Below are 112,359 nucleotides of genomic sequence, written 5' to 3'. Positions count from 1 at the left end.
GACGTTGCGCGCGTACATCTCGCTGGCGTGGACCGCGCCCATGCTCGCCAGATTCAGCGGTCCTGCCACGGTCACCCCGTTGTCCGAGGTGATCGTCTGGCCGGGCACGGTCAGCTCGCAGTTGCCTCCGGTCTCGGCGGCCAGATCGACGATGACGCTGCCGGGCTTCATGCCCGCCACCATCGCGGCGGTGATGATCTTCGGCGCCGGGCGGCCCGGTACGGCGGCAGTGCACACGATGGTGTCCACGCCCTTGAGGTGTTCGGCCAGGCGACGCTGCTGCTCGGCGCGCTCGGCGTCGGTCAGCTGGCGCGCATAACCGCCCTCGCCCGCCGCGCTCACGCCCAGGTCCAGGAACTTGCCGCCCAGCGACTCGATCTGCTCACGCGTTTCCGGACGCACGTCGAAACCCTCCACCTGCGCGCCCAGGCGCTTGGCGGTGGCCACGGCCTGCAGGCCGGCCACGCCGGCACCCACGATCAGCACCTTGGACGGGCGGATCGTGCCGGCCGCGGTGGTCAGCATCGGGAAAAAGCGCGGGGTCAGTTCGGCGGCGATCAACACCGCCTTGTAGCCGGCCATGCCGGCCTGCGAGCTGAGCACGTCCATGGCCTGCGCGCGTGTCGTGCGCGGCAGGCGCTCCAGCGGGAAGATCACCGCACCGCTGGCCTGCAGCGCCTGGGTACGGGCGGCGTCGGCCTGTGGCTGCAGCGTGCCCACCAGCACGGTGCCGGCCGGGTAACCCGCCAGCACGTCGGTGCCCGGGCATTGCACGCACAGCACCACGCCTGCGACGGGCGCGGACGCCGGCACGATGTCCGCGCCGGCGTCCAGGTAGGCCTGATCGGTAAAGCCCGCAGGCAAGCCCGCACCGGCTTCGACATGGACCGCGGCGCCCGCGGCCACCAGCTTCTTGACGGTCTCCGGCACGGCCGCCACGCGGCGCTCGCCCGTTACGGTTTCCCGCACCACCCGTACTTCGACCGTCATCGCCGCACCGCCCGTCGCTCTAGGAGCGGCGATGCTAGCAAAGGCGAACGGCAGCAGACGCTGCTGGGTTGAGCGGAACCCCGCCTCAGGCGTCGGCGGGCGCCCGGCTCACGCCGTTCAGGCGATCGATCACGCCCTGCATGGCGCTGTCGAAGGCGTCTTCATGGCGATGACGCCGCAGGCGCCCCAGGCGGACCATGACCGCCAGTTCTTCCGGAGACGCCACGCAAAAACGCACGCCGCGGCGGTTGACGAACAACAGGCGCGAGGAAATCGGGCTGACCCAGGACAGCTTGCCCGCCTGGACCTTGTTGTCTTTGTCCACGAAATCCAGCCAGGTGCCGATCGGCAGGCCACGGAAATGCTCGGCATCGGCGCTATCGAAATCCAGCGCGTCGGTGCCCCCGATGAGCTCCAGGTTGGGCGATTGGGCCGCGGCGGCCTGCGCAGCCGGCTCGGCGACGGGCGGCAGGTCGGGCAGCGCGCGCTCCAAGTCCGGGCGCGAGACCGACACCGCCTGCAGCGTGTCGTGCAGCGCATCGATCGCCGAACCGGCGGCCTCGCCGCCCATGCCGACACTGCTGAATACCTTGATCAGCCCATGGCGCCACTCCTGCAACCACGGTTTGCCGACGATCTGCGCCTGCGCCTCGGACAGCTCCTGCAGCACCCCGTCGGCCAGGGCCAGTGCACTGGCGGCCATCTGGCTGTCCTCGCCCTCGCGCAGCAGGGCCATTGTCAGGTGGTGGGCCCACGGCTGGCGCAGGAAGTCTTCAATGGTCTGCGGCACACGCCGCCCTTCCAGGCGCTTGGCCAGTTCGGTCGCGGCGCGGGCGCGGGCCGCTTCCAGACGCTCCTGACCGCGCTGCAGCTCGGTGGCACGGCGCTCGGCGATCTCGATCCGACGCTTGTGCTGGCCCAGGAAGTCGCGGAATTCCTCTTCCAGGGTCAGGAAGATCGCCAGGTTTTCGTTGAACTCGGCCACCAGCCGCTCGACCACTTCCTCGACCTTGGCCATCAGTACCCGCTCGGCGGCGCTCTCCCCGGTGTTGCCCTCGCAGGCTTCGGCCAGCACGTTGAGCAGGCGCCGCGCCGGATGGGTCTTCTGCACGAACATGCGCCGGTCCAGCAGCGCGACCTTGACGAAGGGCACCACCAGCTTGCCCATCAGCTCGCGCGAATGGACCTCTAGGTCGCGCTCGTCTAGCATCACGTCGAACAGCATGCCGACCAGGTCGATGGCGTCCTCGTCGGCCTGCGACAGACGCGTGGTACCGGGTTCCACACCCAGCTGGGACGCGTTGTGAATGACCTCGCTCTTCAGACGCTGGGCCAGCGATTCGCTGCTGGTGCCCACCGCCGCGCCCTGCAGGGTCGCGCTGGGCGTGGTCTGCAGCATGGACAGGACCGACAGCATCTCGCGCTTGGACAGCGAGCGGGCGTCGCCGACCGGCGCATCGAATGCCTCGTCCAGGGCCCCGTTGCCGGCGCTGCGACTGCCGCTGGCGCCCCGATGGCTACGGGACTCCTGCAGCAAATGATGCAGTGCCTCAAGCAGCACACCCTGCGCGTGCGGCCCGCCGGCGGCGTCCGCATCACCAGCGCCGGCATGACCCATCATGCCGGGCATGGCGCCGCCACTGCTCGACAGGCGCTCTGCAAAACGCGCCATCCAGGCCGGCATCGCGGCCTCGTCATTGAAGGCGGCTTCGGTGTCCCCCACGGACCGTGCCTCGACGGTTTCCAGGCCCGGGATCTGGGTGGGATCGGGCTGCGGCGTCGGCCGCCGCGGGACCACCCGCCGATTGGACGGCAGCTCGGCGATCACGCCGGCCTGCTGCAACATCTGGTCCAGCGCCTCATAGACGCGGGCCAGCTGCGGCACCAGCTCGCGCTCACCGAGCTTGATCACCGTCAGCCGGACTTCCAGGGCGAAGTCGCAGCCAGAGAACGCCTCGTGCAAGGCCACGCCCACATGCTCGGGACCGATCGGGTTGTGATCGGCATCCAGATCGGTGACTCCAGCGATGAGCGCCAGGCGTCGGTCGAGGCGGGCCAGGACCTGCTTGCAGTCGCGGCCGACGACGCTGGCGAGATTGCGCGCGGCCAGCCGCGACTCCAGTTCGGTTTCCGACACCAGGCTCAGTCCGCCGGCACCGGGATCGGTCAGGGCCGTGTCCACCGACAGGGGCTGGCCCTCTTCCAGCGAGCGCCAGGCCTTCTCCAGATGCTGACGGAAGCGCGCGACCGAAGGCTCACGCTGGCGGCGCAGCTCACGCATGCCATCCAGGTAGGCCATCTGCACGGGACCGGCCCGCTCGGCGCGGTCGAACAGGGCATCGTCGAACGAGCCCAGCGATTCGCCGAACGCGGTGACCAGTGCAGGCAGCACCAGCGCACGCGCCTGTTCGAGCAGGCGCGGATTGCGACCAGAACCGTGATGGATGTCGGCAAATGGGGACATACGGGCGAAGGCGTCCGTCGATAGCGCAGCGTGAGGAAATGCGGCCCCTGTACCGCGATTTCATCGTAGTGAATCGCCATCGCGCTGAACCGTGATGCAATTGGCAATCCACCTTCAGCTTAAAGCAAAAAGGTCTCTCCCCATCGACTCAGTGCTCCAGCTGGTCGATCGCGCCCTGCATGGCGCTGTAGAACGCATCCTCGTGACGATGCATGCGCACCCGGTCCAGATGGGCCATGGCCGACAGTTCATCGGCCGATGCCACGCACATCCGGCCGCCACGCCGGTCCACGAACATCAGCCGCGCCGAGATCGGGCTGACCCAGCTGAGCTTGCCGGGACGCACGCTGCCGTCGCGGGACACGAAGTCCAGCCAGGTTCCCAGCGGCATGTGCCGGAAATAGTCCGCCGTCACCTCGTCGACCTCGGTCGGCGGCGTCGGTTCTTCCCAGGCCACCGGCACCGGCGCCTCGGGTTGGGCGGTCGGCAACGGACGAGGCAGCGGTGGCAGTTCGGCCAGCACGCTCTCGTCATGCTGCGCCTGGCCGGCCAGCGCGTCGCGCAGGGCCTGGCGCGCCGCCGCTGCGTCGGCCGCGCTCAATCCCAGGTTGTCGAGCAACTTGGACAAGGAGGGCTGCAACTGCTCCAGCCATGGGCGGGCCTGGCCATGCACCCGGGCCAGGTCCAGTTCCTCCAGCAACGCGTCGCCCAGCGCCAGGGCGTCGGACAGGTCCGCCGCGCCACTCTCCCCGCGCAAGACCGTCATGCCGACATAGGGCGCCCAGTAGCGCGACAGGAAGTCCTCGATGGCGGCCGGCAGATGACGCCCCTGGGTGCGGGCGCTCACCGCGCCATCGGCGAACCGACGTGCCTCGTCGCGACGTTCCTGGGCGCGATGCATCTCGGTGGCGCGGCGCTCGGCGATTTCCACCCGACGACGATAGTTGCCGAAGGCGGTGGCAAAGGACTGCAGCAGCGCGGCGAACACCTCGGTGTGCTCGGCGAAATCGCTGACGATCCGGTCGAGCGTGCGATCGAACTCGGCGCGCAGCTGCTTTTCCGCCGCCTCGTCACCGGCCAGGCATTCGGCCGCATCGGCCAGCAGATTGAGCAGGCGCCGCGGTGGATCGTTCTCGCGCAGGAACAATTCCGGCCCGATCAGGGCGACCTTGGCGTAGGGCACCAGCAGGCGCAGCATCGACGCGCGCAGCGCGCCCTGCAGATGGCATTCGTCGAGCATGACCTCGAACAGCATCGCCACCAGGTCCAGGGTGTCTTCATCGACCGGGTCCAGCCGCACGCGCGCAGGATCGATGCCGAGCTTGGCCCCGGTCGCCAGGATGTCGTGTTTCAGCTGCTGCGGCAGCCGCGCCGTCGAGGGCGCGGTGGACGACGAGGGCATGGACTGCATCAGCGACAGCACCGAGAGCAGCTCGCGCTGGGACAAGGCACGACGCGGGTCGGCGCGTCCGGCAGGCGACTCGCCGCGCGAACGCTGCAGCAGGGCATGCAGTTCCGAGGGCAGGATTTCCTTGGTCGTTCGCGCGTGCTCGGCGCCCGCGGCCGCGGCCGGCGAGGCGGCGGGGGGCTGCCACTGGGCGAAGAAGCGCGCGATCCAGTCCGGCGCCTCGTCCTGGTCGGCGGCGTCCTGGCCCGAGAGGTAGCGCGCATTGTGGATGCGCCGACGGGTCCGGGGCTTGAGCAGCGCTTCTTCCGAGGCCCGCACGACCTGCACCAGGCGGCGCTCCAGGCCCGCGTAGAGCGTGCCCAGCCGTTCCTGCAGTTCGACTTCGCAGATGCGGATGATCGCCAGGCGCGCCGGCGGTGCCAGGACCAGCTCCTCCAGGGCATCGAACAGGCCCGCCCCGATGTGATGGGGACCGAACGGCAGCGTGTCGTCCCCCAGCTTCAGCCCGCCGGCCAGCAGACCGACGTAGCGGTTGACTCGCATCAGCTCTGGGCGCCAGCGGTGGGCGATGGCATCGGCCATGCGCCGGATCGCCAGGCGCACCTCCATGTCCTGGTAGCTGAGCAGGCCCAGCTTGGCAGCGCCGTCCTCGTCCAGGTCGATCTCGGCGAGCTTGTATTCCACCGACAGCGGACGGCCGAGCTCCAGCAGCTGCCAGGCGTTGACCAGATGGGCCCGGAACCGGGACAGGCTGCGCTCGCGGCGCCGGCGGACCTCGTGCTTGGCTTCGATCAGATCGATCGAGGCCGCGCCGTCGCGTCCGGCCGATTCGTCCAGGCCCGTGGGCAAGGTGTCATAGACGGCCTGGAAGATTTCGCCCGCCGGCACGATCGCCAACAGCCGCACATGCTCGAGCAGCGCGGCATTACGGTCGTTTTTTGCGTCCTGGGCGTATGTACTGGCCATGCCGAGACACCAAGCCCCCCCTTGAGTGCCTGAATCGAGTGGAAGATACGGAGGGATATGTGTGACTAGCGTTCACATCCCACCCGATCTGCTTATCACTCAAAAAGCGTGCCAAGCAGCTAAACTCCAGCCTATGCCGACCCCCGAACTGCTGCAAGCCCTCGACCAGCGCCGTTCAGTCCCGTCCAAGCAGCTCCGCGACCCCGGCCCGGACCAGGCCACGCTGCTGCGCGTTCTGCGCAGTGCCTCGCGCGTCCCGGACCACGGCAAGCTGGTGCCTTTCCGCTTCGTGCGCATCCAGGGCCAGGCCCGTCAGGCGATGGGCGAGCTGCTCGCCGCGCGCACCCTGGCCCTTGACCCGCAGGCCCCTGCCTCGGCCGTGGAGAAGGACCGGCACCGCTTTTCCCATGCGCCGCTGGTCGTCACTGTCGTCGCATGCCTGCGCCCGGGTCACAAAGTGCCCCTGGAGGAGCAATGGCTGACCGCCGGCAGCGTGTGCTTCGCCCTGCTCCAGGCCGCGCAGGCGGCCGGTTTCGGCGCGCAGTGGCTGACCGGCTGGCCGGCATACGATGCCGAGGTGCACGCGGCTCTGGGCCTTGGCCCGGACGAGCGGATCGCCGGCTTCATGCACCTGGGGACTGCAGCCATGGAAGCCCCCGAGCGCGAGCGTCCTGATCCTGCGGACCTGCTGACCGACTGGCCCGGCCGTGACTGAGATGCCCCCCGTCCAGGCGCAGCGGCCGACCCCGCTGTACCTGGTCGATGCCAGCCTGTACGTGTTCCGCGCCTGGCACTCGATGCCCGACCAGTTCCAGGACACCGAAGGCTGGCCGACCAATGCAGTGCATGGCTTTGCGCGTTTTCTGGCCGAACTGCTCGAACGCGAACGGCCCGGCCATATCGCCATTGCCTTCGACGAGGCGCTGGACAGTTGCTTCCGCCATGCGCTCTACCCTGCCTACAAGGGCAACCGCGAACCGGCACCGCCGGAACTGCGGCGCCAGTTCGCCCACTGCAAGGCGCTGTGCGCCGCGCTGGGCCTGCCGGTGTTGGCCCACCACCACTACGAGGCCGACGACCTGATCGGCAGCGCGCTGCATGCGGCCCGCCCGCTGGCGTTCCGCGGGGTGATCGTCTCGGCCGACAAGGACCTATCCCAGTTGCTCGGTGAGCACGACGAGCAATGGGACTTCGCTCGCGGCGTGCGCTGGGGCATGGGCGGGGTCAAGGCCCGCCACGGCGTGGAGGCCCACCAGATCGCCGACTATCTGGCCCTGTGCGGCGATGCCATCGACAACATCCCCGGGGTGACCGGCATCGGCGCCAAGACCGCCGCGATCCTGCTGGCGCACTTCGGCAGCCTGGATGCGCTGCTGGCACGCTGCGACGAAGTCGCCTACCTGCGCATGCGCGGCGCGGCCCAGGTGGCGGTGCGCCTGCGCGAGCAGCGCGAGCACGCGCTGCTATGGCGGCAGTTGACCACCATCGCCCTGGATGCGCCGCTGGACGGCGCGGTGCCCGGTTTCGCGAGACTGGACGCCGATGGCGACATGCTGGACGCGCTCTGTCAGTCGCTGCGCTTCGGCCCGACCCTGCGCCGCCGGCTGCGCACCGTGGCCGGCCTGGAACACCCCTGGGCGCCGCCGCAGGACGACGACGCTCCCCATTTCCCTTCCTACGAGCCCGCCTGATGAATTCCAAGACCGAACCGGCCGAAGTCATGTACGACGGCAAGTACCTGCGCATGATCCGCCGCGGCACCTGGGAATACGCCGAACGCGCCCACGCCGGCGGCCTGGCCGCGATCATCATCGCCGTCACTCCGCAGGACAAGATCGTCTTCGTCGAACAGTTCCGCGTGCCGCTGCAGGCCAACACCATCGAGATGCCCGCCGGACTGGTGGGCGATATCCACGCCGACGAATCCATCGAGGTCTCGGCCATCCGGGAGCTGGAGGAAGAAACCGGCTGGACCGCCGAGCACGCCGAAGTGCTGCTGATCGGCCCGGTCTCCTCGGGCAGCACCAGCGAACAGATCGCCTTCGTCCGCGCCAGTGGCCTGACCAAAGTCGGTGAGGGCGGCGGCGATGGCGACGAGAACATCACCGTCCACGAGATTCCGCGCACCCAGGCCGCCGCCTGGCTGGTGTCCAAGCTGGGCGAGGGCTACCAGCTGGACGCCAAGCTCTGGGCCGGCCTGTGGATGATCGAGCACCACCTGGACGGTACGCCGCGTGGCTGAGTCCAGCCTGCTCGGCCCCGAGGATCCCCCTGCGTTCACCCTGATCGGCGAGGGCGCACCCTCGCCCTTCCTGCTGATCGCCGACCATGCCGGGCAGGCCGTGCCGGCGGCGCTGCACGGCCTGGGACTTTCCCAGGCCGAACTGGACCGGCACATCGGCTGGGACATCGGCATCGCCGGCACCACGCGCAAGCTGGCGGCCCTGCTCGATGCCACGGCGGTGCTGCAGACCTATTCGCGCTTGGTCATCGACTGCAACCGTCCACCAGGAGCGCCCGGCTCGATCGCCGCGGTCAGCGACGGCACCGACATCGCCGCCAACGTGGCGGCCAGCGAGGCCCAGCGCGCGCAGCGCGTGGCCGAGATCTTCGCGCCCTACCACGCCTGCATCGGGGCTCAACTCGATGCGCGCGCCGCACGCGGCCAGCCGACCATCCTGATCGCCATGCACAGCTTCACCCCGGTGTATGCCGGAATCGTGCGGCCCTGGCAGGCCGGCGTGCTCTACCAACGCGATGCACGCTTTGCCATGGCGCTCAAGCCACTGCTGGAAGCCGAGGGACTGGTCGTGGGCAACAACGAACCCTACGCGGTCAGCGACGCCACCGATTACGCCATCCCCGTGCACGGAGAGCGACGTGGACTGGTGCACCTGGAACTGGAGATCCGCCAAGACCTGATCGCACACGAGGAGGGGCAGGCGGCATGGGCGGCGCGCCTAGCGCGCCTGTTCAGTGATCTGGCGGCGGACTTCACGCCCACCTAGGCCGCGCAGGGCTATACCAGAGCTTCCCCCGACCTCACGCCGCGCCGCCATGCTCATCCGACTGGGTTACGAGATTGCCTTCCGCTTCCCGCAGCCGACGCCGATGCTGGTGACGCTCAATATCCATGACAGTCGGCGCACCGACATCGTCATTGGACAAGAGCTGCGCGCCCTGCCCGGCGTGCCGATGCGTCAGTACCACGACAGCTTCGGCAACACCTGTACGCGTCTGGTTGCGCCGGCGGGGCTGCTGACACTGCACGCCGACGCGGTGGTCCAGGACAGCGGCGTGCAGGACCTCACCATGCCGCAGGCCCGCGAGATTCCTGTGCCGGAGCTGCCGGACGAGACCCTGCTGTTCCTGCTGGGCAGCCGCTATTGCGAGACCGACCAACTGGTCGGCATGGCCTGGGACCTGTTCGGCCACACGCCCCCGGGCTGGCAGCGGGTGCAGGCCATCTGCGACTACGTCCACGGTCAGATCGAATTCGGCTACCACCACGCCAGTGCCACCAAGGGTGCGGCGCAGGCGCTGCGCGAGGGACGCGGCGTCTGTCGGGATTTTGCCCACTCGGCCATCGCGCTGTGCCGCTGCATGAACATCCCGGCCCGCTACTGCACCGGCTACCTGGGCGACATCGGCATCCCACCGGTCGACGCACCGATGGACTTCTCGGCCTGGTTCGAGGCCTACCTGGACGGCACCTGGTACACCTTCGACGCGCGCCATAACGTCCCCCGCATCGGCCGGGTGCTGATCGCCCGCGGCCGCGACGCGGCCGACGCGGCCATCAGCAACAGCTTCGGCGCCAACACCCTGGAGAAGTTCGTGGTCTGGACCGACCAGACCGACGATCCTTCGCTGTCCCCGCGCATGGCGGGCATCTCGGCGGTGCCGGCCCTGCAGGCTGTCTGAGGCGAGTCGCCATTCCCCTGCCTTGGTCGCGGGCAGCGACAGCGGACACCCAGGCAGAACACCTCGCATTGCAAACCCGGGGCGCGATGAGGCCCGCGCGCCGCAGGGAGCACAGCGACCCCTGCCATGCCCGTCAGACATTCGACGCACGGATCCCGCCATCGGCCACCGCGAGGGTGGCCGCCGATGCGATCAGGCGAAGGCGTCGGTGGCGCGGACCAGGGCGTCGATGTTCTCGGCTTCGAATGCGGAGTGCCCGGAGGTCGGGCTGATCTCCAGCGTCGCCTTCGGCCAGGCCTTGTGCAGGTCCCAGGCATTGGCGATCGGGCAGACCACGTCGTAGCGGCCGTGCACGATCACCCCAGGGATGTCGGCGATACGGTGCGCATCGCGCAGCAACTGGTCCTCGACCTCGAAGAACCCCCCGTTGACGAAGTAGTGATTCTCGATGCGGGCGAAGGCCAGCGCGAATTCCGCATCCTCGTGCCCGTTGACGAAATCATCGTCCACGCGCAGGAAGCTGGTCGCCCCCTCCCACACCGACCACGCCCGCGCAGCGGCCAGGCGGGTGGCATGGTCATCGCTGGTCAGGCGCCGATGGAAGGCCGAGATCAGATCGGCGCGCTCGACCTCGGGGATCGCCTTGATGTAGTGCTCCCATGCATCGGGGAACAGGCGGCTGGCGCCCTCCTGGTAGAACCATTCCAGCTCCCAGCGGCGCAGCATGAAGATGCCGCGCAGGACCAGCTCGGTCACGCGCTGCGGGTGGGTTTCGGCGTAGGCCAGGGCCAGGGTGGACCCCCAGCTGCCGCCGAACACCTGCCAGGCCTCGATGCCCAGGTGCTCACGCAGTTTTTCGATGTCGGCCACCAGATCCCAGGTGGTGTTGTCGACCAGGTCCGCATGCGGACGCGAGCGGCCCGAGCCGCGCTGGTCGAACAGCACGATGCGGTATTTGGCCGGGTCGTGGAAGCAGCGCATCTTCGGGCTGCAGCCGCCGCCCGGGCCACCGTGCAGCAGCACCACCGGCTTGCCCTGCGGATTGCCGCACTCCTCGAAATACAGGACGTGGCGATCGTCGACCTGCAGCGTGCCGGTGTTGTAGGGCTCGATGGCGGGGTAGAGCGTGCGCATGCGGTGTTCCTGCGGAAAAACGCCATTGTATCGGCCCATCTCCAGGCTTGGCTGCACGCGGCTCACCCGCCGCGCGCGACCGCGTTCACGCCAGCATGCGCAACAGCCGGGCGCGCAGCTTCCCAGCCACGGCCTTGGGCGCCTGCACGGTCACGCTGCCGCCATGGCTGGGCACAATCAAGATCGCGTTTTCCTCCCAGCGGGCCCAGCGCGGCAGACCGTGCCGGTAGACCAGCGGTGCACCGTTGGGGTCCCCCGATGCGGGCACGTAGCCGTAAACCCGCACCGCCTCAGGAAAGCCAGGCGCGACCCGCGCCCAGTGGCCAGCGTCCATGACGAACACGCATGGCAGTGCGGCATACAGCGAAGGCAGGGTCCCAAGACAAGCGGCGACGAACACAGGTACCGGCATCGCGTGGCGTGCGAAGGCCAGAGACAAGCCCTGCACGCACAGCAGACAGAGCACGAGGAAACACAGCCAGCTCAGCACCTGCCCTGACGAACAGCAGGAGCCGCCGCCACACCGGGATCTTCCACACGACCTTGCTCATCTTCCGGCGTTCCTGCACCCGGCGCCTCAGCCTGCCTGCCCGATCCATTGCCCCAGCGTCACCCGGTCCCGCATCTCCAGGTCCTGTGCGGTTTGCACTTCGACAAAGCCGGCTTCTTCCAGCAGCGCCCGTACCCCGACGCCCTGATCCAGACCATGTTCCAGCAGCAGCCACCCGCCTGGGATCAGGTGGCCCGGCGCCTGCCCGACGATGCGGCGGATGTCATCCAGCCCATCGGCGCCAGAGGCCAGCGCGCTGGCCGGCTCGAAGCGCAGATCCCCTTGGGACAGATGCGCGTCGCCGGCCTCGATGTAGGGCGGATTGCTGGCGATCAGGTCGAAGCGCCGACCGGCCAGCGGCGCAAACCAGTCGCCCTGCACGAATGCGACGTTGTCCAATGCATGCGCCCGCGCATTGCCCTGCGCCACCGCCAGTGCGGCCTCACTGGCATCGGTGGCCAGCACACGCGCCTGCGGGCGCTCGCTGGCAATGGCCAGCGCGATCGCGCCGCTGCCGGTCCCCAGGTCCGCCACCTGGAGCGGCATGTCGGCTGGCAGCCGCTCCAGCGCCAGTTCGACCAGCCGCTCGGTCTCGGGCCGAGGAATCAGCGTGGCCGGCGTGACCTGGAGGTCCAGCGTCCAGAATCCGCGCGACCCGGTGATATAGGCGATCGGCTCGCCCGCTGCCCGCCGTGACACCAGCGTGGCGTAGGCCGCCTGCAGCACCTCATCGGCCGCATCGGCGCCATGCGCGAACAGCCACGCGCGGTCGCGCTGCAGCGCGTGCAGCAGCAGCAACTCGGCCTCGTAACGGGCATCGACACCGGAAAGTTGCACGGCGCCGCGACGCGCCAGTGCATCCAGGCGCAGGGGTGACTGCGTATTCATCCCATGAATGGTAGCCGTTGGATGGCGGCGCCCGCTTCCCCGCCCACTTCTGGAGCCTGCGTTGAAATCTTGTGTCTCGTTGTTCCGCCTCGCCCTGGCTGCATCGGCCGCCCTGATCCTCGGTGGCTGCCAGAGCGTGGCTTTCGCCATCGCCAACCGTGGCGTCGCCGCGCCCGATGCCAGCGTGGCCTACGACCCTGGCCATGGGCTCTCGCTGGACATCTATCGTCCCGCCACCCCGCTTCCGGATGCGCCCGTGCTGGTGTTCTTCTACGGCGGCAGCTGGCAGCACGGCGCGCGGGACCAATACCGTTTCATTGGACGGCGCCTGGCCTCGACCGGCGCGGTGGTGATGGTGGCCGACTACCGCAAGGGTCCGCAGACCCCGTTCCCTGGCTTCATGCACGACGGCGCTCGCGCCGTGGCCTGGGCCCGACGCCATGCGCGGGACTATGGCGGCGATCCGGCGCGCCTGTTCATCGCCGGGCATTCGGCTGGCGCGCAGATTGCCGCACTACTGGGCACCGATGCGCGTTACCTGGAGGCCGAGGGCGTGCCGCTGTCGGCCATCGCCGGCGTCATCGGCTTGTCTGGACCGTATGACTTCAGCATCAGCGGCAAGTTGGTCGACGTGTTCGGTCCGCCGGCGCAATGGCCGCAAGCCCAGGCCATCGGGTTCGTCGATGGTGACGAACCGCCGTTCCTGCTGGTGGCGGGCACCGACGACAAGATCGTCGCGCCGCGCCAGACCGACGCCCTGGCCGCGCGCCTGCGCGCCCAGGGCGATGCGGTGCAGGTGCTGCATCTTCCCGGCGGCAGCCACCTCACTCCGCTGATCGATCTCTACAAGCCCGAACGCGACCCGGCCCTGCTGCAGCGCATCGCCGCGTTTCTGCGGGCGCCGTGACCAGGCTGAAACATCCGCGAGCCTACGATGAAGGCAACCAGATTGATTGATAAAAACTATCGATTCAATCCTGGCAATCGATTTGAGAAATAGAAGCGCGGTGCGTACGATGCACCCATCGCTTTCAACCCTCCCTCAACAAAAGGAAGACTGATGTCCATCATCAACACCGAAATCCTGCCGTTCAAGGCGACCGCCTACAAGAATGGCGAATTCATCGAAGTGTCCGACGCCGACCTGAAGGGCAAGTGGTCTGTCGTGGTCTTCTACCCGGCCGACTTCACCTTCGTGTGCCCGACCGAACTGGAAGACCTGGCCGAGAACTATGCCGAGTTCCAGAAGTTCGGCGTGGAGATTTACTCGGTGTCCACCGACACCCACTTCTCGCACAAGGCCTGGCACGACACCTCCGATGCCATCGGCAAGATCAAGTACGCCATGATCGGCGATCCGACCCACCAGATCTCGAAGAACTTCGACATCCTGCGTCCGATGGGCCTGGCCGACCGCGGCACCTTCATCATCGACCCGCAGGGCGTGATCCAGGGCATCGAGATCACCGCCGAAGGCATCGGCCGCGACGCGACCGAGCTGCTGCGCAAGGTCAAGGCCGCGATCTACGTCGCCGACCACCCGGGTGAAGTGTGCCCGGCCAAGTGGAAGGAAGGCGCCAAGACCCTGGCCCCGTCGCTGGACCTGGTCGGCAAGATCTAAACGCCGGTTCGGCTTGCGCCTCCCTCCTGCGGGAGGGAGGCGCACGGCGGCAAACCGGAACCCACGCGGCGCCTTGTTCTCTCGCGCGGTTTGCGTTTTGCCCTGTTTTTCCATGCGCCTGCCTGATCCCGGGCCGGCCGTCCGTTCCTGTCATCTGGAGATGCCCCCCATGTTGGACGACACCCTCAAGAGCCAGCTCAAGGCCTACCTGGAGCGCCTGACGCGCCCGGTGGAGTTGGTCGCCTCGGTCGACGATTCGGCGACCTCCAAGGAAATGCTCGAGTTGCTGAGCGACATCGTGCTGCTGTCGGACAAGGTTTCGCTGGTCGAGCATCGCGATGCCGACGTGCACACGCCCTCCTTCGCGATCAACTCGCCGGGACACGACATCCACCTGCGCTTTGCCGGCCTGCCGATGGGCCACGAGTTCACCTCGCTGGTGCTGGCCCTGCTGCAGGTGGGCGGTCATCCGTCCAAGACCGCGCAGGACACAATCGAGCAGATCCAGGCACTGGAGGGCGAGTACAAGTTCGAGACCTATTTCTCGCAGAGCTGCCAGAACTGCCCGGACGTGGTCCAGGCATTGAACCTGATGGCGGTGCTCAATCCCAAAATCCAGCACGTGGCCATCGACGGCGCGGTGTTCCCGACCGAGGTCGAGGCGCGCCAGGTGATGTCGGTGCCAACCGTTTACCTCAACGGCGAGACCTTTGGTCAGGGCCGCATGAACGTGGAAGAGATCGTTGGACGTCTGGACGCTGGTGCGGCCAAGCGCGACGCCAAGAAGATCTCGGCCAAGGCGCCGTTCGAGGTCCTTATCGTCGGCGGTGGTCCGGCGGGCTCGGCCGCGGCGGTCTACGCCGCGCGCAAGGGGATCCGCACGGGTGTAGCCGCCGAGCGCTTCGGTGGCCAGGTGCTGGACACCATGGCGATCGAGAACTTCATCTCCGTACAGGAGACCGAAGGTCCGAAGATGGCCGCCGCACTGGAGGCGCACGTACGCCAGTACGAGGTGGACATCATGAACCTGCAGCGCGCCGAGAAGCTGGTGCCGGCCGGTGACGATGGCCTGATCAGCATCGAGCTGGCCAATGGCGCTGCGCTCAAGGGCAAGACCGTGATCCTGTCCACCGGCGCGCGCTGGAGGCAGATGAACGTACCCGGCGAAAACGAGTACAAGAACAAGGGCGTGGCCTACTGCCCGCACTGCGATGGCCCGCTGTTCAAGGGCAAGCGCGTGGCGGTAATCGGCGGCGGCAACTCCGGCGTGGAAGCGGCCATCGACCTGGCCGGAATCGTCAAGCACGTCACGCTGATCGAGTTCGACCACAAGCTGCGTGCCGACGAAGTCCTGCAGCGCAAGCTGCGCAGCCTGCCCAACGTGGACATCATCGTCTCGGCGCTCTCCACCGAGGTGCATGGCGACGGCAGCAAGGTCACCGGCCTGTCCTACACCGACCGCACCAATGACGAGGGTCACAGGCTGGAACTGGAAGGCATCTTCGTGCAGATCGGCCTGCTGCCCAACACCGAGTGGCTGAAGGGCACGGTGGCCCTGTCCCCGCGCGGGGAGATCATCGTCGACGAGCGCGGCGCAACCAACGTGCCAGGCGTGTTCGCCGCCGGTGACGCCACCACCGTGCCGTACAAGCAGATCGTGATCGCCATGGGCGAAGGCTCCAAGGCCGCGTTGAGCGCCTTCGACCACCTGATCCGCCACAGCGCGCCGGCGGAGGTCCGCACCGCCGAGGCGGCCTGAGCATCGGGCTCGCAGCGCCCTCCCCCGCGAGCCCGCCACCTCGCTCGCCGGTCATGCCGGCGGGCGTTTTTTTGGCTCCATTTACCTCCCATCGATTGATCGAACCGCGCAAAAGGCGTTGAATGCATCGACGGCTCCGATGGCCGTGCCTTCCAACACGGATGCGTTCGCTTGAATCTGCGTGACCTCAAATATCTGGTCGCCCTGGCCGACCACATGCACTTCGGCCGCGCCGCAGCGGCCAGCTTCGTCAGCCAGCCCACCTTGTCGACCCAGATCAAGAAGCTGGAAGAAGAGCTGGGTGTCTCGCTGGTCGAGCGCGCGCCGCGCAAGGTGATGCTGACGCCGGCCGGGCGTGATGCCGCCGAGCGCGCGCGTCGCATCGTGGCCGAGGTCGAGCAGATGAAGGAGGCGGCCCGCCGCAGCCAGGATCCCGAAGCCGGCACCGTGCGGCTGGGCATCTTCCCCACCCTGGGGCCCTACCTGCTGCCGCACGTGGTTCCTGCCATCCGCGCACGCTTCCCCCAACTGGAACTGCTGCTGGTGGAGGAAAAGAGCGACGTGCTGCTGCAGCGCCTGCGCGAAGGCAGGCTCGATGCAGGCCTGCTGGCCCTGCCCATCGACGAGGATCAGCTGCATGTGGAGTTCCTGTTCGAGGAGCCGTTCGTACTGGCCGTGCCCGAGCACCACCCGCTCGCAAGTCGCGGCAGCCTGACCCTGGCCGAATTGAACGACCAAAAGCTGCTGCTGCTGGAGGACGGCCACTGCCTGCGCGAGCAGGCGCTGGAGGTCTGCCGCCTGTCCGGCGCCAACGAGAAATCCGAGTTCCGCGCCACCAGCCTGGAAACTCTGCGCCAGATGGTCGCCGCCGACGTCGGGGTGACCCTGCTGCCGACCCTGGCGGTCAAACCACCGGTGGCGCGCTCGGACAACATCCACCTGCTGGGGTTCAGCGACTCCCATCCCAGCCGGCGCATTGCCATGGTCTGGCGCAGAAGCTCGGCCATGTCGGCCTTCCTCACCCAGCTGGCACAGGTCTTCCGCGATCTGCCCCCGCACCTGCTCGACCCCGCCGCAGCGCCTGCGCCGCCGGCCCGCAAGAAAACATCGACGACGACGCAACGTCGCGCGTGAGAGCCTGTTCACTACCCGACACGACTGAATCAACGGATCGATACCATGACCTCCCCTAGCAAACTCGAACAACTTCGCGACCTCTCCGTGGTCGTGGCCGACACCGGCGACTTCGACGCGATCAAGCGCCTCAAGCCGGTGGACTGCACCACCAACCCGACTCTGGTGAAGAAGGCCCTGGACCTGCCGGGCTACGCCGACCTGATCGACGAGCAGATCACCTGGGCACGCAGCCAGGGCGCGGTCACCGACGAGCTGGTGGCAGAGGTGGTCGATCGCCTGACCGTCGGCGTGGGCGTCAAGCTCTCGGGCCTGATTGATGGCCGGGTCTCCACCGAGGTCGATGCCGACCTGGCCCACGACACCGCCGCCACCGTGGCCAAGGCCAAGAAATTCATCGCCATGTACGCCGAAGCCGGCGTGCCCAAGGACCGCATCCTGATCAAGGTGGCCTCCACCTGGAAAGGCGTGGAAGCCTGCCGCCAGCTGCAGGCCGAGGGCATCGACTGCAACTGCACGTTAATCTTCAATCCCACCCAGGCCCTGGCCTGCGCCGAGGCCAATGCCTTTCTGATCTCGCCGTTCGTCGGCCGCATCCTGGATTGGTACAAGGCCCACGACCAGGCGCCGGCCACGATCGACGACGACCAGGGCGTCAAGTTCGTCCGCGGCGTCTACGACACCTTCAAGCGCCGCGGCATCAAGACCGTGGTGATGGGCGCTTCGTTCCGCTCCACCGACCAGATCGAAGCGCTGGCCGGGTGCGACCGCCTGACCATCTCCCCGGACCTGCTGGACAAGCTGGACGCCGACCACGGCGACCTGCCGCGCAAGCTGTCACCCGCGGCGGCCGAGGACACGACCGTGCCGCCGATCACCGCCGAGCAGTTCGCGCGTGACGTCGAGGCTGATCCGATGGCCAAGGAGAAGCTGGCAGACGGCATCAAGGCCTTCGCCGACGACCTGGCCGCCGTGCGCAAGACCATCGCCGACCGCCTGGCCGGTTGAGCCACGCGCCGCGCGGAGACGAAAACGCCGCCGGGTTCGCACCCGGCGGCGTTTTTCATTGCGGTTCCGGCAAGCGGCGATCTCGGACGCCGTCAGCCCAGCACAGTGAGCAAACGGTCCAGCCCGCCCGTCTCGATCGCCACGTCCGCCACCTCACGCACCTTGGGCTTGGCATGGAAGGCCACCGACAGTCCGGCGGCCTGCATCATCGGGATGTCGTTGGAGCCGTCGCCCACGGCGATGGTCTGATCCGGCGCCAGGCCCAGCAGCGAGGCCACGTCCAGCAGGGTCGCGCGCTTGACCGCGCCATCGCAGACATCGCCCCAGGCCTGCGGCAGCACGCGTCCGGTCAACACTCCATCGACCTGCTCGAGCAGGTTGGCGCGCACGTAATCCAGCCCCAGCCGCTCGCGCAGGCGCTCGGCAAAGAAGGTGAAGCCGCCGGACACCAGCAGGACCTTCAACCCGGCCGCCTTGCAGGCTCCTACCAACGCCTCGGCACCTGCGGTGAGCTGCAGGCGCGTGTCGTACACCTCCTGCAGGGCGCCGACCGGCACGCCCTTGAGCAGCGCCACGCGGCGCAACAGGCTTTCGCGGAAATCGGCAATCTCCCCGCGCATGGTTGCCTCGGTGATCGCCGCCACCTGATCCTTCATGCCCACGGCATCAGCGATCTCATCGATGCACTCGATGGTGATCAACGTCGAGTCCATGTCGAAGGCGATGAGGCCAAAGTGCCCCAACGGCGGCAGCGGCACATCGCGACGCAAGTGCAGGCCGTGAACGGATGCATGGGAATCAGTCATGGACGAACAGGCGCACCGGACGCGGATCAGGGGCCTGCAAGCGTAATGAGCTCGGCTGCCACGGGATAGGGCTAAGCGCTCCCTTCCGAAGACGCCGGCTCCACCATGCGCCGCGCGTAGACCGCGTACACGCAGGCCAGGCCCAGGCAGATCAGCGCCGGCGCGACCAGCACCACGTACGACCAGCGGTGGAAGCCCAGCGCCCCCACCAGACCGCCGACCAGGAAGCCGGAGATCACCGTCACGCACAGCGACAGCCGCCGCCACGGCAGCGGCATGCGCCGCAGTCCATGGCCGATGGCCAGCCCCAGGTCGGTAAACATGCCCGAGACGTGCGTGGTGCGCACTACCGCGCCACTGTAGGTCGTGGCCATCGCGTTCTGCAGGCCGCAGGCGCAGGCGGCCAGCCACAGGCCCCACATCGAGGCGCGGGTCATCAGCGGTACCGAAGCCAGCAGCATGCCCGCTTCCAGCACCAGTACCAATCCGTAGCGCCGCCCCAGCTGCAGGGCGACATCGCCGATCAAGGCGCCGCTGACCGCGCTGCCGGCGACGAAGAAAAACGCCCCGCCAGCCAGCTGCGCCAGTCCCTTCAGATCGACCGCGGCCGCGCGCGCGCCCATCTCCGAAGTGATGCCGGTCATATGGCTCACGCCCTGATGGCCGAACCCCAGCAGCGCCACGACATTGACGATGCCGGCGGTAAAGGCCATGACCCAGCTCCCGAACCAGACCCAACGCGGCAATTTGGAAATCATCGAAGGAGATCGCCGCCCAAGATCTGTAGACCCATGCAGCGTCGCGCCGCGGTGTGATCGCTGTCAACGCCGCGTCGGTTGCGAAGCCCTGACGCCGCTCCAAGACAGAGCCGGCACGGTTGCCGAGTGCGATGGTGGGCCGTGAAGGATTCGAACCTTCGACCAAAAGATTAAAAGTCAGGCAGCGTGTGCTTGAACATCAATAGCTTGCAGCCGACATTGTCACGGCATGGCCGCGCAATAGCCGCTATGAGTGGGGGACTGTCTCGCCAAATTTACGGAGCAATGCTCCCCTCGCCCTGCACCGCCTGCGAGGCATCGCGGCTTTGCACGGAAGCCATAGCCCTGGGCAGCTCACTGTGAAGACCTAGAGAACGCACAAGCCCCGCTTCCACTAGGCTCGCCTCACCAGCACAGGCTATTTAATGCGCGAGGGCCCGTCCGTGCAGAGCGTTGTGGGCCGCAACATCCACAAACGGCCTAGCCGCTCGGCGCCCGAGTATTTGGGTTAGAAGCGCCCGCGCCTGGGGAGGGACATTCACTAACTTAACTAAGCGCCTAAAGTTTGCCTCGCCTAACTCGACCATCAGCACCCCCAAGAACTCGTCTGCGAAAGAGGGAGTTAGGATTACGCCATTGAAATCCACTCGAACTGGCTGCCCTTCCAATAAGAGGTTCTGGAGATGCTTTCGCGCAACCATGCCATGTGGTCGGGTAGCCGTTGAGGCCAGGTCACGCACGGAAAAGGAAACGTCAGCTAAAGAAGTCATCATCCGCCTCCGAATTTGGCCAACTGCGAAACACAGCCGTCAGATCTAGCATCGTGCCCAGATCCCACTCGAACACTATCAATGTGCCCGTAATTGCATGATCAAAGTTCTTAAACGTTCGAGTCTGCTGGTTATCAACCAGCAACGCTTCGTCACACGATTGCACGAAGAGTAGCGACCCAGGAGTCCGGGCAGCCAGGTCTCTTGCAAGAGTCAAACCATATCCTGCGTGGCCTCGACCCAACTTGCTTGAAATCCCATATTCAGACGCTAACTCGCAAGCATTTTGCTTCCCGAGACGCTTCGCCAGGTCAGGACTCTCTTGCAAGCTCTGTCTGATGCCGATTCCACTGTCAGCGATGGCGAACTGTGCACGGGCATCTTTCCACCATGTCTGCGCGCAAGCTAGACCGTAAAGGCCGTCACCGACGCGGGCATGGTGGTAACAATTGCCGAGCAATTCGGTGAGCATGATAAACAGGTTTTCACGAGTCTCTCCTGTACACCCGATGCCACTTCCTGTCAACATCTGTGCAAGCGCAACTGCTGCCCCATCCACATCTGCCTCGCTCCGCATAGGGGTGAGAGGGTGATAGCGGCTACCGCTGGGCTCCGGAGGCGGAACAATAGGGCTTTTAAGACCAATTGCCTCCCATAGCTTCAGGCGGGAGGCATACTCCGTAATCTCCTCAGGCAAGTCGAGCATGCCTGCCGCCTCCTGCTTGAGGAGTAGAGCCATTGTCACGAAGTGATATGGCATGAAAAAGCCAGGCGACTGACAGAAGCGTGAATCTCGCAGCTCCTTGAGATCCTTGTGCCACTGTGCCAGGTCGTTGAATTTGGTCCTGCGTGCCAACCGCGCTCTCCATCGCTGTCCAACGTTAAGATTACATGAATCGCAACGGAGACTTGAAGCCATCCTTCCCCTAAAAGTGGTCTCTTAGCCAGCGAGCGCCTGGAGTCGGCGCAGCCCGCGTCGTGGCCCCGCCTTTACCCTTGCGGTGAGCAGGTCGGCTTAGGTCGGTCGATGATCTTGGCGTCGACCTCGCACCGTAGTCGGGCCTCATGCCGAGCAGCCCACAGTTGGCAGGACGCTGGCCCGCCTCAAAGCTGGTGCAGTCCCGCATCTCCTGGGGCCCGTCCATGCCCGCTGCGTGTCCAGCCTGGCGAACAGCTGCCGTCGACCTTGTCCAGCAGCATGGCCACCATCTCCCCGCGCAGAAACAGGCCATCAGCCTGCTTGCTGTACTGCCAGCGGGGTTGCCAGGAGAAGCCATCCGGAAGTGGCATGCATGAAGCGTGCTCGGGAGATGTCTCAGCCCGTGTGACGAATCAGGCCGGCGGTACCACCCGCAGCCAATGGGTCACGCCGCCAAACTCTGGGCCGTCGATCTTGCAGAACGTGCCGTCCACAAACTCAGCCTCCTCCCACTCTTGGCCTGCGAAGACCACGACGCGCTCGCCCTCGTGGGGCAACTCGCATCCAGGTTGCACTCTCACCCATTCCATGTGACCTCCAGGCCGCCTGGGCGGCCTTCGCCTTGCCGCAGATGTTCGCTGCTATGACCTATTGACCAGGCTTGGTCATGCGGCCAAGCGGTGCTCGTAGTACGGGTGACGCTTGTCGTCGAAGATGTCGTACAGCGTGCCGGCGTTGGATGCGTACTTGGCCGTGATCCACTTCGCGCACGAGCGCGGCCAGCTCAAGCCGCACACGGTGGGCAGCGTCTCGCCTTACCTGGCCCCGCTGATGGAGATCGCACTCCAGTGCCGGCTGCGCGGCATCGAGGTGCTGACGCTGACCGACGCCAACGCGACCGACGAGAGCATCGCCTCAAACCGGCGCAAGGGCAGCTTCGACAACGTGACCAGGTGGACGCCTCGGCTCAGGGCCTCCTGGCAGGCGCCCCCCGATCTGCGCAAGGCGGCCCTGGCCAAGCCCAAGAACAAGAGCCTGGTGACACCCCTCCGGCCCGAGAACCGGCGGATCTTCCTGACCGAGTCAGGCAGCCCGCTCACCAAGCCTGGCCTGGACAGCGCTTGGCAGCGCCTGATGGCCGCCGCCATGGATCCGGACACCGGCATCATCCAGCCAGAGCAGCACTTCACCCTGCACGGCCTGAAGCACCGCGACATCACCGACATCACCGACATCACCGACACCAAGGGCACCAAGGGCACCAAGGCCGTAAAACGGGATGCGGCAGGTCACAAGGATCCCCGCACCACCGACACCTACGACCATGAGCTGCAGGTTGTAGAACCGGCGAGCACCACAGGGCTCTATGGTGAATCAGGAACAAACTAGGCGCGCGCGCCGCCGCCCGGCCTCCTTTTTTTGGCAGGATCGGCCCCTTTGCTCGCGTCGCCTTATGGACCAGACGGGGTTTTACCCATACCCAAGATCGCCTCGGCAATCGAGCCTGGCGCAAGCGGCGCGCCCGCAGTCGAGCCCCAAGGCAAGGGAGGAGGAGCTATCAGCTGTTGATAGGCTGGAAAGACTGACGCGGGCAGGTCAGGTCGCCAGCTGAGGTATTCGCGCCCTCTCTGACTTATGCCATATCCGCCACCAGTGATCGGTGCGATCAAGCCGTGCTGCTCGAGTGCATTCCACACGTTCCATCGCTCTTGTTGCGTTGGAATGGCAAATTGCCAGATTGCGTCAAACATCAGCGTGGTGATCGGCTGGCTGACGTCGGCAAACCACTCAAGCACTCGCTGCGTCTTGGGAACGAGGAAGTGATTCAAGTATCGGAATTCCCAGATCATCGCGGCCGACTCAGCCGCATGGACCGGCCCACTAGTCGGTACGTCGTTCTGGTGACTGGCGTTGAGTGAAGCTTCCGCGCTAGCCGCTAAAGATTCACCTGGTTGATGGTCGCCAGCGTCCCGAGAGCCGCTGTTCTTGATGCCGCTTGAAGGCGGCGGGCGCGGCGCTTCTTGTAATGGACCAGTCGACAGCTCCGCTTTTCCCCACCGAAACATCGCAAGCCTGTCAATGAGGCCCCGCAACTCTCTGTGGAACAACCCGGCCACGACCGCAACTCCGGCAAACGCCATGACCGGCGCTGAGAGGAACACCTTGAGAAACTCAAGCAGAACCTGCCAATTGATGGCGCACATCCGATCGCCCCCGCCCTGTGGTCGGGCTGACTCTATCAGCCAAGGTCGGTTCGGCGCTTTTCACGGGGATTTTTACGGAGCCGCAGCCTCTCTGGCTGACAACGTTTCGTAAGTGACTGATGCAATTGAATCGAGATGGTGGGCCGTGAAGGATTCGAACCTTCGACCAAAAGATTAAAAGTCTTCTGCTCTACCGACTGAGCTAACGGCCCGGATGCTGTGCCCGGCATTGCGCCGGGCCAGTGATTTTACCGCATCGGGCCGACGATGCGACCCTTTGCGGACAACACGCCTTCAGACGTAGTGGGTCGGGTCGGGCACGCCGGCGTCGGCGAAGCCTGCCGCGCGCAGACGGCAGGCATCGCAGTGCCCGCAGGCCTTGCCGTCCGCATCGGCGTTGTAGCAGGACACGGTGCTGCCGAAGTCCACGCCCAGGGCCACGCCCTCGCGCACGATGTCGGCCTTGCTCATGAACTGGAGCGGGGCGTGGACGCGGATGCCCGCGTCCTCGACACCCGCCTTGGTGGCCAGGTTGGCCAAGGCCTGGAAAGCCTCGATAAAGGCCGGCCGGCAGTCCGGATAGCCCGAATAATCCACCGCGTTGACGCCGCAGAAGATGTCCGCCGCGCCCAACACCTCGGCCCAGCCCAGGGCCACCGAGAGCATGATGGTGTTGCGCGCCGGTACGTAGGTGACCGGGATGCCGTCACCGCCCGCCTCGGGCACGTCGATGTCATCGGTCAACGCCGAGCCGCCGATGCTGCGCAGGTCGACGTTGACGGTCTTGTGGGCGGCCGCGCCCAGTTCGGCCGCCACGCGTGCGGCGGCGTCCAGCTCGGAGGTGTGGCGTTGGCCGTATTGCACGCTCAGCGCATACGGTGTGAATCCTTGGGCCTTGGCCATGGCCAGGACGACGGCCGAATCCATGCCGCCGGAAACGAGGACTACTGCATTCTTCATGAGGGTGTTCTTCTTGCCGGCGAGACAGGCCGGGGAACGCATAGCCTAGCGTCCCGACGCCCGCGATACCTGGCCTAACGCCCCGGCTCGTCGTTCCACAGCAGCTTGTGCAGCTGCATCTGGAAGCGCACCGGCAGGCGGTCCTCGACGATCCAGTCGGCCAGGTCACGCGGGGACAATTCGTCCTTGGACGGGGAAAACAGCACCGCGCAACGCCGGTCCAGTGCGTGTTCGCGCACGACCTCGCGCGCCCACTCGTAGTCCTGTCGTCCGCACAGCACGAACTTGACCTGGTCGCGCGCGGTCAGCAGCGGCAGGTTCTCCCAGCGGTTGCGGTGCTGCTCGGCCGAGCCAGGGGTCTTGATGTCCACCACGCGCGACACGCGCGGATCGACCTGCGAGACATCGATCGCACCGGAGGTCTCCAATGACACCTCGTAGCCGGCATCGCACAGACGCTTGAGCAGGCCGATGCAGCGCTTCTGCGACAGCGGCTCGCCGCCGGTCACGCAGACGTGCCGCACGCCATGACGCGCGACCTCGGCCAGGATGTCGTCGATCTCCCACCAGGTCCCGCCGTGGAAGGCGTAGGCGGTGTCGCAGTACTGGCAGCGCAGCGGACAGCCGGTCAGGCGCACGAACACCGTTGGCCATCCGGCCGCATCGGCTTCGCCCTGCAACGACAGGAAGATCTCGGTGATCTTCAGCCGGTCGGCGGCGGACTGTTCGATCTTGCTGGGGGTGGCAACGGCGTTCATCGGAATTTCCTAAAACAAGGCGCCACCGCAGACCTCGCAGTGGCGCTTGGACAAGCGCGGCATGGCGGAAGCCTCCGCCGGCATGCATCAGTGCATCTGACCGACCTGGATGGAGTGCAGCCGGTCCTGCGCGGTGCGCGCCACGTCGGTGTTCGGGTATTGACTGATCACCGACTGCAGGGTGCCTTGCGCATCGTTGACCTTGCCGAGTCCGTACTGCGACAGACCCAGCTTAAGCATTGCACCGGGCGCCTTGTCGTGGGTCGGGTAGCGCGACAGCAGGGCGCGGAACTGGTCGGCGGCCATCTGGTAGTTCTGGGTCACGTAGTAGCTTTCGCCCAGCCAGTACAGCGCGTTGGGCGCGTAGACGCCACTGGGATAGAGCTGCAGGAAGCTAGTGAACAGATTGGCGGCGTCGGCGTATTCGCCTTTCTTGAGCGCATCGAAGGCCACGCCATAGGCGGTGCGCTCGTCACCCGCCTGGGCCAGGGCACCGGCATCGCCATGCACCACGGGCGCAGGTTCGGCCGAGGCGCCGGCAGCCGATGCCGGATTCGATCCCTGACCGGCGGCAGCCGAGGCCCCTGCACCGCCGGGGCTCGGCAGCGCCATGGGGGCATCGCCGCCCGCTGCGGCCGGAGCAGCGCCGCCGCCATTACCTTCCAGACGGCCGATCCGGCCATCCAGGTCCAGATACTGGTCGCGGGCGCGCTGCTTGAGTTCGGCATTCTCGTTCTGGAGTTGCTCGACGGTCCCGCGCAGGTTGGTGAGATCGCTACGCAGCTGGTTGATCTGGTTGAGCAGATCCAGATTGCCCTGGGTGTTGTTGGCCTGCGCTTCGAGCGCTGCGACGCGATCGGCCAGGCTCTGACGCTGCGCGAAGGCAGCCGGCGCCAGTCCCAGCGACAACATCAGGACCGGCAGGATGAGGAATCGAGTTGGACGCATGGCACTCACGTGACGGATTTGCGGTTTTCCACGGGAAACGCCATTGAATCACGACGTTTCATGAAAAAGGGCCGGTGCCGGAACGGGCAGACAGGTTATGTCCTGCTGCGCGCCCTGCACCGGCCCTCTAGGCCGCCGTTTTAGCGGCGGCCCGGGTCATCGGTCGATTACTTCGCGGTGTACACGATCTCGACGCGACGGTTCTTGGCCCAGCACTCTTCGGTCGACTCGGTGCAGACCGGACGCTCTTCGCCGTAGCTCACGACCGACAGCTGGCTGCCCGAACCACCGGCGGCCTGCAGGGCGGAGGAGACGGCGTTGCCGCGACGCTCGCCCAGGCCCATGTTGTACTCGCGCGAGCCACGCTCGTCAGCGTTGCCTTCCAGGTTGATGCGGGCCGAGGGACGGTCACGCAGGTACTTGGCGTGGCAAGCCATGATGGCCTGGAACTCCGGCTTCAGCGAATCCTGGTCCAGGTCGAAGTACACCACGCGCTGGCGCAGGCAAGCGTCGGTATCCAGATCGCTCGGGCCGTACATGCCGGAGGTCTCGGTCGGCTGGGTCATGGCCGGCGGCGGCTCGACGGCCGGCGGGGGCGGGGTTTCCTTCGTGTTCTTCTTACAACCGGCCAGAACGGCCACGGACATCAGGGACAGAGCAAAGACGCGGAGAGTGGTGTTCATGTGGGTTCCTAGTTACGCAAATCCGGGGTGGTGGATACAAGCTGGATTAGTTTAACGCAATCTTAAAAAAGCGAAATGGGGCTTAAACATTATTTTTGCGGCGTGGCATTCCTGTAAGGACCCCACGCCGGCTCCCTGACATCACCTTGCGCCAGCACCAGACGCTGGCGAACGCGGCCGTCGACGGAGACGGCGTAAAGCACCCCTCGCCCACCCTCGCGCGCGGCGTAGAGAATCATCGAGGCGTTGGGGGCAAAGCTCGGGGACTCATCCAGCGACCCGGGCGAAAGCGTGGTCCAGCGCGGCGAGCCGGTGCTGGTATCCATCATGGCGATGCGATAGGTGTTGCCGCTGCCCTGGGCCACGGCGATCTTCTTGCCGTCGAAGGACACCGTCGGGGTGGCGTTATAGCTGCCCTCGAATGTCACGCGCTGGGCACCGCCACCGCTCGCGGACACCTTGTAGACCTGCGGGCGACCGCCGCGGTCGGAGGTGAAATAGATGGTGCTGCCGTCAGCACTCCAGGTCGGCTCGGTGTCGATGCCGTACTGGTTGGTGATCTGGGTCAGCGCCTTGCTGCCCAGGTCCATCACGTAGATCTCCGGATTGCCACTGCGCGACAGGGTCAGTGCCAGCCTGCGGCCATCGGGCGAGAACGAGGGCGCGCCGTTGATTCCACGGAAGCTGGCGATCAGCTCGCGTGCGCCGGTGGAAATGTCCTGGAGATAGATCGAGGAGTTCCCGCGCTCGAAGCTGACATAGGCCAGCTTTCGGCCATCCGGGCTCCACGAGGGCGACAGCAGCGGCTCGGCCGAACGCACGATGGTCTGCGGGTTGAAGCCATCCGAGTCGGCCACCATCAGCGCATAGCGCGCCGCATTGCCCAGGCCGGTCTGGGTGACATAGGCGATCCGGGTCCAGAAGGCGCCGCGCACCCCGGTGATCTTCTCGTAGATGGCGTCAGCCATCTGGTGGGCCACGTCGCGCATCGCGTTGGCACGGCCGGTCATGGCCAGGCCCAGCAGGCGCTGCTGCTTGGCCACGTCGAACAGCTCGTACTCGACGCGATACGCCCCGTTGCCGCCATCCAGCACCCGGCCGACGACGATGTAGTCCTGCTTCAACGCGCGCCAGGTCGGGTAGTTGATCTCCGATCCGCGCGTGGGCTTCTCCACGATGTTGGCGTCGGGCAGCGTGCGGAATGCGCCGGAGCGATCCAGATCCGCCCGCACCACTTGGGAGACGTCGGTGGTGGGCGGCGTGCCCGAGCCCTGGTAGGGCATGGGCACGACCGTGATCGGCAGGGCCGAGGCGTTGCCGCCGACAATGTTGATCTCCAGGCCCTGCTCCTGCGCCTGGCCAATGGCCGGCAACAGCAGGACGAAGAGGGCGAGCAACCAGTGGGACAGTTTCTTCATGAAAGCCAGGGCGTTCGGAGAAAGGCCGCTAGGGATAACAGCCGGGACGTGAACATTTTCGCAATCATGAACGCCAAGGCAGCGTGAACTCAGCGATCACTGGCCTCGAAGGTAAAGATCAGCTTGCGCCGGAACACCGACTCGAAGCCCCGATAAGGAAGCGGCTGGGCCTTGAGCACCGCCGCCTCGATCGAGCGCTGGCCAGCGGCATCCATCGGGCAGCCGGAGCGGACGTGGGCCTCCATGACCTCGCCTCCGGGGAGCTGGGTGATCTCGACCACGCACTTGGTGCCCAGCGCCACGCTGTCCGGGCGCGTCCATTGCTGCACCACCGCGCTCTGGATCGCCGCGGCATATTTGGCCAGCAGCCCCTCGTCGACCCCGTTCTGCCCCGGCGAGGACGGCGCCGCCGCCGCGGCCTGCTGCGAGGCCTGCTGGGCCCGGGCATCGGCCAGCTGACGCAGCTTCTGCTCGGCCAGCTTGGCCTGCTTGGCCGCCTGCTCGCGCTGGGCGCGGATGGCGGCGAGCTTCTTCTGCCGGTCATCCTCTTCCTGCTGCTGGGCCAGGCGCTGCTTGCGCTCGGCCTCTTCCTGGCGCTTGCGTTCGGTCAGGTCAATCTGCTCCTGACGGCGCTTGGCCTCCTGCTCCTTCTCGGCCTTCTCCTGGGCGATGGCCAGCTTGCTGGCCTCTTCCTGGTTGACCTGGTCTGGATCAGGAACGCGCTCCTGGGCCTGTTGCTGTTGCGGGACGGGCGAATCCTGCGGCTTGGGCTCGGGCACCGGCTGTAGCGGCGGCACGGTGTCCTGCTCCGCCACCGGCTCGGGCACGGGCTTGGGCGGCTCGGGCTTGGGTTCGATCTTGGACGCCTCGCGCATGGCCTGCTGCGCGGCCCGAATATCGGTGGCCGACATCAGCGTGGCCTCGATTGCCGGCGAGCCGGCGGCGGCCTGCGCCTGGTCTTTGTCCCAGTGCAGATACGGCGCCAGGATGATCAGGGCGAGCACCAGCAGGTGCACGCCCACGGCAAAGATCACCGCCGCGCCGGGACGGTCGCGCGGATCACGCTGGTCCAGATGCGGAGCCTCAGCGTGCATTGCCGCCCGGCTTGCTCATCAGGCCGACCTTCTCGATCCCCGCCTTGGAGATGATGGCGGTGGCGTCGATCACGCGCTGGTAGTTGGCCTCGCCGGGCGCGGCCAGGAACACCGGCACGTCCTTGTTCTGCTCATGGAAGGCGCGCAGCCGGTCGAGCAGCTCCTCGTCGCCATACTCGGCGATCGGCGCGTCCTGCAGCTTGAGGAACAGGCGCCCGTCGCCGTCGACGGTGACGATGATCGGATCCGCCTTGCTGTCCACCGAGCGTGCGGTGGACTTGGGAATGTCCACGTTGACCGCCAGGGTCAGCATGGGCGCGGTCACCATGAAGATGATCAACAGCACCAACATCACGTCGATGTAGGGCACCACGTTGATCTCGGACTTGAGCTTGCGCCGCTTGCGATGGCGCGAAATGGCCGATTGCATGGGCGACTCCTCAGCCTTCGCCGGTCTGGCGCTGCAGGATGGAGCTGAACTCGTCGGCGAAGGTCTCGTAACGCACCGAGATGCGCTCGACGCGCGTGGTGAAGCGGTTGTAGGCCCAGACCGCCGGGATGGCCACGAACAGACCGATGGCGGTGGCGAACAAGGCCTCGGAAATGCCCGGCGCCACGGCCGCGATGCCGGCCTGCTCGCCGCTGTTGAGCATGTCGTGCATGGTCACCATGATGCCGAACACGGTGCCGACCAGGCCCACGTACGGCGCGGTCGAACCGATGTTGGCCAGCAACTCCAGGTTGCGCTCCAGCGCGTCGATCTCGCGCGCGTAGGCGGTGCGCATGGCGCGCTGGGCGCCCTCGAGCTGCAGGCGGCCGTCGGTCAGGCGCTTGTCGCGCAGGCGGGCGAACTCGCGGAAGCCGGCCTCGAAGATGGATTCCAGGCCGGTGACCACGCGACCCCGGTCGGTCGCCGAGGAGTAGAGCTTGTTCAGATCGGCACCAGACCAAAACCGGCCCTCGAACTCGTCCGCGTCCCGGTTGGCACGCTTGAACACGCCAGCCTTGCGGAAAATGATCACCCAGCTCACCAGCGAGCCGGTCAGCAGCAGCAGCACGATGAGCTTGACCGGCAGGCTGGCGGTCAGCAGCAGCTGCAAGTAGTTGATGCTGGTGTGGGCGGCCTGCGCACTGGCCTGGGCGGCCGTGTTGGCGGCATCCGGCGGCAGGGTCTCGGCCACGGTGTCCTGCAACGCCAGGAGCAATCCAATCATCCGTCTTTCCTCGGTGTTCTATGCGGTAAAGGGTTAGCCAGCAACTTCCAACGACTTGAATTCTCGGTACACCGCCTCGTCCATCGCCACCGGGCGAAAGCCCGTGGCCGAGACCGCGGCGACCCTGACCTGCGCGGTCAGCAACACCTGGTCGTCGCGCCGGATGGTCTGGGCGAAGACCACGCTGGCGCGCTTGACCTGGCGCAGCTCGGCCGAGACCTGCAGCAGGTCGTCCAGGCGGGCCGGCTTGAGGAACTCCAGCTGCATGGCGCGCACCACGAACACCAGATCGTGTTCCCGGCGCAGCTGCTCCTGCATCTGGCCGCGCGCGCGCATCCATTCGCTGCGCGCACGTTCCAGGAAGGCCACGTACTGCGCGTGATAGACCACCCCGCCGGCGTCGGTATCTTCCCAATAGACGCGTGTCGGCCAACTGAATGCATCAGGAACGTGGGGCGTGGTCATTGCAGGATCGATCAAGGCGGAACTCCAGAGGAATCGGAAGCGGGGCGCGGACTCAGAACAGGGACTCGGTCATCCCCGCCGGCCCGGGATCGGGCGCGCGCCCGGGCAATCCCAGGTGGCGATAGGCCTTAGCCGTGGCCATGCGCCCACGAGCGCTGCGCACCAGGAAGCCCTGCTGGATCAGGTAGGGCTCGATGACGTCCTCCAGGGTGCCGCGCTCCTCGCTCAGCGCGGCGGCCAGCGATTCCACGCCGACCGGCCCGCCGTCGAAACTCTCCACGATGGTGTGCAGCAGGCGCCGGTCCAGTTCGTCGAAGCCCTCCGGGTCGACCTTGAGCATCTCCATCGCGGCGCCGGCCACGGCCTGGTCGATGTGTCCGCCGGCACGGACCTGAGCGTAATCGCGCACCCGCCGCAGCAGGCGGTTGGCGATACGCGGGGTTCCGCGCGACCGCCGCGCGATCTCCCCCGCGCCCTCCGGCGCGCAAGGGATGCCCATGATCTGCGCCGAGCGGCGCACGATGCGGGTCAACTCGGCAGTGTCGTAGAACTGCAGGCGCTGGACGATGCCGAAGCGGTCGCGCAAGGGCGCGGTCAGCAGGCCGGCACGAGTGGTCGCGCCGATCAGGGTGAATGGCGGCAGGTCGATCTTGATCGAGCGAGCGGCCGGGCCCTCGCCGATCATGATGTCCAGCTGAAAATCTTCCATCGCCGGATACAGGACTTCCTCCACCACCGGCGAGAGGCGATGGATTTCGTCGATGAACAGCACGTCGTGCGGCTGCAGGTTGGTCAGCAACGCGGCCAGGTCGCCGGCCTTCTCGATCACCGGCCCGGAGGTCACCCGCAGGGCCACGCCCAGTTCGTTGGCGATGACGTGGCTCAGGGTGGTCTTGCCCAGGCCGGGGGGGCCGAAGATCAGCACGTGATCCAGCGCCTCACCGCGCCCCTTGGCCGCCTGGATGTAGATGTCCAGCTGCTCGCGGACCGGCGCCTGGCCCAGATAGTCGGCCAGGCGCTTGGGCCGGATCGACGCCTCCAGGGCGTCGTCCTCGCGGGTGGCGTCGGCGGCGATGATGCGGTCACTCATGCGGCTATGGTCGCATGCGCCACCGGCGCGGCGCAGCCTTCCCGCATCAGATCTCCACCTGCGCGCCCAGCTCGACCAGGCGGTTGCCCGGGATCCGGAAGAAGCCGGTCGCCGGCGCGGCGTTGCGGTGCATGGCCGCGAACAGCTTGTCGCGCCAGATCGGCATGCCGCGACGCGCACTGGCCACGATGGTCTCGCGGCTGGCGAAGAACGTGGTGTCCATCGGGTCGAAGTACGGCCCGCCCCGGTCGCAGCTGCGCATCAGCGCCAGCGGCACGTCGGGGGTCTCCATGAAACCGAACTTGACGATCACCCGATAGAACTCGTCGCCGATCTCCTCGACCTTCAGGCGCTTGTCCGCCGGAGCGTACGGCAGCGGCAAGGTGTAGACGGTCAAGAACACGTTGCGCTCGTGCAGCACCTTGTTGTGCTTGAGGTTGTGCAGCAGCGCGTGCGGGACCATGCCGGTCTGCGCGGTCAGGAACACCGCCGTCCCGGGCACCCGCACCGGCGGGGCCAGCATCAGGCCGGGCAGGAAGCTGTCCAGGGCGATGCCGTCCTTGCGGATTTCGGCGCCCAGCAGCTCACGGCCGCGGCGCCAGGTGCGCAGCATGGTGAACACCAGCAGGCCCAGGGCCAGCGGGAACCAGGCCCCGTCGAAGAACTTGGCACCGTTGGCAATTACGAAGCCCAGGTCCACGATGAAGAACACGATGCACAGCGGCAGCACCCACTTGCGCCACTTGGGCCACAGCGCGCGCGCCACCAGCACCAGCAGCAGGGTGTCGATCAGCATCGTCATCGACACCGAGATGCCGTAGGCGGTGGCCAGCGCGGTCGAGCTGCCGAAGGCCAGCACCACCGCCAGCACCATGACCATCATGGTCCAGTTGACCCCCGGCACGTAGATCTGGCCGATGGTGTCGTGCGAGGTGTGCTTGACCTGCATGCGCGGGATATAGCCCAGCTGCATGGCCTGGCGGGCCACCGAGAACGCGCCGGTGATCACGGCCTGGGACGCGATGATGGTGGCCATAGTGGCCAGCACGATCATCGGGTACAGCGCCCACTCCGGGACGCCTTCGTAGAAGGGGTTGTTGACCGCGGCCGGGTCCTGCAGCACCAGCGCGCCCTGGCCCAGGTAATTCAGCATCAGGCACGGCAGCACCACGCTATACCAGGCGTAGCGGATCGGGCGGGCGCCGAAGTGGCCCATATCCGCGTACAGCGCCTCGCCACCGGTCACCGCCAGCACCACCGCGCCCAGGATCAACACCGAATGCCAGCCGTGGGTCATGAAGAAGTTGATCGCCCAGGCCGGGTTGAAGGCGCGCAGCACCTCCGGGGCGTCCAGGATGTTCCAGATGCCCAGTGCGGCCAGCGCCAGGAACCACACGGTGGTCACCGGCCCGAAGACCTTGCCCACCTTTTCGGTGCCGAAGCGCTGGGCCATGAACACGAACAGCAGGATCACCACGGTAATCGGCACGATCCAGTGCTCCAGGCCCGGCGCGGCCACTTCCAGGCCTTCGACCGCCGAGAGCACCGAAATGGCCGGGGTGATCACCCCGTCGCCGAAGAACAGCGAGGCGCCGAAGATGCCGAGGATGCCCACCACGTAGGCCGATTTGGACCCCTTGGGCAGCGTGCGCTGGGCCAGGGTCATCAGCGCCATGATGCCGCCCTCGCCCTCGTTGTCGGCGCGCATGATGATGGTCACGTACTTGACCGTCACCACGATCACCAGCGCCCAAAACACCAGCGAGAGGATGCCCAGGATGGTGTCGTGATTGCCGACCAGGCCGAAGTGGGGCGAGAACGCCTCCTTCAGCGTGTACAGCGGGCTGGTGCCGATGTCACCGAAGACCACGCCGATGGCGCCCAGCACCAGACCGGGAAGGCCCTGGTTGCCGTGGCCGTGATGGGACGGGGCGCTGTCGGCAGCCGACGAAGTGGGGGTCGCGGTGGACATGGCGGTCGCTAGCCTACTGCTGGAAAAGTGAGGATGGTCTGCACGGCGCGCATGTTCAGCGCAGCGCCGAGCGCAGGGCCTTGCGGATGATGTCGGCGGCATCGTCGCCCGGGGCGGTGACATCGCGCGCCATCCGCTGGGCTTCGGCGGGCTTGTAACCCAGCTGCTGGAGGGCGATGACGGCCTCGGACTGCGGATCGGCCGGCGCCTGCCCGGGCGTGGCCGGGCCGCCGGTCAGGGCCGCGGCGCGGTCGCGCAGTTCCACGACCATGCGCTCGGCGGTCTTCTTGCCGATGCCGGGGATGCGGGTCAGCGCGGTCATATCGCCGGCCTGCACCAGACGCGAGAACTCGTCCACGCTCACCCCCGACAGGATCGCCAGGGCGATCTTGGCGCCGATGCCGGTGACCTTCTGCACGTCGCGGAACAGGCGCCGCTCGCCCTCGCGCATGAAGCCGTACAGCGAGACGCTGTCCTCCTTCTGCGCGTAATGGGTGAACAGGGTGACCTCGCGCCCCAGCTCGGGCAGATCGTAGAAGGTGCTCATCGGCGCCTCCAGCTCGTAGCCGATGCCGCCACCCACTTCGATCATCAGCCACGGCGGCGACTTGGAAATCAGCACGCCACGCAGACGACCGATCATGACCGCACCTCCGGCTGCTGCCGTCCATGGCGACACGACGTCGCACGTTGAACGCCCAGCCCGGCCATCCATGGCCGGGCGCTCAGCGCCGCGCGAGGCAGTGCCTCGCAAGCGCGGCACATCGCCCACGGCGGTGACTTGCTGATCAGGATCCCACGCAGGCGACCGATCATTTGCGACTCCAGGCCTGGCGCGCGTTGACGCCCAGCCGCGCGGCGGTGGCGCGCACGTGCGCGTGGGTGATGGCCACAGCCAGCGCATCGGCCGCATCGGCCTGCAGCTTGCCTTTCAGGTTGAGCATGATTCCGACCATGTGCTGGATCTGTTCCTTCTGTGCGCCGCCGCGACCGACCACGGCCAGCTTGATTTCCGAGGCGGCGTATTCGTGTACCGGCAGGTCGCGCATCACCACCGCAGCCATCGCCGCCCCGCGCGCCTGGCCCAGCTTGAGCGCCGAATCCGGGTTGCGGGCCATGAACACCTGCTCGATGGCCACCTCGTCGGGCTGCCACTGCTCCATCAGCGCCGCCAGGCCCACCAGCAGGCGCTTGAGCCGTTGCGGAAAGCCGCCCTCGCCCAGCAGCAGCAGCGGCCCGTTGTAGACATGGGTGGTCCTGCCCTGGGCATCGACATCGATGATGCCGATCCCCGTGCGCTGGCTGCCCGGGTCGATGCCGAGGATGCGGGTCATGAGGGAAATCCGGGTCCTGCGTGGCGGCGAACGTCGGGCTTCACGCAGGAACCATGCCATCGGGACCGCACCAAGGCCGTCCCGCCGCCGGCATCACGCGTAGGCGTCCTGGTCCAGGCGCGCGTTGTGGTAGACGTTCTGGACGTCGTCCAGGTCCTCGAGCATGTCCAGCATCTTGACCACCTGCTTGGCCACATCGCCTTCGACCGCCGTATCGGTATCGGCGCGCATGGCCACCTCGGCGTGGTCGGGAGTCAGCCCGGCGGCCTCCATCGCGGCCTTGACCGCCTCGAACACCTCCGGCGCGGTCAGCACGTCGATCGAACCATCGTCCGGATAGACCACCACGTCGTCGGCGCCGGCCTCGATCGCCGCCTCGGTCACCTGGTCCTCGTCGGCACCCGGGGCGAAGGTCAGCACGCCCAGGCGCTTGAACATGAATGCCACCGAGCCCTCGGTGCCCATGTTGCCGCCGCACTTGGAGAAGGCATGGCGCACATCGGCCACGGTGCGCACGCGGTTGTCGGTCAGGCAGTCCACGATCACCGCCACGCCGCCGGGGGCATAGCCCTCGTAGCGCACGTTCTCGTATTCCACCCCTTCCAGCTCACCGGTGGCCTTCTTGATGGCGCGCTCGATCACGTCCTTGGACATGTTCGACGCCAGGCCCTTGTCCATGGCGGTGCGCAGCGCCGGGTTGTTGGCCGGGTCGCCGCCGCCGGGACCGCGCGCGGCCACGCTGATCTCGCGAATGATCTTGGTGAAGATCTTGCCGCGCTTGGCATCGCTGGCATTCTTGCGGGCTTCGATCGAAGGGCCTCGCCCCATGACGCACTTCCGTTCGTTTAAACCGTGACGAAGCGATAATTTTACCCGAATGCCGAGCGCCTCCGGGCCCCCGCCGGCTCAGCGCCTGAATCGGCCTTCGCGCAGGAAGCAGGCCGCCTGCGCCGCCGCCACGGGGGAAAACGCCAGCCCGGTATGGCTGGCGTGCACGGCGCAATGGTCGGTCAGGCCCGGCAGGCGGGTTTCCTCCAGCGCCACGGTCCCGTCCGAATCCTCGCCCAGCTCCGCCAGGACCCGCCCCAGCCCACGCGGGATGTCGCCGGCGACCATCCCCACTTCGGTCGGACCCGGCCACGGCAGGCAGCCGCGGTCCAGCAGGGTCGCGCTGCGCCCCAGCACGCCGCCCCATCCGCGCTGCTGGAGGGCCTTGGCCGTCGCGCTGCCACGCAGGGGCGACCCCAGGCAGACCAGCCGCGGAACCGGCAGCCAGGGCTGGCGCCGCAGGGTTTCCAGGGCGATCAGCCCGCCCAGGCTATGCCCCACCAGATGCGTGGGCGGGCCGCCGCGCAAGCGCGCCGCCAGCCGCGCGATGGCCACCGAGGGCCCGCCGCTGATGCTGTGATAGCCGAACACCCGCGCATCGAAGCCGGCCTGGCTCAGGCGAAGCGCCAGCGGGCGCACCCACAGGTCGGCGTTCCAGATGCCATGCAGCACCAGGACCCGGGGATGGTCCGCCTCGCGCGCCGGACCGGGACTGGCGCGCCCCGGGCTCAGTCGCAGGTCACCGCAGTGATCAGGTTCTGTGCATTGACGTGCACGGTCACCCGATCCATGCCGATCTCGCCTGAGGTCTCCCCGTCGGCGAGCGTGCGGAGCTGGCTGGCGTGGCTTTCGGCCTGGATGCGGTCCAGCACCGATTGATCGGCCACCCGGCCGATGGCCCAACTGCCCGAGGCGGCACTACAGCGCAGCATCTGATGCCCACAGCCGCTCACCATCACGCTCCCCACCACCAGTCCGGACAGCATCACCACGCGCGCGATCGACATCGCCGTTTCCTCCTTGAAAAGTGAACCGCAGCATGACCCATGCCCGCCGCGCGCTCAACCACGCCCGGCGTTCAACCCTGTGCCGGGCGTCGCAGGATGAACTCGTCGTCCAGGATCTCGCCGACCGGGAACTTGTACTGCCCCACTCGCTCGAACCCGTGCCGTGCGTAGAAGCGCTGCGCGCCGAAGTTCTCCGACCACACCCCGACCCACAGCGTGCGCGGCCCATCGCGCAGCAGCCAGGCCAGGGTCGCGTCGAACAGGCGCGTGCCGATGCCGCTGTTCTGATGGGTATTCACCAGATAGAGCCGCTTGAGTTCGCCATCGTCGGGCTGCACCTGGTCATGCGGCAATCCACACGGACCGGCGGCCGAATGCCCGACGGCCACGCCGTCGTCCTCGGCCAGGAAGATCGCGTAGCGCGGATGCGCCAGCACGATCTGCATGCGCTCCAGCGCGTAGGCCTCATCGAGGAAACCGCGCAGGTCTGCCTGCGGGTAGAGATGGCCGAAGGTCTCGACGAAGGTGCGTTCTGCCAGGGCCGACAGCGTGTGCGCGTCGTCGGGACCGGCCTGGCGAATGGTCACGGACATGGTGGGAGGTCCTGAGCAAGCGCGGGCCACACGATGCGGCCCGCTGGCGGCCGGTCAGGCCTTGGGCGTTTCGCGCACGCGCACGTGCACCTCGGCCAGCTGCGCGTCCGGAATTGGCGACGGCGCATCGGTCATCAGGTCCTGCGCGCCAGTGGTCTTCGGGAACGGGATCACGTCGCGAATCGACTCGGTGCCGGCCATCAGCGCGGCGATGCGGTCGATGCCGAAGGCGATGCCGCCGTGCGGCGGGGCGCCGTAGTTCAGCGCATCCAGCAGGAAGCCGAACTTCGCCCTGGCCTCTTCCGCGCCGATGCCGAGCAACTCGAACACCGCGCTCTGCATTTCCGGGCGGTGGATACGGATCGAACCGCCGCCGATCTCGTTGCCGTTGAGCACCATGTCATAGCCGCGCGACACCGCGGTCTTGGCATGCGCGCGCAGGTCCTCGATCGAATCCACCGCCGGGGCGGTGAACGGATGATGCAGGGCCACGTAGCGCTGCGCCTCCTCGTCCCACTCGAACATCGGGAAATCGGTGACCCACAGCGGACGCCAGCCATCGGCGACCAGGCCGAAGTCCTTGCCGGCCTTCAGCCGCACCGCGCCCATGAAGTCCGACACCTTGTTATAGGCACCGGCACCGAAGAACACGAGGTCGCCGTTGCCGGCGCCGAGGTGCGCGATCAGCGCGGCGAACTGCGCCTCGTTGAAGAACTTCTGGATCGGCGAGCTGACCGCGCCGGCCTCGTCGATCTTGATGTAGGCCAGGCCCTTGCTGCCGTACTTGGCCGCATGCGCGGCGTACTCGTCGATCTGCTTGCGCGACAGCGTGGCGCCACCGGGGATGCGCAGCGCGGCCACACGGCCGTCAGGGTCGTTGGCCGGCCCGGTGAACACGGCGAACTCGCTGTCCTTGACCAGCTCAGCCACGTCGACCAACTCCAGGTCGATGCGCAGGTCCGGCTTGTCCGAACCAAAGCGGCGCATCGCCTCGGCCCAGGTCATGCGCGGGAACTGGGCGTCCAGTTCGACCTCCACGACCTCCTTGAAGATCGCGCGGATCATCTCCTCGACGAAATCCTGCACGTCGCGCTCGCGCACGAAGGCGAATTCCATGTCCAGCTGGGTGAATTCCAGCTGGCGGTCGGCACGCAGGGCCTCGTCGCGGAAGCAGCGCGCGATCTGGTAGTAGCGGTCGAAGCCGGCCACCATCAGGATCTGCTTGAACAGCTGTGGGCTCTGCGGCAGGGCGTAGAACTCGCCCGGGTGCATGCGTGCCGGCACCAGGAAGTCGCGCGCGCCCTCCGGGGTGGCCTTGGTCAGGATCGGGGTCTCGATGTCCTGGAAGCCGGCCGCGTCCAGGTGTCGGCGCAGCGCCTGCACCAGCTTGATGCGGGTGCGCTGCATGCGCTGCATCTCCGGGCGGCGCAGGTCCAGGTAGCGATACTTCAGGCGGGTGTCCTCGCCCGGGTTCTCGTGGGCGTGGAACGGCAGCGGCGCGGCCTTGTTGAGCACCGTGATCGCGCTGGCGATGACTTCGACCTTGCCGGTCTTGATCCTGTCGTTGACCGCATGGCGCGCGCGCACCACGCCCTCGACCTGCAGCACGTCCTCGTAGCCCAGCGAGGCGGCGGTCTTGAACACCTCGGCGTTGTCCAGTTCGACCGTCACCTGCACGATGCCCTCGTGGTCGCGCAGGTCGATGAAGCACACGCCGCCCTGGTTGCGGGCCACGTCGGTCCAGCCGGCCAGGGTGACGGTTTGGCCGATCAGGGTCTCGTCGACCAGGCCGCAAAAATGGGTACGCATCGTGAGGCAACTCCAGGCGGGCCGCGGGTCGCGGCCGGAACAGCCGGCTATTTTGGGGCCGCCGCTGCGGCGCGGCAAATCGCCCGTCCGCCGCCCACATGAACGCGGCAGGGCGCCGTGTATAGTCCGCCGCACCCGCCCCATCCCGGAGCCTGCCATGTTGCGACTGTTTGCGGTCCTTGTGTTCGCCCTGGGCGTCTACGCCGCCGCCCCGCCGGCCCATGCCCAGGACGCGATCACCTGCGAAAGCCAGGACAACCGCTACCGGGAGTGCCGCGGCTTCAACGGGCGCGCGCGCCTGGAGCGCACCCTGTCCGATTCCCCCTGCATCGAGGGCCGCACCTGGGGCACACGGGGCGGCGTGATCTGGGTGGACCGCGGCTGCCGCGGACGCTTTGTGCCCAGCTGGACCGGCGGCCCCGGCGGCGGATGGGGCGGCAAAAGTGGCCGCACGATCCGCTGCGAGAGCAGTGACAACCGCTACCGCGAGTGCGCGGCCGGCTTCCGCGGCCGGGCCATGCTGGTGCGCCAGCTGTCCGACAGCCGCTGCGTGGAAGGCCGCACCTGGGGCCAGCGCGGGGGCTCGATTTGGGTCGACCAGGGCTGCCGCGGCGAATTCGCCGAGGGCCGCGGCCACGGCGGCAGCGCCGGCTACCCGGGCCACAGCGACGTCACGGTGACCTGCAGCAGCAACGACAACCGGCGCCACACCTGCGACTGGAACAGCCGCGACGGACGCCCGGTGATCATCAAGCAATTGTCCGACAGCCCGTGCATCGAGGGCCGGACCTGGGCCTACCGGGGCGGCCGGATCTGGGTGGACGAGGGCTGCCGCGCCCGCTTTGGCGCGCGCTGAGCGCCTGCTTCCGCCTCCAGACAGTAGAACGCCGGGCCCTGCCCGGCTTTTCTATCCTGTGATGACGCCGGCCGGTCCAAAGGTCGCGCGGCCCTAAGGCCTCTAGGGATCCTGGCCATTGAAGCGGGGCAGCCGCGTTCGCACCGTCTGGATCCGAGTGAGCTAGCACTCGGAGGCGAGCCAGCCCTCCTGCGCATTACCATCGGCCGCCGGCCTGCGATCAGTGCGCGGGCGCGGCCGACAGCCGGATTTCCACTCCAAAACCGCGGCCGTCGAGCCCGACACCGCAACTGACCCGTCCGCCATGCGACGCGACCACCCGTTCGACCAGCGACAGGCCCATGCCAATGCCCTGCGTGCGGTGTCCGTTTTCCGCTCGGTAGAACCGCTCGAAGACCCGCTCGCGCTGATCCTCGGGGATGCCCGGACCATCGTCAGCGACGATCAGGATTGCAGTCCGCGCGTCTCCGTCGCCCTCGACCCGGGTCTCCAACCGTACGCGCGTGCCGGGACCTCCATGACAGAGGGCGTTGTCCAGCAGGTTACGGACCATGATCCCGAGATCGTCGATGTCCCCGCGCACCGGCGCGTGGCGGGTCTCGACTTCGATCGACCGGCCACCCCGTTGCGCAAGCAGCGCGAACTCGTCGGCCACCATCCCGGCGACCAGCGCCAGATCGACATCCTGTGGACGCGCGCTGGCCCCTGCGGCATCCACCCGCGCGGAGTCCAGCAGCTGCTGCGCCAGTCGGGAGGCACGCTCGATCCCGGCGATCAGGTGGGCGAGCGCCTCGCGCGCCTCCTCGCGATTCCCCGCGTGCTGCAGCACCTGCGCTTGGGCCAGCAGCGCGGCCAACGGCGTGCGCAACTCATGCGCGGCCTCCCCGAGGAACTCACGTTCATGCTGCAGCGCCTGCCCAAGTCGGGTCATCGACACGTTGAATGCCCGTACCAGGGGCGCGAACTCCGTGGGCAAGCCGATTTCCGGCAACGGTGCAAGGTCCAGCGGTGGACGTGCGGCGAGCGATTCACTGACCCGCCTCACAGGGCGCAGCGACCACCGGATCACCAGCCAGACCGCTGCGCCGAACAGGGCGATCAGTGCCAACGCCGCACCGAGGCTGGCACGGAACCAGCGCCGCAGCTCCATCTTGATCGCGGACTCCGGCACGCCAACCTGGAACTGGACACGGCGCTGCGCATCGCTGGCCGCGTACACACGCCACGGCACGCCGCCCACCACGGGCCTGGTGAAACCTTCCACGAACCCGGGCGCCAGCGCGTGATCCGGCGCGGTGCGCGACGAAAGCAACCGGCGATGCGTGCCCAGTTCCCAGGCCTGAAAGGCGAGCGTATCGAACTTGCCGCCAACGGCCGCCCGCCAGGGCGGCGCGGCCAGCTCGAACCGATGCTGCGGTCCGGCCGTGGTGATATCGGTCGGCAGCGACTGCAGCAACTGCTCGGCCACATTGCGCAGCATGCCATCGACGTCACCAACCTGGTGCGCGGACATCTGCCGGTACTGCAGCGCAAACCAGCCCCCCCACGTGGCGAGCAGCACGAACGCCAGCGCAATCAGCAAGCGGGTGCTCAGCGCGCGCATCAGTCCTCGTCCCCGACGCGATAGCCGAAGCCGAGCTCTGTCACCACCACTTCGTCGCCAAGCTTGCGCCGCAACTGGTGCACGTAGACCGCGACCGTGTTGCTGCCGATCTCAGCGTCCCCGCCATAGAGACGGTCCTGCAACTGATCCCGGCTGAGTACCCGCCCCTGCGACTCGAACAGCGCCAACAGGATGCGGAACTCGTGCGCGCTGAGGCCGACGCGCTGGCCGCCTCGGGTCACGGTTCGCGCAGCCGGATCGATCTCGACATCGCGCCATCGCAGCACCGGGGTCACCACGCCGCGACTGCGCCGAAGCACCGCGCGCAACCGCGCCAGCATCTCGTCGCGCTGAAAGGGCTTGACGATGTAGTCGTCGGCACCCGCGTCCAGGCCTCGCACTCGATCACTGAGCTGATCGCGCGCGGTGATGATCAGCACCGGCGTTGGATCGTAGCGATCACGCATCGTCGCCAGGACGTCCAGCCCGGAACCGCCAGGCAGTCCGAGGTCGAGCAGCACCGCGACGAAGGCGTGGTCGACCAGCGCCAGCCGCGCAAATCTCGCGTCCTCGCAATGGACGACGCGCCAGCCTTCCTGGCTGAGCGCCGACGTCAATGCACGGCCGAGCATTTGATCGTCTTCGACGAGGAGGATCGCATCCATGGGGGCGGCCAGAAAGGAAGGGGCGGCGATGTTGCTATGCGGGAATTAAAACCGCATTAAAGGCCACGTTCAAAGCGTATTTCGAGTCACGCCCACGCGCCGATCGCCTTAAACGCAAATTAATCGCGGCGCAAAACACTGCGGCATCCCCACTCTTCAGCCGCCAACGCCCATGCACGTGACTCCCTCCATTCCGTTCGGCAAGCAACGGAACAAGCGCCACGGCGAAGTCGCCGCATTCGGTTCCCGACGTCCCCACATCACGGGCGCAGGCGTCGAAGGGACCGCGCACAAAACGCTTTCCAGGTGGCGAGCCTACATCGCCGCAGTGGGCACATTGCTCTTGTCTGCGTGCGCAGGGGGCAGCCCGATCGCCCAGGGGCAACCCAAGCCGGATTGGGGCCTGGCCGACATGCCCTCGCAGGACGGGCGCATCGTCCTGGTCACAGGCGGCACCAGCGGCATTGGCTACGAGAGCGCCAAGGCGTTGGCCGCTGCTGGCGCGCGTGTCGTGATCGCATCGCATAGCAGCCTGGAGCGGGGCGAAGACGTGCTCGCGAGCATCCGCCAAGACGCGCCAAACGCGCAGGTGCAGTACGAGAAGTTCGACCTGGCCGACCTGGCTTCCGTCCGCGCACTGGCCGAGCGCCTCAATGCAACGCTGCCCCGCCTCGATGTGCTGATCAACAACGCGGGGATCATGGAGCCGCCGGAGCGTGGGGTCTCGGAGGACGGCTTGGAGATGCAGTTCGCCGTCAACTATCTCGGCCACTTCGCCCTGACCGAGAGGTTGCTGCCGCTGTTGCGCAAATCCGACGCGCCGCGCGTGGTCACCCTGTCCAGTATCGCCGCGCGCCGCGGCGCGGCGATTCACTTCGAGGATCTCCAGTTCGAGCAGGACTACGACCCCGGCGATGCCTATCGACAGTCCAAGCTGGCCTGCCTGATGTTCGCGTTCGAACTGCAGCGCCGTAGCGATGCATCTGGCTGGGGCCTGCGGAGCATCGCATCCCATCCGGGGGTTTCACGCACCAACCTCCAGGTCAACAACGGCGTGGTCCGCCGCACCCTGGGGAGATTCATCCTGCAGCCGGCTGCGCGCGGCGCGCTGCCGACCTTGTACGCCGCTACCGCGCCCGATGCGCGCGGCGGAAGCTACTACGGACCAACCGGCGTCATGGAAATGCGCGGATCGCTGGGTTTCGCACGCGTGCCCGAGGCCGCGACGGATGCCCGGACAAGCACGCGCTTGTGGCGCATCAGCGAACAACTCAGCGGCACGCCTTACCCCTCGCGCGCTTCCGACTAATGCCGCAACGCGGCTTTCCTCCGAATCAGGACCTTCTCCCATGAATCAGACCGTGACCACGGCGCGGCGGCGTCCCCGCCTGCTGCATCACCTGTTCAACCTTCGACGCGAGGAGATCGGCCCGGTCGTGATCGCGGCATTGTTCTTCTTCTGCGTGCTGACCGCGCTGATGTTGTTGCGACCGGCGCGCGACGCATTGGGCATGGAACGCGGAATCGAGAGCATCCGCTGGCTGTTCCTCGGCACAGCGGCGGTCACGCTGGCGGTGAATCCGCTGTTCGGCTGGTTGGTCAGCCGACTGAAGCGGCTGCAGTTCATCGGCGTGACCTATGGATTCTTCGTGCTGAGCCTGGTGGGCTTCTGGGCGCTCCTGACGTTCGCACCAGAAGCGGTGGGCCAGCGCAGCGGACAGGTGTTCTACGTCTGGTTCAGCGTATTCAATCTGTTCGTCACCATGGTGTTCTGGGCGTTGCTGGCCGACCGCTTCACCAGCGACCAGGGCAAGCGCTTCTTCGCCCTGATCTCGGTGGGCGGCACGCTCGGCGCAATCTTCGGTCCCTGGCTCACCTCGCAACTGGCACAGCCACTGGGCACCCCGAGTATGCTCCTGGTTGCCGGCGGTTTCCTGCTGCTCGCCGTTGCAGCGGCCTGGTGGCTCGTGCGCTATGCGCCCGACCGCACCGGACCGGATGTCACCGTCGCGGCGGGTGGACTCCCTGGCGAAGTCGAGCGCATCGGCGGCAGCGCCTGGGCGGGCCTGCGCGCGGTGTTCCAGTCGCGTTATCTCACCGGCATCGCCAGCTACGTCCTGCTGATGACCGTGGTCGCGACGGTGATCTATTTCACCCGCCTGCAAATGGTCGCGGCGGTGTCGGACAGCATGGATGCGCGCGCGGCGATCCTGGGCAACATCGACATGTGGACGCAGATCGCGGTGCTGGGCCTCCAGCTCACCTTGACGGGGAAGATCATTCAGCGCTTCGGTCTCGGCATAGCGCTGGCGATCCTGCCGATCGTCACCGCGCTCGGTTTCATCGGGCTGGCGATCTACGGCTCATTCGCTGTGCTGATCCTGCTGGAGGCAGCCAACCGTTCGGTCCAGCGCGGCATCACCCGGCCTGCGCGCGAAGCGCTGTTTACCGTCGTCAGCCGCGAAGAGAAGTACAAGGCCAAGGCCTTCGTCGACACGTTCATGTACCGCACCGGCGATGTGGTCGGCGCGCAGACCGAAGGCGGTCTGGGACGGCTGGGTCTGGCCGTCGGTGGGCTGGTCGGCGTGGTCGTTCCGCTGGCGCTGGTGTGGGCGGCCCTCGGTCTCTGGCTCGGCCGCGCTCAACTGCAACGCGTGGCGGCGCCAGCGCCTGAAAGCACCGCGCCTGTGCCTGCAAACCCCGCCGGCGACACCCCCGTCCCCCTCATAGCCCGCACCACGCCCCGCTCCGTGCGACCGAGGCGGCCCAGGCCATTCGAACTCTGACCGTCGGGATTCCGACCCTTGCCCCAAGGAACCACTGCATGAACATGACCTCACGCGCGCTCGTGAAGCTCGCACTTCTCGCTCTTCCGGCCACCGCGTTTGCCCAAGAGCTGCCTGCACCCTCAGGGAACTGGTCGGTCGGCGCCGGCGTGGCCGTCATCGACAGCCCCTATGCGGGCGAGGGATCGCGCGTCCGGCCGTTTCCGCTGGTCAGCTATGACGGAACGCACGTTTTCCTCCGCGGGACGTCCGGCGGCGTACACCTGTACCAATCCCGTCGTTTCACGTTCGACGCGATCTTGTCCGCCCGGATGGACGGCTTCGACATCCACGACCTGGGGCGTTCGGAGCTTCTGGCCAACGGCGTGGAAGCCAGCCTGCTGAGCGATCGCGACGATGGTCTGGACGCTGGCCTCCGCGCGACCTTCGGCTCGACGTGGGGGGCGATCTCGCTTGAGGCCGTCCATGACATCACCGATACCAGCGACGGTTACGAGATTTCCCTCGACTACCGCTACACCTGGCTGTTCGACGGCGCCACGCTCACGGCCAACGTGGGCGCCAGCCGGATGTCCTCGGATCTTGCGGGCTATTACTTCGGAATCCTGGACGAAGAGGTCGCGCGCGGCGTCACCGCGTATTCGCCTGGATCAGCGGTTGTTCCGAAGATCGGCCTGATGACGACGCATGCGATCGGATCGACGCAATGGCAGCTGCTCGGGGCAGTCGAGTACCAGTTCCTGCCCAGCGAGATCAGCGACAGCCCACTGCTGGAGTCGGACCACGATGGAGCTGGCCGCCATCGCAACAACGGGATCGGGCGCCTGGTCCTGGGCCTGAGCAGGCGCTTCTGAGAAAGCCTCGATCTTGATGCGCGCGAGCCATCGGACGCGTTGCCGAGACATGCCCGGCGCCAAGCAGGTTCCATCCCCGTCCCCCTGGCCGGCCAGGACCGACATCAAAGTCGAGCCGCGGATCGTCAGCTGCCAACGCGACACAGACCACCAACCGTGTCACCCCTCCTTCAATGCATCCATCTCCTACCAACCGTGAGGACCGACCAATGATCCACTTACCGCAAACGAACGACACGCGCGCAACGCGTTCCGGATGGCGCAGCCACTTGGCCGCCTTTGGCGTGCTGCTGGGCTACGCGCTCTCTTCAGGCACCGCGCTGGCGCAGAGCCCACCCAAATCCGACTGGAGCTTGGCCGACATGCCCTCCCAGGCCGGTCGCATCGTCCTGATCACCGGAGGCACCAGCGGCATGGGCTTCGAGGACGCCAAGGCGCTGGCAGCCGCGGGCGCACAGGTGATCATCGCCGCACGCAACCCCCAACGCGGCCAGCAGGCGATCGATCAGATCAGGCAGGCGGTCCCCGAGGCCCAGGTCCAGTTCGAGCACGTCGATCTCGCCGACCTGTCTTCGGTTCGGTCCCTGGCCGGGCGCCTTGGCACCACGTTGCCCAGGTTGGATGGCCTGATCAATAACGCCGCGATCATGGCGCCGCCGGAACGCGGCACCTCCGTTGACGGCTTCGAGCTGCAGTTTGCCACCAACTACCTTGGCCATTTCGTGCTGACCGCCGAGTTGCTGCCGCTGCTGCGCAAAAGTGCTGCTCCCCGCGTGGTCACGCTGTCCAGCATCGCCGTCCACAAGGGCGGCATCCATTTCGATGACCTGCAGTCCACGCAGGCTTATGTGCCGATGGTCGCCTATGCCCAGTCAAAGCTGGCCTGTCTGATGTTCGCATTCGAACTGCAACGGCGTAGCGACGCGGCTGGCTGGGGCATTCGCAGCGTTGCCGCTCATCCCGGTGTCGCGGTGACCGAGCTGGTTGCGCGCGGCCCGGGCCTGGACAGCGCCCAGGGTCGTCAGTGGTCCGCCATGCGCGAGCACCTCCAGACCGCGGCCCAGGGCGCCGTGCCCACGCTGTACGCCGCCACTGCGCCCGAGGCGCAAGGTGGCGCCTACTACGGCCCGATCGGTGACCGCGAGATCCGCGGCCCGCTCGGCCTTGCGACAGTCCCCGCCGCCGCCAAGGACTCGGCAGCGTCGGCTCAGTTGTGGGCGGTCTCCGAAGAAATCACCGGCGTGCGCTTCCCCGCGCTGCGCCGTTGATCGCCACTTCACCCAAGCGCTCCCCTGCCCGCCTCCCGGACGCGACTGTGGCCGGGAGGCCCCATGAGCCGAACCGAAATGTCGACAGCCTCGCGTCGCTCACGCCCGTGGCAGGCCATGTTCAACCTCCGCCGCGGAGAAGGGGGACAGGTGCTGACCGCCGCGCTGTGCCTGTTCTTCGTACTGACGGCATTGATGCTGTTGCGACCGGCGCGCGACGCGCTGGGCCTGGAACACGGGATCGAAAGCGTGCGCTCGCTCATCGCCGTGACGGCGGTGGTGACGCTGGCGATGAATCCGCTGTTCGGATGGGTGGTCGGTCGCCTGAAGCGGTCGCAGGTCATCGGCGCCACTTACGGCTTCCTGGCGCTGAGCCTGTTGGGATTCTGGGGCCTGATGACATTTGCGCCGGGAGGCGTGGCAGCGGTGAGCAGCCAGGTGTTCTACGTCTGGTTCAACGTGTTCAACCTGTTTGCGACGATGGTGTTCTGGGCATTGCTAGCCGACCACTTCACCAGCGATCAGGGCAAGCGCTTCTTCGCCCTGGTCTCGGTGGGCGGCACGCTCGGCGCGATCTTCGGCCCCTGGCTCACGTCGGTGTTGGCCCCATCGCTGGGCACGTCCAGCCTGCTGCTGGTCGCCAGTGGCTTTCTGCTGCTGGGCATGCTGGCTGCCTGGCTGCTGCAGTGGATCGCGCCGGGCCGGGCGATCGAGGACGGCGTTGGGCCACCGTCACGTTCAGAGGAGCGCGGGCGCATCGGCGGCAGCGCCTGGGCCGGCATCCGCTCGGTGCTCGGCTCCCCCTATCTGTGCGGCGTCGCTGGCTACGTCCTGCTGACGGCGGTGATGGTGACGTTCGTGTATTTCACCCGGTTGCAGATGGTCGAGGCGATCGCCGACGACTTGGACATGAGGACGGCGATCCTCGGCAAGATCGACATGTGGACGCATGTGGCGGTGCTGATGCTGCAGCTCACCCTGGCCAGCAGGATCATCAAACGCTTCGGCCTGGGCCTCACGCTGGCGCTCCTGCCCGTGACCACCGCGTTGGGCTTCCTCGGGCTGGCGGTCTACGGCTCCTTCCTGGGTCTGGTCCTGCTGGAAGCAGGGACCCGTGCGGTGCAGCGTGGTATTGCCCAGCCAGCGCGCGAGGCGCTGTTCACCGTGGTCGACCGTGAAGACAAGTACAAGGCCAAGGCCCTCATCGACACCTTCGTCTATCGCGCAGGCGACGTGGTCGGTGCGCAGACCGAGGGCGCGCTGAGTCGGCTGGGGATGGCGATGGGCGGCTTGGTTGGTGCGGTGCTGCCGCTGGCATTGGGATGGATGGCGCTCGCCCTGTGGGTGGGGCGTGCACAGGCTCGACGCTCTGCACGGCCATCGGCGGACACCGCGTCCGGTGGCTCCTGCGGTCAACACGACCGGTCCATCCTGCGCTCGCCGCACGCGGTGAGCCGGGGCGTCCGGGTTTCGAGCAGCACCAGGACGATCGATACGCCCCAGCCGCCCGGCAAGCGGTTCGATGTCCAGGCGCGCGAATCAACCCCATGACCCAATGCGCGCCCGAGTCGGCGACCGGACCACGGGATCCATGACCCGCAGCACTCGGGACAACATGCAAGCCGCCATCACTGGATTGCGCCTCGTGCACACGGCCGACCGGACCGATCGACCCACGCCAGGCAGGCCCCGGGGAATCTCTTCCTTGTCACGAAACGTGTGGTCCGACGGCTTGCCCATCAGAGCGTTGGCTTCGGCCGAGGACCGAGGGTCCAAGACCTTCGCACCAGCCGGAAACCGACCCTGCACCAGCGCACCGTCCACGCAGGCCGTGGCTGGCTCGCCCGGACGATGCCGGCCGCCGCACGTTGGCGCCGCGGAGCGCAGCCCTGGCCCAGCGAAGCCGCCAGGAAGCGCGCCGACCGGTTGCCTCTTTCAAGCGTCCGGCCCCTTGGCGATATTCGCCAAGAGGTCAGACAGGCCCCGGCGTTCTGACCGCCGCGGCCACTTCAGTCACTGCTGCCCGAAGAACCACCGGAACTCGGCGCCGGTGAACTGGCGGCCGGTGCGGTGGCAGCCGGCGTCGAACTGCCACCACTGTTTCCTTCGACCAGGTTGCGCTTCTTGTCGCCGTCCTTCTTGAAGTCGGTCTCGTACCAGCCCCCCCCGGCCAGCCGGAACGACGGCGCGGTGACCTGTCGCTTCACCGTGGGCGCCCCACAGCTGGGGCAGGTGTCTGGGTCGGCATCGGAGAGCTTCTGCAAACGGTCGAAGCTGTGGCCGCAGGTGGTGCATTGGAAGGCGTAGATCGGCATGGCAGTGAAGTGGTCAGGCAAACGCGAGAGGTCGCAACGGTGGGGCCTGCGGGCCGCCGAATCAAGCGGTACGGTCGGTGCGGCCGCTGTCCTCAGGCAACGGACCGTCGTCGGCGACCTCCGGCGCTGACCTGGCGGTCTGCGACCCCGGGCTCGGCATCGGCGGCGGGGGATTGACCACGCCGCCGGCTGGGGCCCGGCTGGCGTGCCATTCGGAGGTCCCCGGCGCCATCAGGGTCGACGCCGCTCCGCCGGCCGCCGGAGCGAGGTGCTCGGGCTCGTTCTCCACCGGATCGACGTCGAACGGGGTGCGGAACACCAGCGAGGGCAGCAGGGTGGTCAGTGCCGCGTACAGCAGCAGCCCGCCGAACAGCGCGTCGGACACATGAAAGCGATCGCGCAGGATGCCGGCCAGGACCAGGGTGAAGATCAGGGTCGGCGCCAGCGCCGTGCCCACGCGCAGGCCGGTGGAAAACGCCTCGCCAAACATCAGCTTGCGCTGCACGCAGATCACCCCGACCCGCAGCGGCAGCACCACCGCCGTCAGCGCCAGGCCGATCCCCAGCGCCTCCAGGCTTAGCGCGCCGGCCGGTACCTTGGTGCCGGCATTGAAGAAATAGAACGGCACGAAGAAGCTGGCGAACAGGCGCACCGCGTGCAGATTGTCGTGGGAGGCCAGCTTGGGCATGCGCTGGCGCAGCAGGCGCGCGACCAGGCCGGTGATGAACGCGCCGACCAGGTAATACACGCCCAGCGAATAGGTGATGTAGGCCGCGATCACGCCCACCATCACCAGCAGCGAGAACTCCGAGCCCGGCGAATGCGGCAGCACCCAGCGCCCCAGGGCCACGAACAGCAGCGGCAGGCCAAGCAGCATGGCCAGCAGCGCCAGCGAGGAGCCGGCGATCTGCAGCGGCGGATTGGCCGCCTGCAGGACCACGAACAGGCTGACCAGGGCCAGCAGTTCGCCGGCGATGGCCTTGTTGGTGACCCAGAACTGCTCTTTCTCGTCCAGGCCCAGGCGCCCCAGGGTGTCGATGATGAAGCCCGTGGATGGGGTCAACAGCGCCAGGGCCAGCAGTCCGGACGCCTGCCAGGACAGATGCGCATAGCGCCAGCCCAGCCAGCCCACCGCCAGCAGGGTGAGCAGGCGAATGACCAGGTGGATCACCAGCGGCCACAGCCCCCGGCGCAGCGCCTTGAGTTCCACCTCCAGCCCGGCGAACAGGAACAGCGAGGAGATGCCCAGCGTGGCCAGTAGGGCCACCACCTCATCGTGCGACTTGCGGCCCAGGACCAGCATCGCGGCCACCCCGAACAGCAGGCAGGTCAGCGGCGCCGGCAGCTTGAACTGCTGCAGGAAACGCGGGATGACCAGCAGGCCAAAGATCAGCAGCAGATAGACAAGTTCGGGGCTCACGACGGGGCTTTCATCCTGGCAAGGGGCATGATGGTCTAGGTCGCGTTGCCCCACGGCAAGCCCCGGGGACAGGACAGGCGCGGCGATCCCGCCGGCACGCGAGGACGCGCAAGGCGCCGGAACACGCCGATGCCGACGCGGCAGACACGCCACTTTTTCAATACGAATCAATATGTTATGATCTCCGCGGTGACCGGCACCCTTTTCCCGAGCAGGTCGCACTGATGCTGCGGCTCACGACTCTCATGCTGGGCGTTGCCCTGTTGCTGACGGGCAGCGGGCTGCTGGGTACGTTGCTGGCGGTCCGCGGGACCGAGGCCGGTTTTGACGACCGCACGCTGGGACTGGTGATGTCCGGCTACTTTGCGGGCTTCTTTTTCGGCACTTTCATCGGCCCGCCGCTGATCCGCCGGATCGGGCACATCCGCGCGTTTTCCTTCTTTGCTGCGCTGGCGGCCATCGCCGTGCTGCTGCATCCGGTCTGGGTCCATGCCTGGACCTGGGGAGTGTTGCGGCTGATCACCGGCATCGCGCTGGTCGGCCTGTACACCACCATCGAGAGCTGGTTCAACGCCGAGCCCGATGCCAGTCGCCGGGCCCGGGTGTTCTCGTTGTACATGATGATCAATCTGTCCGCGCTGGCACTGGGGCAGGTACTGTTCGGCTGGGGCGGCATGGCCCACGCCACGCTGTTCACCCTGGCGGCCATCCTGGTCTGCGCGGCAGTGATGTCGGTCAGCGCCACCCGCGCCGAGCAGCCGCAGATTCCGCAGATGTCGCGCTTCACCATGCGCCAGCTCTATGCGCTGGCGCCGGCGGCCACGGTCGGCGCGGCCCTGTCCGGCCTGGCGATGGGCGCCTTCTGGGGCCTGTCGCCGGTGTATGCCGGGCGCGTGGGCCTGGATACGCGCGGGGTGGCGATGTTCATGCTGGCCGCCATCGTCGGCGGCGCCCTGCTGCAGGTGCCGCTGGGCCGGATCAGCAATGGCCGCGACCGCCGCGCGGCGTTGGCACTGGTCGCGCTGGCCGCGGCCGGCGTGGCCCTGTGCATGCTGCTGCCGGGCGTCCAACACGAGCACCGCTGGCTGTTCGGCCTGTACTTCCTGTTCGGCGGTCTGGCGTTTTCGATGTATCCGTTCGCCGTGGCCCACATGCTGGACTACCTGCCACGCGAGCATCTGCTGTCGGGCTGCTCGAGCCTGCTGCTGGTCAACGGCGTCGGCTCGGCCATCGGCCCGGCCCTGGCTGGCGGCGCCATGCAGCGCTTCGGCCCGCAGGCCTTGCCGATGTACTTCGCGGTGATGCTGCTGGCTTTGGCGGCCTATCTGCTGGCCCGCCTGCGCTTTGCCCGCCACCGCGCCTTCGAGGCGCCCTTCCGCCCGATGCTGCGCACCACCCCTTCCGCCCTGGAACTCATGCCCGAGACCGAAACCCCTTCGCCTTCATAAAGAGGACTTCCATTGAGTGAATTGACCGCCAACGCACGCAACACCTCACCCCGCTCCACCCAGGCCCGGCCCGAGCCGAAACTGATCCTGGCCACCGACCTGGATGGCACCTTCCTGGCGGGCAGCCCCGACCAGCGCCACCGCCTCTACCGGCTGGTCGACCAGCATCCCGAGATCTGCCTGATCTTCATCACCGGCCGCGGGCTGGAAGCGGTCATGCCGCTGCTGACCGACCCGGCCATCCCCCGCCCCGACTACGTGGTCTGCGACGTTGGCGCGACCGTGGTCGACGGGCACAGCCTGCTGCCGCTGCAGCCCCTGCAGTCCAAGATCGACGGACGCTGGCCGGGCGAACAGACCGTGGCCCAAGCCATGCGCGCCTTCCCCGCCCTGGTCCGCCAGGACGTGCCGCAGGAGCGTCGCTGCTCGTACTTCTGCGATCCCGAAACGCTGACCCAGCTGCGCCCGCAGATCGAAGAAGCCGTGGGACAGCTGGGCTGCTCGGTGCTGTACTCGGCCGACCGCTACCTGGACGTCCTGCCGCCGGACACCGACAAGGGCCGCACGCTCAAGGCCTTGTCCAAGCAGCTCAAGCTGCCCCGCGACAAGGTCCTGGTGGCCGGCGACACCCTCAACGACCTGTCGATGTACATGGCCGGCTTCCGCGGTGTCTGCGTGGGCGACTCGGAGCCGGCGCTGATCGAGGCCACCGGCTCGCTCAGCGATGTGCTGCACGCCGAGCAGCCCGGCTGCGGCGGCATCCTGGAGGCGATCAACCATTTCAAGCTGCTGGCCAAGGACGACCCCTACCTGCCGGTCTCGCGCACCGCGCCGACCGGCAAGGCCGAGCTGCTGATGGTCTACCACCGCCTGCCCTACGAGGAATTCTTCGAGGACGGCGAGGTGGTGCGCCGCCAGCCCAAGTCGCCCAACGGCATCATTCCCTCGCTGCTGGGGTTCTTCCAGGGCGGGCAGACCGGCTCGTGGGTGGCCTGGAGCATCGACGACCCCAAGCGTGGGCCGTTCCAGACCCACACCACGGTCGATGAGAAATATCCCAACCTGACGGCCGCGCGCGTTCCGCTGAGCAAGCAGGAGGTGGACATCTTCTACAAGCGCTTCAGCAAGGAAGCGTTCTGGCCGATGCTGCACGTGTTCTGGGAACGCGCCAAGTTCCGCGAGGACGACTGGCAGGTATTCCTCAAGGTCAACCGCAAGTTCGCCGAGGCCACCGCCGCCGAGGCGGCCGAGGGCGCGACCATCTGGATCCACGATTACAACCTGTGGATGGTGCCGGCCTACCTGCGCGAGATGCGCCCGGACGTGAAGATCGCCTTCTTCCACCACACCTACTTCCCCTCGGCCGACGTGTTCAACGTGGTGCCCTGGCGCAAGGAGATCATCGGCAGCCTGCTGTCGTGCGACTACGTGGGTTTCCACATTCCGCGCCAGGTGGAGAACTTCGTGGACGTGGTGCGCGGCGTGGCCCCGGTCGAACGGCTGCGCAGCGAAAGCTGCGCGCCGCGCTTCCTCACCTACGGCTGCGCGGTGGGCCTGGACACGATGACCACCCGCCTGCGCGTGGCCGGACGCGAGGTGGCGTTGGGCGCGCATCCGGTCGGCACCGATCTGCGCCGAATCAAGGACGTGCTGTCCAATCCGGACGTGCGCAACAATATCTACAAGCTGCGCCGTGAGATCGGCGCCCGCAAGCTGGTGCTGTCGGTCGAGCGCCTGGACTACACCAAGGGCACCCTGGCCAAGCTGGAAGCCTTCGAGCGACTGCTCGAGTCGCATCCCCACCTGTACAACAAGGTCACCTTGTTGATGATCTGCGTGCCGGCGGCCAAGGAAATGACCGTCTACCGCCAGCTGCAGAACCAGATCGAGCAGGCCGTGGGCCGCATCAACGGCCGCTTCGCTCAGTTGGACTGGACGCCGGTGCGCTTCTTTGCCCAGGCCTTCCCGTTCGCGGAGGTGGTGGCGCATTACGCCGCCGCCCAGGTCATGTGGATCACCCCGCTGCGCGACGGCCTGAACCTCGTCGGCAAGGAATTCGTGGCGACCCAGGGCATCGAAGGCGGCAACGGCATCCTGGTGCTGAGCGAGTTCGCCGGCGCGGCCGCCGAGCTCAAGGGCGCGGTGCTGACCAACCCGCACGACCAGGCCGACCTGACCGCCGCGCTGTCCCAGGCCCTGCAGATGCCCGACGACGAGGCCGGTGACCGCCTGCGCCAGCTCTACGACATCGTCGAGTACTACGACGTGGATCGCTGGGGCCAGGAGTTCCTGGAGGCGGTGCGCGCCTCGACCACGCCGGCCCTCAGCGGGCCCACCGGCAAGAAGAAGGCCCGGACCTTCGCCCAGCAGCGCCACCACGCCGCCTGATCGCGATCGACCAGGCAGCTGCGACGGGGCCGGCACATGCCGGCCCCTTTGTTTTCCGCGTGCCGCCATGGATTACCATCGGCGGCATGCGTCAGGACGACACCCGCCGGCCGATCGCCGCGCGCAACACCGGATGGGCCAGGCGCCTGAGCATGGCCCTGGCCGCGTCTTCGATCACCCCCAACCAGATCTCCCTGCTGAGCATCGTATTTGCCGCCATGGGCGCGGCCATGCTGGCCTGGGTGGCCATCCCGCCGGGCCTGCTGTTGGCGGCGGTGTGCATCCAGCTGCGCCTGGTGTGCAACCTGCTCGATGGCATGGTCGCGGTGGAAGGCGGACGCGGAACGGCCACCGGCCCGCTCTACAACGAGTTCCCCGATCGCGTCGCCGATACCCTGCTGCTGGTCGCGCTGGGCCATGCCTGCGGCCGTCCCTGGCTGGGCTGGCTGTGCGCCGTGCTGGCAGTCCTGACCGCCTATGTGCGCGTCTCCGGCGGCGCGCTGGGCCTGGCCCAAGATTTTCGTGGTCCCATGGCCAAGCCGCACCGCATGGCCGTGCTGACCGCCGGGTGCGTGATCGGCGCGCTGGAGATCTGGCTGCATGGCACGCGCTGGACGCTGCTGGTGGCCGCGGTTCTGATCGCTGCTGGCGCCGCAGCCACCTGCATGACCCGCAGCGTGGCCATCGCCCGCGCCCTGCGCGCGCGCGGGTCGGCGTGATCGACCGATTGCTGGTGGCGATCGGCAAGGCGCTGATCGGCGCCTCGCCCCGCTGGATCGGCAGCCATCCGGTGCCGAGCCAGCGGGTCTATTTCGCCAACCACGGCAGTCACCTGGATACGCTGGCGCTGTGGTCGGCGCTGCCACCGCCGCTGCGCCGGCGCACCCGCCCGGTGGCCGCGCGCGACTACTGGGGCGGCGGCGGGCTCAGGGGCCTGATCGCCGGACCCGGGTTGAACGTGGTGCTGATCGACCGCCGCCGCCAGGACCAGGACACCGATCCTCTGCAGCCGCTGTACGACGCGATCGAGGCCGGCGACTCGCTGATCCTGTTCCCCGAAGGCACGCGCAATCTGGAGCGCGACCTGCTGCCGTTCAAGTCCGGGCTCTACCACCTGGCCTATCGCTATCCCGAGGTCGAGCTGGTCGCCGTGCACCTGGACAATGCACGCCGCAGCCTGCCCAAGGGCAGCCTGCTGCCGGTGCCCCTGATCTGCACCGTGCGCTTCGGCCCGGCGCTGCGCCTGGAGCCGGGCGAAGACAAGGCCGCCTTCCTGACGCGTGCCCGCGATGCCGTGCAGGCGCTCGCTCCGCAGGCCTGACCCGCGCGAGGATGACGCTGCCCATGGACGCCCTGCCCTTCAACGGATTCCTCCGCGCCGCGATCGCCCAGGCGCCGCCCCGGTTCTGGTGGATGATCGGCGGGGTGATGGCCCTGCTGCTGGTGGCCTCGGCCATCGGCTGGGTACTGGGCCGACGCAGGCCCGGCACGGTCGTGGACAACCTCAACGCGCGCATCAACGCCTGGTGGGTGATGGTCGCGGTGCTGCTGGTGTGCTTTCTGATCGGCAAGGTCGCCACCCTGGCGCTGTATGCGCTGCTGTCGTGCTTCGCGCTGCGCGAGTTCTTCACCTTGACCCCCACCCGGCGTGGCGACCACCTGGCGCTGTGCCTGTGCTTTTACGTGGCCGTGCCGCTGCAGTACTGGTTGATCGGGATCGGCTGGTACGGGCTGTTCGTCATCTGCATCCCGGTTTACGGCTTCCTGCTGCTGCCGGCGGTGACCGCCCTGCAGGGCGAGACCGAGAACTTCCTGGAGCGCAACACCAAGGTGCAGTGGGGCCTGATGCTGTGCGTGTACTGCCTGAGCCACGCGCCGGCCCTGATGCTGCTGCACATCCCCGGCTACGAAGGGCAGAACCTGCTGTTGCTGTTCTACCTGCTGCTGGTGGTGCAGCTGTCCGACGTGCTGCAGTACGTGTTCGGCAAGCTGTTCGGCAAGCGCCTGCTGGCGCCGAAGGTCAGCCCCTCCAAGACGGTCGAGGGCCTGGTCGGTGGTGGCCTGTCGGCCGCGGCGATCGGCGCCGCGCTGTGGTGGGTCACCCCGTTCACCCCACTGCAGTCGGCGCTGCTGTCGCTGCTCATCGTGCTGTGCGGATTCCTGGGCGGGCTGGCGCTATCGGCCACCAAGCGCAGCCTGGGGGCCAAGGACTGGGGCACGATGATCGAAGGCCACGGCGGCGCGCTGGATCGGCTGGATTCGGTGGTCTTCGCCGCGCCGGTGTTCTTCCACGTGGTGCGCTACGCGTTCCAGTAAACCAAGCCGTATAGTCCCTCAGTAGAACGCCGTCTGCCCGACGCGCCAGCTGGCCCAGGCCAGCAGCAGGACCACCACGACCTGGCCGGCGCGTGCCCCATGGACCTGGGGAACGCGCACCAACAGGCGGATCCCGACCAGGGCGAAGGCCACCGCGCACAGGAAGGCGATGCGCATGCCCGACAGATACGCCGTCGGCGAGAACCCCATCATGCCCAGCGACGCCAGCCCCAGGAGCAACACGCCTCCCATCCGTGCCGCTTCGCGCGGACGCGGCCAGAACGCGACGGCACAGGCCACCACCAGTGCGCCCACGCTCCCCGCCGCCCAGGCGCTGCGCAGATAGCGGGACAGCTGCCATGTCGCCTCGCCATCCAGCCTGGCCGGCAGCAGGGCGTACAGCGGCTGGCCCGGCACGCCTGGCAGCCACAGCAGCACCTGCGCCAGGGCGATGAGCAGGACCACCGCCAGCACCACGCGCAGGCCACGCGCCAGGGGGCTGCCCCACAGCAGCAGCAAGGCCAGCACCTCCATCACCGTCGCCAGATAGTTGCGCGGGTCGGCGAAGGCCCGCCCGATCAAGCCCAGCCCGATGCGCAGCTTGTCCCAGACATCCTGGTCGGCGAAGTTGGGAAAGCGCATTCCCTGTTCCTGCAGATAGCGCACCGCGTTGCCCGGCGCGCTCAGGGCGAAGGCCGCGTTGGCGCACAACAGCAGCACCTGCGCCAGGTCCCAGCCATTCCAGCGCCCCTGGCGCATCCGCCAGATGAACAGGCCCAGCGTCAGCGGCACCAGGACCAGGGCCAGCTGGTCGCAATACGCCGCCAGCATGGCCGACAGGCAACAGCCCAGGCGCTGCGGCCAGCCGCACGGGGTGCGGTCGACCAGCGGCACCAGCGACCACAGTCCCAGCGCGACCGGCCACAGGTAGTTGAGCGCGCCGGTCAGCCACCAGGCCGCCTCGAAGGTGATCTGCGGGGTCATCGACACGAACAGCGCGAACGCCAGCGTCATCGCACCGTCCTGCGACAGCCCGGTGCCGACGCGCGCCAGCCGCCCCATCGCATGGCACAACAGCAGCACCATCAGCGCGTTGAGCGCGCGCCACACCCAGGTGTGGTGGACCAGCACCACCAGCACGGCCTCGATCGGCAGGCGGCCGGTCCACGTGTGATAGCGATGCACCAGATAGTCATGCAGCGTGTACTGCGACAGCATCGTGGCGAAGTAACGATCGTCGGCGATGGGAGCGTCGCCCACGCCGAACAGGTGGATGCAGGCCACCGACGCCAGCACCCAGGCCAGTCCCCACGCCGGCCAGCGCACGCCTGCCCGGGTCATCGTGCGGGCTCCGGACAGGCAAGCGGCAGCAGCACGCGATCGCCACCTTCGCGCCAGTCGACGAACAGGTGCGCGCCCTGTGCCTGGACGCCCGCGGTTGCCAGGTCGAGCGAGGCGGCGAACCCCGGCGCGTGATAGTTCACCGTATCGCCGGTGCGCGCGTGGACCGTGTCTGTCAGGTCCGGGCGCTCAAGCCAGGCCGTCTTCAATGCCACCACCCGCCCGTCGGCCAGGCGCATGACCACCCGGCTGTGGGTCAGCGGCCAACCGCGCCCCTTATGCACGACCCAGCCGCGCACCAAGACCGCCTCCGGCCCTAGGCGACAGGCTTCGGTGGCGTGCAGGAAGGCCGGTGGCACCGCGACCGTGGCCCCCTCCAGCCGTACTTCCGGCGCGGCGTTGTCCCGCAGGTACAGCCCCAGATACAGCGCCGGGAACGCCAACGCACAGGCGATCAGTGCCGCCAGGGCCCAACGGTCCAGCAATGGCGAGGCATCCGCGGAGGGGGGCATGGAGGCTGGGCGCTGGGACAGTGGGGGCCGGCTACAATGGTCGCATGTCCCTCCTGCAACTTTCCCGCGTCGACTACAGCGTCGGCGGCCCGCTGCTGCTCGAACACGTCGAGCTGTCCATCGAATCCAACGAGCGCGTGTGCATCGTCGGGCGCAACGGCGCCGGCAAGTCCACCCTGATGAAGCTCATCGCCGGCGAACTGCACGCCGACGATGGCGAGGTGCGCCTGCAATCCGGCACCGTGGTCGCGCGCATGGCCCAGGAAGTGCCCCCGGACACGGCAGGCAGCATCTTCGACGTGGTCGCCGAAGGCCTGGGCGCGCTGGGCCAGATGCTGGCCGACTACCACCACGCCCTGCACGCCGGAGACATGGAGGCCATGGGCCGCGCCCAGACCCTGATCGAGGACAACAACGCCTGGGACCTGGACCGTCGCGTGCAGGCCACCCTGGACCGGCTGGAACTCGATGGGGAATCGGATTTCGCCGGCCTGTCCGGCGGCATGAAGCGCCGGGTGCTGCTGGCCCAGGCCCTGGTGCGCGCACCGGACATCCTGCTGCTGGACGAACCGACCAACCACCTGGACATCGAGGCCATCGACTGGCTGGAAGGCTTTCTCAAGTCCTTCGAGGGCAGCCTGATCTTCGTCACCCATGACCGCAGCTTCCTGCGCAACCTGGCCACGCGCATCGTCGAGATCGACCGCGGCCAGGTCACCAGCTGGCCGGGCGACTACGACAACTACCTGCGTCGGCGCGAGGAGCGCCTGCATGCCGAGGCGCAGGAGAACGCACGCTTCGACAAGCTGCTGGCCCAGGAGGAAGTCTGGATCCGGCAGGGCATCAAGGCCCGCCGCACCCGCAACGAAGGCCGCGTGACCGCGCTCAAGGCCATGCGCAACGAGCGCGCCAAGCGCCGCGAGCTGACCGGCAACGTGCGCATGGAAACGGCCACCGCCCAGTCCTCCGGCAAGAAGGTCATCAGCGCCGAGCACATCACCCACGGCTATGCCGGGCGCGTGCTGCTGGACGAGGTGTCGGTCAACATCATGCGCGGCGACCGGGTCGGCATCATCGGGCCCAATGGTTCGGGCAAGTCCACCCTGCTGAAGATCCTGCTGGGCGAACTGGTCCCGCAGCAGGGCGAAGTGGAGCTGGGCACCAACCTGCAGATCGCCTACTTCGACCAGCACCGCAGCCAGCTGGACGAGACCCGCAACGCGCTGGAGAACGTCGCCCAGGGCACCGACTTCGTCGAGATCAACGGCGCGCGCAAGCACATCATCGGCTACCTGCAGGATTTCCTGTTCTCGCCCGAACGCGCCCGCGCGCCGATCACCCGCCTGTCCGGCGGCGAGCGTAACCGCCTGCTGCTGGCCAAGTTGTTCGCCCAGCCTTCCAACCTGCTGGTCATGGACGAACCGACCAACGACCTGGACGTGGAGACCCTGGAGCTGCTCGAAGAGCTGCTGGCCGACTACACCGGCACGCTGCTGCTGGTCAGCCACGACCGCGACTTCATCGACAACGTGGTCACCAGCACCCTGGTGCTGGAAGGCGAGGGCCGGGTCGGCGATTACGTGGGCGGCTACAACGACTGGCTGCGCCAGCGCCCGCGCGGCAAGGCCGGCTTCGACAGCAACGCCAGGCAGACCGACCGCAGCGTGACCGAGCAGGTGGTCGCGGCCAACGCGGCGGCGGCGCAGGCGCCGGCCGCACCGGCCGCACCAAAGAAGAAGCTCAGCTTCAAGGACCAGCGCGAGCTGGAACAGCTGCCGGGCCAGATCGAGCGGCTGGAAGCGGCCATCGCCGCGCGCACCGAGGCGATGGCCCAGCCGGCGTTCTTCCAGCAGGACAGCGCCACCATCGTGGCCGAAAACGAGGCCCTGGCCGGCCTCCACGCCGAACTGGAAACCGCCTACGCCCGCTGGAGCGAACTGGACGGCTGAACCCCGACACCGCCCGCCCCTTCGCGCGGCGGTGTTGACCCGGCGGCACGCCGTGTTACGTTCGCGCGCACGGACATTGGCATGACGCAAACAGAACCGGCCCTAGACTAGCGGGTCTGTTTTCACTGTCTTGCGAGGCCATGCCATGTCATCCGTCCCTTCCCTTGAAATGCTCGACGGCCGCACCATCCCGCAGTTCGGCCTGGGCGTGTGGCAGACGCCTGCCGACGAGACCGCGCGCGTGGTCGGCGAGTCGTTCAAGCTGGGCTACCGCCACATCGACACCGCCGCCATCTACAAGAACGAGGAAGGCGTCGGCCAGGCCATTGCCGAGTCCTCGCTCAAGCGCGATGAGCTGTTCATCACCACCAAGCTGTGGAATGAGGACCAGGGCTACGACAGCACGCTCAAGGCGCTGGACACCAGCCTGGCCAAGCTCAAACTGGACTATGTCGACCTCTACCTGATCCACTGGCCGTGCCCGGCCAATGGCAAGTTCGTGGACAGCTGGAAGGCGATGATCGCCGCGCGCGATGCCGGCAAGGTCAAGTCGATCGGCGTGTCCAACTTCCGCGTCGAGGATATCGAGCACCTGGCCGCACAGACCGGCGTGCTGCCGGTGGTCAACCAGATCGAGCTGCACCCGCTGCTGCAGCAGTCTGCGCTGCGCGACTACGGCCAGACCCACGGCATCCTGACCGAAGCCTGGAGCCCACTCGCGCAGGGCGGCGAACTGCTGGACAACCCGATCCTCAAGGACATCGCCGACCGCCACGGCAAGACCGCCGCCCAGGTGATCCTGCGCTGGCACATCCAGCTGGGCAACGTCGTGTTCCCCAAGTCGGTCAATCCGGCGCGCCTGCAGGAAAACATCGACGTGTTCGACTTCAAGCTGAGCCTGGAGGACATGGCCGCCATCGCCAGCCTGGACGCCGGCAAGCGCCGCGGCCCGGACCCGTCCGAGCTCAATTGAGTGATGGGTGATGCTGCATTAAAGAAGCCGCCTTCGGGCGGCTTCTTTGTGCCTGTGCCATGCCTGAGTGTCGGCCCTGAAAACGCCGCAACTCATGCAACGCAGGACCGCCCGTAGAGCGGAGCTCGCTCCGCTAGAGCTTTCCCGACCACCTGGCCGGAAGGCAGCGGAGCAAGCTCCGCTCTACGCAGGAGCGGCGGCAACCGATCCCATGTGGCGCGCTCACCTGGTGTTCTGCAAGCCCTGCAACACGCCGTTGACGCCGGCCATCCAGCGCAGACCGTAGAGCGGAGCTCGCTCCGCTAAGGCTTTCCCAACCACCTGACCGGAGGGCAGCGGAGCAAGCTCCGCTCTACAACAGGAGCGGCGGCAAACCGATCCCACGTGGCGCCGCCCTCAGCCGGTGTTCTGCACGCCCTGCGACACGCCGTTGACGCTGGCCACCAGCGCGCGCAGCAACGCATCGTCCTCGCGGCCCGCAGCGCGCCAGCGCTTGAGCAGGTCGACCTGCAGCAGGCTCATCGGGTCGATGTAGGGGTTGCGCAGGCGGATGGACAGATCCAGCCGCTGATCGTGGGACAGCAGGCTCTTGTGCCCGGTCAGCTTGAGCAGCCACTGCTGGGTCAGTGCATGCTCTGCCTCGATGCGCGGAAAGAACTGCGCATGCAGCTCGCCGGACAGCTGCGAGAACAGCGCCGCGATGCCCAGGTCGCCCTTGGCCAGCACCATGGCAATGTCATCCCAGAAAGTCCGCACGAACGCCCAGTCGCGGCCCATCTCGCGCACCGCGTCCTCGCCGAACGCATCCACCGCCGCCGCCAGGCCGCTGCCGACGCCATACCAGCCGGGAATCGTGGAGCGCGCCTGGCTCCAGGAGAACACCCAGGGGATCGCCCGCAGGTTATCCAGCCCCGCGTCCTGCCCCAGACGGCGCGACGGACGCGAGCCCAGGGTCATGCGTTCGATCACGTCGATCGGCGTGGCCGTGCGGAAGTAGTCCATGAAGCCCTTGGCCCCGACGAAGTCCAGGTAGGCGCGATTGCTGGCCTGAGACATGGTGTCCATGATCTGGCGCCACTGCGCCTCGCGCGGCTCGGGCGGGCGCGGGCGGATGCTGGAGACCATCACCGCCCCCAGGGATTGCTCCAGCGAGCGCACCGCCAGCGCGCGGATGCCGTACTTGCGATGGATGACCTCACCCTGTTCGGTCACCCGCAGGCGGCCATCGACGCTGCCGCGCGGCGAGGCGTCGACCGCTCGGGTGGTCTTGCCGCCGCCGCGGCTGATCGAACCGCCGCGGCCATGGAAGAACGTCAGCTTGATGCCCAGCGTCTGCGCGGCCTCCAGCAGTTCCACCTGGCCGCGCTGCAGGCCCCAGCGCGAAGCCGTGGTGCCGCCGTCCTTGCCGCTGTCCGAATATCCCAGCATCACCATCTGGGTGTCGCCGCGCGCGGCCAGGTGCTGGCGATAGACCGGGTCGGCGGCCAGGTCGCGCAGCACGTCCGGGCCTTGGCGCAGGTCCTCGACCGTCTCGAACAGGGGCGCGATGTCCAGCGGCACCTGGTCGTTGTCGTCGACCAATCCACCGCGACGCGCCAGGGCCAGCACGGTCAGCACGTCGGCCCGGCTGTGGGCCATGGAGATGATGTAGGCGCCCAGCGCATCCGGACCGTGCAGGCGCCGGGCCTCGCTCAGCGCGGCGAACACCGCGTCCAGGCGTGGATTGCCCTCTTCCTCGCTCGCGGGCAGCGGCTCGGCACCGGAGGCGGCACCGGCCAGGCGAGTGGCCTGGTCGGCCGCGTCGCGGCTGGCCCAGTCCGCATCGCCCAGGGCCGCGGCCACCGCGCGCGCATGCACCGAGGATTCCTGGCGCACGTCCAGGCGCGCCAGATGGAAGCCGAACGTGCGCAGGCGCCAATCCAGGCGCCGCATGGCGAACCAACCGGCATGCACGCCGCGATGGGTTTCCAGGCTGCGCAGCACCAGCGCGATGTCCTCGGCGAACGCCGCCGGCCCGGCATAGCCGGCCTGGGTTTCGTCCAGCGTGGCCTGTAGGCGCGCGCGCATGAGGTCCAGCAGCAGGCGATACGGCATGTCGGCGTGGCGCGGCCGCGCCTTGGCCGCCGCCTCCGGCAGCAGGTCCTGGTAGTCCTGCACCCGCTGCAGGACCTCGGGCGAGACGCCCACCAGCGTGGTCGACTGGCTGAGCAGGCCGGCCAGCGACTTCAGCTCGCCCTGGTAGCGACGCAGGATCGCATGGCGCTGCGCGCGCAGGGTCGAGGCGATGGTGGTGGCGTCCACGTTCGGGTTGCCGTCCATGTCCCCGCCCACCCAGGTGCCAAAACGCAGCACCCGGGGCAGGTCCGGCGCGCTGCCGTAGACCTCGTTGAAGGCATGCTCCAGCGACTCGTAGAACACCGGCATCACCCGGTACAGCACTTCGGTCAGGTAGAAGCCGACGTGCTCACGCTCGTCGGCCACGGTCGGCCGCACCGGGGAGGAATCGGCGGTCTGCCAGGCGGCCGTCAGGGCCATGCGGAAGCGCGCCGCATCAATGGCCGCCTCGCCGGGCGTGCGGCTGTCGTCCAGGCCGTTGACCAGGCTGGCGACCATCATGTGCTCCTTCTCCAGCAGCGCCCGGCGCACGGCCTCGGTCGGGTGCGCGGTGAAGACCGGCTCCAGGTCGATCCGGGCCAGCCACGCCGTGGCCTCGGCCAGGTCCACGCCCTGCTCCTTGAGCTTGCGCAGGCTCGCTTCCAGGCCTTCGGGCTGCGGCGCGCTACCCAACCTCTGGTAGTCGCGGCGGCGGCGGATGCGATGCACGCGCTCGGCGATGTTGACCACCTGAAAATACGCACTGAAGGCCCGGATCAGCGACTCGGCCTGCTCGGCCGGCATGTCGGCCAGGCGCTGGGCCAGGTGCTCGGTGGTCTCACCTTTTTGGCGCCGGGCGATGGCAGAGGTGCGGATGCGCTCGACCTGCTCCAGAAAAGCGTCGGACACCTGCTCGGCCAGCATCTCGCCGACCAGCGCGCCCAGGCGGCGCACGTCGTCGCGCAGCGGCAGATCCGGGGCGGCGAACTCGGAGATCGAAGACGATGTCGACACAGTTGCAGATGAATTCATCGCGGTGGCCACTTTTCGCTTGCGCAGGGAACCTCCAAGCCTACTGCAAGGCGCTGCGTATTCATCGTTCGCGTTTGGGCACAGCGATATACTCCCGCTTCGCCGAGGGGCGCTGCGACCTGGACCGTGCCACACGTGCGCTCCAGGCCAGGCTCGGTGATCTACCTGTGCAACGGCGCCCGGCAACCGCGAGCTCACCGCCCGCCCTTGACCGGAGCAATCCAATGAATGCGCAACTGAAGACCTTTTCGACCGAAGGCGACTACAAGGTCGCCGACATCTCCCTGGCCGACTGGGGCCGCAAGGAGATCGACATCGCCGAGCACGAGATGCCCGGCCTGATGTCCATCCGCCGCAAGCACGCCGCCGCCAAGCCGCTGGCCGGCGTGCGCATCACCGGCTCGCTGCACATGACCATCCAGACCGCGGTCCTGATCGAAACGCTCAAGGACATCGGCGCCGACGTGCGCTGGGCCTCGTGCAACATCTTCTCCACCCAGGACCAGGCCGCCGCGGCCATCGCCGCCACCGGCACCCCGGTGTTCGCCTGGAAGGGCGAGACCCTGGAAGAGTACTGGGACTGCACGCTGGAAGCGCTGACCTTCACCCTGCCCGACGGCACCCTGACCGGCCCGGAGCTGGTGGTGGACGACGGCGGCGATGTGACCCTGCTGATCCACAAGGGCTATGAGCTGGAAAATGGCTCCAAGTGGGTCGACGAGCCGGCGTCTTCGCACGAGGAAGGCGTGATCAAGGCCCTGCTCAAGCGCGTGGCCACCGAGCGCCCGGGCTACTGGACCCGCGTGGTCGCCGACTGGAAGGGCGTGTCCGAAGAGACCACCACCGGCGTGCACCGCCTGTACCAGATTGCCGAGGCCGGCAAGCTGCTGATCCCGGCGATCAACGTCAACGATTCGGTCACCAAGTCCAAGTTCGACAACCTCTACGGCTGCCGCGAGTCGCTGGCCGATGGCCTCAAGCGCGCGATGGACGTGATGCTGGCCGGCAAGGTCGCCGTGGTCTGCGGCTACGGTGACGTGGGCAAGGGCTCGGCGCACAGCCTGCGTGCCTACGGCGCCCGCGTGATCGTCACCGAGATCGACCCGATCTGCGCCCTGCAGGCGGCGATGGAAGGCTTCGAAGTCAACACCATCGAAGACAGCCTGGGCCAGGCCGACATCTACGTCACCACCACCGGCAACAAGGACATCATCACCCTGGCGCACATGCAGGCGATGAAGGACCAGGCCATCGTGTGCAACATCGGCCACTTCGACAACGAGATCCAGGTTGATGCGCTGTACGCCTCCGGCGCCGAGCGCATCAACATCAAGCCGCAGGTGGACAAGTTCGTGTTCCCCAACGGCAACGCGATCTTCCTGCTGGCCGAAGGCCGCCTGGTCAACCTGGGCTGCGCCACCGGCCACCCCAGCTTCGTGATGTCCAACTCCTTCGCCAACCAGACCCTGGCCCAGATCGACCTGTGGCAGAACAAGGACGTGTACGAGAAGACCGTCTACCGCCTGCCCAAGCAGCTCGACGAGGAAGTGGCACGCCTGCACCTGGAGAAGATCGGCGTGAAGCTGACCACCCTGAGCAAGTCGCAGGCCGACTACCTCGGCGTGCCGGTCGAAGGTCCGTACAAGCCGGATCACTACCGCTACTGATCGGCTGGCAATTCATCGCCAGCATGCAACGAAAACGGGCGCCGAAAGGCGCCCGTTCTCATTTCGGGCGACACACAGATCAGAACACGACCTGGAAGCGCGTGTTGAACGTATAGCCCTGGTCTTCGCCCTGATAGGCGCCACTGCGGTTATCGGTCTGCCAGCGGATGGCGTCGAACATGACGCGCGAGTAGTCGTTGAGGTACCAGTTGGCGCCCACGGTCCAGGCGTGGCCGGTGCCGCCGGTGGGCAGCTCGCTGTAATCCACGTCCTCGTAGCGGGTCCGCACTTCCCAGGCACCGCGACCGCCGGCGGTAACCGGATCCTCGACCTTGACCTTGCCCCAAGTGCCGGTCTTGGCCGCGTAAGCCGGGGTGGCCCCGGTCAGGAACAGCCCCGCCGAGATCGCCCACGCATCATGGTCCACATCGTAGCGACCGGCGGTGCCGACACCCTGGAGATTGCGCGTGCCCCATTCGCCGGTGATCCAGGACGGACCGAAGAAGCCGGCCGCTTCCACACCATAGCCGGTCCCGCGCTCGGGACCGGCGAGCGAGCCGGGTGAGATCTTGATCAGATCGTTGAAGTGGCCGGCGATGGAGGAACTGCGCAGCACGCCGCTCGAACCGGCTTCGATGTCCTCGCGGAAGGCCCATGTCCCCAGGTGCACGGTCGCCGTCTTGGTCAGCAGCGGATTCCAATGCGCGCGCGCGGCGACGGTCAGCGTGTCGTTGTCGTCGCCCACGTTGCTGAGGTCGTTGCCGGCCACCGACAGGCTGGCGTGCCAGCCGTTGCCCATCACGCGCTCGGTGAGGCCCACGCCAAAGAATCCGCGCTGGGGCATGATCAACGTGCCCACCACGTTGCGGTCGGGGAATGGCGTATTGGACGTGCTGCTGGAGCCATCGAAGCCACGGTCGTTGAGACGGTTGCCGATGCTCAGGTCGCCCTGCAGCCCGAACAGATGGTGCTCGATGCTGACGTAGGCCGACTTCCACGCCACCTCGTTGTCGGCGAAGTCGCCTTCCACCGCATAGCTCAGGCGGCCGTAGCTACCTTCCGCGCCCAGGCGCGCCGAGCGGATTTCCGTGCCGGAAAGATTGCGGTCGGCAAAGTCCGAGCCGCTTGTGCTGGACGCATCGACGAACAGGCGGCCGCGCGGCCGGAAGGTAATCGAGCCATCGGTGTTGGAGAACTGCGGGGCGCCCTTGGACCAGCTGACCTTGGGCGCCTTGGCCTGCGCGGCCTCGATTTTGGCGAGGCGCGTTTCGAGCGCGGCATCCTGCGCGGGCGTCGTTGACGCTGGTGTGGGTGAGGTCGTGGAGGACGCGCTGGTTGTACTGCCTTCGACGACCTTCAGGCGCGCCTCGAGCTGTTCGATCTTGAGCGCCTGGGCTTGGACCAGGCGCGTCAATTCGTCCTGGCTCAGCGACTGGGCTTGCGCGTGACCTGTGGTCAACAGCAGGCCGATGGCCACCGTCAGCGCTGCCTTGGGCAGCACGTGGAATCGTGTCATGGGGAACTCTCTCCGGGCACGGCGGCTCACTGAGCGGCGGCGGCCCACTTGCGGGTGGTGCGGGGGACTTTGGGAAACGCCGCCGGCCGTACGGGCCGGCGGCATGGATCAGGCGATCAGCTGGTCGCGCCCTGCTGCGCGCTAGGGCGCCAGGTGATCAACCTGTTTTCGACGATGTCGAGCAGGGCGTCGATGATCAGGACGAAACCTGCCAGGACGATGATGCCGGCGAACACCCCGACCGCGTTGAAGTTGCCTTCGGCCTGCGCGATCAGGTAGCCCAGGCCCGCGGAGGCGCCGAGGTATTCACCGATGATCGCGCCGACCACCGCGAAACCCACCGAGGTCCGCAGTGAGGACAGGATCCAGCTGGCCGCCGCCGGGAAATACACGTGCCGCAGCAGGTCGCTACGCCCGGCACCGAGGATGCGCGCGTTGGCCAGCACCGTGGGATTGACCTCGCGCACGCCCTGCATCGCATTGAAGAAGGTGGTGAAGAACACCAGCGTCACCGCCAGCGCCACCTTGGACCACAGCCCCAGGCCCAGCCACAGCACGAAGATCGGCGCCAGTACCACGCGCGGGATCGCATTGAAGCCCTTGATGAACGGGTCCAGGATCCGCGCCGAGCGCCGGCTCAGTCCCAGCCAGACGCCGCCGGCCACGCCCATGGCGGTGCCGATCAGATAGCCCAGCGCGGTTTCGGTCAGGGTGATGTAGACATGGTGGTAGAACGAGGTATCCGACAGCCAGGTCCACATCTGCCGGGCGATGCCCGACGGCGCGGGGAAGAAGAACGGATCGATCAGGCCACTGGCCACGCCGGCCTCCCAGCCGCCGAACAGCAGGACGATCAGGGTGATCTGGATCAGTTTGTCAGTCTTGGCGTGCATAGCTCTTCTCCACTTCGCCGCGCAGGCAGGCCCAGATATCGCGGTACAGGTCGGTGAATCGTTGGTCCAGCTTGATCTCGGCGACGTTGCGCGGCCGCTCCAGATCGACATCGAAACTGCGCACCACGCGGCTGGCCGGCCCGGCCGACAGCACCACCACCCGATCGCCCAGCGCGATGGCCTCTTCCAGGTCGTGGGTGATCAGCACGACCGAGCGGCGGTCTTCCTGCCACAGGCGCAGCAGTTCGTTCTGCATCAGGTGCCGGGTGTGGATATCGAGCGCGGAAAACGGCTCGTCCATCAGGATCACCTTTGGTTCGACGATCAACGCCTGCGCCATCTGCACGCGCTTGCGCTGGCCTCCGGAGAGCTGGTGCGGGTAGCGATGCTCAAAGCCGGACAGGCCGACCTTGGCCAGCCAGGCGCGCGCCTTTTCCTCGCGCTCCTTGGCCGCCACACCGCGGAAGCGCAGGCCGAGTTCGACGTTCTGCAAGGCGGTCTTCCACGGCAGCAGCGCGTCCTGCTGGAACAGGTAACCGACCGACTCCTGCACCCCCTTCACCGGCGTGCCGTCGATGCTGATCCCGCCGGACGCCGGCGTCAGCAGGCCTGCCACGGCGTTGAGCACGGTGCTCTTGCCGCAGCCGGTCGGGCCGACGATCGCCACGAATTCACCGTTGCCGACCTGGATGTCGACGTCGCGCACGGCGGTGAAGTCACCGAAAGACATCGTCACCTTGTTGATGGCGACCATGGTTTCGGTCGGTCCGAGTTGAGGTGCGCCGTTGAGGCTGCGCACTTTGGCGTTGAGCACCATGATGGTTTCCTCCGCTTACTGCTTGGCCGTGGCTCGCGTACTGCCGTCCGCGGCCAGCGCGCGATCGACGAACGAGTTGGTGTAGGTCTTGGACAGGTCGACGTTGGCGTCGGCGACGCCCTTGTTGAACTCGCTCAGGACTTCGAGCGGGGTCTTGAGGTCTTCTGCGACAAAGCGGCCATCCCGGGTGAAGATGGCACGGGCGTTCTCTACGGCCTTGGCATAGGTGGCGCGATCGCCGGACACGTAGGAATCGGGCAGCGCGGCGACGATTTCCTCGGCGCTGTGGTCGGCGATGAAGCGCAGCGCCTTCTGCTCGGCCTTGACGATCTTCTCCACCGCGTCGGGTCGCTCTTTCAGGAACGAGGACTGCGCATACAGCACCGAGGTCGGATACAGGCCGCCGTAGACCTGGCGTGCGCCCTCATCGCTGCGCGCGTCGATCAGGATCTTGCCGACCTTGCGCTCGGCGATCAGCGTGGCCGCCGGGTCGTAGTTGACCAGCAGATCAACCTTGCCCTGCTCCAGCGCGGCCACCGCCGCGGCACCGGAGCCTACGCCGATCAGCGACACGGCATCTTCAGGGATCTTGTTGCGCGCCAGGTAGTGGCGCACGAAGAAGTCCGACGACGAGCCCGGCGCGGTGATGCCGACCTTCAAACCCTTGATGGTGTCCGGCTTGCCCGGATCGAACGTGCTGTCGTTGGTGCCGGCCAGGACCAGGCCCGAGTTGCGCGAAAGCAGGATGAAGGCGGTGACATCCTTGTGCTTGGCCTGCATCTGGATGGTGTGGTCGTAGAAGCCCACCGCCACGTCAGTCGAGCCGGCCACCAGCGCCTGCAGCACCTTGGAGCCGCCCTGGGCGAAGTTCTCGGTCTTGACGTCGAGCCCGGCGTCCTTGAAGTACCCCTGCGCGTCGGCGATGAAGAACGGCAGGTTGTTGAGGTTGTACGAGCCGACGCTGATGCGCACCGGGTCGGTACTGGCCGCGGCCTTGGCATCGCCGGCATCGGTCTTCTTTCCGCACGCGGAAAGCGCGAGCGTGGCGGCGACCAGCGCCGTGGTCATGAGTTGTTTGTACATTGATCCCTCCCAGGATGTATGGCGATGCGATGTGCGATGGACCGGGGCGACCCGGCAATTCAGGTCATGCCGCTGAGGTCCATTCGGCAGCGATGGGGGTACGTGGCGACGGAGCGAACACCCGGCCTTCGAACAGGCGACGCGCGGTCCGCACGACACTGGCGATGACCGCCTCGGAGCCGGCGGCGCGGCTGAGCCCGACGGCCAGGCTGCCACTGGGGTGTTCAAGGGTAATCGTCGACGGCACCGGCACGTCTCCCACCATGGTGTGGGCCAGTGTGCCTGCGGTGACCGCCGCGGTGGCCAGTCCAACCGCGCCGGTGATGGCCAGCGCGGTGTGGCACTGGTGCGGCATGAAATAGCGGACCTGTAGTTGGCCGCCATGCTGCGGTGGGGCAAGCAGCACCGGCTTCGGGATCACCCGGTCGGCGGCGTCGGCGATGCCCATGCGGTGCCCTGCCTCGACGCGGATCGCCTCGATCCGCGCCAGCAGCGCGGCATCGGCATTGAGCTGGGCCGGCGGCTCGTCGCCACGCAGACCCAGCGCATCGGCACGCATCAGCACCAAAGGCATGGCGCAATCGACCAGGCTCACCTCCACGTCGTCGATCCATTCGCTGGCCAGTCCGGTCGGCAGCAGCTTGCCGGTCCGCGCGCCTGCGGCATCCAGGAAGGACAGCGAGATCGGCGAGGCGGTGCCGGGCGCGCCGGCGATGCGGGTATCGCCCAGGTAGGACACCTGGCCGTTAGGCGTTTCCACCGTGGCGACGATCACCTTGCCGGTGTTGACGTTGTGGATGCGCACCTGGGTGCGCGGGTGCCGCGCCGGCACCAGGCCGCGCTCGATCGCGTAAGGCCCCACGGCAGCCAGCATGTTGCCGCAGTTGGGCGCGGTATCGACCACGCGCTGGTCCACGCGCACCTGGGCGAACAGATAGTCGACATCGGCGTCGGGTCGGCTGGCACGATCGATGATCGCGACCTTGCTGGTCAGCGCATTGCCGCCGCCGATGCCGTCGATCTGCAGCGGATGGCCCGATCCCATCACCTCCAGCAGCAGGCGATCACGCTCGGCCGTGTCGGCAGGCAGGTCCGAGGCCAGGAAGAACGGCCCCTTGGAGGTGCCGCCGCGCATCAGAACACAGGGGACGCTGAGCAGGTCGTTGGACATGGGCGTGTTAGATTCATACCAATTCCGGATTAATCACCCGGTGTGATTCGATACTGGCATGGACACGATTGATCTGTGAATTGCTATTTTTTAAAGGATTGATCCGATATGAGCATGAATTGCGAGATCCTCGACTTGCGCGCCTTCTTGCTGGTGGCCGAGTCGCGCAGCTTCCATCGCGCCGCCGAGACCCTGCATGTCTCGCAACCGGCATTGAGTCGACGCATCCAGAAGCTGGAGCAGGCGATCGGCTCGCCGCTGCTGGAAAGGACGACGCGCAGCGTGGCCACCACCGCGGTCGGTGAGAATCTGCTGCCGCTGGTGCGACGCATGCTGGAGGAGTTCGACGGTTCGCTGTTCGCACAGCGTGGCGACCAGATCGGCAGCCAGATCACCATCGCGTGTCTGCCCACTGCGGCGTTCTACTTTCTGCCCAGCGTCATGGCGCGCTTCCACGCCGACTATCCAAACGTGCGCTTCCGCATCCTCGATATCCCGGCCACCGACGGACTGCAGGCGGTGGAGCGTGGCGAGGTCGAGTTCGGCATCAACTTCATGGGCGCCTCGGACCCCAACCTGGCCTTCGATGTGCTGGTCGAGGATCCGTTCGTGCTCGCATGCCGGCGCGACCATCCGCTGGCGAAGAAGCGCAAGATCGCCTGGAGCGACCTGGAGAAGCACCAGCTCATCACCGTGCACCGCACCAGCGGCAACCGCACCCTGCTCGACGGCGCACTGGCACGCGAGAACCTCAAGCTCAGCTGGTTCTACGAGGTGACTCATCTGTCGACATCGCTGGGCATGGTCGAAGCAGGCATCGGCGTTTCGGTGCTGCCACAGATGGCCACACCGCAGGGCGACCACCCGACCTTGGTCACACGGCCCATCGGCAGTCCCGTGGTCTCGCGCACGATCGGCATCGTCCGCCGTCGTGGGGCGATGCTCTCGCCGATGGCCGAGCGCTTCCTGCAGATGTTGCAGAAGCAGTGGAAGCCCGCCGCACGCGCCGCCGAACGGACGCGCGGCTGAGAGGCAGGTCCGCGGCGCCTGGCCAGTCAGTCCGGCAGTTCGGGTTAGCGCTCCACTGGCGCTGAACCTGCGCTTCGGCGCGCGGACCGCGCGGCCGGGCCCGCGCCGTCATGTGCGTGTAAAATCGCGGGTTTTTCGGCCTGTCCCATGGGCAAATCCCTTCACCGCACGCCTGTTGCGGGCCCGGCGTTCGTGCGCCTGCTGGCCCGCCTGGGCCAGACCTCGGTCCCGCCCCTGCAGCAGTCCCTGCCCGACCGGTTGGGCCAGTGGGTGGACTGGAACCGTGCCGTGGTCCTGTCCCGTGCCCTGGACGGAACGCCAGCGCCCGCGCCGGAGGGCACACCGGCCTTCGACGCGGCCGAGGATCACGCCTGCGCCCAGGCCCGCGCCGCGCTGGTGGCCGGAATCGAGGCCGCCTGCGCCCACGCCGTGGCGCCTGGCGCCGATGGCATGGTGGACTTCGCCCCGTTCCGGCGCCGGGTCATGGACCAGCAGCGCGCGATGCAGGCCACCACCGGCCAGCTGCGTGGGCGCCTGCGCGAGCGCCTGGCTGCCGCACCGGCGCCACTGCCGCGCCTGGCCGAGGTCGACGCGGTCATGGAACTCACCCTGAGCCCGCGCGAGCAGACCCTGCTCGACGCGGTCCCCGGCCTGCTGGCGGCGCACTTCGCCCGCGCCCAGCCCGCCCCTTCACCTTCGGACGAACCGGCGCCGCCCCCGGCGCCTGACGTCTGGCAGGACGCCTTCCGCGAAGACATGCGGCAGGTGCTGCTGGCCGAACTCGACGTCCGCTTCCATCCCATCGAGGCGCTGCTGGCAGCGCTTCGCCCCCATGCATCGGGACACCATGCGCACTGACAAGCTCACCCCCATCGCCTTCGCCGTGTTTCTCGCCGGGCTGCTGCCCGTGGCCTGGATCGGCATCGGCTACCTCGGCAACCACCCCATCGGCGTGGCCATGACCCTGGTCATCGCCGCCTGCTACCTGGCCGGCGGACTGGAGCTGTACCGCTACCGCCGCGCGACCGCCACGCTGCAGGCAGCTGCCGCCGACACCGCCGCGACCCAGACCGGCCTGCGCGGCTGGCTGGAACGCCTGGACCCCAGCCTGCGCAACGCCGTGCGCCTGCGCGTGGAAGGCGAACGCGTGGCCCTGCCCGCCCCCGCGCTAACGCCCTACCTGGTCGGCCTGCTGGTGCTGCTGGGCATGCTCGGTACCCTGCTGGGCATGATGGCCACCCTGCGCGGCACCGGCCTGGCGCTGGAAGGCTCGGGCGACCTGCAGGCCATCCGCGGCGCGCTGGCCTCGCCGGTCAAGGGGCTGGCCTTCGCCTTCGGGACCTCGATCGCCGGCGTGGCCAGTTCGGCCATGCTGGGGCTGCTCTCGGCGCTGTGCCGCCGCGAACGCCTGCAGGCCGTGCAGGCGCTGGACGTGGAGATCGCCACCACCCTGCGTCCGCATTCGCAGGCCCACCAGCGCGAACAGGCCTTCGACCTGCTGCAGCAGCACACCGCACTGATGCCGGTGCTGCTGGATCGCATGCAGGCAATGATGGAGACCCTGGAGCGCCAGCAGCTGGCGGCAGGCGAGCGCCTGGCCAGCGGGCAAGCCGACTTCCATACCCGCACCGAGGCCATCCATACGCGTCTGGCCGCCTCGGTCGAGCAATCGCTCAAGGACGGCGTGGCCGAGAGCGCACGCGCCGCCGCCGCCGCGCTGCAGCCGCTGATGGAATCCACCCTGGCCGGACTGGCGCGCGAGACCGCCGGCCTGCACGAGCGCGTCGGCCACGCGGTGCAGCAGCACCTGGAGGGCGTGAGCAGCGGCCTGACCGAGGCCACCGACACGGCGGCCGCGCAATGGCGGGCCGCCGCCGACGCCCAGCGCGAAGCCGCCGCCGCCCTGCCACCGCTGATGGAAGCGACCCTGGCCGGGCTCGCTGGCGAAGCCGCCGGCGTCCACGCGCGCCTTGCCGAAGCCGCGCAGCAGCATCTGGATCGCGTGAGCAGCAGCCTGGAGCAGGCGACCACCACGGCCGCCGCGCAGTGGCAGGCGGCCGCCGACGCCCAGCGCGAGGCCAACACCGCGCTGGCAGCCGGCCTGGACGCCGGGCTGACGCGCTTCGGCGAGACCTTCGCCGGACAGGCCGAGGCGCTGGTCGACAGCGTGTCTTCCCGCCTGGACGCCGGCACCGCCGCCGCCGCGCTGGCCTGGCGCGAGGCCATGGCCGCCCAGCAGGCCAGCAGCGAGGCCCTGGCCACGCGTCATGCGCAGTCCCTGGACACCGCGGCGCAGACCCTGCATGACCACGCCACTGCCCTGGTCGATCGCCTGCAGCAGTCCCACGCCGGCCTGCAGGACACGCTGGAGGCCCGCGACCAGACCCGCCTGGCCGCCTGGACCGAGACCCTGGACGCCACCGGCACCCGCCTGGCCGCGCAGTGGGAGCAGGCTGGGCAGGCCGTCGCCGAGCGCCAGCAGGCCATCTGCGACGCGCTGGGCCAGACCGCCGGCCAGATCGCCGAACAAGGCCAGGCCCACGCCCGCGACACCATCGCCGAGATCTCGCGCCTGGTGGAAGCCGCCTCCGACGCCCCGCGCGCGGCGGCCGCGGTGGTTGGCGAACTGCGCGAGAAGCTCAGCGACAGCATGGTCCGCGACACCGCCATGCTCGAGGAGCGCACGCGCCTGCTGGGCACGCTGGAAACCCTGCTGGACGCGGTCAACCACGCCTCCACCGAGCAGCGTGGCGCGGTCGAGGGCCTGGTCAACACCTCGGCCGACCTGCTCGAACGCCTGGGCGGGCGCTTCAGCGAGCAGATCGAGGCCCAGGCCGGGCGCCTGGACACTGCGGCGGCCCAGCTCACCGGCAGCGCCGTGGAAGTGGCCAGCCTGGGCGAGGGCTTCGGCGCGGCCGTGCAGGCCTTCGGTGCGTCCAACGAGGCGCTGATGGCGCGCCTGGAGCAGATCGCCGCCGCGCTGGACGCCGCGCAGACCCGGGGGGATGAGCAGTTGGCCTATTACGTGGCCCAAGCGCGCGAGGTCATCGACCTGAGCATGCTCTCGCAGAAGCAGATCATCGGCGAGCTGCACCAGCTCTCCGGCAACGGCGCGGGCAACGCATGAGCGAGCTCGAGCTGGACGACGCGTCCACCGCCACCACCTGGGCGGCCTTCGGCGACCTGATGTCGGTGCTGCTGGGCGCCTTCGTGCTGATCCTGGTCGGCGTGATCGGCGTGCAGCTGCAGTTGTCCCAGCGCCTGGACCAGGAGGTCAAGCAGCGCCAGGCCGAGGCCCAGCGCCGCAAGACCCTGGAGCAGGCGCTGGCCGCGCCGCTGGCCGCCGGCCGGGTGACCCTGGTCGACGGCCGCATTGGCATCCGCGGCAACGTGCTGTTCGCACTCAACTCCGACCAGCTGCAGCCCGAAGGGCGCGAGGTCCTGCGCAGCCTGGCCGCGCCGCTGGCCCAGTACCTGGCCGCGCGCGAGGAGATCCTGATGGTCAGCGGCTTCACCGATGACCGCCCGGTGCTGGACACCAACCAGCACTACGCCGACAACTGGGAGCTGTCGGCCCAGCGTGCGCTGACCGTCACCCGTACCCTGATCGCCGAGGGCGTCCCGGCCGGGTCGGTCTTCGCTGCGGCCTTCGGGGCCCAGCAGCCGGCCAGCCCCAACACCACCGAGGCCGGCCGCGCCCGCAACCGGCGCGTGGAGATCGCCCCGATTCCGCGCCAGACCGCCGCGGCGTCGACACCTGCCACGCCCGATGGCCACTGAGCCCAGCCCCGCGCAGCGCATCGCCGCCTGGCGGCAGGCCGGCGCCGACCGCATCGATCCGGTGCGCTTCCACACCCTGGCGGCCTTGGCGACCCGCACCGCGCAATTGCACGGCCAGGCGCGTGCGCTGCTGGAAGCGCGGCTCGCCGCGCTGGCGGAGGACTACGCCCAGATCCTGAGCGCCCGCGCAACGCCGTCCACCACCGACGACGTTCGCCCCATCGATGCGAAACGAGGCACGTCGCTGTCCACGCTGCTGACGCAGTTGGGCACAGCAAGGCAGCCACCCGCTAAAACAGAAATCGATGCGGGAGCCTCACCCAATCCGCGCCCGCCGGCCAACAGCGCACAAGCGTCGACCCAGCGCCTGGCAGCGGCCACCGACAGCCTCCCGGCACTGGACGAGTTCCGCCAGCTATGGACCCGCCTGCGCACCGAGGAACAGCTGCGTCAGTCGAGACAGGAAGCCCCCGAGGATGCCGGCCCGCTCAACTCCGGGGTCCTGGTCCACCGCGCCATCGCCCTGATGCGCGACGCCGCCCCTGGCTACCTGGGGCACTTCCTGGCCTACCTGGACGCCCTGGCCTGGCTGGAGCAGATGCAGGGCGGCGGCGGCCTGCCCGCTGCGGACACTGCGACACAGGCACCGATCACGGGACGGCCGCCACGCAGGAAGCCTCGCAAGCGCAGCGGCTGACCGCCACCGCGCACCGGCGGACGCAGAAGGACCGACCGGCGCGCTTCCTGCTGACGAACGAGGACGCGATGGGGCCTCAGAACCGCATCGTCAGCCCCAGGGTCAGGCTGCGGCCGTAGCGGTAGTAACTGTTGAGCAGCAGCGGGTTGCCGTTGATGCTGGTGGTCTGCTCATCGTCGAGCAGGTTGTTGCCTTCCAGCGAGACGGTGAACATGTCGTTGATGTTGTAGGTGATGTGCGCGGTCAGCCAGGTGAGCGGATCGGCCTCTTCGTTATAACCGGCGCCCAGCACGTTGACGGCGCTGACGAAGCCGTCGGTATGGTCGGCGGTCACGCCCAGGTCCCACGGGCCCTTCTCGTACATCAGGCTCACCGAATAGACCGACGGGGCGATGCCTTCCAGGGGGCGCTTCTCGCCATCGACCCAGCTTTCGGACCAGTTGCGCGTGTATTGCGCACGGAAACCCAGGCCGTTGTCCCAGAAGTGCTGCAGGCCGGCCTCGATGCCGTGCACCTTGGCGTAGTCGCCGTTGATCGGGCGCATCACATTGAACAGGGTCGGGCCTGGCGAGACCACGTTGCCATCGGCATCGCTGATGCCGCCCACGCCGATGTCCTGGCCGGTCTCCCAGCTGGTGGTGATCTGGTTGTCGATGCGCTTGTAGAACACCGCCAGGTTGGCGATCGAGCGCTCGGTGAAGTACCACTCCAGCGAGACATCGCCCTGCTTGGCGGTGTAGGGCTTCAGATCGACGTTGCCGCCATAGACCTGGGTGAATTCGCCCCAGGACACGCTCTCGGTGCTGCTGGTCGGTGCCAGCTGCTCCACCGAGGGACGCGCCATGGTCTTGGCCGCGCCCAGGCGCAGCTGCAGGTCGTCACTGATGTGGTAGACGAAGTTGGCCGACGGCAGGACGTAGGTGTAGTTGCCCTTCTGGCTGATGCTGGTCGGGGCGGCGTAGGCGGCGGTGTAGTTGAACGCCCCGTTTTCGGTGATGCTGGTGATCTGTGCATCCCAGGCCTGTGAGGTGGTGTCGGTCTTGACCACGCGCACGCCGGCGTTGCCGTCCCAGCGCTCGCCGGACAGGTCGGCCTGCACGTAGAACGCGGTGGTCTTCTCGGTCACCCGATAGCTCTGCAGCGGGTTCCACGCCGGCGCGGCGTTGGCGTAGTCATAGGCAGTACCGTCCGGGCGCGTGCCGGTATAGGCGGCCAGGGCCGCCTCGTAGGCCGGGACGTCGAAGGCGATGAAGCTGCGCGGGAAGCTGGAGTTCACGCCGCTCATGAAATTGGGCAGCGAGTACACCGACAGCAGGTCCCCGCCGAGGTCGCCGACGTTGATCGCGTTGTCGCCAGAGTAGTAGTCCGCGCCCCCGGTCAGGGTATTGGTGATCAGGTCGCGCGCTTTGCGGCGATCGGTCAGGGTCACGCCGAACTTCAGGTGATCCACGTGCCAGGCGCCCACGAACAGATCGCCGCCCAAGGTGCCGCCATTGATGCGGTCGTCGATGTTGTCGCCGGCCAGCTCGTTGTAGTGGGTGAGAAAGTCGTTGGCGCCGAACTCGCCCTTGGGCAGGCCGCTGGTCCAGTCGCGACCATCGTCCAGCGACGTGGTGACGTTCGGGATGCCCGACGGATTGAGGGTGATGGTCGTGGTGTTGGGCTGGTTGAGCCGCAGCACCACGTAACTGTCCTGGCCACCGGAATGGCGACGCGAGGTGGAGCGATAGACATCGCCGGTCAGGGTGAGGTCATCGTTGACCTTCCACTGCGCGTTGGCCCCGTACAAGGCGGTGTCGACCACGCGGTATTCGGTCTTGTTGAGCAGTTCGGGATTGAGGCGCTGCTCCGGATCGGGGTTGTCCAGGGTCAGGCCGGTGACGATGCCGTTCTGCACGGTCACGTTCGACCAGCGGCCGGGCGAGAACAGCGGGTAATAGGACTGCTGGTAGCCGACCTGCGGCGAGTCTAGCTTGGTCTTCAGTCCATCCACGGTCAGCCTGAAGCTGTCGCTGGGGCGCCACTCGAACTTGCCCGAGAACGCGGTGCGCTTCTTGTCTTCCAGGATCGAGCCGACGCGGAACTGCCCCGGCCCGATCAGGCCGTATTCGTCCGGGTCCAGCTCGCCGTTGCCGTTCAGGTCGATGTTGCCGCCCCAGGCGTTGCCGCCCCAGGACGGGTCGCTCGGATCCGGATTGCGGGTCCAGCCGCCATCGTTGCCGGCCGTGTCGGTGCGGTCCTTGCGGCGCGCCGACACCACGCCCAGGATCACACCCATGGTGTCGTCGGCAAAGGTATTGCTGTAGACGCCGGAGAACTTGCGTCCGTTGAGGTCGGACATCTGGTTGCGGTCGCCTTCCACGCGCACCACGCCATGCTGGCCGGGCTGGTCGAAGGGACTGGCCGAACGCAGGTTGACCAGGCCGCCGATCGCGCCTTCGGTATTGGCCGCCTCGGCGCCCTTGATGACATCGGCACCGCTGATCACATCGGCCGGCAGCACGTCGTAGGCGAAATCGCGCCCCTCGCCGTCGGTGGCCAGGATGCGACCGTTGAAGGTGGTCAGGGTGTATTCCGGGCCCAGGCCGCGGACGCTGACCTTCTGGCCCTCGCCGCCGGCGGTGCGGCTGATCGACACGCCGGTGATGTGGCTGAGCGAATCGGCCACGTTGTTGTCCGGGAACTTGCCCAGTTCCAGCGCGGTGATCGAGTCCTGCACCGTGCTCGCATCACGCTTGAGATCGTTGGAGCGCGTCAGCGCGGCACGCACGCCGGTGACCTGGACGGTCTGCAGGTCGATGGCGTCCTGTGGCGTGCCGGACGGGACGGTGTCCTGCTGGACCTGAGGCCCACCGGTCGCAGGCGCCTGCGGGGCGGCCTCCTGTGACCAGGCCGTGGCCGGCATCAACAGGGCAAGGGCAATTCCATGACACAGACGGCGGCGCTGCAGAGGGACGGCTTTCACGGCGATCTCCTGGAGAGGAAGGCTTGTGGGGGCCTGGCTGGTGAAGCAACGAAACCGAGCCTAAATGATGTTTCGTTTTGTATCAATAGCGAAATTTAACGAAATGCCCGTATACTCTGGAATGTTTGCCCCAGGAGCCCCCATGCCGTCTGTTACTCGCGACACCAGCCAGCGCCGGCTGCAGATCAGCGAACTCGTGCGCCAGCACGGCAGCGTACAGGTCACCGCGCTGGCCAGGCAGTTCGGTGTGAGCATGCAGACCGTGCGCAAGGACCTGCGCTACCTGGCCGAACGCGGCGTCATGGCCCGCGCCTACGGCGGCGCGATCGACAGCAACGTCGTCGGCAGCAACGCCAACGAACCGCATTACGAAACAAAGCGCACCGCGCATCTGGATGAAAAGCGCAGGATCGGTGCGCGTGCCGCCGCACTGGTCGCGGCGGGTGACACCATCGCCATCGATTCGGGAACCACCGCGATCCAGCTGGCCGAAGCCCTGCCGGATCTGGAGATCACCGTGGTCACCAACGACTTTGGCGTGCTGTCCGCACTGACGCCCAAGTCCAACATCAACATCGTGATGCTGGGCGGCGAACTGCGCCGCAAGAACATGGCCTTCTACGGAGGCCTGACGGTCGAGGCGCTGGATGCGCTGCATGTGGACAAACTGTTCCTGGGCGTGGACGGCTTCGACCTGGAGCGCGGCATCACCACCCACTACGAGCCGGAGGCCATGCTCAACCGAAAGATGGTCGAGGCGGCACGGGTGGTCGTGGCCATCACCGACAGCTCCAAGTTCGGCAAGGTGTGCCTGCATCGGATCATCCCCGTCTCGGGGCTGGACACGCTGATCACCGATACCGGCGCCCCCGATGACATCACCCAGGCCTGTCAGGCGCTGGGCTTCACCATGATCCGCGCCTGAGCCACCCGCGCCGTCACTTGCCGCCCGCGGCGGCTGATCGGTCCTTCAATCCGAAGACCCGGATGGCGTTGCGATAGTAGAGCTTGTCGATCACCGCGCGCGGCAGGGCCAGGCCTGGAACCTCGACATTGAGCATGTCCACACGCTGCGACTCACCGGTGGCCAGGTATTTCCAGTCCGAGGTCCAGGACGCGTGTGCCTCGGCCTTGAACGTGGCGGGGTCGGCATCCGGCCCCTGGGTCAGATCGGTGCCATACAGCAGCCGATCCTGATAGCGGACGAAGAAGTCACGCACCTTGGATGGATCGCGCAACGATTGGTACTGCACCTGGCTCATGCGGGCGGCCAGGTCGACCGTGGCCTGCGGGTAGGCGTCCAGGAACTTCGCCAGCACGTCCACGTCGTATTCCAGGCTGGCCATGTGCGCGCCGACGAACTTCAACTGCGGATGCGCGGCCACGAACCGGTCGCGCGCGGCCATCAGGTCCTCGTGCGAGGGCATCTCCGGATGCAGGTACATGTAGTAGTCCGGATGCTTTGAAAAATACTCGCGATCGTTGTCGGTGGTCATCTTGTCCAGCGGCAACCAGCAGTTATAGGGCTCGGCCTGGTGCGCGATCAGCGGAACGCCGAGTTGCTGGATATGGTCGGCGACGGGGGACAGCCCGGGATCGTCCAGCATGATCAGCTCGCCCTTGGCGTTGCGCTCGACCATGCCGATGTTCTTCCACACCTTCACCGCCCTGGCGCCCTCGGCCACCTCCTCGTCCAGGCGCTTGTTGGTCGACGCCAGCCAGCCAGGCGTCCCGAAGCCCTTCATCGAGAACGTCGCCGCCCAGTGGAAGCGCTGCGGATCGTCCTTGGCCAGCTTCAGCGCGGCCCGGTGCTGCTGTTCGATACTCGGAAAATCAGGGTAGTCGACGTTGATCGACAGCAACTCGAAGTTGTCGGTCCGCGCCAGCTGCAGGAATACAGGATCCGCGCCATTGGCATGCACGTGCGCGTCGAACTTGCGCACCTTGGCGTAGTCATCCATGGCGTAGGTCGCCGAGACCCGCGGCGCGACCGCGTCCGCGGTCGACGCGGACGCCACCGGCGACGCCAAGGGCGAACACGCCACCAAGCAACATGCCCCGATCGCCACACCCATCACTCGCCGCATCTGACGCATTGCCCACCCCAGCAGTAATTAAACGAAACTTATTGGAACCATATCGCAACAAAACGCTTGCATCAACGCGGACCGCATGCGCAGAATGCATGCCATCTCCACCGGATCAGCCCGCATGCCCCCGATTGGACGTCGCACCGCTCTGAAGTTCATCGCCGGCAGCGTGGCCGGCGGCGTGACCTGGAGCACCATGCCCTGGGCGCGTGCCGCGAGCGCAGACTCGGATCGACAGGGCGCGCACTCGCAGGCTGGCGATGCGGTGCTGGGCGTCGCCTTCGATGAGCGCATGCGCACGCGCCTGTCGGCGTGGGGCGCGCCGTTGACCGGTTGGCAATCCAGCGAGACGCTGCTGCTGGATAAAGGCGAGGTGACCGATTTCCACCTCGACGACCAACAGGCCCACGACCTGGACGACCCGCGCCATGGGCGCGGCCGGCAGGTGGTGTTCACCGGCCGCGCCGCGCAGGGCGTGGAAAAGCAGGTCGCGGTGAGCCAGTTCGATGCCCTGCCCGGCCTGGCGCTGGTGCAGGTGCGCTATCGCAATGTCGGCAGCACCCCGTTGAACGTCACCGGCTGGCGCAGCAGCGCGCACGAACTCAGCGATGCGCCCGGCGGCTTCTGGAGTTTCTCCGGCGCCACCCATACCGACCGCCGCGACTGGGTGCAGCCGCTGGGCGATGGGTTCGACCAGCGCAACAGTCTGGCCATGGACTCGTCCGACTACGGTGGCGGCACGCCGGTGGCGAATGTGTGGCGACGCGATGTCGGCCTGGCCATCGGCCATGTCGAGCCAGTGCCGCGCCCGCTGGCCATGCCGGTCAAGCGCACCGCGACCGGCGCCTCGATCGCCATCGAAGGCCAGCAGCCGACCACCCTGGCGCCCGGCGCCGAGCTGGTCACCGAGCGCACCTTCCTGGCCGTACATCGCGGCGACTTCTATGCGCCGCTGCAGCAGTACCGCCAGTTCATGGCGGCCGAGGGGATCGAAGGCCCGCGGCCGCCGGACTCGGCCTTCGCGCCGATCTGGTGCGCGTGGGGCTACGAACGCGATTTCACCGTCAAGCAGATCTTCGACACGCTGCCCAAGGCTCAGGCGCTGGGCTTCGAGTGGGCGGTGCTGGACGACGGCTGGCAGACCAACGAGGGCGACTGGAAGATCGACCTGAAGAAGTTCCCGCGCGGCGAGGCGGACATGCGCGCCTTTACCGCGGAGATCCGCAGGCACGGCATGCGTCCGCGCCTGTGGCTGGCGCCGCTGGCCGCCGATCCGGGCAGTGACGTCCTGCACGACCACGTCGACATGCTGCTGCTGGACAAGGACGGCGCCTTCCAGACCGTGACCTGGTGGAACGCGCTGACCCAGTGTCCGGCCTACCAGCCGGTGATCGACTTCTACGTGGCGCTGGTGAAGAAGATCATCGGCGACTGGGGCTTTCAAGGCATCAAGCTGGACGGCCAGCACCTCAATGCGGTGGCGCCCTGCTACAACCCGGCGCACAAGCATGCGCGGCCCGAGGAATCGGTCGAGGGCCTGGCCCGGTTCTGGCAGGCGATCTACGACGCCGCGCACGCGGCCAATCCCGAAGCGGTGGTTGAACTGTGCCCGTGCGGGACCGCGTTCGCCTTCCACAACCTGCCGGCGACCGACCAATACCCCGCCTCCGATCCACTGTCCTCGTGGCAGGTGCGCAGCAAGGGCAAGTCGATCAAGGCGCTGATGGGCGATCGCAGCAGCTATGCCGGCGACCATGTCGAACTGTCCGACGGACGCGATGACTTCGCCTCCAGCGTCGGCGTCGGCGCGGTGATCTCGACCAAGTTCACCTGGCCCAAGGACACCGACCATCCCGCCGAGCCGCTGCCGCCGGGCGGCTTCGTGCTCACGCCCGCGCGCGAGGCGCTGTGGCGCAAGTGGGTCGATCTGTACAAGACGCACATGCTGCCCCGGGGCGAGTACCTGGGCACGCTGTACGACATCGGCTTCGACAAACCCGAGACGCACGTCATCGCCAAGGAGGGGGCGCAGTACTACACCTTCTATGCACCGCGCTTCGATGGACAGGTGGAACTGCGCGGGCTGGGTCCGGGCCTCTGGAAGGTGCGCGACCTGTTCAACGAACGCGACCTGGGCGTGGTCCAAGGACCGGTCGCCAGACTTCCCGCCCGTTTCGAACGCTTCCTGTTTGTGCAGGCCACGCGCCTGCAAGCCACGCCGGAGGCCGCCGCGTGAGCGCCTCCGCCGCCACGGCCGCGCCGCGTCGTCGCCCCTGGCTGACCTATGCGCTGGCGACCGTGGCGCTATGGGGCGTGTGGGGCGCGCTGTCGCCGCTATCGGCCGCGCATGGCTTCCCGGACACGCTGGTGTATGTGGTGTGGGCACTGACCATGCTGCCGCCTGCGCTGTACATCCTGTGGCGCGGCGGCTGGCGCCTGGAACGCTCGCCCCGGGCCATCGTCTATGGCCTGACCATCGGCCTGCTCGGCGCGGGCGGCCAGATGCTGCTGTTCCACACGCTGACCATCGGCCCGGCGTACTTCGTGTTCCCGATCATCTCGCTCTCGCCGGTGGTGACCATCGCGCTGTCGTTCGTGCTGCTGCGCGAGCGCACTGGCTGGCAAGGCACGCTGGGCATCGTGCTGGCGCTGGTCGCGCTGCCCATGCTGGACCTGTCCTTCGGTCGTGGAACGGGCGACGGACTGGGTTGGTTCCTGCAGTCGCTGTTGATCATGCTGGCCTGGGGCGTGCAGGCGTTCTTCATGAAGCTGGCCAACGACAGCGTGCGCGCCGACAGCATCTTCGCCTACATGACCATCGGCGCGCTGCTGCTGGCCCCCGTGGCGCTGTGGATGACCGACTGGTCGCAGCCGATCAACACCGGCCTGACCGGTCCGTGGATGGCCGCCGGCATCCAGGTGCTCAACGCCATCGGCGCGCTGACGCTGGTGTTCGCCTTCCGCTATGGCAAGGCGATGGTGGTCGCGCCGCTGAGCAATGCCGGCGCACCGCTGGTCACCGCCGCGTTGTCGCTGCTCTTCGCCGGCGTCGTCCCGGGTCCGTTGAAGGCCGCCGGCCTGGTCCTGGCCCTGGTTGCCTCGCTGCTGCTGGTGCTCGAACCCGAGCGCCCGGCCAACGCCCCTCTTTCCTGATTCGGATCACCCGTCCATGCAAGCCCTGCTCGACCTCATCGCGCGCCACCGTTCCGGTCATGCCGTCGGCGTGACCTCGATCTGCTCGGCGCACCCCATCGTCATCGAGGCCTCGCTACGCCACGCGCAGCGCACCGGACAGGACCTAGTGCTGTTCGAGGCGACCTGCAACCAGGTCAACCAGGACGGCGGCTATACCGGCATGCAGCCGAGCGACTTCGTCGCCTTCGTGCACAGCATCGCCCAGCGTGTCGGCTTCGACGTGGGGCGCATCGCCCTGGGTGGCGATCACCTCGGGCCGAACCCGTGGACATCGCTGGATGCGGCCGCGGCGATGGACAAGGCCGACGTCATGGTGGCCGCCTACGTGGCCGCGGGCTTCCGCAAGATCCACCTGGATTGCTCGATGGCCTGCGCCGGCGACCCGGTGCCGCTGCCGGAGGCCGAAATCGTGCGCCGCGCGGTGCGCCTGGCGCGCGCGTCCGAGGCCGCCTGGCAGCAGGCCGGCGGCGAGGCGCCGGTCTACGTCATCGGTACCGAGGTCCCCGTGCCCGGCGGCGCTACCGAAGCCATCGAAGGCCTCGCCCTGACCACGCCCGAAGCGGCGCTGGCCACCATCCAGGCGCATCGCACCGCCTTCGCCGAGGCCGGCCTGGAAGACGCGTGGCAGCGCGTGGTCGCCTCGGTCGTGCAGCCGGGCGTGGAGTTCGACCATCACAGCGTCATCGACTATGCGCCGGACAAGGCCGTCGCCCTGAGCCAGGCGATCACCACCGTGCCGGACATGGTGTTCGAAGCGCACTCGACCGACTACCAGACCCGCGATGCGCTCGACGCGCTGGTGCGCGACCACTTCGCCATCCTCAAGGTCGGCCCCGGATTGACCTTCGCCCTGCGCGAGGCGCTCTGGGCGCTGGATGCGATCGAGCGCGAATGGATTCCCGCCCAGCGCCAGGCGCGCCTGCGCGAGGTGGCCCTGCAGCGCCTGCATGACGCACCCGGGCACTGGCGTCGCTATTACCACAGCGAGGGCGCGGCTCTGGCCATCGACCTCAACTACAGCCTGTCCGACCGCATTCGCTACTACTGGCCGGATGCGCGGATCGAACAGGCGCGCCAGCACCTGTTCGACAACCTGCGCGACAACCCGCCGCCCATCTCCCTGATCAGCCAGTTCCTTCCCCACGCATTGCACGCCCTTCGCACCGGAACCGCGACGCTTGACCCGCAGTCCCTGGCCATGGCGCACATCAGTGCCGTACTCGATGACTACCACCATGCATGCCATGACCAAGACCGTTCCTGAGCTCTTCGGCGCCACCGAAGGCGAACTAGAGGCCACCAAGGCCATCTGGACCGCGCGCGAGATCGCCCAGCAGCCGCAGATGCTGCGTCGTACCCACGCGCTGGTCGCCGAAATGCACGCCCAGCTGCAGGACTTCGTCGCGCCGATTGCCGACAACCCGGCCGCGCGCGTGATCCTCACTGGCGCGGGCACCTCGGCCTATCTTGGCCAGTGCCTGGCACCGCTGCTGGACCGGCGCCTGGCCGCGCGCGTGGACGCGGTGCCGACCACCGACCTGGTGAGCGCGCCGCAGTTGCACCTGGATCCGGCGCAGCCGCTGCTGTTGATCTCCTTCGGCCGCTCGGGCAACAGCCCGGAGAGCATCGCTGCGGTCGAACTGGCCGAGTCCCTGGTGCGCGAGGTGCGTCATCTGGTGGTGACCTGCAACGCACAAGGCCAGCTGGCCAACGTGCCAGTCAGGCAGGCGATGACCGTGCAGTTGCCGGAAGAGACGCACGACACCAGCTTCGCGATGACCTCGTCCTTCAGCTGCATGATGTACGCCGCCGTCGCCGCGCTGCTGCCGGCCGGGGCGCTGGACGCGCGCATCGAACCCATCGCGCGGGCCACCGAGGCGGTGATCGCCGACGCGCTGCCACTGCTGCGCTCACTGGCCAACGCCCACCACGAACGCGTCGTCTACCTGGGCAGCGGACTGTTCCAGGGCCTGGCGCGCGAGGCCACGCTCAAGCTGGGCGAACTGACCAACGGCGCGGTGGCGACGTGCTACGACTCGCCGCTGGGCTTCCGCCACGGGCCCAAGACCTTCGTCACCGGCGACACACTGGTGATGGTGTTCGTGTCCAACGATCCCTACACCCGGCGCTACGACCACGACCTGATCGACGAGTTGCGTCGCGACGGGGTGGCGTCGCGGGTGATCGAGATTTCGGCTCAGCCACGCAGCGAAGGTGCCGATACGCTGGCCGTGCCGGGCCTGGCCGATGCGGCGGATATGGACTTGTTGTGGCCCTACATCGCGGCCGCGCAGATCTACGCGTTCCTGCATGCGCGCGTGCGCGGGGTGACGCCGGACAACCCGAATCCAGCCGGCATCGTCAACCGTGTCGTCCAGGGCGTACGGCTGTACGCGCTGGACGCCTGAGCCGATGGCTGCACACGCGCTCTACCTGGGCGTCGACGGGGGCGGTACCAAAACGCGCTTCGCGCTGATCGATGCCGCCGGCACGCTGCTGGCCGAGACCCAGCTGGGCACCGCTTACCATCCCCAGGTCGGGCTGGACGGGGTCCGCCGCATTCTGGGCGAAGGCATCGCCACGGTGTTGGGGCAACTGAATCGCAGCCGCAGTGACATCGCGCAGGCGTTCTTCGGCCTTCCGGCCTATGGCGAGGACAGCCGCGCCACCGCGACGCTGCAGGCCATTCCCGGCCAGGTGCTGGGCCATGACCGCTATGCCTGCGACAACGACATGGTGTGCGGCTGGGCCGGTTCGCTGGCCTGCGCAGATGGCATCAACATCATCGCCGGCACCGGCTCGATGGGCTACGGACGACGCGGTGAGGCCGCGGCCCGCGCCGGCGGCTGGGGCGAGGCGTTCGGCGACGAGGGCTCGGCCTACTGGATCGCCGTACAGGGGCTCAACGCCTTCTCGCGCATGAGCGATGGCCGCCTGCCGCGTGGGCCCCTGCACGCGATCCTGCGTGCCCACTTCGACCTGGACGAGGACCTGGACATTTGCGCGCATGTCTACGGGGAGGACGTCGGCACGCGCGGCGACATTGCCCGCCTGTCGGTGCAGGTGGCCCAGGCCGCCAGCGAAGGCGACGCGGTGGCGATCGCGATTTTCCAGCGCGCCGGCGAAGAGCTGGCGCAGATCGCCCAGGCACTCCGCGATCTGCTCGGATTCGGACCGGGCGAACCGGTGCCACTCTCGTATTCCGGTGGGGCCTTCAGCGCCGGCGCGCTGCTGATGCAGCCGTTCCAGGCGGCCCTGGCCAGGTGCAGTACGGACTTCGTGCTGCGTACGCCGATCCACTCTCCGCATTACGGGGCCGCGCTCTACGCGCTGCGGCTGGCCGGGGCGGCGCCACGCTGAGCCGCCCGCCGCCACGCACGTGTCGTCCGACGCAAAAGGAATGAAGCGATGAAACGCATGCTGCTGACCACCCTGCTGTCGCTGTCCGCCCTGCCCGCGGCGGCGGGCCAATACAGCGATGCGCTGCAGCCAAGCGGACGATTCAGCGTCTACGGCCACGGCGCGGCCGCCACGCCGCCGATGGGGTTCAACCCCTGGAACGCATTCCGCACCGAGGTCGACCAGGCACGGATCGCGTCCGTGGTCGACGCCCTGCAGCAGCGTGGCCTGCAGGATGCCGGCTACCGCTACGTCAACATCGACGACGGCTGGTGGCTGCGACGCGATGCGCAAGGACGCATCGAGATCCGCACGAGCATGTTCCCCATCGCCAGGCAGGCCGACGGCGGCACCAGCTTCCGGGCCTGGACCGACATGCTGCACGCGCGTGGCTTCAAGGCCGGGCTGTATACCGATGCCGGCCGCAACGCTTGCTCGCAAGCGTTCGATCGACATAGCCCCAACCTGCCGGTCGGCAGCGTGGCCGAGCGCGAGATCGGGCTACAGGGTTTCGAGGCCTCGGATCTGAAGACGATGTTCCAGGACTGGGGTTTCGATTACCTCAAGGTCGACGCCTGCGGCCTGGCGGATTTCGGCACCGACAGCGAGCCGGTGAAGCAAAGCGGGCATCGCGTGCTGCGGCCACTGATCGTGCGCGGCGACGCGCAACGCACCGATGCCGACGCTGTGGAAACGCGCTACGCCCGTGTCGGTCGACTGCTGGCCGACCTCAATCCGGACGGTGACTTCGTGCTGTCGATCTGCCCCTGGGGCGAAGCCGGCGTGCGCGACTGGGGTGGCGAGCACGGCAACCTGTGGCGCACCAGCCCGGACATCGAACCGACCTGGGCCAGCATGCTGCACAACTTCGATTCGGCCTCACGCCGCGAACTGTACGCCGGACCTGGACGCTGGAACGACCCTGACATGCTGGCGATCGGATTGGGCGAGTTCGACGTGCAGCACCTGACGCAGGCCCAAGCCCATTTCTCGCTGTGGGCGATGCTGTCGGCGCCGCTGCTGCTGGGCTTCGACCTGCGCGAAGCCCCGCAGCCGCTGATCGATCTGCTGACAAATCCCGAGGTCATCGCCATCGACCAGGACCCGGCCGGCAACCAGGCGGTGCTGGTCGCCGATGGACGTCCAGTGCAGGTCTTGGTCAAGCCGCTGGCCACACGCGGTGAGCGTGCGGTCCTGCTGTTCAATCGCGGCGATGCACCCGCGACCGCCCAGGTGACCCCGGCGCAGATGAAGCTGGCCGATGACGCCGGCTTTCAGATGCGCGACCTGTGGCGACATGCGGCCCTGCCACAGACACGGGGAACGCTGCGCTTCGCACTGGCCCCACACCAGGCCATGCTGCTCAAGGTCAGGGGCACGCCGGTCGAGCTGCATGGCACCCTGCTGAGCGAGATGACCGGACGCATCCACGTCGCCGCCGACTGTCTGCCCAGCTACAGCACGGCGCTGGACCAGGCCTCCGGGACGCCGCGCGCCGATGCCACACCGGAAGGCCTGCCGCTGCAGGTGGCCGGCGAGAAGTATGCCTACGGGATCGGCACCCATGCGGACTCACGCCTGGAGGTGGCCACCCGCGGCGAGTTCGCCCGCTTCGCCGCCACGGTCGGGCTGCAGGACAACGCGGGGCAGACCGACGCAAGCGTGGTCTTCCGGATTTACGGAGATGGGAAGCTGCTCCATGCCACCGCGCCGCTGACCGCCGGAAAGTCCGCGGATCTGGACATCGACACCACCGGCGTGTCCGTACTGGAACTGGTTGCCGCAAGCCAGAACGCGCCTGCCGGGTCCCTGCCCCCCGTCGTGGCCTGGGCGGACGCCCGCCTGCGGCAATTGGACAAGCGTATAAAAGTCAAATAAGTTGACTATCAAGTTATTTGACTTGGTGGTGCCGCGTGAACGCCCCCTGGTATGACGACGTCAGCCTCCCCGCGCTGCTGCGGCACGCCCGGCAGACCTATGCTTCCGCCATGCGCGCGGCGCTGGTCGATTCAGGCCATCACGACATTCCCAAGAACGGGCTCTATCTGATCGGCGGCCTTGCCCTGGAGACAGGCCGCGCGCCGCTGGCCCGCCTGATCCAGGGCCTGCGCGTCTCCAAGCAGGCCGCCGGGCAGCTGGTCGATGCGCTGGTGGCCGCAGGCTACCTGGAACGCAGCCCGGATCCGGTCGACCGTCGCCGCCTCACCGTCTCCCTCACGGCCCGGGGCCATGCGGCCGCGCAGGTCCAGGGCGCCGCGCGGGCGCGGATCGACGCCGCGCTCCTGGCGCGCGTGGGCGCGCAGGATCTGGCCGCGCTGCGGCGTTCACTGGGCGCGCTGATCGAACTGGACATGGCACCACAGGACGCCACCCGATGACGCTGGACACCGTCGAGATCAAGGCCTTCGTCCCCGCGCGGGACTTCGCGCTGAGCAAGCGCTTCTACGAGGATCTGGGGTTCACCCTGGCCTTCTCCGATGAAGACCTGGCCTATCTGCATGCAGGGAACTGCAGCTTCCTGCTGCAGCGCTTCCACGCGCAGGGCCATGCCGCGAACTTCATGATGCACCTGCTGGTCGCCGACGCGGACGCGTGGTGGGAGCGCGCGCGGCGAGTGGCCGACGCCTACGGTGTGCGCGCAGAGCCGCCGCAAGATCGGCCCTGGCGTATCCGTGACTTCGTCCTGACCGACCCCAGCGGCGTGCTTTGGCGCATCGGCCACAACCTGCCCACCGCCCCACAGGCACAGTCGGTTGTGGATGCGCCGACGACCGTCGGTGCCATCGCACAGCTACGCACCACCGACCTGGAGGGCTCCATCGCCTTCTACACCCACACGCTGGGCATGGCGCTGCGCTTTCGGCATGGCGACTTCTACGCCGGCATCGAGGCCGGCGGCCAGCTGTTCCACCTCAAACGCGTCGATGCGCCGGACCCTTCGATCGCCCAGGTCCGCGCCGGGACCCACTTTCATCTGTACTTTCCCACTGCCGATGCGTCGGGTCTGGCCGAACGGCTGCAGGCACGCGGCGTCGCGCTGCGCGTTCCGGTCCATGAAACCGACTGGGGAACCTGCGAATTCGTCATCGAAGACGATCAAGGCCACACGCTCTACTTCGGCCAGACGCTGCCGGCGCGCTGAGGTGACGCGTCGGCGGCTCAGGGCCGCCAGTTGGCGTTGCTGTCCCAGAACGCCACCGCGCGCCGATAGGCCTCCCGGTCCAGCGGCACGCCGGAGCCGCCTTCCTCCACGCCCAACGCGTTGCGCAGCATGGTGATCGGGGCCATCGGGATCTCGGCCGGCTCGGCCGTGTACAGGCAGCCGACCACGCCCCAGTCCGCGTCGATCGGCGTGCCTTCCTTCTCCAATTGCGCGCGGCTGTAGAGGATGGGCAACAGGTAGTCGGCGCGTGGCGCTTGGACGCCCTCGAACCAGCGCACCAGCACCGGCAGCTCGCGGCTGTTGCGCGCCTCGTAGGCCGAGCGCAACAGGTGGCGGTTGTCGGCGGTGATCGGCACGGTCAGGCAGCGGGTGGACGTCCAGTTGGCGTGGACGTGCAACTTGCAGAACGGCGCGTAACCATCCAGCACCACCTGCGGCGCATGGTCGTTGAGGTAGCGCTCGAACGCCTCGGCGGTGCAGTCCTGGATGGTGTTGCCCCGCGGCGTACGTGGAAACAGGCGGGTGCGGGCGAAATCGGTCAGGACGATGGACATCGAGACAATCCGTGCGAAAGGGGCGCGTCAGGGTAGCCAGCGCCCGGTGCGCCGTCAGCCCCGCCTCCGAACGCCCGGTACGGTCCATGCATTCATCGCGATGAAGCGATATGATCGCTCATCCATCCCGCCCAGCCGCTTGCGATGATCCCCGTCAGTTTCGAGTTCTACCCGCCCAAGACCGATGACCAGCGTGCGCAGCTGGATCGCACCGCCGACAAGCTCAAGCGCTACGCGCCGGACTACGTGTCGTGCACCTTCGGCGCTGGCGGCTCGACCCTGAGCTACACGGCCGAGACGGTGCGACACCTCAAGCAGCACCATCGCTTCGATGCCGCGCCGCACCTGTCGTGCGTAGGCGGCAACCGCGAGGAAATCCGCGAACTGCTCAAGCTCTATCGCGCCATCGGCTGCAAGCGCATCGTGGCCCTGCGCGGCGACCTGCCCTCGGGTATGGGGCATCCGGGCGACCTGCGCTATGCGGCCGACCTGATCGCCTTCATCCGCGCCGAACACGGCGATGCCTTCCACCTGGAAGTAGGCGCCTATCCCGAAACCCACCCGCAGGCCAGCGATGCGCTGTCCGACCTGCGCCACTTCAAGGCCAAGGTCGACGCCGGCGCCGATGCGGCCATCACCCAGTACTTCTACAACGCCGATGCCTACTTCGGCTTCGTCGAGGGCGTGCGCAAGCTGGGGGTGGAGATCCCGATCATTCCGGGGATCATGCCGATCTCCAATTTCAGCCAGCTGCGCCGCTTTTCCGAGCAGTGCGGTGCGGAAATCCCGCGCTGGATCGGCAAGCGCATGGCGGCCTACGGCGACGATGCGGCCTCGATCAGGGACTTCGGGGCCGATGTGGTCGCCCAGCTGTGCCAGCGCCTGATCGATGGTGGGGCGCCCGCCCTGCACTTCTATACGCTGAATCTGGCCAAGCCCAGCCAGTCGGTGCTGCAGCGCCTGGGCCGCGGCTGATCGACCCAGGGCGCGGCCAGCCCGCGCTCACGCCACCCGGGTTAGGCTGCGCTCCGCCATGTCCGCTGCCCGATTCCTCACGGCCCCGTTGCTTGTCGCCCTGTGCGGCGGCCTGCTGCTGTGCCGCGCGCCGCAGGCGCGGGCGCAGCAGGCGATCCACCGCTGCACCAGCGCCTCAGGCACCACGGTCTTCACCGACCGACGCTGCGAGGATCTGGGCGCGACCAGTCGCGTCATCCGGCCACGCGTGGATGCGGCAGGGCGTCCTGCGCCGGCCAACCTGGGCTGTCCGCGCCGGTTGAGCGACCTGGTCCAGCAGATCAGCGTGGCCATTGCCGACGGCGATGCGAACCGCCTGGCCTCGCTCTACCCCTGGAACGGGGTTTCCGACGCCACCGCCAACCGCTTGCTGGATCGCATGGAAGGCATCGTGCGCCGCCCGCTGGTGGACATCGCCCCCATCTTTCCGCCACCGGCGCCGTTGACCGCCGCCGATGGCAGCGTGGTCGACGACAACGCCGACGGCTATTACCCCCAGGCTGCGCCCGTCCAGAAGCAGCGGCCGGTGGGCTTACGGCTGCAGCAGACGCTGTCCAACGGCACCCCGAGCAGCACCGTGCTGGGCCTGCGCCGGCGCGACGACTGCTTCTGGATCACGCTTTAGGTGACGGCAGGGCGGCGGGCGCCCGATCCTCGGCGGGAGTGAAGCGCAGGGTCGCCACCACGCCACGCTCGGCGCCCGGACGCACATAGACCTGCCAGCCGTACAGGTCGCACAGGCGGCTGACGATGGACAGACCGATACCGCCGCCCTGCGAATGCCCGGCATGGGTGCCGCGGTAACCGCGATCGAACAGTTTGGCCGCGTCCTCCTCGCTCAGGCCGGGGCCGGAATCGATCACCTCCACCCGGTCCTCGAGCACGCGGACCAACACGACGCCTTCCTGCGTGTACTTGACCGCGTTGCCGATGAGGTTGCCCAGCGCCACCGACAGGGCGGCCTCCGGCGCATCGACCACCAGGGTCTGCTCGCCTTCCAGCATCAATTCCAGCGGCTTGCCGCCGATCTGCGCGCGATGCGAATCCAGCAGTTGATCGGCGACCTTGGCGACGTTGCTGGCGCCGTGCCCGCGCTCGTTGCGTGAAAGCAGCAGCAGCGAGCCGATCAGATCCGAGCAGGCCTGCTCGGCACGCTGGATGCGCAGCAGACGCTGCTCGACTTTGGGCTCCAGGCCCGACCGGCTCAGAAGAAGCTCGGTCGCCCCACGGATGACGGCCAGCGGCGTGCGCAACTCGTGGCTGACATCGGCGTTGAACTCCCGGTCGCGCTGCACGACTTCGGTCAAACGCGTGGAATAGTCGTCCAGCGCGCGCGCCAGCTCACCCACCTCGTCCTCGGGGAACAGCGGCCCCAGCTGGGTCGGATTGCTGCTGCCGCGGTAGGCGCGCAAGCGATTGGCCAACTCGGACACCGGGCTCATCACCCGCGAGGCCGACCACCAGCCAACCAGCAGCGACAGCAGCGTGAACACCGCCACGGTCGCCCAGAGCGTGCGCTTGAATTGCACCTCGCCCAGCGCGACCTGCCCCATGTCGTAGGTCAGGTAGAACCAGGCGTTGGGCGTCTTGCGCACGCCGATCCGGAAAGAAAACGGGTCACCGTTCTCATCGGTGCCGGACATGGTGTGGATGCCGTCCTTGAGCCGATACCACTCCGGCTTCTCCTCGCGCAGGCGCTCGAGCTTGTCCGGCGGGTACAGATACCCCTTCATCTGTTGTACGGGTGCGGCGGTGTTGGTCCCCCCGCTGACGACGAACCTCCGCCAGGATTCCTCCAGGTTGCGGTTCATCACGTCCTCGACCAACTGGTTCTCCACGCGCTCGCGGGCCAGGATCGAGGCGTACGCGAACAGCACCGTCAGGCAGAAGCCCAACAATGCGAACGACCAGACGATGCGGGTGCGCAGGCGCCGGCGGAACTTGCGTGCCCGCGCGGCACCGGGCCGCGCAGGCACCGGGCCGGGCTCAGGCTTCGGGTGCGGCGATGCGGTATCCGATGCCATGGCGGGTCTGGATCAGGGGCGTTTCGAACGGCTTGTCCACCACGGCGCGCAGGCCATGGATGTGCACGCGCAGGGAATCGGAATCGGGCAGCTCCTCGCCCCACACGCGGGTTTCCAGCTCCTGGCGGGTCACCACGGCCGGGGAGGCTTCCATCAGCGATTGCAGGATCTTCAACGCGGTCGGGTTGAGCTGGAGCAGCTTGCCCTCCCGGCGGACTTCCAGCGTGTCCAGGTTGTATTCCAGGTCGCCGACATCCAGCACGCGCGTCTGCACGCCCTTGCCGCGGCGCGAGAGTGCGTTGAGGCGCACTTCCACTTCCTGCAGGGCAAACGGCTTGATCAGGTAATCGTCGGCGCCCGAGTCGAACCCGGCCAGCTTGTTGTCCAGGCTGTCACGCGCGGTGAGCATCAGCACCGGGGTCTGCTTGCGCGCCTCGTTGCGCAGCTTGCGGCAGACTTCCAGGCCGTCCATGCCCGGCAGGTTGAGGTCCAGCACGATGGCGTCGAAGTCGTGGACCACGGCCAGATGCAGGCCGGTCACGCCGTCGGCGGCGAAGTCCACGGTGTGGCCGCGGTCTTCGAGATAGTCGCCCAGGTTGGCGGCGATGTCGCTGTTGTCTTCGATGACGAGAATGCGCATAGGTGTCTTCTTAAAGGGGATTCTGTTCTCGGGGGAGGGACGCGCCCTGATTGCGCTGGACGGCGTCCGAAGTCTGCTCGCGGGCGCGTTCACGTTGTGCGACCGCCCCGCATTGCGCGGTCCTGCGATGTGAACCCACCCTCCGTTCGCGCTTGCAGATCCGCTGGCTGACCACCCGCACTTGGGCCGGCACCATGTTGATCGGCGCTGATCGGGGAATGCCGCAGTGCGCTCATCTGGAGTCAGCGCGCCGACGATGACAGTGCCTCGATCACTGAGGCCTTGAGCGGAATGGCCAAGGCGCCGGGAAAGACTGCGCACGCGAGCGATAACGTATTCATGAGCACACTTCCTCAAGGTTTTCCAGGGAAAGGCCGGAACAGCCCTGCGGGCTGTCGCATCCATTCGCGTCCGGCCCGACGCGATTTTTCGGATTCTGGCACAGATGGGCTGAAGGGCCGCTCGCCTACCCGGCGTGCCGAAGCGCCACCCAGTCCACCACGGTCCCGGCCACATCGACGCCGGACACCTGCTCGATGCCTTCCAGTCCTGGGGTCGAGTTGACCTCGAGCACGAGTGGGCCGCGCGCGGAACGGATCAGGTCCACGCCAGCCACGCCCAGCCCCAGGGTCGCGGCGGCTCGCACCGCCACCTCGATCTCTTCCTGCGAGGCCGTCGCCGGCGCGGCCTCGCCCCCACGATGCAGGTTGGAGCGGAAATCCCCCTCCGGCGCCTGCCGTCGCATGGCGGCCACGACACGATCGCCGACCACAAAGCAGCGCAGGTCGGCGCCCTTGGCCTCTCCGATGAACTCCTGCACCACGAAATTCGCATAGAGGCCGCGCAGGGCTTCGACCACCGAGCGCGAGGCGGAGAGCTTTTCGGTCAGCATCACCCCTGCGCCCTGGGCACCCTCGTTGAGCTTGATCACGTGCGGGGGCGGCCCCAGCAGAGCCAGCAGGTCGGCTGTGTCGTCAGGGTTGTCCCCGAAGACCGTTCCGGGCAGATCGATCCCGGCCGCGGCCAGGAGCTGATGCGCGCGCAGCTTGTCGCGCGCCCGCAGGATGGCGTCGGAAGGATTGGGGGTGTGGCAGCCCATCAGCTCGAACTGGCGCAGCACCGCCGTTCCATAGCGCGTCACCGAGGCGCCGATGCGCGGCAGCACCGCGTCGAATCCGGACAGCGTCCGTCCGCCATAGCGCAGGTCGAAGCGACCGCGATCGATGCGCATGTAGCAGCGCAGCGGATCCAGCACGCGCACCGTATGTCCGCGCTGCCGCGCCGCCTCCACCAGCCGCTTGGTCGAGTACAGCCGCGTGTTGCGGGAAAGAATCGCCAGTTTCATGCGGCTTGCGGGGCTGGGAAAACGGCGCATAGCATGACATGCGCCCACCGCAGCCAAGGCGCCGACCAGCCTGAAAGACCACGAGGACTGCAAACCAGAATCGCCGGCAGACACACGGCAGGGACGGACTTGGAGCGGGTGAAGGGAATCGAACCCTCGTCAGTAGCTTGGGAAGCTACAGCTCTACCATTGAGCTACACCCGCGTCGTGGTCGGAAGTCTATGCCGGCAGCCGCATGCCGCGCAATCCGCGCCGACGTATTTGGTGGCCCCGGAAAGGTCGACGCCCGGGCGGACCCGGGCGTCGACTGCTTCATTGCCAGGCCATGAGCGCGCTCAGAAGCTGCCGCCCAGGCTGAGGAACAGGCCCGCATCGTTGGCCGAACTCTGGCCGAAGCTGCTGCGCGCACCGATATCGGCCGCCAGTCCACCCAGACGCGCCCGCGCGCCGACCATCACGGTTCCGTAGTCGCGGTCGAATTCCACGCCAGGCACCGCGTAGGGCATCGAGCCTGGCAGCGTCTGCAACGAGGCGTAAGCCTGCGAGGCGCTTTCCTCGAACTCGTGGTTGTAGGCCACCTGGATGTACGGGGACACCGTCGGTGAGATATCGAAGCTCGCCCGCCAGCCGGCGCTGCCGATCAGCGAATCGAACTCCTGGTCGCCATAGGAAAGCGCCGTGGCCGAGAAATTGTTCTCGTCATAGCCATCCACCTTGATCGTCTGCGACACCAGCGAAAGCACCGGACCGGTCCGCCAGCTGCCACCGTGGTTGAAATCGAAGCCGCCGCTCACCGCCGCGGTCAGGTTGCTGCCGTCGGGCGAGCCGGACTGCTTGCGCACGGCCGTGCCCAGCTCGATCTCGCGGGTGACATCGAAGCTCAGCCAGCTGTAGCTGACCTGGGCATTGACCCAGCCACCGCGGTCGGCCCACTGGGCGAAGGCACCCACGGTCGTGTCCTGTTGCTTGAACTCGCCCGAGGAGTGACCGAAGTCCTGGGTGCCCTTGCCGAAGCCGGCAAAGCCGCCCAGCGTCCACGCACCCTGTGCCCAGTCGATGCCGAACAGGCCGGCCGGCGTCGTGCCCTTGTACAGGTCGCCGTCCTCCTCGCGCTGCAGGTCGCCGCGCAGGTCGCCCCACCAGCGCAGGCCGTGGGCGTCCTCGACACCTTCGGCATGCGCGGCGACGCGCTCGGCGCGCGAGTAGCCCACCACCGACGCCGCATGCGGCAGTACCGCGACCTGGCGCGGACCTTCCAGCACCGAGAGGGCGTACTGACCCAGGACCTCGTGCGCCGCCGTGCTCGGATGCACGCCGTCGGCGAACACGTAATCGGTCGCCGCCGTCGGCGATGCATAGTTGAGCGGGCTGCAGGTCAGCGAGGACATCGCCCCGCACGCCGTACCGGTCGCGTTGGTGAAGCCATAGGCGCCCGGGTTGGCGGTGATCTCGTCGATCAGGGTGAAGGTGTCCAGCGGGATCACGCGCAGGCCACTGGCGGCCAGCCCGTTGAACAGTGCGGTGTTGTAGGAGGCAGCCAGCTGGGTGCCGGCCGCTGAGGTCGCCGCGCCGCCGGCCAGGAACTGCGGGGTCTTGCCCAGGTCCGGGATGGTGGGGACCAGGACGTACTCGGCCCCGGCGGCCTGCAGAGTGCCGACCAGGCCAATCTGGGTGGTGACCGCCGCGCCGATGGTGGCCTGCGCCGGGGCGCCGGCGGCGACCGCGAACAGGTCATTGGCGCCACCCCACACCGTGTAGAGCGCATGGGGATCGGCCACTCCGCCGGTGCTGCTCAGGTAGCTGCTGACCTGGCTGGAGAGCGAGGGGATCGCGCCAAGCGCGCTGGTGGTGTTCGTGCCGACCAGCGCACCGCCCACCGCGTAGTTGGTGCCGCCCTGGTTGTCGCTGGTGGCATCGGTGCCATAGAAGTCGGCCACGTATTCGCCCCAGACCAGGCCCGGGTTGGTGGTGAAGCGGCCCACGATCGCCGCGGACGGGCCCGCCACCTGGATCAGGGCCGGGCGGAAGTGCCCCGAATCGGTCAGGCTGTCGCCGAAGAACACGGTCTGCGAATAGACCTGCTCGGCCTTGGCCTGCGGGGCACCGGCGGCCAGCGCGACGACGACGGCCGCGGCCAGGGTGGACAGGGAACGGGGGCTACGCATATGGAACTCCATGGGATTGCGTGAAGTGACAGGAGATGACGCGCTCCATACGGCAGCGCATTGGGGCGATATGGTTTCACCTCTGCCATCAGCCACTCACGCTGCACTGCGGCAATACCACCAGACCGACCCGCCAGCGGCACGCACATCCGGGCATGGAATCGCGTCATCCACGCAACCATCCCGCCAAGTTGGGCGATAATCCCGGCATGCGTGCTTCTGCTCCCCACCCGATCTCGCGGGTCATGCCCCTGACATGACCGACCCGTTTTCCAGTCCAGGCGCCAAGGCCCCGCCCAAGCCGTTCACCACCACCGAAGGCCACCGCCCGGTCCGCAGCTTCGTGCTGCGCCAAGGACGCTTCACCGAGGCCCAGCAACGCGCCTTCGACCAGGCCTGGCCGCGATTTGGCCTGGACTACACCGGCCAGCGGCGCGACTACGACGCGGTCTTCGGCCGCCAGGCGCGGCGGGTGATGGAAATCGGATTCGGCAATGGGGACGCGCTGCGCTTTGCCGCGGCGCAGGATCCGTCGCGTGATTACCTGGGCCTGGAGGTCCACGCCCCGGGAGTGGGCCGGCTGCTCAATGCGCTGGAAGCCGATGGCGCCGACCACGTGCGCCTGTACCACCATGACGCGGTCGAGGTGCTGGCCAACGAGGTGGCCGAAGGCAGCCTGGACGAGGTCCGCATCTACTTCCCCGATCCCTGGCACAAGAAGCGCCACAACAAGCGCCGCCTGGTCCAGCCCGAGTTTGCCCGGTTGCTGGTCTCGCGCCTGGCCCCCGATGGGCGCCTGCACCTGGCCACCGACTGGGAGGCCTACGCCGAGCATATGTGGGATGTGCTGGATGCCACCCCTGGCCTGCGCAACCGCGCCGGCGCCCGCGGCAGCGTGCCGCGCCCGGACTGGCGCCCGCAGACCCACTTCGAGACCCGCGGGCAGAAACTCGGCCACGGCGTCTGGGACCTGCTGTATGACCGCTGCTGATCCCGACGCCGCACGCCCACGCCCGGGAGCCCGAGCCAGGTAATGGATGACGCCGGCCTGACGCTGACCAACGACATGCGCCTGGTGCTCGGGCTGGTCGGCTTCGTGATGGTCATGTTCCTGTTCGAGCGCATCCGCGCCGACGTGGTGGCGCTGGTCGTGCTGGTCGTGCTCGGCCTGACCGGGCTGGTCGCGCCGGAGGAAATCTTCGGCGGGTTTTCCGGTAACGCGGTGATGAGCATCATTGCCACCACCATCCTGGGTGCGGGCCTGGACCGGACCGGCGCGCTCAATCGCCTGGCCTCGTGGCTGCTGCGGCGCGGGCACGGGGTGGAGAAGCGGCTGCTGCTGCTGACCTCGGCCATCGCCGGGCTCAACTCTTCCTTCATGCAGAACCCATCGGTGATGGCGCTGTACCTGCCGGTGGCCGCGCGCCTGGCCTCGCGCACCACGCTCAACCTGCAGCGCATCCTGCTGCCGGTGTGCTCGGCGGTGGTGATGGGCGGCGCGTTGACGATGGTCGGCAACTCGCCGCTGATCCTGCTCAACGACCTGCTGGTCTCGGCCAACAACAACCTGCCCTCGGGCATGGCCACGCTGGAGCCGTTGCGCATGTTCGCGCCGCTGCCGATCGGCCTGGCTCTGCTGTTGGCCTCGCTTGCGTATTTCCATTTCTACGGCGCACGCAAGCTGCAGCGCGAGACCACGCCGTCCTCCAGCGCCGCCCCGGCGCGGACCGAGAGCTACTTCGCCAACACCTACGGGATCGAGGGCGAGGTGTTCGAGCTGACCGTCACCGCCGACAGCCCGCTGGTGGGCATGACCCTGGGCGAGGCCGAAACCGTGCACGAGGCGCCGCTGATGCTCGCCCTGCAGACCGGCAACGACACCCGCCTGGCGCCGCCGGCGGACATGCGGATCTGGGTGGGCAGCGTGCTGGGGGTGATGGGCAAGCGCCAGGACGTGGCCGACTTCGCCCAGAACCAGTTCCTGCGCCTGTCCTCGCGATTGCGCCACTTCGGCGACCTGTTCAATCCCAGCCGCGCCGGCATCTCCGAGGCGGTGATCCCGCCGACCTCCAGCTTCATCGGCAAGAGCGCAGCCCAACTGCTGCTGCGCAAGAAGTCCGGCATCAGCCTGCTGGCGATCTACCGCGACAAGAAGGTCGTGCGCGAGGATGTGCGCAAGGTGCCGCTGCGCGCCGGCGACATGCTGGTGCTGCACAGCATCTGGCAGGACCTGGCCGCCACGGCCAAGGGCGGCGACTTCGTGGTGGTCACCGACTACCCCAAGGGCGAACAGCGCCCACACAAGTTCAAGATCGCCATGACGATCTTCGCCGTCACCATCCTGATCGCGCTGACCTCGCGCCTGCCGGTGGCCCTGACTCTGATGACCGGCGTGGCCGGCATGCTCCTGGCCGGCGTGCTGCGCATGGACGAAGCCTACGCGGCGATCAACTGGAAGACCGTGTTCCTGATGGCCGGGCTGATTCCCTTGGGCTGGGCGATGGACAGCAGCGGCGCGGCGGCCTGGGTTGCCGGACACACAGTCGAACAGTTGCCCGACGGCCTGCCCATCTGGGTGCTGGAGATCGCCATCGCGCTGCTGACGACGGCGTTCTCACTGGTCATCAGCCACGTGGGCGCGACCATCGTGATGGTGCCCATGGCGATCAACCTGGCCCTGGCGGCCGGCGGCAATCCCACCGCCTTCGCGCTGATCACGGCCCTATCGGCCTCCAACAACCTGATGACCGCCTCCAATCCGGTCATTTCCATGATCACCGGCCCGGCCAACTACAACGCGCGGCAGATGTGGCGCGTGGGCGGTCCGATGTCGCTGATCTATACGGCGGTGGTGGTGGGCATGGTCAACCTGATGTTCTGGTGGAGCACCCGGGTCTGAGCCGGTCACCAGACCCGACTACACAAGGAGTCCCATGGCGCTGAATTTGCATCTGCTTGAGGAACGGTCGGCGGTGTGCCGACTGCCCGCTGGCTCACCGTTGCCGGCGTGGTTCATTCCCGGTGCGCTGGCGCATGTGAGCTGGACTCACGAAGAGGTGTCCATCGTCTGTCAGGAGGACCAGGCGCCCGAGGACGCGCAGTGCGAGCGCGGTTGGCGCACGCTGATGCTGCGCGGTCCGTCCGCGTTCGATCAGACCGGCATCCTGGCCCAGGTGCTCGATCCGCTGGCGCAGGCCGGCGTGGGGATCTTCGCCGTCTCCACCTTCGATACCGACTACGTGATGGTCAAGCAGCATCAGCTGCCCGAGGCCCTGCAGGCCCTGCGCGCCGCGGGCCACACCCTCGACGAGCATCGCTAGGCGGACAGGACCACCTGGCCTTCGCTCACCTGGACGTCGACCGCACGCAGCGCCTGTCCGCGGCAGGGACCTGCCACGCAGCGACCGTCCTGCAATTCGAACGCGGCGCCATGCGCGGCGCACACCAGATGCCCCTCGCGGCTGCGCAGGAACTTGCCCGGCGCCCAATCCAGGCGGCGCCCGGCGTGCGGACAGACGTTGAGCCAGGCGCGCACCGTGTCTGCCCTGCGCAGCACCACCAGCGATTCGGCACTGCCGTCGATGACGGCCTCGACCTCGGTGGGCTCACCGTCGATCAGGGTGTCAAACGCAATCAAGGCCATGGTCTTAACAAAGGTTTCACACGATTCCTGCTCAGGGCGCCATACTGACCCATCGGTTCCCGCCGCATTCTGTCACGAGCCCGATGATCCGTACGTTCTCATTCGACAGCCAACGCCTGCGTGCCGCGTTCGCGCCACGTAAGCCCCGTCACCCGCTGCTGCGCCTCGTGGTCGGCCTCATCGGCCTGGGCGTGCTCTGCGTGCTGGTGTTCTTCGGCCTGTTCGTCGGCGCCGGCATGCTGGCCGCCGGCATGGCCTACCGGATGCTGCGCCCGCGTCCACGCCAAGCCTCCCAGGGGCGCCGCGTGGTGGAAGGCGAATACGAAGTCGTCCGCAAGCAGGCCTTGCCGCTGTCGCACTAGACCTTAGACCTCGGCGCCGGCTTGACGCATGGCGCTTACACTTGCGCATTCCCCGATCGTTAGGAATGCGACGATGTCCGATGTAATTCCCGCGCCCGTGCAGGCGCGTGTCCCCGTGCGTGGCGGCGGCACCTTCCCGGTGCGCCGAATCTATTGCGTGGGCCGCAACTTCGCCGATCACGCCCGCGAGATGGGCGCCACCGCACCGGCATCCAAGGCCGAGCGCGGCGCGCCGACGTTCTTCTCCAAGCCTGCCGATGCCATCGTCACCGGCGATGCCGATGTGCGCTATCCGCGCAGCACGCAGGACCTGCACCACGAGGTGGAACTGGTCGTGGCGCTGGGGCGCGACGCACGGGCTGGCGTGCTGCCCGAGGAGGTCGCCAGCAGCCTGGTCTTCGGCTATGGCGTGGGCCTGGACCTGACCCGGCGCGACCTGCAGGCCGCGGCAAAGAAGGCCGGACTGCCGTGGGACACGGCCAAGGGTTTCGACCAGTCCGCGCCGATCAGCGAGCTGGTCCCGGCCGCCGAGGTGGACGGCCTGGATGCGCGCACGCTCTCGCTTGAAGTCAACGGCGCCCTGCGCCAGCAGGCGCCACTGACCGACATGATCTGGAACGTGCCGGAGATCCTGCACGAACTGTCCAAGCTCTACGCCCTGAAGGCGGGCGACCTGGTGTTCATGGGCACGCCGTCAGGTGTGGCGGCCCTGCAGACCGGCGACCGCTATCTCGCCCGGCTCGAGGGCGTGGTCGAGTTGCAGGGTGGCATCGTGGCCTGACCGGGCATGCACGCCGTCCTGCGCTAGGCTGGCGGCGTTTCCCCTCCCCCATATAAGGAACCCACCATGGGCATGATGAGCGAATTCAAGACCTTTGCCATGCGCGGCAACGTGATCGACCTGGCCGTGGGCGTGGTCATCGGCGGTGCGTTCGGCAAGATCGTCACCTCGCTGGTGAACGACGTGATCATGCCGCCGATCGGGCTGCTGATCGGTGGCGTGGACTTCTCTTCGCTGGTGGTCACCCTGCGCCAGGCCAGCGTCGATGCGGCGGGCACCGAGATCCCGGCGGTGACCATCAACTACGGCACCTTCATCAACATCGTCATCCAGTTCCTCATCATTGCCTTCGCGGTCTTCCTGGTGGTGCGCGGGATCAACCGCCTCAAGCACAAGGAGGAAGCCAAGCCGGCCGCCCCGGCCGCGCCGCCGGAAGACGTGCTGCTGCTGCGCGAGATCCGCGACGCGCTCAAGAAGTAATCCCGCGCGCACTCCGCCGGAAATCCGGGAGCCGCGGGCTGTTAAGCTCGCGGCTTCCCTCATCCCGGAGCGTGCCTGCATGCGTCGTTCGATCCTGGCCTCGGCCCTGTTGCTGTGTGTATCCATGCCGCTGCAGGCCGCAAGTCCCACCACGATTCCCGACGCTGCACTCACCACCGCCGCCACCCTGCGCCAGCAGGCGCTGGCCGACGACACCGGCTGGAAGATCACCGAATCGCTGACCACCGAGGTCGGCCCGCGCCTGGCCGGCAGTCAAGCCGATGCGCGCGCCGTGGCGTGGGCGCAGGCGAAGTTCAAGGAGCTGGGCTTCGACAAGGTCTGGACCGAGCCGGTGACCTTCCCAAGGTGGGAGCGCCGCAGCGAACACGCGCAGGTGCTCGGCGAGCACGCCCAGTCCCTGGTGGTTACCGCGCTGGGCGGCAGCGCCGGCGGCACCATCGAAGGCGAAATCGTGCGTTTCCCCGACCTGGCCGCGCTGCAGGCCGCGCCGGCCGGGTCGCTGACCGGCAAGATCGCCTTCGTCGATTTCCAGATGCACAAGAAGCGTGACGGCGGCGACTATCGCTACGGCGGCGGCATCCGCGGCCGCGGCCCATCCGAGGCGGTCAAGAAAGGGGCCATCGGCTTTTTGATGCGCTCGGCCGGGACCACGCCGCATCGGGTGGTCAACACCGGCATGACCCGCTATGAGGAAGGCCTGACGCCGATCCCGGCGGCCGCCATGTCCATTCCCGACGCCGACCAGCTCGAGCGGTTGCTGGCGCTGGGGCCGGTCAAGGTGCGCCTGGCGCTGGACTGTGGCTGGGACGGCGAGGCCACCAGCTACAACGTCATCGGTGAGATCACCGGGCGCAGCAAGCCGAAGGAGATCGTGCTGACCGGCGGTCACCTGGATTCCTGGGACCTGGGCACCGGCTCCATCGATGACGCCGCGGGCGTCGGCATCGCCATGGCCGCCGCGCACCTGGTCGCCCAGCAGCACCCGGCACGCACCCTGCGCGTGGTCGCCTTCGCCAACGAAGAGCAGGGTCTGTACGGTGGCCGCGCTTATGCCAAAGCGCATGCGCACGAGGTCAAGCAACACGTGATCGCTGCAGAGAGCGACTTCGGCGCCGGCCACATCTATGCCTTCAACAGCAATGCACCGGCATCTGCCAAAGGCGCGATCGAGGCGATCGCCGCTGCGCTCAAGCCGCTGGACGTGGCCTATACTCCGGACCAGGGCGACCCGGAATCGGATATCGGCGCGATGGCCCAGCTCGGCATGACCTGGGCATGGCTCGGCCATGACGGGACCGACTACTTCGACTTGCACCACAACGCCGACGACACGCTGGACAAGATCGACCCGAAGGACCTTGCGCAAAATGTCGCAGCCTATGCGGTGTTCCTGTACCTGGCGTCGGAGGCGAAGGGGGATTTCGGCAGTGCGCCGACCACCAGCAAGACGGCCAAAGCATCGGATTGACGAGCCCCCCCCCCGGGCGACTTGCCAGCGGTACCCGGAATAGGCCAACAGCGCACCTCCCGATGTACCGCTCTCCGTTAAAACCCACGTCGAGTGAGGTCAAGGGCGACGACCCTCCCGCCATCGACAATGGCGGGATCAATTGTCCGATAGCGCAAAAACAGCTGGCGGACCAAGCGGCGCTTGCCCTGACATCCAACCCACCCAATGGTTGTGACGCTTGGTCGCGTCGCGCATTGCGATACCTCTCACGACGCCATCCGGGTCAACCAGGAGCAACCGCTCTTGGTCAACCTTCGCTCTGAACACGATCTTGCGCCCAGTGGGACCGATGAGATTTTCCACCGGCACGACTTCCTCGTCCCGCGTGGCGACCCTGACGTGAGTCCCGTCGACCAATGCTTGGCCAAGCAAACGCGCTTCAGGCAAGGCAAACATCGCGGCATCTTCTGCCTTCAGCAAAGGCAACGCCTTGGCGATGTCGGTGGGCCGACTTTCCCCATGCCCTTCAGTGCCGTCGACAATCCCCATCGTTGCCGCCACCGCGTTTCGCTCGGCGGTGATGCGCAAGCCGTCCGCAAGACGCCACATCCAAAGCTCACTGGGCAAAAGAATCAGGGCAAACAGGAGCACAACCTGCGGCCCCCGGGACCACGCCCTGGAGCGACCGATCATCGCCACGAGCAGGCCACACCAGAACAGACTCGACCAGACAATGTACCGAGGTGCCAGGAGTTGGTCGGCGTGGGCCAGAAAATAAGGGTAACGGACAATGGCGAGCAGACCAGCGACGGCCAGGGAAAAGCTGGCCAATCCGACCCCCATCATCGACACGGGTGTCGGGCGCCTCCATGCACGCCAGACCTCGGTGCCGTACCAAGCGATCCCCAGGACACCAAGACATAGGTGGGGCAGCTGCGGCAGCATCACCGATCCGAATGCAGCCTGATACTTCTGGCCCATGAGACCGCCTATGAATTGCAAGCGGCCGGGCAGGTTATTTGAAACCACCGGATCCAGCACCGGCCAGCCCACGTAGATGGCGGGACCGCTCAGCCACGACACAAATGCATACAGCTGCCTGCCAGGCGCGAAGATGAGGGCACCGGATGAACTCCCGGTCAGATGCAGAAGCCACAACGTGAGCCCAGCACCACTGAACAGAATCAACCAAGATTTGATACCACCGCGTCCGAAGAACACGACGGAGGCAAACGCGGCAAACACTGCGATGCCACTGCCGAAACAGAAAGCAGAAATTAGCCCGCAGAAACTTGCCCCGACCACTCTCCATAGGCTTGGGCGATCTACCATGAGGAAAGACATGCCAAGCATCATGAAGAACACGACGCTGTAGGCATGCACCGTCTCATTGGCATGACTTAGCGCACGCTCATTGCCAAGCCATAGCAGTCCAAGCACTAAGGCAAGCATCCCCGCCACCCGTGCGGCTGAAGTTGGAAGCTCGCGGATGATTCTCCATCCAACCCAGAGCGCCGCCAGCAAGAACCCGATTCCGGTAGCGATCTGTAATAGCTGGTTGGCGTGGAGCAGATGGAGTTCGGTCACCCGAATGATGTTAGGAATCAGCTCATGATGCCCGTTGTCCGGAGTTAGAACATCGCGAGGGAATCCCCGGATCAGGAAATTGGCCAGGAATCGCCACGCGTCCGCATACGGCACCCGCGGCGCGATGGCCATCATGAAAATTCCGAAAAAGCTGTAAATAAAAATCAGCGCAATCGACACTTTCTCGAGCGCGCGCACGCGCTCCCAACGACTTTCGATCACTTAGCCTTTCCTGGACTTAGATTGGAGGGAGATTGATAACCGATGCCCACTGCGCCAGCAAGACAGCCGTGGCCGAGGCGACATTGAGGCTCTCCACGCGGCCAGTGCCGGGGATGGAGAGCGTCAGGTCGCAGGTCTTGGCCAGGTTGCGGTCCATGCCCTCGCCTTCGGCACCCATGACGTAGACCAGGCGCTGCGGAAGCTTTGCGGCGAACAGGTTGTCGCCGCCCTCGACCAGGGTGGCGGCCAGGCCGAACCCGGCGGCGCGTAGGGTGGCGAAGGCGCTTGCGCTGTCACCTGCCTGGACCAGCGGCACGGCTTCGGCGCCGCCCTCTGCCACGCGCGCAGCGGCGCCTGACAAGGCCAGGGGTGAGTCCTGCGGCAACAGCAGGCCGGCCACGCCGAAGTGCGCGGCCGAACGCAGGATCGCGCCGAAGTTATGTGGATTGCCCACGCCATCGAGCCACAGCGCCAGCGCCGGCCCAGCCGGCAATGCGGCAAGCCAGGCCTCCAGCGACAGCGGCGCGCGACGCAACACGTCGGCCACCACGCCTTCGTGGTGGGCGCTGGCGGCGAGTTTGTTGAGGTCGGCCTCCTCCACCACGCGATAGCCAACGCGATTGGCCACGCACCAGGCCAGCAGCGGCTTGAGCGCCGGCACGCGGGCCTGGGTCAGGTAGAGCTTGCGCAGGGCTTCGGGGCGCGCCTGGAACAGCGCGCGCACCGCATTGAGGCCATGCAGCCGGACTTCCTCGCCACGCCGGGCCGGCACGCGCGGCGCAGGATCGCGAGGGGTGGCCGCGTCCGCGTGTGGCACGCTTTCACGCGGGTCACGCGGACCTGTGGCGCGCGCGTCTTGGCCGCGACGCGGCGGGAGCTTTTGCCAGGGACCTGCCATGGATCAGTCCGCCTTCTTCTCGTTCCACAGCTCGGCGTTGCGGATGCCCAGCGCCTGCGGATCGAACACCGGATCGAGTCCGGCTTTCTTCTGCTTCTCGTAATCGCGCAGGGCCAGCAGCGCCGGCTTCTGCAGGATCAGGATGGCGATGATGTTGAGCCAAGCCATCAGACCCACGCCAATATCTCCCAGGCCCCAGGCCAGCTTCGCGCTGCGCACCGAGCCGTAGGCCACCGCCGCCATCAGGCAGATGCGCAGCAGGAAGGTCATCCACGGCCGGTGCACCTTGCGATTGATGTAGGCGATGTTGGTCTCGGCCATGTAGTAATAGGCCACGATGGTGGTGAAGGCGAAGAACAGCAACGCGATCGCCACAAAGCCCGCCCCCCATCCTGGCAGTACGGTTTCCACCGCCGACTGCGCATAGGTCGGGCCGACCTCGGCGCCGGGCAGGCCCTGATAAAGGAAGCCGCCGGCCGGGTTCTCCACGTTGTACATGCCAGTGGAGATGATCAGGAACGCCGTGGCCGAACACACCAGCAGCGTATCCACGTAGACCGAGAAGGCCTGCACGTAGCCCTGCTTGGCCGGATGGGAGACCTCGGCCGCCGCCGCCGCGTGCGGGCCGGTGCCCTGCCCGGCCTCGTTGGAGTAGATGCCGCGCTTGACGCCCCACTGCACCGCCAGGCCCAGGACCGCGCCGAATCCGGCCTGCATGCCGAAGGCGCACTTGACGATCAGGCCGAACACCACCGGCACCTGGCCCAGGTTGGTGAACACCACGTACAAGGCCATCAGCATGTAGCCCAGCGCCATGAACGGCACCACGAATTCGGCAAAGCGCGCGATGCGCTTGACCCCACCAAAGATGATGAAGCCCAGCGCGATGACCACCACCAGCGCGGTGAGCCAATTGGGGATGCCCCAGGCGGTCTCCATGCCCTGGGCGATGCTGTTGGCCTGCACGCCCGGCAGCAGCAGGCCGGCGGCCACCACCATGACGATGGCGAAGGTCCAGGCGTACCACGTCTGGCCCATGGCCTTCTCGATGAAATAGGCCGGGCCGCCGCGATACTGCCCGGACGGGTCACGCTCCTTGTAGATCTGGCCCAGGGTGGACTCGACATAGGCCGTCGAGGCGCCCAGGAAGGCCACCACCCACATCCAGAACACCGCGCCCGGCCCGCCGAAGGCGATGGCCGTGGCCACGCCGGCGATATTGCCGGTGCCCACGCGCCCGGACAGCGACATGGCCAGCGCCTGGAAGGAGGACACGCCGGAGGCCGAGGACTGGCCCTTGAACATCAACCGGATCATCTCGGCGAAGCCACGCACCTGCATGAATCGGGTGCGCAACGAGAAGTACAGACCGGCGCCCAGGCACAGATAGACCAGGGCCGGGCTCCAGATGACGCTGTTGAGGGTCGAGACGAGTTTTTCCACCGGCGAGGGGCTCCGTGGGCGTGATGAACAGGGAAGGCGCACTGCGCCAAGCCCCACACCTTACCCGAAGCGGCCGCACCCGCCGCGGTTCAGTCGTGCATGCAGATCCGGGCGAACCCCACGGGTCATGCAGGCGCGCGTGCTTGAGCACCGCGCGGCGCTGGGTGCCTTCCTCGACGAAGCCGTCCTTGAGCAGAACGCATGCCGAGGCGAGATCGGATTCCCGGGTCACTGCGGCCAGCCGCGACGGCGGCAGCACGTCCATCACCCGGGGCGCATAGCAGGTCACGATTCGGTAGTCCGGCCGTGGCCCCAGTCCGCGTGCCAGCCGGTCGACCAGCTCGGCGCTAGGGCATCGGCGCCCTGCCCCCGACGGATGCCGATGCCGCCACGGGCATGCCTGTCCAACTCGATGGCCAGCGGCAGCTGGGCGAACTCCACGACGCGACCGGCAAGAAACGCTTCGCCATCGGCACGCGTGGACGGCGAGGGAAAACGGTCGCTGACCCGCGCGGCGACCGGCGGATCGTCGGCATGGCCCAGCAGGGCACGGAGGTCATCGGCGCGCCAGCGGCGCAGGACGAAACCCTCGCCGCCGGGCGCAAGTCATGCCAGTGGCTGGCATCGGGTCCAACCACGCTGCCTGACATGATTCTTGTCCGGGCAGGAGGGAGAGCCCACCGTCGCGCCTCGCGTCCTGGCAGCTGAGGCGCAGGGCTTACGCTGCGCGACATCCGTGGCGGGAGGCTGACGTGCGCGAACGGCTGGGCCCGCATGGCGGATGCCACGCCTGTGCGCCGCCTTCGCGCACGGCGCCTATTCCAGCCCGAGCTGCCCCAGCACCTGGGCCACCATCTCTTCGGGCGTGGCGATGTCGGCGCGCAGGTGCAACTCCGGCGCCTCAGGCGCCTCGTAGGGCGAGTCGATGCCGGTGAAGTTGGGAATCTTGCCGGCCCGGGCCTTGGCGTA

104 protein-coding genes, 2 tRNA genes and 1 riboswitch (2 of these 107 only partly in view) are annotated in these 112,359 nt (G+C 67.6%); of the genes, 49 read left to right on the top strand and 57 right to left on the bottom strand.

Annotation, left to right across the window (positions count from 1 at the left end; genetic code table 11):
- From ACORQU_RS12380 to ACORQU_RS12370, 3 genes are all read right to left on the bottom strand, one after another.
- On the bottom strand, positions 1–990 hold the 5' portion of the coding sequence (locus tag ACORQU_RS12380) for an NAD(P) transhydrogenase subunit alpha (protein WP_491641464.1). Its footprint begins 102 nt before the window's first position; the window shows 990 of its 1,092 coding nt (coding positions 1–990); its start codon is at positions 988–990; the stop codon falls past the left edge of the window.
- A gap of 85 nt (positions 991–1,075) precedes the next feature.
- Entirely contained in the window at positions 1,076–3,454 is a 2,379-nt protein-coding gene (pacR, locus tag ACORQU_RS12375) for a PacR family protein (protein WP_491641463.1), read from the bottom strand.
- A 148-nt stretch (positions 3,455–3,602) separates the two neighbouring features.
- Positions 3,603–5,828 (bottom strand): DUF1631 family protein, encoded by a 2,226-nt coding sequence (locus ACORQU_RS12370; RefSeq protein ID WP_491641462.1) that lies wholly within the window; start codon positions 5,826–5,828, stop codon positions 3,603–3,605.
- Positions 5,829–5,961: 133 nt separating this feature from the next.
- Here ACORQU_RS12370 and ACORQU_RS12365 point away from each other — a divergent pair, with 133 nt between their 5' ends.
- From ACORQU_RS12365 to ACORQU_RS12345, 5 genes are read left to right on the top strand one after another with little or no spacing between them, the layout of a single operon-like run.
- Positions 5,962–6,543 carry a nitroreductase family protein gene (locus ACORQU_RS12365; protein WP_491641460.1) on the top strand — a complete coding sequence of 194 codons (582 nt, stop codon included), beginning with the start codon at positions 5,962–5,964 and terminating at the stop codon, positions 6,541–6,543.
- Between the two features lies 1 nt (position 6,544).
- Positions 6,545–7,519: a 5'-3' exonuclease gene (locus ACORQU_RS12360; RefSeq protein WP_491645105.1), complete on the top strand. Its 975-nt coding sequence runs from the start codon at positions 6,545–6,547 to the stop codon at positions 7,517–7,519.
- Positions 7,519–8,070 (top strand): NUDIX hydrolase, encoded by a 552-nt coding sequence (locus ACORQU_RS12355; protein ID WP_271644754.1) that lies wholly within the window; start codon positions 7,519–7,521, stop codon positions 8,068–8,070. The genes ACORQU_RS12360 and ACORQU_RS12355 overlap by 1 nt, the downstream gene beginning before the upstream one ends.
- The gene (locus tag ACORQU_RS12350; protein WP_491641458.1) at positions 8,063–8,836 is read left to right on the top strand and encodes an N-formylglutamate amidohydrolase; all 774 of its coding nucleotides are present in this window, start codon (positions 8,063–8,065) and stop codon (positions 8,834–8,836) included. Before ACORQU_RS12355 ends, ACORQU_RS12350 begins: the two co-directional genes overlap by 8 nt.
- Positions 8,837–8,885: 49 nt before the next feature.
- On the top strand, positions 8,886–9,752 hold the full coding sequence (locus ACORQU_RS12345) for a transglutaminase-like domain-containing protein (protein WP_491641457.1): 867 nt from the start codon (positions 8,886–8,888) through the stop codon (positions 9,750–9,752).
- 192 nt (positions 9,753–9,944) lie between these two features.
- Here ACORQU_RS12345 and pip read toward each other — a convergent pair whose 3' ends face one another.
- From pip to prmC, 3 genes are all read right to left on the bottom strand, one after another.
- Positions 9,945–10,886, bottom strand: coding sequence for a prolyl aminopeptidase (gene pip, locus ACORQU_RS12340; protein WP_491641456.1), 942 nt, complete (start codon positions 10,884–10,886; stop codon positions 9,945–9,947).
- 85 nt (positions 10,887–10,971) lie between these two features.
- Positions 10,972–11,376 carry a hypothetical protein gene (locus ACORQU_RS12335; protein WP_491641455.1) on the bottom strand — a complete coding sequence of 135 codons (405 nt, stop codon included), beginning with the start codon at positions 11,374–11,376 and terminating at the stop codon, positions 10,972–10,974.
- Between the two features lie 87 nt (positions 11,377–11,463).
- Positions 11,464–12,324 (bottom strand): peptide chain release factor N(5)-glutamine methyltransferase, encoded by an 861-nt coding sequence (gene prmC / locus ACORQU_RS12330; RefSeq protein WP_491641454.1) that lies wholly within the window; start codon positions 12,322–12,324, stop codon positions 11,464–11,466.
- 61 nt (positions 12,325–12,385) lie between these two features.
- On the opposite strand from prmC, the gene ACORQU_RS12325 reads away from it, so the two are divergent.
- The 5 genes from ACORQU_RS12325 (at position 12,386) to ACORQU_RS12305 (ending at position 17,846) form a co-directional block, all read left to right on the top strand.
- On the top strand, positions 12,386–13,231 hold the full coding sequence (locus tag ACORQU_RS12325) for an alpha/beta hydrolase (RefSeq protein ID WP_491641453.1): 846 nt from the start codon (positions 12,386–12,388) through the stop codon (positions 13,229–13,231).
- A 153-nt stretch (positions 13,232–13,384) separates the two neighbouring features.
- Positions 13,385–13,945 (top strand): alkyl hydroperoxide reductase subunit C, encoded by a 561-nt coding sequence (ahpC, locus tag ACORQU_RS12320; protein ID WP_271644747.1) that lies wholly within the window; start codon positions 13,385–13,387, stop codon positions 13,943–13,945.
- Between the two features lie 169 nt (positions 13,946–14,114).
- Entirely contained in the window at positions 14,115–15,704 is a 1,590-nt protein-coding gene (ahpF, locus tag ACORQU_RS12315; RefSeq protein WP_491641452.1) for an alkyl hydroperoxide reductase subunit F, read from the top strand.
- Positions 15,705–15,875: 171 nt separating this feature from the next.
- Positions 15,876–16,838 carry a LysR substrate-binding domain-containing protein gene (locus ACORQU_RS12310; RefSeq protein WP_491641451.1) on the top strand — a complete coding sequence of 321 codons (963 nt, stop codon included), beginning with the start codon at positions 15,876–15,878 and terminating at the stop codon, positions 16,836–16,838.
- 45 nt (positions 16,839–16,883) lie between these two features.
- Entirely contained in the window at positions 16,884–17,846 is a 963-nt protein-coding gene (locus tag ACORQU_RS12305; RefSeq protein ID WP_491641450.1) for a transaldolase, read from the top strand.
- Positions 17,847–17,938: 92 nt separating this feature from the next.
- Here the strand turns inward: ACORQU_RS12305 and serB are convergent, their stop codons facing one another.
- The 6 genes from serB to ACORQU_RS12275 all read right to left on the bottom strand — a co-directional run bounded on the left by serB (position 17,939) and on the right by ACORQU_RS12275 (position 21,887).
- On the bottom strand, positions 17,939–18,652 hold the full coding sequence (serB, locus tag ACORQU_RS12300) for a phosphoserine phosphatase SerB (protein WP_491641448.1): 714 nt from the start codon (positions 18,650–18,652) through the stop codon (positions 17,939–17,941).
- 71 nt (positions 18,653–18,723) lie between these two features.
- Positions 18,724–19,365, bottom strand: coding sequence for a YoaK family protein (locus tag ACORQU_RS12295; RefSeq protein WP_491641447.1), 642 nt, complete (start codon positions 19,363–19,365; stop codon positions 18,724–18,726).
- A gap of 467 nt (positions 19,366–19,832) precedes the next feature.
- The gene (locus ACORQU_RS12290; RefSeq protein ID WP_491645103.1) at positions 19,833–20,111 is read right to left on the bottom strand and encodes an STAS-like domain-containing protein; all 279 of its coding nucleotides are present in this window, start codon (positions 20,109–20,111) and stop codon (positions 19,833–19,835) included.
- A 52-nt stretch (positions 20,112–20,163) separates the two neighbouring features.
- Entirely contained in the window at positions 20,164–21,036 is an 873-nt protein-coding gene (locus tag ACORQU_RS12285; protein WP_491641446.1) for a hypothetical protein, read from the bottom strand.
- Between the two features lie 248 nt (positions 21,037–21,284).
- The gene (locus tag ACORQU_RS12280; protein WP_491641445.1) at positions 21,285–21,470 is read right to left on the bottom strand and encodes a hypothetical protein; all 186 of its coding nucleotides are present in this window, start codon (positions 21,468–21,470) and stop codon (positions 21,285–21,287) included.
- A 294-nt stretch (positions 21,471–21,764) separates the two neighbouring features.
- Positions 21,765–21,887: a hypothetical protein gene (locus ACORQU_RS12275; RefSeq protein ID WP_491641444.1), complete on the bottom strand. Its 123-nt coding sequence runs from the start codon at positions 21,885–21,887 to the stop codon at positions 21,765–21,767.
- A 43-nt stretch (positions 21,888–21,930) separates the two neighbouring features.
- On the opposite strand from ACORQU_RS12275, the gene ACORQU_RS12270 reads away from it, so the two are divergent.
- Positions 21,931–22,488 (top strand): integrase, encoded by a 558-nt coding sequence (locus tag ACORQU_RS12270; RefSeq protein WP_491641443.1) that lies wholly within the window; start codon positions 21,931–21,933, stop codon positions 22,486–22,488.
- A gap of 62 nt (positions 22,489–22,550) precedes the next feature.
- Here the strand turns inward: ACORQU_RS12270 and ACORQU_RS12265 are convergent, their stop codons facing one another.
- The 20 genes from ACORQU_RS12265 to aspS form a co-directional block, all read right to left on the bottom strand.
- Entirely contained in the window at positions 22,551–23,303 is a 753-nt protein-coding gene (locus tag ACORQU_RS12265; RefSeq protein WP_491641442.1) for a hypothetical protein, read from the bottom strand.
- 136 nt (positions 23,304–23,439) lie between these two features.
- Positions 23,440–23,515: transfer RNA gene (locus ACORQU_RS12260), tRNA-Lys, on the bottom strand.
- 82 nt (positions 23,516–23,597) lie between these two features.
- Positions 23,598–24,263 (bottom strand): 7-cyano-7-deazaguanine synthase QueC, encoded by a 666-nt coding sequence (gene queC / locus ACORQU_RS12255; protein ID WP_491641441.1) that lies wholly within the window; start codon positions 24,261–24,263, stop codon positions 23,598–23,600.
- 74 nt (positions 24,264–24,337) lie between these two features.
- A complete protein-coding gene (gene queE / locus ACORQU_RS12250; RefSeq protein WP_491641440.1) occupies positions 24,338–25,021 on the bottom strand; it encodes a 7-carboxy-7-deazaguanine synthase QueE in 684 nt (227 codons plus the stop codon).
- Between the two features lie 87 nt (positions 25,022–25,108).
- The gene (gene ybgF / locus ACORQU_RS12245; protein WP_491641439.1) at positions 25,109–25,969 is read right to left on the bottom strand and encodes a tol-pal system protein YbgF; all 861 of its coding nucleotides are present in this window, start codon (positions 25,967–25,969) and stop codon (positions 25,109–25,111) included.
- A 167-nt stretch (positions 25,970–26,136) separates the two neighbouring features.
- The gene (gene pal / locus ACORQU_RS12240; RefSeq protein WP_271644727.1) at positions 26,137–26,652 is read right to left on the bottom strand and encodes a peptidoglycan-associated lipoprotein Pal; all 516 of its coding nucleotides are present in this window, start codon (positions 26,650–26,652) and stop codon (positions 26,137–26,139) included.
- Positions 26,653–26,741: 89 nt separating this feature from the next.
- Positions 26,742–28,070: a Tol-Pal system beta propeller repeat protein TolB gene (gene tolB, locus ACORQU_RS12235; RefSeq protein ID WP_491641438.1), complete on the bottom strand. Its 1,329-nt coding sequence runs from the start codon at positions 28,068–28,070 to the stop codon at positions 26,742–26,744.
- An 89-nt stretch (positions 28,071–28,159) separates the two neighbouring features.
- On the bottom strand, positions 28,160–29,164 hold the full coding sequence (tolA, locus tag ACORQU_RS12230; RefSeq protein ID WP_491641437.1) for a cell envelope integrity protein TolA: 1,005 nt from the start codon (positions 29,162–29,164) through the stop codon (positions 28,160–28,162).
- Positions 29,154–29,594, bottom strand: a complete 441-nt coding sequence (gene tolR / locus ACORQU_RS12225) for a protein TolR (protein ID WP_491641436.1) — start codon at positions 29,592–29,594, stop codon at positions 29,154–29,156. Before tolR ends, tolA begins: the two co-directional genes overlap by 11 nt.
- 10 nt (positions 29,595–29,604) lie before the next feature.
- The gene (gene tolQ / locus ACORQU_RS12220; RefSeq protein ID WP_271644723.1) at positions 29,605–30,378 is read right to left on the bottom strand and encodes a protein TolQ; all 774 of its coding nucleotides are present in this window, start codon (positions 30,376–30,378) and stop codon (positions 29,605–29,607) included.
- A 33-nt stretch (positions 30,379–30,411) separates the two neighbouring features.
- Positions 30,412–30,843: a tol-pal system-associated acyl-CoA thioesterase gene (ybgC, locus tag ACORQU_RS12215; RefSeq protein WP_491641435.1), complete on the bottom strand. Its 432-nt coding sequence runs from the start codon at positions 30,841–30,843 to the stop codon at positions 30,412–30,414.
- A 52-nt stretch (positions 30,844–30,895) separates the two neighbouring features.
- Positions 30,896–31,933: a Holliday junction branch migration DNA helicase RuvB gene (ruvB, locus tag ACORQU_RS12210; RefSeq protein WP_491641434.1), complete on the bottom strand. Its 1,038-nt coding sequence runs from the start codon at positions 31,931–31,933 to the stop codon at positions 30,896–30,898.
- Positions 31,934–31,979: 46 nt separating this feature from the next.
- Positions 31,980–33,905, bottom strand: a complete 1,926-nt coding sequence (locus ACORQU_RS12205) for a potassium transporter Kup (RefSeq protein ID WP_491641433.1) — start codon at positions 33,903–33,905, stop codon at positions 31,980–31,982.
- A gap of 55 nt (positions 33,906–33,960) precedes the next feature.
- Positions 33,961–34,548: a Holliday junction branch migration protein RuvA gene (ruvA, locus tag ACORQU_RS12200; RefSeq protein ID WP_491641431.1), complete on the bottom strand. Its 588-nt coding sequence runs from the start codon at positions 34,546–34,548 to the stop codon at positions 33,961–33,963.
- 169 nt (positions 34,549–34,717) lie between these two features.
- Positions 34,718–35,239 carry a crossover junction endodeoxyribonuclease RuvC gene (gene ruvC / locus ACORQU_RS12195; RefSeq protein WP_271644718.1) on the bottom strand — a complete coding sequence of 174 codons (522 nt, stop codon included), beginning with the start codon at positions 35,237–35,239 and terminating at the stop codon, positions 34,718–34,720.
- A gap of 93 nt (positions 35,240–35,332) precedes the next feature.
- Positions 35,333–36,067 carry a YebC/PmpR family DNA-binding transcriptional regulator gene (locus tag ACORQU_RS12190; RefSeq protein ID WP_491641429.1) on the bottom strand — a complete coding sequence of 245 codons (735 nt, stop codon included), beginning with the start codon at positions 36,065–36,067 and terminating at the stop codon, positions 35,333–35,335.
- A gap of 78 nt (positions 36,068–36,145) precedes the next feature.
- Positions 36,146–36,742 carry an esterase/lipase family protein gene (locus ACORQU_RS12185; RefSeq protein ID WP_491645101.1) on the bottom strand — a complete coding sequence of 199 codons (597 nt, stop codon included), beginning with the start codon at positions 36,740–36,742 and terminating at the stop codon, positions 36,146–36,148.
- 53 nt (positions 36,743–36,795) lie between these two features.
- Positions 36,796–37,074 (bottom strand): hypothetical protein, encoded by a 279-nt coding sequence (locus tag ACORQU_RS12180; RefSeq protein WP_271644715.1) that lies wholly within the window; start codon positions 37,072–37,074, stop codon positions 36,796–36,798.
- Positions 37,075–37,145: 71 nt separating this feature from the next.
- The gene (locus ACORQU_RS12175; RefSeq protein ID WP_491641428.1) at positions 37,146–37,667 is read right to left on the bottom strand and encodes a GNAT family N-acetyltransferase; all 522 of its coding nucleotides are present in this window, start codon (positions 37,665–37,667) and stop codon (positions 37,146–37,148) included.
- A 54-nt stretch (positions 37,668–37,721) separates the two neighbouring features.
- Entirely contained in the window at positions 37,722–39,476 is a 1,755-nt protein-coding gene (gene aspS, locus ACORQU_RS12170; RefSeq protein ID WP_491641426.1) for an aspartate--tRNA ligase, read from the bottom strand.
- Between the two features lie 157 nt (positions 39,477–39,633).
- Between aspS and ACORQU_RS12165 the strand changes: the two genes are divergently transcribed.
- Positions 39,634–40,332, top strand: coding sequence for a DUF3011 domain-containing protein (locus ACORQU_RS12165; RefSeq protein WP_491641425.1), 699 nt, complete (start codon positions 39,634–39,636; stop codon positions 40,330–40,332).
- A 220-nt stretch (positions 40,333–40,552) separates the two neighbouring features.
- On the opposite strand, the gene ACORQU_RS12160 is transcribed toward ACORQU_RS12165, so the two are convergent.
- Together ACORQU_RS12160 and ACORQU_RS12155 are read right to left on the bottom strand one after the other, a co-directional pair.
- Positions 40,553–41,935 (bottom strand): sensor histidine kinase, encoded by a 1,383-nt coding sequence (locus tag ACORQU_RS12160; protein WP_491641424.1) that lies wholly within the window; start codon positions 41,933–41,935, stop codon positions 40,553–40,555.
- Positions 41,935–42,600 carry a response regulator transcription factor gene (locus ACORQU_RS12155; RefSeq protein WP_491641423.1) on the bottom strand — a complete coding sequence of 222 codons (666 nt, stop codon included), beginning with the start codon at positions 42,598–42,600 and terminating at the stop codon, positions 41,935–41,937. The genes ACORQU_RS12160 and ACORQU_RS12155 overlap by 1 nt, the downstream gene beginning before the upstream one ends.
- A 337-nt stretch (positions 42,601–42,937) precedes the next feature.
- Here ACORQU_RS12155 and ACORQU_RS12150 point away from each other — a divergent pair, with 337 nt between their 5' ends.
- From ACORQU_RS12150 to ACORQU_RS12130, 5 genes are all read left to right on the top strand, one after another.
- Positions 42,938–43,909: an oxidoreductase gene (locus tag ACORQU_RS12150; RefSeq protein ID WP_491641422.1), complete on the top strand. Its 972-nt coding sequence runs from the start codon at positions 42,938–42,940 to the stop codon at positions 43,907–43,909.
- Positions 43,910–43,949: 40 nt separating this feature from the next.
- The gene (locus ACORQU_RS12145) at positions 43,950–45,386 is read left to right on the top strand and encodes an NTP/NDP exchange transporter (protein ID WP_491641421.1); all 1,437 of its coding nucleotides are present in this window, start codon (positions 43,950–43,952) and stop codon (positions 45,384–45,386) included.
- Positions 45,387–45,424: 38 nt separating this feature from the next.
- A complete protein-coding gene (locus tag ACORQU_RS12140; RefSeq protein WP_491641420.1) occupies positions 45,425–46,240 on the top strand; it encodes a MipA/OmpV family protein in 816 nt (271 codons plus the stop codon).
- A 269-nt stretch (positions 46,241–46,509) separates the two neighbouring features.
- Complete coding sequence (locus ACORQU_RS12135; protein WP_491641419.1) at positions 46,510–47,508, top strand: SDR family oxidoreductase; 999 nt, start codon at positions 46,510–46,512, stop codon at positions 47,506–47,508.
- Positions 47,509–47,625: 117 nt separating this feature from the next.
- Entirely contained in the window at positions 47,626–49,059 is a 1,434-nt protein-coding gene (locus ACORQU_RS12130; RefSeq protein WP_491641417.1) for an NTP/NDP exchange transporter, read from the top strand.
- Between the two features lie 458 nt (positions 49,060–49,517).
- Here ACORQU_RS12130 and ACORQU_RS12125 read toward each other — a convergent pair whose 3' ends face one another.
- Together ACORQU_RS12125 and ACORQU_RS12120 are read right to left on the bottom strand one after the other, a co-directional pair.
- Positions 49,518–49,823 carry an FmdB family zinc ribbon protein gene (locus ACORQU_RS12125; RefSeq protein WP_491641416.1) on the bottom strand — a complete coding sequence of 102 codons (306 nt, stop codon included), beginning with the start codon at positions 49,821–49,823 and terminating at the stop codon, positions 49,518–49,520.
- Positions 49,824–49,884: 61 nt separating this feature from the next.
- Positions 49,885–51,243: a cation:proton antiporter gene (locus tag ACORQU_RS12120; protein ID WP_491641415.1), complete on the bottom strand. Its 1,359-nt coding sequence runs from the start codon at positions 51,241–51,243 to the stop codon at positions 49,885–49,887.
- Between the two features lie 224 nt (positions 51,244–51,467).
- Here ACORQU_RS12120 and ACORQU_RS12115 point away from each other — a divergent pair, with 224 nt between their 5' ends.
- From ACORQU_RS12115 to ACORQU_RS12095, 5 genes are all read left to right on the top strand, one after another.
- On the top strand, positions 51,468–52,691 hold the full coding sequence (locus ACORQU_RS12115) for an MFS transporter (RefSeq protein WP_491641414.1): 1,224 nt from the start codon (positions 51,468–51,470) through the stop codon (positions 52,689–52,691).
- Positions 52,692–52,703: 12 nt separating this feature from the next.
- The gene (gene ggpS / locus ACORQU_RS12110; protein ID WP_491641413.1) at positions 52,704–55,079 is read left to right on the top strand and encodes a glucosylglycerol-phosphate synthase; all 2,376 of its coding nucleotides are present in this window, start codon (positions 52,704–52,706) and stop codon (positions 55,077–55,079) included.
- Between the two features lie 59 nt (positions 55,080–55,138).
- The gene (locus tag ACORQU_RS12105) at positions 55,139–55,798 is read left to right on the top strand and encodes a CDP-alcohol phosphatidyltransferase family protein (protein WP_491641412.1); all 660 of its coding nucleotides are present in this window, start codon (positions 55,139–55,141) and stop codon (positions 55,796–55,798) included.
- Positions 55,795–56,400 (top strand): lysophospholipid acyltransferase family protein, encoded by a 606-nt coding sequence (locus ACORQU_RS12100; RefSeq protein ID WP_491641411.1) that lies wholly within the window; start codon positions 55,795–55,797, stop codon positions 56,398–56,400. The genes ACORQU_RS12105 and ACORQU_RS12100 overlap by 4 nt, the downstream gene beginning before the upstream one ends.
- 92 nt (positions 56,401–56,492) lie before the next feature.
- Positions 56,493–57,395, top strand: coding sequence for a phosphatidate cytidylyltransferase (locus ACORQU_RS12095; protein WP_491645099.1), 903 nt, complete (start codon positions 56,493–56,495; stop codon positions 57,393–57,395).
- 18 nt (positions 57,396–57,413) lie between these two features.
- Here ACORQU_RS12095 and ACORQU_RS12090 read toward each other — a convergent pair whose 3' ends face one another.
- Both ACORQU_RS12090 and ACORQU_RS12085 read right to left on the bottom strand, forming a co-directional pair.
- Positions 57,414–58,736 carry a DUF6056 family protein gene (locus ACORQU_RS12090; RefSeq protein ID WP_491641410.1) on the bottom strand — a complete coding sequence of 441 codons (1,323 nt, stop codon included), beginning with the start codon at positions 58,734–58,736 and terminating at the stop codon, positions 57,414–57,416.
- On the bottom strand, positions 58,733–59,248 hold the full coding sequence (locus ACORQU_RS12085; protein WP_491641409.1) for a hypothetical protein: 516 nt from the start codon (positions 59,246–59,248) through the stop codon (positions 58,733–58,735). Before ACORQU_RS12085 ends, ACORQU_RS12090 begins: the two co-directional genes overlap by 4 nt.
- Before the next feature lie 44 nt (positions 59,249–59,292).
- Here ACORQU_RS12085 and ACORQU_RS12080 point away from each other — a divergent pair, with 44 nt between their 5' ends.
- Complete coding sequence (locus ACORQU_RS12080; protein WP_491641408.1) at positions 59,293–61,197, top strand: ATP-binding cassette domain-containing protein; 1,905 nt, start codon at positions 59,293–59,295, stop codon at positions 61,195–61,197.
- Positions 61,198–61,342: 145 nt separating this feature from the next.
- Positions 61,343–62,170, top strand: a complete 828-nt coding sequence (locus ACORQU_RS12075) for an aldo/keto reductase (protein ID WP_491641407.1) — start codon at positions 61,343–61,345, stop codon at positions 62,168–62,170.
- A gap of 396 nt (positions 62,171–62,566) precedes the next feature.
- On the opposite strand, the gene ppc is transcribed toward ACORQU_RS12075, so the two are convergent.
- The gene (ppc, locus tag ACORQU_RS12070; RefSeq protein WP_491641406.1) at positions 62,567–65,296 is read right to left on the bottom strand and encodes a phosphoenolpyruvate carboxylase; all 2,730 of its coding nucleotides are present in this window, start codon (positions 65,294–65,296) and stop codon (positions 62,567–62,569) included.
- Positions 65,297–65,394: 98 nt separating this feature from the next.
- Positions 65,395–65,484: riboswitch (S-adenosyl-L-homocysteine riboswitch) on the top strand.
- A gap of 36 nt (positions 65,485–65,520) precedes the next feature.
- Between ppc and ahcY the strand changes: the two genes are divergently transcribed.
- Entirely contained in the window at positions 65,521–66,963 is a 1,443-nt protein-coding gene (ahcY, locus tag ACORQU_RS12065) for an adenosylhomocysteinase (protein WP_271647081.1), read from the top strand.
- Positions 66,964–67,042: 79 nt separating this feature from the next.
- On the opposite strand, the gene ACORQU_RS12060 is transcribed toward ahcY, so the two are convergent.
- The 5 genes from ACORQU_RS12060 to ACORQU_RS12040 all read right to left on the bottom strand — a co-directional run bounded on the left by ACORQU_RS12060 (position 67,043) and on the right by ACORQU_RS12040 (position 72,443).
- A complete protein-coding gene (locus ACORQU_RS12060; protein WP_491641405.1) occupies positions 67,043–68,479 on the bottom strand; it encodes an OprO/OprP family phosphate-selective porin in 1,437 nt (478 codons plus the stop codon).
- A gap of 116 nt (positions 68,480–68,595) precedes the next feature.
- Positions 68,596–69,372 carry an ABC transporter permease gene (locus ACORQU_RS12055; RefSeq protein WP_271647083.1) on the bottom strand — a complete coding sequence of 259 codons (777 nt, stop codon included), beginning with the start codon at positions 69,370–69,372 and terminating at the stop codon, positions 68,596–68,598.
- The gene (locus ACORQU_RS12050; RefSeq protein WP_271647084.1) at positions 69,356–70,189 is read right to left on the bottom strand and encodes an ABC transporter ATP-binding protein; all 834 of its coding nucleotides are present in this window, start codon (positions 70,187–70,189) and stop codon (positions 69,356–69,358) included. Before ACORQU_RS12050 ends, ACORQU_RS12055 begins: the two co-directional genes overlap by 17 nt.
- A 15-nt stretch (positions 70,190–70,204) precedes the next feature.
- Entirely contained in the window at positions 70,205–71,272 is a 1,068-nt protein-coding gene (locus ACORQU_RS12045) for an ABC transporter substrate-binding protein (RefSeq protein ID WP_491641404.1), read from the bottom strand.
- A gap of 64 nt (positions 71,273–71,336) precedes the next feature.
- Positions 71,337–72,443, bottom strand: coding sequence for a 4-oxalomesaconate tautomerase (locus tag ACORQU_RS12040; RefSeq protein WP_491641403.1), 1,107 nt, complete (start codon positions 72,441–72,443; stop codon positions 71,337–71,339).
- A 108-nt stretch (positions 72,444–72,551) separates the two neighbouring features.
- Here ACORQU_RS12040 and ACORQU_RS12035 point away from each other — a divergent pair, with 108 nt between their 5' ends.
- The 5 genes from ACORQU_RS12035 (at position 72,552) to ACORQU_RS12015 (ending at position 77,949) form a co-directional block, all read left to right on the top strand.
- The gene (locus ACORQU_RS12035; RefSeq protein WP_271647087.1) at positions 72,552–73,472 is read left to right on the top strand and encodes a LysR family transcriptional regulator; all 921 of its coding nucleotides are present in this window, start codon (positions 72,552–72,554) and stop codon (positions 73,470–73,472) included.
- Between the two features lie 147 nt (positions 73,473–73,619).
- Positions 73,620–74,330, top strand: coding sequence for a DUF3348 domain-containing protein (locus ACORQU_RS12030; protein ID WP_491641402.1), 711 nt, complete (start codon positions 73,620–73,622; stop codon positions 74,328–74,330).
- Entirely contained in the window at positions 74,320–76,599 is a 2,280-nt protein-coding gene (locus ACORQU_RS12025; RefSeq protein WP_491641400.1) for a DUF802 domain-containing protein, read from the top strand. Before ACORQU_RS12030 ends, ACORQU_RS12025 begins: the two co-directional genes overlap by 11 nt.
- Positions 76,596–77,252 (top strand): OmpA family protein, encoded by a 657-nt coding sequence (locus ACORQU_RS12020; RefSeq protein WP_491641399.1) that lies wholly within the window; start codon positions 76,596–76,598, stop codon positions 77,250–77,252. Before ACORQU_RS12025 ends, ACORQU_RS12020 begins: the two co-directional genes overlap by 4 nt.
- Entirely contained in the window at positions 77,242–77,949 is a 708-nt protein-coding gene (locus ACORQU_RS12015; protein ID WP_491641398.1) for a DUF2894 domain-containing protein, read from the top strand. Before ACORQU_RS12020 ends, ACORQU_RS12015 begins: the two co-directional genes overlap by 11 nt.
- A gap of 76 nt (positions 77,950–78,025) precedes the next feature.
- On the opposite strand, the gene ACORQU_RS12010 is transcribed toward ACORQU_RS12015, so the two are convergent.
- Positions 78,026–80,914 (bottom strand): TonB-dependent receptor, encoded by a 2,889-nt coding sequence (locus tag ACORQU_RS12010; RefSeq protein WP_491641397.1) that lies wholly within the window; start codon positions 80,912–80,914, stop codon positions 78,026–78,028.
- Between the two features lie 142 nt (positions 80,915–81,056).
- Here ACORQU_RS12010 and ACORQU_RS12005 point away from each other — a divergent pair, with 142 nt between their 5' ends.
- Positions 81,057–81,839, top strand: coding sequence for a DeoR/GlpR family DNA-binding transcription regulator (locus ACORQU_RS12005; protein ID WP_491641396.1), 783 nt, complete (start codon positions 81,057–81,059; stop codon positions 81,837–81,839).
- Between the two features lie 13 nt (positions 81,840–81,852).
- Here ACORQU_RS12005 and ACORQU_RS12000 read toward each other — a convergent pair whose 3' ends face one another.
- On the bottom strand, positions 81,853–82,932 hold the full coding sequence (locus tag ACORQU_RS12000; protein WP_491641395.1) for an amidohydrolase family protein: 1,080 nt from the start codon (positions 82,930–82,932) through the stop codon (positions 81,853–81,855).
- 193 nt (positions 82,933–83,125) lie between these two features.
- Here ACORQU_RS12000 and ACORQU_RS11995 point away from each other — a divergent pair, with 193 nt between their 5' ends.
- Genes ACORQU_RS11995 through ACORQU_RS11960 form a run of 8 tightly spaced genes read left to right on the top strand, consistent with a single transcriptional unit; the run spans position 83,126 to position 92,740 of the window.
- Positions 83,126–85,240, top strand: coding sequence for a glycoside hydrolase family 36 protein (locus ACORQU_RS11995; RefSeq protein WP_491641394.1), 2,115 nt, complete (start codon positions 83,126–83,128; stop codon positions 85,238–85,240).
- On the top strand, positions 85,237–86,157 hold the full coding sequence (locus ACORQU_RS11990; RefSeq protein WP_491641393.1) for an EamA family transporter: 921 nt from the start codon (positions 85,237–85,239) through the stop codon (positions 86,155–86,157). The genes ACORQU_RS11995 and ACORQU_RS11990 overlap by 4 nt, the downstream gene beginning before the upstream one ends.
- A 16-nt stretch (positions 86,158–86,173) precedes the next feature.
- The gene (locus ACORQU_RS11985; protein WP_491641392.1) at positions 86,174–87,463 is read left to right on the top strand and encodes a D-tagatose-bisphosphate aldolase, class II, non-catalytic subunit; all 1,290 of its coding nucleotides are present in this window, start codon (positions 86,174–86,176) and stop codon (positions 87,461–87,463) included.
- Complete coding sequence (locus ACORQU_RS11980) at positions 87,444–88,607, top strand: SIS domain-containing protein (protein WP_491641391.1); 1,164 nt, start codon at positions 87,444–87,446, stop codon at positions 88,605–88,607. The genes ACORQU_RS11985 and ACORQU_RS11980 overlap by 20 nt, the downstream gene beginning before the upstream one ends.
- A gap of 4 nt (positions 88,608–88,611) precedes the next feature.
- Positions 88,612–89,559 carry an N-acetylglucosamine kinase gene (locus ACORQU_RS11975; protein ID WP_491641390.1) on the top strand — a complete coding sequence of 316 codons (948 nt, stop codon included), beginning with the start codon at positions 88,612–88,614 and terminating at the stop codon, positions 89,557–89,559.
- Positions 89,560–89,607: 48 nt separating this feature from the next.
- Entirely contained in the window at positions 89,608–91,476 is a 1,869-nt protein-coding gene (locus tag ACORQU_RS11970; RefSeq protein ID WP_491641389.1) for an NPCBM/NEW2 domain-containing protein, read from the top strand.
- A gap of 35 nt (positions 91,477–91,511) precedes the next feature.
- Positions 91,512–91,976, top strand: a complete 465-nt coding sequence (locus ACORQU_RS11965; RefSeq protein ID WP_491641388.1) for a MarR family winged helix-turn-helix transcriptional regulator — start codon at positions 91,512–91,514, stop codon at positions 91,974–91,976.
- Positions 91,973–92,740: a VOC family protein gene (locus ACORQU_RS11960; protein ID WP_491641387.1), complete on the top strand. Its 768-nt coding sequence runs from the start codon at positions 91,973–91,975 to the stop codon at positions 92,738–92,740. The genes ACORQU_RS11965 and ACORQU_RS11960 overlap by 4 nt, the downstream gene beginning before the upstream one ends.
- Before the next feature lie 17 nt (positions 92,741–92,757).
- Here ACORQU_RS11960 and ACORQU_RS11955 read toward each other — a convergent pair whose 3' ends face one another.
- The gene (locus ACORQU_RS11955; RefSeq protein ID WP_491641386.1) at positions 92,758–93,315 is read right to left on the bottom strand and encodes a DUF3228 family protein; all 558 of its coding nucleotides are present in this window, start codon (positions 93,313–93,315) and stop codon (positions 92,758–92,760) included.
- A 144-nt stretch (positions 93,316–93,459) separates the two neighbouring features.
- Between ACORQU_RS11955 and metF the strand changes: the two genes are divergently transcribed.
- Positions 93,460–94,290, top strand: coding sequence for a methylenetetrahydrofolate reductase [NAD(P)H] (gene metF, locus ACORQU_RS11950; RefSeq protein ID WP_271647103.1), 831 nt, complete (start codon positions 93,460–93,462; stop codon positions 94,288–94,290).
- Between the two features lie 58 nt (positions 94,291–94,348).
- Positions 94,349–94,954 carry a hypothetical protein gene (locus ACORQU_RS11945; RefSeq protein ID WP_491641385.1) on the top strand — a complete coding sequence of 202 codons (606 nt, stop codon included), beginning with the start codon at positions 94,349–94,351 and terminating at the stop codon, positions 94,952–94,954.
- On the opposite strand, the gene ACORQU_RS11940 is transcribed toward ACORQU_RS11945, so the two are convergent.
- The 5 genes from ACORQU_RS11940 to ACORQU_RS11920 form a co-directional block, all read right to left on the bottom strand.
- Positions 94,944–96,353, bottom strand: coding sequence for a sensor histidine kinase (locus tag ACORQU_RS11940; RefSeq protein WP_491641384.1), 1,410 nt, complete (start codon positions 96,351–96,353; stop codon positions 94,944–94,946). The two genes, ACORQU_RS11945 and ACORQU_RS11940, sit on opposite strands and share 11 nt — an antisense overlap.
- On the bottom strand, positions 96,316–96,993 hold the full coding sequence (locus ACORQU_RS11935) for a response regulator transcription factor (protein ID WP_271647106.1): 678 nt from the start codon (positions 96,991–96,993) through the stop codon (positions 96,316–96,318). Before ACORQU_RS11935 ends, ACORQU_RS11940 begins: the two co-directional genes overlap by 38 nt.
- 466 nt (positions 96,994–97,459) lie before the next feature.
- Entirely contained in the window at positions 97,460–98,338 is an 879-nt protein-coding gene (gene rimK / locus ACORQU_RS11930; protein ID WP_271647107.1) for a 30S ribosomal protein S6--L-glutamate ligase, read from the bottom strand.
- A 130-nt stretch (positions 98,339–98,468) separates the two neighbouring features.
- Positions 98,469–98,542, bottom strand: a tRNA-Gly gene (locus tag ACORQU_RS11925).
- Positions 98,543–98,673: 131 nt separating this feature from the next.
- A complete protein-coding gene (locus tag ACORQU_RS11920) occupies positions 98,674–100,503 on the bottom strand; it encodes an autotransporter outer membrane beta-barrel domain-containing protein (RefSeq protein WP_491641383.1) in 1,830 nt (609 codons plus the stop codon).
- Between the two features lie 256 nt (positions 100,504–100,759).
- Between ACORQU_RS11920 and trmB the strand changes: the two genes are divergently transcribed.
- Genes trmB through ACORQU_RS11905 form a run of 3 tightly spaced genes read left to right on the top strand, consistent with a single transcriptional unit; the run spans position 100,760 to position 103,823 of the window.
- Complete coding sequence (trmB, locus tag ACORQU_RS11915) at positions 100,760–101,494, top strand: tRNA (guanosine(46)-N7)-methyltransferase TrmB (protein WP_491641382.1); 735 nt, start codon at positions 100,760–100,762, stop codon at positions 101,492–101,494.
- A 42-nt stretch (positions 101,495–101,536) separates the two neighbouring features.
- Positions 101,537–103,402 (top strand): SLC13 family permease, encoded by a 1,866-nt coding sequence (locus ACORQU_RS11910; protein WP_491641381.1) that lies wholly within the window; start codon positions 101,537–101,539, stop codon positions 103,400–103,402.
- A gap of 34 nt (positions 103,403–103,436) precedes the next feature.
- A complete protein-coding gene (locus ACORQU_RS11905) occupies positions 103,437–103,823 on the top strand; it encodes an ACT domain-containing protein (protein ID WP_491641380.1) in 387 nt (128 codons plus the stop codon).
- Here the strand turns inward: ACORQU_RS11905 and ACORQU_RS11900 are convergent.
- Positions 103,820–104,146, bottom strand: coding sequence for a Rieske (2Fe-2S) protein (locus ACORQU_RS11900; RefSeq protein WP_491641379.1), 327 nt, complete (start codon positions 104,144–104,146; stop codon positions 103,820–103,822). The genes ACORQU_RS11905 and ACORQU_RS11900 overlap by 4 nt on opposite strands.
- An 83-nt stretch (positions 104,147–104,229) precedes the next feature.
- Here ACORQU_RS11900 and ACORQU_RS11895 point away from each other — a divergent pair, with 83 nt between their 5' ends.
- From ACORQU_RS11895 to ACORQU_RS11880, 4 genes are all read left to right on the top strand, one after another.
- Positions 104,230–104,508, top strand: a complete 279-nt coding sequence (locus ACORQU_RS11895) for a hypothetical protein (RefSeq protein WP_271647113.1) — start codon at positions 104,230–104,232, stop codon at positions 104,506–104,508.
- A 73-nt stretch (positions 104,509–104,581) separates the two neighbouring features.
- A complete protein-coding gene (locus ACORQU_RS11890; RefSeq protein WP_491641377.1) occupies positions 104,582–105,289 on the top strand; it encodes a fumarylacetoacetate hydrolase family protein in 708 nt (235 codons plus the stop codon).
- A gap of 66 nt (positions 105,290–105,355) precedes the next feature.
- Positions 105,356–105,769 (top strand): large-conductance mechanosensitive channel protein MscL, encoded by a 414-nt coding sequence (gene mscL / locus ACORQU_RS11885; protein ID WP_271647115.1) that lies wholly within the window; start codon positions 105,356–105,358, stop codon positions 105,767–105,769.
- Between the two features lie 79 nt (positions 105,770–105,848).
- Positions 105,849–107,258 carry a M20/M25/M40 family metallo-hydrolase gene (locus tag ACORQU_RS11880; RefSeq protein ID WP_491641376.1) on the top strand — a complete coding sequence of 470 codons (1,410 nt, stop codon included), beginning with the start codon at positions 105,849–105,851 and terminating at the stop codon, positions 107,256–107,258.
- A 138-nt stretch (positions 107,259–107,396) separates the two neighbouring features.
- On the opposite strand, the gene ACORQU_RS11875 is transcribed toward ACORQU_RS11880, so the two are convergent.
- The 3 genes from ACORQU_RS11875 to ACORQU_RS11865 are packed head-to-tail and all read right to left on the bottom strand — an operon-like array spanning position 107,397 to position 111,390.
- Complete coding sequence (locus tag ACORQU_RS11875) at positions 107,397–109,049, bottom strand: hypothetical protein (RefSeq protein WP_491641375.1); 1,653 nt, start codon at positions 109,047–109,049, stop codon at positions 107,397–107,399.
- A 16-nt stretch (positions 109,050–109,065) separates the two neighbouring features.
- Positions 109,066–109,947 carry a TrmH family RNA methyltransferase gene (locus ACORQU_RS11870; RefSeq protein ID WP_491641374.1) on the bottom strand — a complete coding sequence of 294 codons (882 nt, stop codon included), beginning with the start codon at positions 109,945–109,947 and terminating at the stop codon, positions 109,066–109,068.
- A gap of 3 nt (positions 109,948–109,950) precedes the next feature.
- Complete coding sequence (locus ACORQU_RS11865; protein ID WP_491641373.1) at positions 109,951–111,390, bottom strand: alanine/glycine:cation symporter family protein; 1,440 nt, start codon at positions 111,388–111,390, stop codon at positions 109,951–109,953.
- Positions 111,391–111,786: 396 nt separating this feature from the next.
- Here ACORQU_RS11865 and ACORQU_RS11860 point away from each other — a divergent pair, with 396 nt between their 5' ends.
- The gene (locus ACORQU_RS11860; protein WP_491641372.1) at positions 111,787–112,098 is read left to right on the top strand and encodes a hypothetical protein; all 312 of its coding nucleotides are present in this window, start codon (positions 111,787–111,789) and stop codon (positions 112,096–112,098) included.
- Between the two features lie 108 nt (positions 112,099–112,206).
- Here ACORQU_RS11860 and cysN read toward each other — a convergent pair whose 3' ends face one another.
- Positions 112,207–112,359, bottom strand: partial view of a sulfate adenylyltransferase subunit CysN gene (gene cysN, locus ACORQU_RS11855; RefSeq protein ID WP_491641371.1) — the end only. 1,722 nt of this gene lie beyond the right edge of the window; the window shows 153 of its 1,875 coding nt (coding positions 1,723–1,875); the start codon falls outside the window, past its right edge; its stop codon occupies positions 112,207–112,209.

The organism is Pseudoxanthomonas sp. JC1303, from assembly GCF_058448525.1.
This window is presented reverse-complemented; position numbering and strand designations above follow the sequence as displayed.

Bases quoted from the DNA above. Each gene is read 5' to 3' on its own strand.
- pacR (WP_491641463.1), bottom strand. From the start codon at position 3,454: ATGTCCCCATTTGCCGACATCCATCACGGTTCTGGTCGCAATCCGCGC.
- ACORQU_RS12370 (WP_491641462.1), bottom strand. From the start codon at position 5,828: ATGGCCAGTACATACGCCCAGGACGCAAAAAACGACCGTAATGCCGCG.
- ACORQU_RS12365 (WP_491641460.1), top strand. From the start codon at position 5,962: ATGCCGACCCCCGAACTGCTGCAAGCCCTCGACCAGCGCCGTTCAGTC.
- ACORQU_RS12360 (WP_491645105.1), top strand. From the start codon at position 6,545: ATGCCCCCCGTCCAGGCGCAGCGGCCGACCCCGCTGTACCTGGTCGAT.
- ACORQU_RS12355 (WP_271644754.1), top strand. From the start codon at position 7,519: ATGAATTCCAAGACCGAACCGGCCGAAGTCATGTACGACGGCAAGTAC.
- ACORQU_RS12345 (WP_491641457.1), top strand. From the start codon at position 8,886: ATGCTCATCCGACTGGGTTACGAGATTGCCTTCCGCTTCCCGCAGCCG.
- pip (WP_491641456.1), bottom strand. From the start codon at position 10,886: ATGCGCACGCTCTACCCCGCCATCGAGCCCTACAACACCGGCACGCTG.
- prmC (WP_491641454.1), bottom strand. From the start codon at position 12,324: ATGAATACGCAGTCACCCCTGCGCCTGGATGCACTGGCGCGTCGCGGC.
- ahpC (WP_271644747.1), top strand. From the start codon at position 13,385: ATGTCCATCATCAACACCGAAATCCTGCCGTTCAAGGCGACCGCCTAC.
- ahpF (WP_491641452.1), top strand. From the start codon at position 14,115: ATGTTGGACGACACCCTCAAGAGCCAGCTCAAGGCCTACCTGGAGCGC.
- ACORQU_RS12305 (WP_491641450.1), top strand. From the start codon at position 16,884: ATGACCTCCCCTAGCAAACTCGAACAACTTCGCGACCTCTCCGTGGTC.
- serB (WP_491641448.1), bottom strand. From the start codon at position 18,652: ATGACTGATTCCCATGCATCCGTTCACGGCCTGCACTTGCGTCGCGAT.
- ACORQU_RS12295 (WP_491641447.1), bottom strand. From the start codon at position 19,365: ATGGCCTTTACCGCCGGCATCGTCAATGTCGTGGCGCTGCTGGGGTTC.
- ACORQU_RS12290 (WP_491645103.1), bottom strand. From the start codon at position 20,111: ATGGTTGCGCGAAAGCATCTCCAGAACCTCTTATTGGAAGGGCAGCCA.
- ACORQU_RS12280 (WP_491641445.1), bottom strand. From the start codon at position 21,470: ATGCCACTTCCGGATGGCTTCTCCTGGCAACCCCGCTGGCAGTACAGC.
- ACORQU_RS12270 (WP_491641443.1), top strand. From the start codon at position 21,931: ATGGAGATCGCACTCCAGTGCCGGCTGCGCGGCATCGAGGTGCTGACG.
- ACORQU_RS12265 (WP_491641442.1), bottom strand. From the start codon at position 23,303: ATGTGCGCCATCAATTGGCAGGTTCTGCTTGAGTTTCTCAAGGTGTTC.
- queC (WP_491641441.1), bottom strand. From the start codon at position 24,263: ATGAAGAATGCAGTAGTCCTCGTTTCCGGCGGCATGGATTCGGCCGTC.
- queE (WP_491641440.1), bottom strand. From the start codon at position 25,021: ATGAACGCCGTTGCCACCCCCAGCAAGATCGAACAGTCCGCCGCCGAC.
- ybgF (WP_491641439.1), bottom strand. From the start codon at position 25,969: ATGCGTCCAACTCGATTCCTCATCCTGCCGGTCCTGATGTTGTCGCTG.
- pal (WP_271644727.1), bottom strand. From the start codon at position 26,652: ATGAACACCACTCTCCGCGTCTTTGCTCTGTCCCTGATGTCCGTGGCC.
- tolB (WP_491641438.1), bottom strand. From the start codon at position 28,070: ATGAAGAAACTGTCCCACTGGTTGCTCGCCCTCTTCGTCCTGCTGTTG.
- tolA (WP_491641437.1), bottom strand. From the start codon at position 29,164: ATGCACGCTGAGGCTCCGCATCTGGACCAGCGTGATCCGCGCGACCGT.
- tolR (WP_491641436.1), bottom strand. From the start codon at position 29,594: ATGCAATCGGCCATTTCGCGCCATCGCAAGCGGCGCAAGCTCAAGTCC.
- tolQ (WP_271644723.1), bottom strand. From the start codon at position 30,378: ATGATTGGATTGCTCCTGGCGTTGCAGGACACCGTGGCCGAGACCCTG.
- ybgC (WP_491641435.1), bottom strand. From the start codon at position 30,843: ATGACCACGCCCCACGTTCCTGATGCATTCAGTTGGCCGACACGCGTC.
- ruvB (WP_491641434.1), bottom strand. From the start codon at position 31,933: ATGAGTGACCGCATCATCGCCGCCGACGCCACCCGCGAGGACGACGCC.
- ACORQU_RS12205 (WP_491641433.1), bottom strand. From the start codon at position 33,905: ATGTCCACCGCGACCCCCACTTCGTCGGCTGCCGACAGCGCCCCGTCC.
- ruvA (WP_491641431.1), bottom strand. From the start codon at position 34,548: ATGATCGGTCGTCTGCGTGGCGTGCTGATTTCCAAGTCGCCGCCGTGG.
- ruvC (WP_271644718.1), bottom strand. From the start codon at position 35,239: ATGACCCGCATCCTCGGCATCGACCCGGGCAGCCAGCGCACGGGGATC.
- ACORQU_RS12190 (WP_491641429.1), bottom strand. From the start codon at position 36,067: ATGGGGCGAGGCCCTTCGATCGAAGCCCGCAAGAATGCCAGCGATGCC.
- ACORQU_RS12180 (WP_271644715.1), bottom strand. From the start codon at position 37,074: ATGTCGATCGCGCGCGTGGTGATGCTGTCCGGACTGGTGGTGGGGAGC.
- ACORQU_RS12175 (WP_491641428.1), bottom strand. From the start codon at position 37,667: ATGTCCGTGACCATTCGCCAGGCCGGTCCCGACGACGCGCACACGCTG.
- aspS (WP_491641426.1), bottom strand. From the start codon at position 39,476: ATGCGTACCCATTTTTGCGGCCTGGTCGACGAGACCCTGATCGGCCAA.
- ACORQU_RS12165 (WP_491641425.1), top strand. From the start codon at position 39,634: ATGTTGCGACTGTTTGCGGTCCTTGTGTTCGCCCTGGGCGTCTACGCC.
- ACORQU_RS12160 (WP_491641424.1), bottom strand. From the start codon at position 41,935: ATGCGCGCGCTGAGCACCCGCTTGCTGATTGCGCTGGCGTTCGTGCTG.
- ACORQU_RS12155 (WP_491641423.1), bottom strand. From the start codon at position 42,600: ATGGATGCGATCCTCCTCGTCGAAGACGATCAAATGCTCGGCCGTGCA.
- ACORQU_RS12145 (WP_491641421.1), top strand. From the start codon at position 43,950: ATGAATCAGACCGTGACCACGGCGCGGCGGCGTCCCCGCCTGCTGCAT.
- ACORQU_RS12140 (WP_491641420.1), top strand. From the start codon at position 45,425: ATGAACATGACCTCACGCGCGCTCGTGAAGCTCGCACTTCTCGCTCTT.
- ACORQU_RS12130 (WP_491641417.1), top strand. From the start codon at position 47,626: ATGTTCAACCTCCGCCGCGGAGAAGGGGGACAGGTGCTGACCGCCGCG.
- ACORQU_RS12125 (WP_491641416.1), bottom strand. From the start codon at position 49,823: ATGCCGATCTACGCCTTCCAATGCACCACCTGCGGCCACAGCTTCGAC.
- ACORQU_RS12115 (WP_491641414.1), top strand. From the start codon at position 51,468: ATGCTGCGGCTCACGACTCTCATGCTGGGCGTTGCCCTGTTGCTGACG.
- ACORQU_RS12095 (WP_491645099.1), top strand. From the start codon at position 56,493: ATGATCGGCGGGGTGATGGCCCTGCTGCTGGTGGCCTCGGCCATCGGC.
- ACORQU_RS12090 (WP_491641410.1), bottom strand. From the start codon at position 58,736: ATGACCCGGGCAGGCGTGCGCTGGCCGGCGTGGGGACTGGCCTGGGTG.
- ACORQU_RS12085 (WP_491641409.1), bottom strand. From the start codon at position 59,248: ATGCCCCCCTCCGCGGATGCCTCGCCATTGCTGGACCGTTGGGCCCTG.
- ACORQU_RS12080 (WP_491641408.1), top strand. From the start codon at position 59,293: ATGTCCCTCCTGCAACTTTCCCGCGTCGACTACAGCGTCGGCGGCCCG.
- ACORQU_RS12075 (WP_491641407.1), top strand. From the start codon at position 61,343: ATGTCATCCGTCCCTTCCCTTGAAATGCTCGACGGCCGCACCATCCCG.
- ppc (WP_491641406.1), bottom strand. From the start codon at position 65,296: ATGAATTCATCTGCAACTGTGTCGACATCGTCTTCGATCTCCGAGTTC.
- ahcY (WP_271647081.1), top strand. From the start codon at position 65,521: ATGAATGCGCAACTGAAGACCTTTTCGACCGAAGGCGACTACAAGGTC.
- ACORQU_RS12060 (WP_491641405.1), bottom strand. From the start codon at position 68,479: ATGACACGATTCCACGTGCTGCCCAAGGCAGCGCTGACGGTGGCCATC.
- ACORQU_RS12055 (WP_271647083.1), bottom strand. From the start codon at position 69,372: ATGCACGCCAAGACTGACAAACTGATCCAGATCACCCTGATCGTCCTG.
- ACORQU_RS12050 (WP_271647084.1), bottom strand. From the start codon at position 70,189: ATGGTGCTCAACGCCAAAGTGCGCAGCCTCAACGGCGCACCTCAACTC.
- ACORQU_RS12045 (WP_491641404.1), bottom strand. From the start codon at position 71,272: ATGTACAAACAACTCATGACCACGGCGCTGGTCGCCGCCACGCTCGCG.
- ACORQU_RS12040 (WP_491641403.1), bottom strand. From the start codon at position 72,443: ATGTCCAACGACCTGCTCAGCGTCCCCTGTGTTCTGATGCGCGGCGGC.
- ACORQU_RS12035 (WP_271647087.1), top strand. From the start codon at position 72,552: ATGAGCATGAATTGCGAGATCCTCGACTTGCGCGCCTTCTTGCTGGTG.
- ACORQU_RS12030 (WP_491641402.1), top strand. From the start codon at position 73,620: ATGGGCAAATCCCTTCACCGCACGCCTGTTGCGGGCCCGGCGTTCGTG.
- ACORQU_RS12025 (WP_491641400.1), top strand. From the start codon at position 74,320: ATGCGCACTGACAAGCTCACCCCCATCGCCTTCGCCGTGTTTCTCGCC.
- ACORQU_RS12020 (WP_491641399.1), top strand. From the start codon at position 76,596: ATGAGCGAGCTCGAGCTGGACGACGCGTCCACCGCCACCACCTGGGCG.
- ACORQU_RS12015 (WP_491641398.1), top strand. From the start codon at position 77,242: ATGGCCACTGAGCCCAGCCCCGCGCAGCGCATCGCCGCCTGGCGGCAG.
- ACORQU_RS12005 (WP_491641396.1), top strand. From the start codon at position 81,057: ATGCCGTCTGTTACTCGCGACACCAGCCAGCGCCGGCTGCAGATCAGC.
- ACORQU_RS11995 (WP_491641394.1), top strand. From the start codon at position 83,126: ATGCCCCCGATTGGACGTCGCACCGCTCTGAAGTTCATCGCCGGCAGC.
- ACORQU_RS11985 (WP_491641392.1), top strand. From the start codon at position 86,174: ATGCAAGCCCTGCTCGACCTCATCGCGCGCCACCGTTCCGGTCATGCC.
- ACORQU_RS11980 (WP_491641391.1), top strand. From the start codon at position 87,444: ATGACCAAGACCGTTCCTGAGCTCTTCGGCGCCACCGAAGGCGAACTA.
- ACORQU_RS11975 (WP_491641390.1), top strand. From the start codon at position 88,612: ATGGCTGCACACGCGCTCTACCTGGGCGTCGACGGGGGCGGTACCAAA.
- ACORQU_RS11970 (WP_491641389.1), top strand. From the start codon at position 89,608: ATGAAACGCATGCTGCTGACCACCCTGCTGTCGCTGTCCGCCCTGCCC.
- ACORQU_RS11960 (WP_491641387.1), top strand. From the start codon at position 91,973: ATGACGCTGGACACCGTCGAGATCAAGGCCTTCGTCCCCGCGCGGGAC.
- ACORQU_RS11955 (WP_491641386.1), bottom strand. From the start codon at position 93,315: ATGTCCATCGTCCTGACCGATTTCGCCCGCACCCGCCTGTTTCCACGT.
- metF (WP_271647103.1), top strand. From the start codon at position 93,460: ATGATCCCCGTCAGTTTCGAGTTCTACCCGCCCAAGACCGATGACCAG.
- ACORQU_RS11945 (WP_491641385.1), top strand. From the start codon at position 94,349: ATGTCCGCTGCCCGATTCCTCACGGCCCCGTTGCTTGTCGCCCTGTGC.
- ACORQU_RS11940 (WP_491641384.1), bottom strand. From the start codon at position 96,353: ATGGCATCGGATACCGCATCGCCGCACCCGAAGCCTGAGCCCGGCCCG.
- ACORQU_RS11935 (WP_271647106.1), bottom strand. From the start codon at position 96,993: ATGCGCATTCTCGTCATCGAAGACAACAGCGACATCGCCGCCAACCTG.
- rimK (WP_271647107.1), bottom strand. From the start codon at position 98,338: ATGAAACTGGCGATTCTTTCCCGCAACACGCGGCTGTACTCGACCAAG.
- ACORQU_RS11920 (WP_491641383.1), bottom strand. From the start codon at position 100,503: ATGCGTAGCCCCCGTTCCCTGTCCACCCTGGCCGCGGCCGTCGTCGTC.
- trmB (WP_491641382.1), top strand. From the start codon at position 100,760: ATGACCGACCCGTTTTCCAGTCCAGGCGCCAAGGCCCCGCCCAAGCCG.
- ACORQU_RS11910 (WP_491641381.1), top strand. From the start codon at position 101,537: ATGGATGACGCCGGCCTGACGCTGACCAACGACATGCGCCTGGTGCTC.
- ACORQU_RS11905 (WP_491641380.1), top strand. From the start codon at position 103,437: ATGGCGCTGAATTTGCATCTGCTTGAGGAACGGTCGGCGGTGTGCCGA.
- ACORQU_RS11900 (WP_491641379.1), bottom strand. From the start codon at position 104,146: ATGGCCTTGATTGCGTTTGACACCCTGATCGACGGTGAGCCCACCGAG.
- ACORQU_RS11895 (WP_271647113.1), top strand. From the start codon at position 104,230: ATGATCCGTACGTTCTCATTCGACAGCCAACGCCTGCGTGCCGCGTTC.
- ACORQU_RS11890 (WP_491641377.1), top strand. From the start codon at position 104,582: ATGTCCGATGTAATTCCCGCGCCCGTGCAGGCGCGTGTCCCCGTGCGT.
- mscL (WP_271647115.1), top strand. From the start codon at position 105,356: ATGGGCATGATGAGCGAATTCAAGACCTTTGCCATGCGCGGCAACGTG.
- ACORQU_RS11880 (WP_491641376.1), top strand. From the start codon at position 105,849: ATGCGTCGTTCGATCCTGGCCTCGGCCCTGTTGCTGTGTGTATCCATG.
- ACORQU_RS11870 (WP_491641374.1), bottom strand. From the start codon at position 109,947: ATGGCAGGTCCCTGGCAAAAGCTCCCGCCGCGTCGCGGCCAAGACGCG.
- ACORQU_RS11860 (WP_491641372.1), top strand. From the start codon at position 111,787: ATGCCTGTCCAACTCGATGGCCAGCGGCAGCTGGGCGAACTCCACGAC.